36 protein-coding genes and 2 pseudogenes (1 of these 38 running past the window's edge) are annotated in these 106577 nt (G+C 71.9%); 7 read left to right on the top strand and 31 right to left on the bottom strand.

Translation table 11 applies throughout. The features are described 5' to 3' along the window. From JIG36_RS28755 to JIG36_RS28605, 19 genes and pseudogenes are all read right to left on the bottom strand, one after another. A partial coding sequence (locus JIG36_RS28755) for a type I polyketide synthase (protein ID WP_203379522.1) occupies positions 1-2051 on the bottom strand: 2051 nt, incomplete at its 3' end. A 17-nt stretch (positions 2052-2068) separates the two neighbouring features. Next, positions 2069-18088 carry a type I polyketide synthase gene (locus JIG36_RS52325; protein WP_236048373.1) on the bottom strand — a complete coding sequence of 5340 codons (16020 nt, stop codon included), beginning with the start codon at positions 18086-18088 and terminating at the stop codon, positions 2069-2071. Then, positions 18085-23265: pseudogene (locus JIG36_RS52320) on the bottom strand (SDR family NAD(P)-dependent oxidoreductase); the annotation flags it as partial. The gene JIG36_RS52325 and the pseudogene JIG36_RS52320, both read right to left, overlap by 4 nt. A 331-nt stretch (positions 23266-23596) precedes the next feature. Continuing rightward, positions 23597-38944, bottom strand: a pseudogene (locus JIG36_RS53450) (SDR family NAD(P)-dependent oxidoreductase); the annotation flags it as partial. A gap of 176 nt (positions 38945-39120) precedes the next feature. Further along, entirely contained in the window at positions 39121-40347 is a 1227-nt protein-coding gene (locus JIG36_RS28675; RefSeq protein ID WP_203379520.1) for a glycosyltransferase, read from the bottom strand. A gap of 223 nt (positions 40348-40570) precedes the next feature. Next, positions 40571-41077, bottom strand: a complete 507-nt coding sequence (locus tag JIG36_RS28670; RefSeq protein WP_203379519.1) for a YbaK/EbsC family protein — start codon at positions 41075-41077, stop codon at positions 40571-40573. A gap of 71 nt (positions 41078-41148) precedes the next feature. Continuing rightward, positions 41149-42318: an alpha-hydroxy acid oxidase gene (locus JIG36_RS28665; protein WP_438870769.1), complete on the bottom strand. Its 1170-nt coding sequence runs from the start codon at positions 42316-42318 to the stop codon at positions 41149-41151. A gap of 101 nt (positions 42319-42419) precedes the next feature. Continuing rightward, positions 42420-42725 carry a LysR family transcriptional regulator gene (locus JIG36_RS28660; protein WP_203379517.1) on the bottom strand — a complete coding sequence of 102 codons (306 nt, stop codon included), beginning with the start codon at positions 42723-42725 and terminating at the stop codon, positions 42420-42422. 140 nt (positions 42726-42865) lie between these two features. After that, positions 42866-43081: an MbtH family protein gene (locus tag JIG36_RS28655; RefSeq protein WP_203379516.1), complete on the bottom strand. Its 216-nt coding sequence runs from the start codon at positions 43079-43081 to the stop codon at positions 42866-42868. 55 nt (positions 43082-43136) lie between these two features. Next, positions 43137-43850 carry a 2-hydroxychromene-2-carboxylate isomerase gene (locus JIG36_RS28650; RefSeq protein ID WP_203379515.1) on the bottom strand — a complete coding sequence of 238 codons (714 nt, stop codon included), beginning with the start codon at positions 43848-43850 and terminating at the stop codon, positions 43137-43139. A 12-nt stretch (positions 43851-43862) separates the two neighbouring features. Continuing rightward, positions 43863-44609 carry a 3-oxoacyl-[acyl-carrier-protein] reductase gene (gene fabG / locus JIG36_RS28645; protein ID WP_203379514.1) on the bottom strand — a complete coding sequence of 249 codons (747 nt, stop codon included), beginning with the start codon at positions 44607-44609 and terminating at the stop codon, positions 43863-43865. Continuing rightward, on the bottom strand, positions 44606-45556 hold the full coding sequence (locus JIG36_RS28640; RefSeq protein ID WP_203379513.1) for a 3-hydroxyacyl-ACP dehydratase FabZ family protein: 951 nt from the start codon (positions 45554-45556) through the stop codon (positions 44606-44608). The genes fabG and JIG36_RS28640 overlap by 4 nt, the downstream gene beginning before the upstream one ends. Then, on the bottom strand, positions 45553-46614 hold the full coding sequence (locus tag JIG36_RS28635) for a beta-ketoacyl synthase N-terminal-like domain-containing protein (RefSeq protein WP_203379512.1): 1062 nt from the start codon (positions 46612-46614) through the stop codon (positions 45553-45555). Before JIG36_RS28635 ends, JIG36_RS28640 begins: the two co-directional genes overlap by 4 nt. A gap of 5 nt (positions 46615-46619) precedes the next feature. Then, on the bottom strand, positions 46620-47588 hold the full coding sequence (locus tag JIG36_RS28630) for a hotdog family protein (protein ID WP_203379511.1): 969 nt from the start codon (positions 47586-47588) through the stop codon (positions 46620-46622). After that, positions 47585-48403, bottom strand: a complete 819-nt coding sequence (locus JIG36_RS28625; protein WP_203379510.1) for an alpha/beta fold hydrolase — start codon at positions 48401-48403, stop codon at positions 47585-47587. The genes JIG36_RS28630 and JIG36_RS28625 overlap by 4 nt, the downstream gene beginning before the upstream one ends. Further along, on the bottom strand, positions 48400-49344 hold the full coding sequence (locus JIG36_RS28620; RefSeq protein WP_203379509.1) for a beta-ketoacyl synthase N-terminal-like domain-containing protein: 945 nt from the start codon (positions 49342-49344) through the stop codon (positions 48400-48402). Before JIG36_RS28620 ends, JIG36_RS28625 begins: the two co-directional genes overlap by 4 nt. Next, a complete protein-coding gene (locus JIG36_RS28615) occupies positions 49341-50477 on the bottom strand; it encodes a beta-ketoacyl synthase N-terminal-like domain-containing protein (RefSeq protein ID WP_203379508.1) in 1137 nt (378 codons plus the stop codon). The genes JIG36_RS28620 and JIG36_RS28615 overlap by 4 nt, the downstream gene beginning before the upstream one ends. Further along, positions 50474-51718, bottom strand: a complete 1245-nt coding sequence (locus JIG36_RS28610; protein ID WP_203379507.1) for a beta-ketoacyl-[acyl-carrier-protein] synthase family protein — start codon at positions 51716-51718, stop codon at positions 50474-50476. The genes JIG36_RS28615 and JIG36_RS28610 overlap by 4 nt, the downstream gene beginning before the upstream one ends. Before the next feature lie 35 nt (positions 51719-51753). Beyond that, positions 51754-52008: an acyl carrier protein gene (locus tag JIG36_RS28605; RefSeq protein ID WP_203379506.1), complete on the bottom strand. Its 255-nt coding sequence runs from the start codon at positions 52006-52008 to the stop codon at positions 51754-51756. A gap of 253 nt (positions 52009-52261) precedes the next feature. On the opposite strand from JIG36_RS28605, the gene JIG36_RS28600 reads away from it, so the two are divergent. Together JIG36_RS28600 and JIG36_RS28595 are read left to right on the top strand one after the other, a co-directional pair. Further along, positions 52262-52780: a hypothetical protein gene (locus JIG36_RS28600; RefSeq protein WP_203379505.1), complete on the top strand. Its 519-nt coding sequence runs from the start codon at positions 52262-52264 to the stop codon at positions 52778-52780. Further along, a complete protein-coding gene (locus tag JIG36_RS28595) occupies positions 52777-54039 on the top strand; it encodes a cytochrome P450 family protein (RefSeq protein WP_203379504.1) in 1263 nt (420 codons plus the stop codon). The genes JIG36_RS28600 and JIG36_RS28595 overlap by 4 nt, the downstream gene beginning before the upstream one ends. Positions 54040-54094: 55 nt before the next feature. Here the strand turns inward: JIG36_RS28595 and JIG36_RS28590 are convergent, their stop codons facing one another. The 3 genes from JIG36_RS28590 to JIG36_RS28580 form a co-directional block, all read right to left on the bottom strand. Continuing rightward, the gene (locus JIG36_RS28590; protein ID WP_203379503.1) at positions 54095-68197 is read right to left on the bottom strand and encodes a non-ribosomal peptide synthetase; all 14103 of its coding nucleotides are present in this window, start codon (positions 68195-68197) and stop codon (positions 54095-54097) included. A 71-nt stretch (positions 68198-68268) separates the two neighbouring features. Further along, entirely contained in the window at positions 68269-69522 is a 1254-nt protein-coding gene (locus JIG36_RS28585) for a cytochrome P450 (RefSeq protein ID WP_203379502.1), read from the bottom strand. A 30-nt stretch (positions 69523-69552) separates the two neighbouring features. Continuing rightward, positions 69553-81285 (bottom strand): non-ribosomal peptide synthetase, encoded by an 11733-nt coding sequence (locus tag JIG36_RS28580; protein WP_203379501.1) that lies wholly within the window; start codon positions 81283-81285, stop codon positions 69553-69555. Positions 81286-81527: 242 nt separating this feature from the next. Between JIG36_RS28580 and JIG36_RS28575 the strand changes: the two genes are divergently transcribed. Next, entirely contained in the window at positions 81528-82601 is a 1074-nt protein-coding gene (locus tag JIG36_RS28575) for a MupA/Atu3671 family FMN-dependent luciferase-like monooxygenase (RefSeq protein ID WP_203379500.1), read from the top strand. A gap of 68 nt (positions 82602-82669) precedes the next feature. Here the strand turns inward: JIG36_RS28575 and JIG36_RS28570 are convergent, their stop codons facing one another. The 3 genes from JIG36_RS28570 to JIG36_RS28560 form a co-directional block, all read right to left on the bottom strand. Then, positions 82670-83467: an ABC transporter permease gene (locus JIG36_RS28570; RefSeq protein WP_203379499.1), complete on the bottom strand. Its 798-nt coding sequence runs from the start codon at positions 83465-83467 to the stop codon at positions 82670-82672. Next, positions 83464-84441 (bottom strand): ATP-binding cassette domain-containing protein, encoded by a 978-nt coding sequence (locus JIG36_RS28565; protein ID WP_203379498.1) that lies wholly within the window; start codon positions 84439-84441, stop codon positions 83464-83466. Before JIG36_RS28565 ends, JIG36_RS28570 begins: the two co-directional genes overlap by 4 nt. Before the next feature lie 96 nt (positions 84442-84537). Further along, positions 84538-95478 carry a non-ribosomal peptide synthetase gene (locus tag JIG36_RS28560; RefSeq protein ID WP_203379497.1) on the bottom strand — a complete coding sequence of 3647 codons (10941 nt, stop codon included), beginning with the start codon at positions 95476-95478 and terminating at the stop codon, positions 84538-84540. Positions 95479-95678: 200 nt separating this feature from the next. Here JIG36_RS28560 and JIG36_RS54225 point away from each other — a divergent pair, with 200 nt between their 5' ends. Further along, a complete protein-coding gene (locus JIG36_RS54225) occupies positions 95679-96908 on the top strand; it encodes a cytochrome P450 family protein (protein WP_203379496.1) in 1230 nt (409 codons plus the stop codon). A gap of 58 nt (positions 96909-96966) precedes the next feature. Here the strand turns inward: JIG36_RS54225 and JIG36_RS28550 are convergent, their stop codons facing one another. The 5 genes from JIG36_RS28550 to JIG36_RS28530 form a co-directional block, all read right to left on the bottom strand. After that, positions 96967-97737 carry a thioesterase II family protein gene (locus tag JIG36_RS28550; protein WP_203379495.1) on the bottom strand — a complete coding sequence of 257 codons (771 nt, stop codon included), beginning with the start codon at positions 97735-97737 and terminating at the stop codon, positions 96967-96969. Beyond that, the gene (gene hppD / locus JIG36_RS28545) at positions 97734-98834 is read right to left on the bottom strand and encodes a 4-hydroxyphenylpyruvate dioxygenase (protein ID WP_203379494.1); all 1101 of its coding nucleotides are present in this window, start codon (positions 98832-98834) and stop codon (positions 97734-97736) included. Before hppD ends, JIG36_RS28550 begins: the two co-directional genes overlap by 4 nt. A gap of 136 nt (positions 98835-98970) precedes the next feature. Then, positions 98971-99513: a flavin reductase family protein gene (locus JIG36_RS28540; RefSeq protein ID WP_203379493.1), complete on the bottom strand. Its 543-nt coding sequence runs from the start codon at positions 99511-99513 to the stop codon at positions 98971-98973. 74 nt (positions 99514-99587) lie between these two features. After that, positions 99588-100169 carry a hypothetical protein gene (locus JIG36_RS28535; protein WP_307872940.1) on the bottom strand — a complete coding sequence of 194 codons (582 nt, stop codon included), beginning with the start codon at positions 100167-100169 and terminating at the stop codon, positions 99588-99590. Between the two features lie 35 nt (positions 100170-100204). Continuing rightward, positions 100205-102145: an ABC1 kinase family protein gene (locus JIG36_RS28530; RefSeq protein WP_236048371.1), complete on the bottom strand. Its 1941-nt coding sequence runs from the start codon at positions 102143-102145 to the stop codon at positions 100205-100207. 191 nt (positions 102146-102336) lie between these two features. On the opposite strand from JIG36_RS28530, the gene JIG36_RS28525 reads away from it, so the two are divergent. Further along, positions 102337-102831, top strand: coding sequence for a hypothetical protein (locus JIG36_RS28525; RefSeq protein WP_203379491.1), 495 nt, complete (start codon positions 102337-102339; stop codon positions 102829-102831). On the opposite strand, the gene JIG36_RS28520 is transcribed toward JIG36_RS28525, so the two are convergent. Further along, positions 102820-104721 (bottom strand): ArnT family glycosyltransferase, encoded by a 1902-nt coding sequence (locus JIG36_RS28520; protein ID WP_203379490.1) that lies wholly within the window; start codon positions 104719-104721, stop codon positions 102820-102822. The genes JIG36_RS28525 and JIG36_RS28520 overlap by 12 nt on opposite strands. Positions 104722-105013: 292 nt before the next feature. Here JIG36_RS28520 and JIG36_RS28515 point away from each other — a divergent pair, with 292 nt between their 5' ends. Both JIG36_RS28515 and JIG36_RS28510 read left to right on the top strand, forming a co-directional pair. Next, the gene (locus tag JIG36_RS28515) at positions 105014-105772 is read left to right on the top strand and encodes an ABC transporter ATP-binding protein (protein WP_203379489.1); all 759 of its coding nucleotides are present in this window, start codon (positions 105014-105016) and stop codon (positions 105770-105772) included. Beyond that, positions 105772-106577, top strand: partial view of an ABC transporter permease gene (locus JIG36_RS28510; RefSeq protein ID WP_203379488.1) — the 5' end (the start) only. It continues 1714 nt past the right edge of the window; 806 of the gene's 2520 nt are visible here — the first part of the coding sequence; its start codon is at positions 105772-105774; its stop codon lies beyond the right edge, outside the window. The genes JIG36_RS28515 and JIG36_RS28510 overlap by 1 nt, the downstream gene beginning before the upstream one ends.

The raw sequence follows: 106577 nt of genomic DNA, 5'->3' as shown, positions 1-106577 counted from the left end.
CGTTCCACCGCCTCCACGTCGCCGGCGAGCACCGTCGAGTCCGGGCCGTTCACGGCTGCGATCGAAAGGCCGCCCGGGTCGACGTCGGCGAACGGAACCGCCACCATCCCACCCCGGCCCGCGATCGGCCGCAAAGCCCTACTCCGCAACGCCACCACCCGCGCGGCGTCCTCCAAAGACAAGGCACCCGCCACATACGCGGCCGCGATCTCCCCCTGCGAATGACCAACCACCGCCGCAGGTTCGACACCGTACGAACGCCACAATGCGGCCAGCGAGACCATCACCGCGAACAACGCCGGCTGTACCACATCCACGTCATCGAGCGGGCCCGCCAGGATTTCGCGCAACGACCAACCCGTATACGGCCTCAACGCCTCCGCACACGCCCGCATCGACTCCGCAAACACCGGCGACGAGTCCCAGAGCTCCAGACCCATCCCGGTCCACTGCGAACCCTGACCCGGGAACACAAACACCACCCGGCCGTCACCCGCCCGGCGGATCACGTCCTGACCGACCACCGTCCGGTAGTCCAGAGCGGCCCGGCCGGTCGCCAGCGTGTAGGCCACATCCACCCGGCGTACGCGGGAAAGCTTTTGCAGCTCTTCGACCTGCTCGGCCAGAGCCTCCTCGGAGGCCGCCGACGCCACCCACGGCATCGCCGGCCCGGCATCGTCGCCGGGCTCCTCGTCGGCGACCGCCTCGAGGATCACGTGGGCGTTGGTGCCCGACATGCCGAAGGCCGACACCGCCGCCCGGCCCGGCACCCATGGCACCGGATCGGTCAGCAGCCGCACCGCACCGGCCGACCAGTCCACCCGCGTCGACGGCTCGTCCACGTGCAGGGTCCGCGGCAACAGGCCGTTCCGCATCGCCAGCACCATCTTGATCACACCGGCCACCCCGGCCGCGGCCTGCGTGTGCCCGAGGTTCGACTTCACCGAACCCAGCCACAACGGCCGGTCCCGCTGTGCACCGTAGGCGGCGAGCAACGCCTGCGCCTCGATCGGATCGCCCAGCGTCGTCCCGGTCCCGTGGGCCTCCACCGCGTCCACGTCACCCGGCAGCAGCCGCGCGTCCGCGAGGGCGCGTTCGATGACGCGCTGCTGGGCTGGGCCGGACGGCGCGGTCAGGCCACTGCTGGCGCCGTCCTGGTTCACCGCGGAGCCGCGCACGACCGCGAGCACCGGGTGACCGTTGCGGCGGGCGTCGGAGAGCCGTTCCAGCAGCAGCATGCCGGCCCCCTCGGACCAGCCGGTGCCGTCGGCCGTATCGGCGAAGGCCTTGCACCGCCCGTCCGGGGCGAGGCCGCGCTGCCGGCTGAACTCGATGAACATGCCGGGCGTGGCCATCACCGTGGCACCGCCGGCCAGGGCCAGGTCGCACTCGCCGTCGCGCAGCGCCCGCACCGCCAGATGCAGCGACACCAGCGACGACGAGCAGGCCGTGTCGACCGTGACCGCCGGACCCTCCAGACCCAGCACGTACGAGATCCGCCCGCTCGCCACACTGCCCGCGCTGCCGCTGCCCAGATAGCCCTCCAGCTCGCGGGCCGGCTCGGCGGCCGAGGTGTAGTCGCTGTAGGCCACACCGGCGTACACACCGACGGCCTGACCGCGCAGCCCCGACGGGTCGATACCGGCGCGTTCGACGGCCTCCCACGAGGTCTCCAGGAGAAGCCGCTGCTGGGGATCCATCGCCTGCGCCTCACGGGGGCTGATGCCGAAGAACCCGGCGTCGAACCGGTCGACGCCGGACAGAAAACCCCCGTTCCGGGCGTACGTGGTGCCGGCCCGCTCGGGGTCGGGGTGGTGCAGCGCCGCGAGATCCCAGCCCCGGTCGGCCGGGAAGCCGCCGATGGCGTCGCGGCCGTCGGCGAGCAGCCGCCACAGGTCCTCGGGGGTGTTGACGCCACCGGGCAGCCGGCAGCTCATCGCCACGATCGCGACCGGCTCGGGCTCGGTGAGCTCGCGGACCCGTTGCCGCGACCGGCGCAGATCGTCGGTGACCCGGCGCAGGTACTCGCGCAGTTTTTCCTCGTTGGACATCCCCGTGGCTCCCCGGTTCACGACAGACCGAGCTCGTGGTCGATGAGGGCGAACAACTCGTCGTCGTCGGCCGGTTCGGCCGGTTCGGCGTTCGGACGCCCGGGTTCCGGCCTGTCCCGCCACTTCGAGAGAAGCGTCTCCAGGCGGGCGGTGACCCGGCGGCGGGTGTCGGCGTCACCGTCGGCGGTGTCCAGCGTGACCGCGAGCCGGTCCAGCTCGGCCAGGATGCCGGAGTGGTCACCACCGTCCAGCTCAGCGAGCAGGTGCCGGGCGAGCCGACCAGGATCCGGGTGGTCGAACAGGAGGGTCGGCGGTAACCCGAGGCCGGTCTCCTGGATCAGCTGGTTGCGCAGTTCGAGGGCGGTCAGGGAGTCGAACCCGGCGTCGAGGAAACCCCGGTCGAGGTCGATGCGGGCCGGGTCGGCGTGGCCGAGGACGGCGGCGGCGCTGCCCCGGACCAGATCGAGCAGCGCGCCCAGACGGGCCGGGCCGGACAGCTCCCCCAACCGGCGGCGCAGACGGTCGCCGGGCCGGGCGCCGTCGGCGGCGGCCGGGCGGACCGGGCGGACCAGGCCGCGCAGGACGGCCGGGAGGGAGTCGCCCCGGGCCCGCCAGGCTTCCCGGTCGAGGCGGGCCGGCATGATCCAGGGCGGCGTGCCGGCGGCGGTGGCCGTGTCGAACCGGGTGAGTGCGGTGTCCGGGTCGAGGGGCCGGACACCGCTTCGGGCCAGACGCGCCCGGGCCGCGTCGTCGAGACGGCCGGCCATGCCGTCCGGGTCGTCCCAGGGTCCCCAGGCCAGGGCGTGGGCGGGAAGTCCGGCGGCGCGGCGGTGGGCCGCGAGAGCGTCGAGGTAGGCGTTGGCGGCGGCGTACGCGGCCTGGCCGGCACCGCCGAGCACCGCCGCGGCCGAGGAGAACAGCACAAACGCGGTCAGCGGCCGGTCCGCGGTCAGCTCGTGCAGGTTCCGCGCGCCGTCCACCTTCGCCCGGAGGACCCGGTCGAGGTGCTCGGGAGTGACGTTGGCCAGGACCGCGTCCTCCACCACGCCGGCCGCGTGGACGACGCCGCGCAGCGGGTGTCCCGGGGTCAGGTCGCTCAGGAGGGCGGCCAGGGCGTCCCGGTCACCGACATCGCAGGCGGCCACGGTCACCTCGGCGCCGAGCGCGCCGAGTTCGGCGGTGGTCCCGCGGTCGCGGCCGGACCGGCCGACGAGCAGCAGGTGCCGCACGCCGTGCCGGGTCGCCAGATGCCGGGCGACGCGGCGGCCCAGCGCACCGGTGCCCCCGGTGATCAGAACCGTGCCCTCGCTGTCCCACAATGCCGGGTCCGGTTCCCCGTTGATGACCGTGCCCTCGCTGTCCCGCAATGCTGGTGCTGGTTCCCCGGTGATGACCGCGCCTTCGCTGTCCCACAATGCCGGTGCTGGTTCCCCGGTGGTGTCCGGGACGAGCCGGGGCACCAGAAGGGCGCCGTCGCGGATCGCGACCTGCGGTTCGCCGGCGGCGGCGGCCGCGCCGAGCAACCGGTGCAGTGATGCGGTGTCCAGGTCACCGTCGACGTCGGCGATCAGCAGCCCACCCGGGCGTTCCGCCTGCGCGGCGCGCAGCAGGCCCCAGACCGGTGCGGCGTCGAGGCCGGTGACGCGATCACCGTCGCGGGCGGACACCGCGTCACGGGTGACGAAGGCACGCCGGCCGGCGCCTTCATCCCGGACGAGAGCCAGGGCTTCCGCGACGTCGCTGACGTGATGCACCGTCACGGGACCGGTGCCGCCGTCACCGGTCCGCAGGGGAATCCAGTCGAGCCGGTAGAGAGCTTCGGCACGCCGGGCCGGGCCGTTCGGAGGCAGTTCCCGGGTGACCAGCCGGTCGATGCCGGCGACGAGGGTGCCGGCCGGGTCGGTCATGGTGATCGCCATACCGCCGTCGACCGGGCTGAGGCACACGCGCAGGCTGGTGGCGCCGGTGGCGTGCAGGGTCACGCCGCGCCACGTGAACGGCACCCGGGCGGCGACGGCATCCGCGCTCAGCGCGCCCGCGTGCAGGGCGGCATCGAGCAGGGCCGGGTGGATGCCGAAACGGGCGGAGTCGGCGCGGTGCGGTGCCGGCAGAACGACTTCCGCGTACGTCCGGTCGCCGTCCCGCCACGCCGCGCGCACCCCGTGGAACGCCGGGCCGAGCGCGAAGCCGGCCTCGGCGAAACTCTCGTAGAGGTCGTCCACGCCGACCGGCTCGGCGCCCGCGGGAGGCCACTCCGGCGGGGGCGGCGCGGGCGTCCGCACAGTGTCGGAGAGAACGCCGGTGGCGTGCCGGGTCCAGGGCTCGCCGGCGTGGCGGGCGTGCACGGTGAACCGGCGTGCGCCGTCCGGTTCGGGGCGCCCGGCCCGGAGCTGCAGGGCGGTCCGGACGCCGTCCGGGATGACCAGCGGCGTCTCCAGAGTCAGCTCGGCGACGCCCGCGGCACCGGCCCGATCGGCCGCGTGCAGGGCCAGCTCGACGAAAGCGGTCCCGGGCAGCACGACGGTGTCGTGAATGACGTGGTCGCCCAGCCAGGGCAGTTCGTGCGCCGCGAGGTGACCGGTGAGAAGCAGGCCGCCGTCGTCGGCCAGGTCGGCGGCGTGGTCCAGCCACGGGTGCCCGGTGCGGCTCCTCGACGGGCCGGCCAGCCAGTAGCGTTCCCGCTGGAAGGGATAGGTCGGGAGGGGCACCGGCGGTCCCGGCGGCAGCACCTTCGCCCAGTCCACCCGGACGCCGGCGACGTGGGCCCGGGCGAGCGCGGTCAGCACGGTTTCGACCTCGTCGCGATCGCCACGGGAAGACACGACGAACTGCCCGTGCCGGCCCAGGGCCGACAGCGCCCCGGCCGGGCCGACCTCCACGTACGTGGACACGTCGTGGCCGGTCAGCCAGTCCAGCCCGGCCCCGAACCGGACGGTCGCGCGGACATGGTCCACCCAGTACGCGGCGTCGAACTCCCGAATCGGTGCACCGGTGACGGCAGAGATCACCGCGGTCGCCGGGCGTTCGTAGCTGATCCCGGCTGCGACCTCGCCGAACTCGGCGAGCACGGGGTCCATGAGCGGCGAGTGGAAGGCGTGCGAGACGTCCAGCCGGCGCACCCGCCGTCCCCGCTCCCGCCACTGCGCGGCCGCGTGCTCGATCAGCTCCTCCGGCCCGGAGATCACCACCGACTCCGGGCCGTTGACCGCCGCCACCGGCAGCCCGGCGACCTCGGACTCGGAGGCCTGCACGGCGAGCATCGCGCCGCCGGCCGGCAGTGCTCGCATCAACCGGCCGCGCGCCGCGACCAGCCGACCGGCATCCGCCAGGGACATGACACCCGCCACGTGCGCCGCGGCCAGCTCGCCGATCGAATGGCCGAGCAGATAGTCCGGCTGGACTCCCCACGAGGCCCAGAGCCGGCTCATCGCCACCTCGAACGCGAACAGCGCCTTCTGCGCCACATCCGTGCGGGCCAGGATCGCGTCGTCGCCGGTGCGCACCTCGGCACCGTCCATCACCGACAGCGCCTCGTCCCAGACCTCGGCGAAGACCGGGAACGCGGCCGCCAGTCCGCGGCCCATTCCGGCCCGCTGCGCGCCCTGACCGCTGAACAGGAAAGCGAGGCCACCGCCGGAACCCTCCGGCCGGATGAGGCCCGGCGCTGAATCCCCGGCCGCGAGGGCTTGGAGGCCCCGCCTCAGCACAGCCTGGTCCTGGGCGAGAACCGCGGCCCGATGCCGTAGCGGGGCGCGACCGGTGGCGAGGGTTCGGGCGACGCCCGCCGGGTCGTCCACGTGGGGAAGCAGGCGGGCCGCCTGAGCCCGCAACGCCGCCTCGGAATGCCCGGACAACAGCCAGGGCACCGGGAGGCCGCTGGACCGCGGTTCCGGTTCCGGCGTGGGTGGTTCCTCGATCACGACGTGCGCGTTGGTGCCGCTCACGCCGAACGAGGACACGCCGGCCCGCCGGGGACGGTCGCCCGGCTCCCACGGCACGGCCTCGGTCAGCAGCCGGACCGCACCGGACGACCAGTCGACGTGCGGCGACGGCTCGTCCGCGTGCAGCGTCGGCGGGAGCGTCCGGTGCCGCATGGCCAGCACCATCTTGATCACCCCGCCCACGCCGGCCGCGGCCTGGGCGTGCCCGATGTTCGACTTCAGCGAGCCCAGTCGGACCGGACCGGCCCGGCCGGCGCCGTAGGTGGCCAGGATGGCGTCGGCCTCGATCGGATCGCCCAGCGCGGTGCCGGTGCCGTGCGCCTCCACCACGTCCACGTCGCTCGTGGTCAGCCCGGCGGCGGTCAGGGCCTCGCGGATCACCCGCTGCTGGGCCGGCCCGCTCGGCGCGCTGAGCCCGTTGCTCGCGCCGTCCTGGTTGACCGCGCTGCCGCGCAGCACCGCGAGCACCGGTTGCCCGTCACGACGGGCGTCAGCGAGCCGGCGCAGCAGCAGGACACCGGCGCCCTCGGCCCAGGCCGTTCCGTCCGCACCCGCGCCGAACGCCTTGCACCGCCCGTCCGGGGCCAGCCCGCCCTGCCGGCTGAACTCGACGAACGCACCCGGGGTGGCCATCACGGTGACCCCACCGGCCAGGGCGGCGTCGCACTCTCCCTGCCGCAGTGACTGCATGGCCAGGTGGATGGCGACCAGCGACGAGGAACAGGCGGTGTCGACGGTGACCGCCGGGCCCTCCAGACCCAGGGTGTAGGCGACCCGTCCGGAGGCGACGCTGCCGGCGCTGCCCTGACCCAGGTAGCCCTCGACCTCCTCGGTGGCCGCGCCCGGCGGGGCGTATCCGCCGTGCAGAAGACCGGCGAAGACACCGGTACGACTGCCCCGCACCGAGCTGGGATCGATGCCGGCCCGTTCGAAGACCTCCCACGAGATCTCCAGCAGCAACCGCTGTTGCGGGTCCATGGCGAGCGCCTCGCGGGGGCCGATCCCGAAGAAGTCGGCGTCGAACCGGGCCGCGTCGTGCAGGAAGCCGCCGTGGCGGGTGCGGGTCGTGCCGAGACCGCCGCCTTCGTCGAACAGCGCGGCGAGATCCCACCCGCGGTCGACCGGAAATCCGGTGATCGCGTCCCGGCCCTCGGCCACCAGCCGCCAGAGCGCTTCCGGATCGTCCACGTCGCCCGGGTAACGGCAGGCCATGGCCACAATGGCGATGTCGCCGCCGGTCGCCTCGGCCGGGGCTGGAGCCGGGGCGGCCGGGGCGGTCGCGGGTTCGCCGACCAGGTCGACGAGGTGGGCGGCCAGCCGGGCCGGGCTGGGATGGTCGAAGACGACGGTGGCCGGCAGGCGCAGCCCGGTGGCCGCGCTGAGCCGGTTGCGCAGTTCCAGGGCGGTCAGGGAGTCGAAGCCGAGGTCCTTGAACGCCCGGTCACCGAGCCCGTCCGGCGTCGGATGGCCGAGGACGGCGGCCGCCTGAGCCCGCACCAGGCCGGTCAGGAACCGGTGTCGTTCGGCCGTGGTGAACGACGCGAGCCGCGTGGCGAGGTCGTCGGCGCCGGTCGGTGCCGGCGCCGCGGCCCGGGGCAGCGACCGCCGCCGGACGACCAGGCGGGCCGGCACCAGCAGCGCCTCGGCCGAGGCCACACCCGCGTCGAACAGGGCCAGCCCGTCCGGCACGCTCAGCGGGAGGACACCGGCGCGCCGCCGCTGGGCCCGGTCGAGGTGGCCGGTCATCCCGCTCGGTGGCTCCCACAGTCCCCAGGCCAGCGACACCGCCGGGCGGCCGGTGCCGCGACGGTGCTGGGCGAGGGTGTCGAGGAAGGCGTTCGCTGCCGCGTAACCGGCCTGGCCCGCTCCGCCGAGAATCCCGGCCGCCGAGGAGAACAGCACGAACGCCGACAGGTCGGCGTCGCGCGTCAGCTCGTCGAGGTGGCGGGCGGCGTCCACCTTGGGGCGCAGCACCCGGTCCAGCCGCTCGGCGGTGAGGCAGGAGACGAGCCCGTCGTCGAGAACACCGGCGGCATGGACGACGATCCGCAACGGATGCGCGGCCGGGATGCCGGCGAGCACGGCGGCGAGAGCCTCCCGGTCGGAAGCGTCGCAGGCGGCCACCGTGGCCTGCGCGCCCAGGGCAGTCAGGTCCGCGGCCAGGGCGGTGGCCGGTTCCCGGCTGAGCAGAACCACGTGCCGCACACCCCACGAGGTCACCAGGTGCCGGGCGACGATGCCGCCGAGCGTGCCGCGGGCGCCGGTGATCAGCGCGGTGCCGGTCGGGTCCACCGGCACCGGCACGGTCAGCACCAGCTTGCCGACGTTACGTCCCCGGCTCAGATGCCGGAACGCGTCCCGGGCCCGGCGCACGTCGACCGCGGTGCACGGAAGCGGCCGCAGGGGGCCGGCGATCAGGAGACCGAGCATTTCCCGCGTACGGTCGGCGCCCGCCTCGGCCAGGTCGAAGGCGCGGTAGCGGAGCCGGGGATGGTCGCCGGGATCGCGGATGTCGGTCTTACCCATCTCGATGAAACGGCCGCCGTCGCGGACCAGACCCAGCGACGCGTCGGTGAACTCGTTGGCCAGGCTGTTCAGGACGACGTCGAGGCCCTGCCCGCCGGCCCGGGCCCGGATCCGTTCGGCGAAGCCGGGATCGCGGGACGAGGCGATGTGGTCCGCGGGCACGCCGAGCGCGCGGACCGCGGCCCACTTGGCCGGGCTCGCGGTGGCGTAGACCTCGGCGCCGAGGTGCCGGGCGAGCCGGACCGCGGCCATGCCGACCCCGCCCGCGGCGGCGTGCACCAGAACTGTGTCGCCGGGCCGGATCCGGGCCAGATCGACCAGCGCGTAGTAAGCGGTGAGGTACGCGATCGGCACAGTGGCGGCCTCGGCGAACGACCAGCCCGCCGGGATACCGGCCAGCTGCCGGTGATCGGCGACCGACTCGGCGCCGAACGAGCCGGGCAGCAGGCCGAACACGCGGTCCCCGGGCCGCAGGCCGGTGACGCCCGGCCCGGTTTCGAGCACGACGCCGGCGCCCTCCCCGCCCAGCCCGGTCTCCCCCGGAACGGCGCCCAGCGCGACCATGACGTCCCGGAAGTTCAGACCGGCGGCGCGCACACCCACCCGCACCTGTCCCGGTCCCAACGGCTCCGGGGCGCCCGAATGCTCCACGAGGCGCAATTGGTCGAGCCGGCCCGCCTCGGCGAGGTCGAGCCGCCAGGAGGCGGGCAGCGGCGGTTCGGGCTCGGCCGGGACCACCACGGGGACAAGAACCTCCCCGGCCCGGACCGCGACCCGGCTGCCGTCGGAGGCCCGGAGCCGGGCGACGGCCCGGCCCAGCGCCGGATCACCCGGCTCGCCGTCCAGATCGACCAGGCCGAACCGGCCGGGATGTTCCGCGGCGGCCGAGCCGATCAGACCCCAGACCGGTGCCGCGAGGGGGTCCGGCCGCTCGCAGGGCCCGGTGGCGACGGCGCCGCGGGTCGTGAGGACCAGTCGTGACCCGGCGAAACGCTCGTCGGCCAGCCACTGATGAATCAGGCTGAGAGCAGCCGCCGTGTCACCCACGGGCGACGGCACGACCAGTGCCGGCGGCACCGGATCGGGAACCGATGCCAGATCGCCGGCTCGCACGACCTCGACCGAGTCGTCGGCTCCGACCGGTGTCCACTCCACCCGGTGCATCGCGTCGAGCCCGGGACCGACGGCGGTATACGGCCGCAGCGCGAGGGATCCGACCGTGGCGACCGGGGCGCCCGTCCGGTCGGTGACGTCGAGACTGAACCGGTCGGCACCGGCCGGGCGGAGACGGACGCGCAGGTCGGCGGCGCCGGTTGCGTGCAGCGTGACGTCGCTGAAGGCGAACGGCAGACGGTCACCGCCGCTCGCGTCGACCACCGACCCGGCCCGTACGGCCTGGGCCCCCGCGTCGAGCAGTGCGGGGTGCAACAGGTACCGCCCGGCGTCGGCGCGTTGCGGCCCGGGCAGCGACACCTCGGCGTACACCTCGTCACCGTGCCGCCAGGCGGCTCGCAGGCCCCGGAACGCGGGCCCGTACGCGAAACCGTCCGCGGCCGCGTCCGTGTAGAAGTCCCCGACCGGCACGGGCACAGCTCCGGGGGGCGGCCACGCGGTGAGTCCGGTTCCCGCCACCTCGCCGTCCGACAGCACACCGGTGGCGTGCCGCCGCCACGGGCCGTCCGGTCCGGCCGACGAGTGCACGGTGAGCGGCAGCCGCCCGTCCGCGCCGGGCTCGCCGACCCGGACCTGCACGGGAACGTGCCCGGTCGGCGGCAGGATCAGCGGCGCCTCCAGGATCAGTTCGTCGACGCGGGAGCAACCGGCCCGGCCCGCGGCGGTCAGGGCCAGTTCCAGCAGGGCGGTTCCGGGCAGCAGCACGGTGCCGCCGACGGCGTGGTCGGCCAGCCACGGATGGTCCGTCCTGGACAGACGGCCGGTGTAGAGATGCCCGGTCGCGCCGGCCAGGGGCGTGCTGGTCTCCAGCAGGGGGTGCCCGGCCTCGCCGGCGGGGGCCGAGCCGGTCAGCCAGTACCGCTCCCCCTGGAACGGGTAGGTGGGCAGGTCGGTCAGGCGGGTCTCGTGCCCGGCGTACGCGGCCCGCCAGTCGACCGGGGCGCCGTGGACGTAGGCGGCGCCCAGCGAGTCGAGCAGGCGGGCCGTGCCACCGTCGTCGCGCCGCAGGGAGCCGACTCCCACGGCGTCCAGCGGCAGTGTCTGGAGCAGCACCGGGTGGGGGCTGGCCTCGACGAAGAGATGGTCCTGGAGCCGGTCCACCGCGGGCCCGAACCGGACCGTCTCCCGCAGATTCCGGTACCAGTACGCCGCATCCAGCACCACCTCCTCCCCCGGGCTCACCGTCGAGACGAACGGCACCACCGGCGTACGAGGCTCGATCCCGTCCAACGCCGCCAGAATCTCCCCGCGGACCGCCTCCACATGCGGCGAATGCGACGCATAGTCCACCGCGATCCGCCGCGCACGTGGTTCCCGTACGAGAAAACGCTCCACCGCCTCGGCATCACCGGACAGCACCACCGACTCCGGACCGTTGACCGCCGCCATGCTCAACTCACCCGGATCCACGTCGGCGAACGGCACCGACACCATGCCCCCACGCCCCGCGATCGCCCGCAGAGCCCGGCTCCGCAACGCCACCACCCGCGCCGCGTCCTGCAACGACAACGCTCCCGCCACGTACGCGGCCGCGATCTCCCCCTGCGAATGACCGACGACGGCCGACGGCTCCACGCCGTACCAACGCCACAACGCCGCCAACGACACCATCACCGCGAACAACGCCGGCTGCACCACATCGACCTGGTCGAGTGGGCCGGCCAGGACCTCCCGCAACGACCAACCGGTGTGCGGCCGAAGGGCCTCTTCGCATGCCAGCATGGACTCGGCGAACACCGGCGACGAGTCCCACAACTCCAGGCCCATCCCGGTCCACTGCGAACCCTGACCCGGGAACACGAGGACGACGCGACGGTCGGTGGCGGGCATCACCGGAGCCGAGCTCAGTTCGCGGAGCCGGTCGACGAGGCCGGCACGGTCGGCGGCGACGGCCACCGCCCGGTACGGCAGGGTGGCCCGCCCGGTGGCCAGGGTGTGCGCCACGTCCAGCAGCCGGGCCCGGTCCTCGCCGATGACCGCCGCGAGCCGGTCCGCCTGGGCCCGCAGGGCGGCTTCGCTCCGGGCCGAGAGCACGAACGGCAGCACCGGTCCGCCGTCGTCGTCCGGTCCGGCCGCGCCCGCCGGGGCCTGCTCCAGAATCACGTGCGCGTTCGTCCCGCTGACCCCGAACGACGACACGCCGGCCCGCCGTACCGTGCCGCCGGAACGCCAGTCGACCGGTTCGGCCAGCAGCCGGACCGGCCCCTCCGACCAGTCCACGTGCGGGGACGGTTCGGCCGCGTGCAGGGTGCGCGGCAGCGCCTCGTGCCGCAGGGCCAGGGCCATCTTGATGATGCCGCCGACGCCGGCGGCGGCCTGGGTGTGCCCGACGTTCGACTTCAGCGAGCCCAGCCAGAGCGGCCGGTCCCGGCCCGGGCCGTACGTGGCCAGCAGCGCCCGCGCCTCGATCGGGTCGCCCAGGGTGGTGCCGGTGCCGTGCGCCTCGACCGCATCGACGTCGCCGGGTTCGAGCCGGGCGTTGGCCAGCGCGGCCCGGATGACCCGTTCCTGAGCCGGTCCGCTCGGTGCGCTCAGCCCGTTCGAAGCGCCGTCCTGGTTGACCGCGCTGCCCCGCAGCACGGCCACGATCGGACGGCCCAGCCGGCGGGCGTCGGAGAGCCGGGCCAGCAGCAGAAGCCCGGCCCCCTCCGCGAACCCGGCCCCGTCGGCATCAGCGGCGAACGAGCGGCAGCGGCCGTCCGCCGACAGACCACGCTGGCGGCTGAACTCGGTGAAAAGCCGCGGCGTGGCCAGCACCGTGACGCCGCCGGCCAGGGCCAGGTCGCACTCCCCCTGCCGGAGCGCCTGCATGGCCAGGTGCGTGGCGACCAGAGACGACGAGCAGGCCGTGTCGACCGTGACGGCCGGTCCCTCCAGCCCGAAGGTGTAGGCCACCCGCCCGGAGACCACGCTGCTCGAGCCGCCCGTGCCGAGAAAGCCCTCGACCTCGGCCGACACGTGCGCCAACCGGCTGGCGTAGTCGTGGTGCATCACGCCCGCGAAGACGCCGGTGCGGCTGCCCCGGACCGCCGCCGGGTCGATACCCGCCCGTTCGAAGACCTCCCAGCTCAGCTCGAGCAGGATCCGCTGCTGCGGGTCCATGGCGAGCGCCTCGCGGGGGCTGATGCCGAAGAACCCGGCGTCGAAGCGGCCCACGTCGTCGAGGAAGCCACCACGACGGGTGTACGACGTACCCGGGTGGTCCGGGTCGGGATGGTAGAGCGACGTGACGTCCCAGCCCCGGTCCCCGGGGAAGTCGCCGGTGGCGTCGATCCCGTCGGCCAGGAGCCGCCACAGCTCGTCGGGGCTGTCCGCGCCGCCAGGATAGCGGCATCCCATCGCCACGATGGCGATCGGTTCACCGGCGGCCACCACGCTCACGGGCGCGGCCGGCCCGGGTTCGGCCCGCCCGTTCATGCGGGTCGCCAGGTGGGCGGCCAGCGCGTCCGGTGTCGGGTGCTCGAAGACGAGCGTGGCCGGCAGCCGCAGACCGGTCGCGCCGGCGAGACGGTTGCGCAGCTCGACCGCCGTCAGCGAGTCGAATCCGAGATCGCGGAAGGCGGCACCGGGACCGATCGCGTCGGTTGTGGCGTGCCGCAGGACCGCCGCGGCGTGCTGCCGGACGAGTTCCAGCGGATCGGCCACGGTGCTCACGACCGGCTGGGCCCGCGCGGCCCGGGCCACAGCGGGCGGGGCGTGGTCGAGGCGCGCGGCCACCACCGCGGGCTCGTCGCCGGCCAGGGCGGCGTCGAACAGCGCCAGGCCCTCGGCGTCGTCCAGGGGCGCCACCCCGGAGTCGGTCATCCGGGCCAGGTCGGTGTCGTTCAGTCGCCGGGTCAGGCCGCTCCGGCGGGACCACATGCCCCAGGCGATCGACACGGCGGGACGGCCGAGCGCGCGGCGGCGCACGGCGAGCGCGTCGAGGGCGGCGTTGGCGGCGGCGTATCCGCCCTGGCCGGGTGATCCCCTGGTGCCGGCGAGCGACGAGAACAGCACGAACGCCGTCAGGTCGGCCCCGGCCGTGAGCTCGTCCAGGTGCCGGGCGGCGTCGATCTTGGGGCGGAGGACCGCGTCCACCCGCTCCGGGGTCAGCGCGGTGAGGACGCCGTCGTCGAGGACACCCGCCGCGTGCACCACGATCCGGACCGGCTGCCCGGCGAGCGCCACCCGCAGCGCTTCCCGGTCGGCCACGTCGATCGCGTGGACGGTGACTTCGGCGCCGCCCGCGGTCAGCTCGTCCGCGAGGGCCGTGGCCGGGGTGCGGCCGAGGAGCAGCAGCCGGCGTACGCCGTGCCGGTTCACCAGATGCCGCGCGACGAGCCCGCCCAGCGTGCCACCGGCGCCGGTGATCACGGCGACGCCGTCGCCGATGGTGGTGGTGCCGGTCGGTGCGGCCGGCACCGGAGTCAGCCGGGAGCCGTACACCCGGCCGCCGCGGACGACGACCTCGGTCGCACCGGCCGCGAGCGCCGGCAGCGCCACGGTCACGTCGCCGTCGGTGTCGGCCAGCGCGAACCGGTCCGGGTGCTCGGCCCGCGCCGACCGGACGAGACCCCAGACCGCAGCGGCCGCGACACCATCGGTTCCGGCCGCGTCGTCCGGCCCGCCCGCGACACCACCGGTTCCGCCCGCGTCGCCCGGGCCGGCCGCGACACCACCGGTTCCGCCCGCGTCGCCCGGGCCGGCCGCGACCGCACCGCGGGTGACGAAGACCAGGCGGGAGCCGGCCCGGCGCTCGTCGGCGAGCCAGGCCTGAGCGGTGGCCAGGGCCGTGTGCACGGCGGCGTGGGTCTCCTCGGCCGCGACCGGCAGCAGCACGGTCGCCGGGACCGTATCGGGCAGGCCGGCGGCCGGGTCGAGCATCGTCCACTCGCCGGGTGCGACCGGCGGGCCGTCCGGCAACGGCTCCCAGGCGAGCCGGCGCAGCGGGGTCAGGGAACCGGGCAACGGCCGGGTCGTGAACGCGTCGACGGTGATCACCGGGCGGCCGGTGTCATCGGTGACGGCCAGGGACGATCCCTCGGCGGACGGGCGGAGCCGGACCCGCAGCGCGGCGGCGCCGGTCGCGTACCGCGTGACCCCGGTGAAGGCGAACGGCAGGCGGCCCGGCTCGCCGTCGGGCCGGGCGGCCGCCGAGGCCTGCAGCGCGGCGTCGAACAAGGCCGGGTGCAGCCCGAACCGTGCGGCGTCGGCCTCCTGCCCGGCGGGGATCCGCACGTCGGCGTACACGTCGTCGCCGTGCCGCCACAGCTCGCGCAGGCCCTGGAACGCCGGCCCGTAGCGGAATCCCGCCGCGGCCAGGCGATCGCGCAACGCGTCCGCGTCGACCGGTTCGGCGCCGTCGGGCGGCCACGGGCCCGTTGACTCCTCCGGAACCGGTCCGTCCGCGGTCAGGATACCGGTGGCGTGCGTGGTCCACGGCTCGTCGTCGTCCGGACGGGCCGACACGGCAACCGCCCGGCGGCCGCTGCCGTCGTCGGCGCCGACGGTGACCTGCAATTGCACCCCGCCCCGCTTCGGCAGCACGAGGGGTACGGGCATCACCAGCTCGTCGACGCGGTGGCAGCCGGCTTGCTCACCCGCGCGCAGCACCAGTTCGAGCAGCGCCGTGGCGGGCAGCAGCACGGTGTCCCGGACACCATGATCGGCGAGCCAGGGGTGGGTGAGCCGGGCGATCCGCCCGGTCAGTAGCAGGTCGCCCGCGGTGCCGGCCAGCGTCGTGGCCGCGCCCAGCAGCGGGTGCCCGGTCGGGCCGAGCCCGAGGCCGGCGGCCGCGTCGGCAGCGGGCGGGGCGTCGAGCCAGTACCGCCGTCGCTGGAACGGATAGGTGGGCAGGACGACCGGCCGCCCGGCGGGCGCCAGGTCCCGCACGCCGGCCCCGCGGACGTACGCCTCGGCTCGGCCGCGCAGGAGGCGCCCGGCCTCGCCCTCGTCGCGGCGCAGGGTGCCGATCGCGTCCGCGGGCATCGCGGCCAGCAGCACCGGGTGGGGGCTGACCTCGACCAGAAGGTGGTCCCGCAGCCGCTCTACCGCAGCCCCGAACCGCACCGTCTCCCGCAGATTCCGATACCAGTACACCGCATCCAACGGCACACCCGGCTCCACCGTCGACAGGAACGGCACCACCGGCTCCCGCGGCTCGATCCCCGCCAACGCCACCAGGACCTCGTCGCGGACCGCCTCCACGTGCGGCGAATGCGACGCATAGTCCACCGCGATCCGGCGCGCCCGCGGCTCCGCGGCCAGGTACCGCTCCACCGCCCCCACATCACCGGCGAGCACGGTCGAGTCCGGACCGTTGAGCGCCGCCACCGAGAGCTCGCCCGGATCAACGACGGCGAACGGAACCGCCACCATCCCACCCCGGCCCGCAATCGACCGTAAAGCCCTACTGCGCAACGCCACCACCCGCGCCGCGTCCTCCAACGACAACGCCCCAGCGACGTACGCGGCCGCGATCTCTCCCTGCGAATGACCGACGACAGCCGACGGCTCCACGCCGTACGAACGCCACAACGCGGCCAACGACACCATCACCGCGAACAACGCCGGCTGTACTACGTCGACCTCATCGAGCGGGCCCGCCAGGATTTCGCGCAGTGACCAACCCGTATGCGGCCTCAACGCCTCCTCGCACGCCTGCATCGACTCCGCAAACACCGGCGAGGAATCCCACAGCTCCAGACCCATCCCGGTGCACTGCGAACCCTGACCCGGGAACACGAAGACGACGCCGCGTGTCCCCTCCGGCGCCCTCCCAAGCACGGTGTGCGGGCCGGGCGTGCCGGCGGCCAGGGCAAGCAGCTCACCGGAAAGGGTCTCCACGTCAGCCGCCAGCACGACCGCCCGTTCGGCGAAGCGTGCCCGGCCCGTGGCCAGGGTATGCGCCACGTCCACCAGCCGGGGCGCGGCGGCGACGTGCCCGGCGAGCTCGGCCGCCTGCTCGCGCAAGGCGGCCTGGTCGCGTGCGGCGAGCGGAAACGCCATCAGGCCGTCGACCGCGGCCGGCCCGGGTTCCTCCGGCGCCTCCTCGATGATCGCGTGGGCGTTCGTGCCGCTCGCCCCGAACGACGACACCCCGGCGCGGCGGGGTCGTCCGGGCTCGGCCGGCCAGGGGGCGGGCTCGGTCAGCAGGGAGACCGAGCCCGCGGTCCAGTCGACGTGGCGGGACGGTTCGGCGGAGTGCAGGGTGCGGGGCAGCACGCCCGCGCGGAGTGCCAGAACGGCCTTGATGACGCCACCGACCCCGGCCGCGGCCTGTGTGTGGCCGATGTTGGATTTCAGCGAGCCGAGCCACAGCGGCCGTTCCCGGTCCTGCCCGTACGTGGCGAGCAGTGCCTGCGCCTCGATCGGGTCACCGAGCGGGGTGCCGGTGCCGTGCGCCTCCACCGCGTCCACGTCGGCGGCGGTCAGCCCGGCGTCGGCGAGCGCGGCCCGGATCACGCGCTGCTGGGCCGGGCCGTTGGGCGCGGTCAGCCCGCTGCTGGCGCCGTCCTGATTGATGGCGGTGCCGCGGACCACGGCCAGCACCGGATGCCCGTTGCGCCGGGCGTCGGAGAGCCGTTCCAGCAGCAGGATGCCCGCGCCCTCGGCGAACCCGGCACCGTCGGCGTCGTCCGAGAACGCCTTGCACCGCCCGTCGCGGGCCAGGCCGCGCTGGCGGGCGGCCTCGATCAGCATGTTCGGGGTGGCCATCACCGTGACCCCGCCGGCCAGCGCCAGGTCGCAGTCGCCGTTGCGCAGGGCCCGGACCGCCAGGTGCAGGCAGACCAGCGAGGACGAGCAGGCGGTGTCGACGGTGACGGCCGGGCCCTCCAGCCCCAGCGTGTACGCGACCCGTCCGGAGGCGATGCTGCCGGCGCTGCCGTTGGCGAAGTAGCCCTCGCTGCCCTCCGGTGCCCGGGGCAACCGGGCCGCGTAGTCGTGCGACATGACCCCGGCGAACACGCCGGCGCGGCGGCCGCGGACCGCGTGCGGATCGATGCCCGCCCGCTCGAACGCCTCCCACGAGATCTCGAGCAACAGGCGCTGCTGGGGGTCCATGGCGACGGCCTCGCGCGGGCTGATCCGGAAGAAGGCCGGGTCGAAGTCGGCGGCGTCGTGCAGGAAACCGCCCTCGCGTGCGTAACAGGTGCCGGGCCGGTCCGGGTCGGGATCGTAGAGGGCGTCGAGGTCCCAGCCCCGGTCGTCGGGGAACCCGGAGACGGCGTCGCCGCCCGAGGCGAGCAGGGACCACAGGTCTTCGGGCGATCGCACACCACCGGGGTAACGACAGGCCAGGGCGACGACGGCGATGGGTTCGCGGTCGCGGCTCTCGAGCTCGTGGATGCGTTCCCGGGCCGCGGAGAGGTCCGAGGTGACCCACTTGAGATAGTCGAGCAGCTTGGCGTCGCTCATCGGGCATCACTCCCGTTGCCGTTCGCCCGGCCGAGATGCTGGTCGATGAAGGCGAACACCTCGTCGGCGGACGCACTCTCCAGCACGGGCCGGTTCGCGGGCTCGGTCTCCCCCGCCACAGGTCCGAGGGGCGCGGGTTCGAGGGACGTGGGTTGCAGGGCCGCCGCCAGGTGCTCAGCCAGCCGCCCGGGGGTGGGGTGGTCGAAGATCAGCGTGGCCGGCAGCCGCAGGCCGGTCACCGTGGCCAGCCGGTTGCGCAGTTCGACGGCGGTCAGCGAGTCGAAGCCGATCTCGAGGAAGCCGTGTGCCTCCGGGATCGCCGCGGCCGACCCGTGGCCCAGAACCACCGCGGCGTGGTCACGGACCAGGCCGAGCAGACCGGCCCGGGTGGCCGGAGGTGCGGAGGGACCCCGGGCCGCCGCTGCACGGGGGTACTGGGCGGCGGCCCGGGGCGCTGCGCGGCCGGCACCCGAGAGCAGGCCGCGCAACAGGGCGGGCACTGCGGTGTCCCGCAGCGCCGCCGGATCAAGGTGTGCGGCGACGACGGCCGGTTCGGCCGCCACCAGTGCCGCGTCGAGCAGTGCAAGTCCTTCGGCGGGCGTGAGCGCCACCATGCCGGACCGGCGCATCCGCGTGATGTCCCGGCCGGTGAGGTGACCGGTCATCCCGCCCCCGCCGTCCCAGAGCCCCCAGGCGACGGCGACACCGGGCTGCCCGTTCGCCCGGCGGTGCTGGGCGAGGCCGTCCAGGAAGGTGTTCGCGGCCGCGTAGTTGCCCTGTCCCTGGCGGCCGAGGACACCGGCCGCCGCGGAGAAGAGCACGAACGCGGTGAGGCCGGCCCCGCGGGTCAGTTCGTGCAGGTGCACCGCGCCGTCGATCTTGGGTCGGAGCACCCGGTCGAGCTGAGCCGGGCTCATCGCCTCGACCAGGCCGTCCTCGAGCACCCCGGCCAGGTGGACAACCGCGGTGAGCGGGTGCTCGGCGGGCACCCGGGCGAGCATCCGGGCGGTCGCGTCCCGGTCGGCGATGTCGGCCGCCTCGACGGTCACGGTTGCGCCGAGCGCGGTCAGTTCGGCGACGAGGTCCGCGCCGCCGCCCCGCCGGCTCGCCAGCAGCAGGTGCCGCACGCCGTGCGCGGTGACCAGGTGCCGGGCGACAAGCGCGCCGAGGGTGCCGGTGCCGCCGGTGAGCAGCACCGTCCCGTTGCGGTCGAGGGCGGTCCGGGGGTTGTGGCGCGCCTCGGCCCGGGTCAGGCGCGGTGTCCGTGCGGTGCCCGCGCGGACGGCCAGTTGGGGTTCCGCCGGAGAGAGCAGGAGCGGGATCGCGCCGTGGGAGGCCGGCTGATCGTCCACGTCGACCAGGTGGAAACGGTCCGGATGCTCCGACTGCGCCGAACGGACGAGGCCCCAGACGGCGGCGTGGGACAGGTCCGTGACGTCCTCGTCCGGCGTGGTCGCGACCGCGCCCCGTGTGACGATGACCAGGCGGGAGGCGGCCAGCGCGGGATCGTCGAGCCATTCCCGGATCAGGGCGAGAGCCCGATGGACGGCCGACCGCGCCGACGCGGCCAGGTCGCCGTCGCCGGGCTGAAGGGTCGTCAGCACATGGCCGGGGACGGGTGCTCCGCCCGCGATCGCGCGGCGCAGCGCCGACAGGTCGGCGTGGACCGGGGCTCCCGCGGCCAGACCGAGCGGGTCGGGGCCGGCCACCACGCGGTCACCGAGGCCCGGCGCGCCCGCGAGGGCCGGCCAGGACACCCGGAAGAGGAAGTTGCTGGGCAGCACGGTCAGGGGCCGGGTGGACAACGACTCCACGGTTGCCACGGGCGCGCCGGTGAGATCGTGCAGTTTGAGGCTCAGGCCGCCGTCAGCGGCGTCGCGCAGCCGTACCCGGACAGCCGTGGCACCGGACGCGTGCAGCCGCACACCGGCCCAGACGAACGGGACCTGGGCCCGGTCACCAGGGTCGACCCGGTTCAGGGCGGCGGCGTGGGTGGCGGCGTCGAGCAGCGCCGGGTGCAGCCCGAAGTGGTGGGCCCCGCCCGCCAGTTCCTCGGGCAGGACCACCTCCGCCAAGGTCTCGTCACCGTGCCGCCACACCGCCTGCAGGCCCTGGAAGGCCGGGCCGTAGGTGATTCCGGTCGCGGCCAGCCGGTCGAGCACGTCCCGGGGGTCCACACGTTCGGCGCCGGTGGGCGGCCACGGGCCGTTGTCGTGCTCCGGGGCGGCGCCGGCGCCGGGACGGAGAGTGCCGGTGGCGTGGGTGGTCCACTCCCCGTCGTGGCGGGAGTGGAGGGAGACCGTACGGCGGCCGGTGTCGTCGGGGCGGCCGACCACCATCTGCACTGTCGCCGGCGGGCGCAGGGGCGCCTGCAACGTCAGTTCCTCGACCGTGTCACCGGCTCGCAGGGCCAGTTCCAGCAGGCCGGCCCCCGGCACCAGCGGCTGCTGGTCAACCTGGTGATCGGCCAGCCAGGCCGCATCGATCCGGCCGTCATAGACGGTCCCGTGCGCCCAGCCGGCCGGTTCCCCCAGCCATCCGGGTGATCCGCCGTCGAGCCAGAAACGACGGCGCTGGAACCGGTACGTCGGCAGCACCACCCGCCGCACGTCACGCCCCGCGAAGACCGCCGCCCAGTCGACCTCGGCACCGCGCGCCCACACCCGCGCCACCGATTCGTAGAACCGGTCCAGGCCACCGTCGTCGCGGCGCAACGACCCCATCTCCGGCACCAGCACCGGATGCGGGCTCATCTCGACCAGCAGGCTCCGCCCGGCCACCGCGTCGGCGAAGCGGACGGTCTCCCGCAGATTGCGATACCAGTACACCGCATCCAACGGCACACCCGGCTCCACCGTCGACAGGAACGGAATCCTCGGGGTCAGCGGCTCAATGCCCGCCAACGCCGCCAGAACCTCCTCACGCACCGCCTCCACCTGCGGCGAATGCGACGCATAATCCACCGCGATCCGACGCGCCCGCGGCTCCACCGTCAGGAAACGTTCCACCGCCTCCACGTCGCCGGCGAGCACCGTCGAGTCCGGGCCGTTCACGGCTGCGATCGAAAGGCCGCCCGGGTCGACGTCGGCGAACGGAACCGCCACCATCGCACCCCGGCCCGCGATCGGCCGCAGAGCCTTACTCCGCAGCGCCACCACCTGCGCGGCGTCCTCCAAAGACAAGGCACCCGCCACGTATGCGGCCGCGATCTCCCCCTGCGAATGACCAACCACCGCCGCAGGTTCGACACCGTACGAACGCCACAATGCGGCCAGCGAGACCATCACCGCGAACAACGCCGGCTGTACCACATCCACGTCATCGAGCGGGCCCGCCAGGATTTCGCGCAACGACCAACCCGTATACGGCCTCAACGCCTCTTCGCACGCCTGCATCGACTCGGCGAACACCGGCGAGGAATCCCAGAGCTCCAGACCCATCCCGGTCCACTGCGAACCCTGACCCGGGAACACGAAGACCGGCCGCCCGCCACCGGCCTGGACCGGCAGAGCCTCGCCGGACACCCACCGCCACGGCAGAGCGGCGCGGCCGACCGCCAGCGTGTAGGCCACATCCACCCGGCGTACGCGGGAAAGCTCTTGCAGCTCTGCGACCTGCTCGGCCAGAGCCTGCTCGGACGCCGCCGACACCACCCACGGCACCGACGGGCCGTTGTCCTCGGCCGGATCCGGCTCCGCCTCGGCGGCTTCGAGGATCACGTGCGCGTTGGTGCCGGACATGCCGAACGCCGATACCCCGGCCCGGCCCGGAATCCAGGGCACCGGCTCGGTCAGCAACCGCACCGCACCGGCCGACCAGTCCACCCGCGTCGAAGGCTCGTCCACGTGCAGGGTCCGCGGCAACAGGCCGTTCCGCATCGCCTCCACCATCTTGATCACACCGGCCACCCCGGCCGCGGCCTGCGTGTGCCCGAGGTTCGACTTCACCGAACCCAGCCACAACGGCCGATCACGACCCACCCCGTACGCGGAAAGCAAGGCCCCCGCCTCGATCGGATCACCCAGCCGGGTCCCCGTCCCGTGTCCTTCGACCACGTCCACGTCACCCGCCGACAGCCGCGCATCAGCCAGTGCCTCGGCGATCACCCGTTCCTGGGCCGGCCCGTTCGGCGCCGTGAGGCCGTTCGACGCGCCGTCCTGATTCACCGCCGAACCTCGCACCACCGCCAGCACCGGGTGCCCCCGGCGGCGGGCGTCCGACAACCGCTCCACCACGAGCAGTCCCACACCCTCGGACCAGCCCGTGCCGTCCGCCGCTTCCGCGAACGGTTTGCACCGGCCGTCCGCGGCCAGCCCGCCCTGCCGGCCGAACTCGACAAAGACGTCCGGCCCGGCCATCACGGCCACCCCGCCGGTGACGGCCAGATCGCATTCGCCGCGCCGTAGCGACGCCGCCGCCAGGTGCAGCGCCACCAGCGACGAGGAGCAGGCGGTGTCGACGGTCAGCGCCGGCCCGTGCAGGCCGAGCGTGTAGGCGATCCGCCCGGAGAACACGCTTGTCGCGCTGCCGGTCAGCCGGTAGCCCTCGACCTCGGCCGGCACGACGGCCAGTCCTTCGCCGTAGCCCTGCGGGGAGGCGCCGACGAACACGCCCGTACGGCTCCCGCGCAGTGAGCGCGGATCGATGCCGGCCCGTTCGAACGCCTCCCAGGCCGTCTCCAGAAGCAACCGCTGCTGCGGGTCCATCGCCGTGGCCTCCCGCGGCGAGATTCCGAAGAAGCCCGCGTCGAACTCCCCGGCACCGTCGAGGAAACCCCCGGTCCGCACCTGGCTGCGGGCGGTCCGTTCCGGGTCCCAGCCACGGTCGTCCGGGAACGGGCCGAGCACCTCGTCACCGCCGGTCACCAGCCGCCACAGGTCTTCGGGGGAGGTGATCCCGCCCGGGTAGCGGCAGGCCATGCCGACGATGGCGATCGGTTCGCCGGGTTCCGCCGCGGCCGGCGGGTGGGCCGTGGCCGGTGTCTCGGCGCTGTCGACGAGGCGGGCGGCGAGGGCGGTGGCCAACGCGGCCGGGGTGGGGTGGTCGAAGACGACGGTGATCGGCAGCCGCAGGCCGGTTTCGTCCTGCAGCAGCCGGCGCAGTTCCACCGCGGTCAGTGAGTCGAAGCCGAGGTCGCGGAAGGCCCGGTCGGCCTCGATCTCGTCGGGGGTGTCGTGGCCGAGGACGGCGGCGGCGTGGCCGCGCACCACATCGGTCAGGTTGGCGGCGTGGTGGGTGACCGGTTCGGCCGTCAGGCCGGTCAGAAGGGGGCCGGGCCGCGGCGAAGGTGGTCGCGAACCGGTCCCAGTCCACGTCGGCCACCGCGAGGGTGGTCTCCCCGTCGGCGACGGCTTGCCGCAGAACCGCGAGCGCCCGGCCGGGCTCCATCGCGGCCAGTCCGAGGCGGCGCAGTCGCTCGGTCGCGTCTTTGCCGGCCATGCCGCCGCCCGCCCACGGCCCCCACGCGATCGAGGTGGCGGTCAGACCGCGGGCTCGGCGCCGCTCCGCGACGGCATCCAGGGCGGCGTTCGCCGCGGCGTAGGCGGCCTGCCCTCCGCCGCCCCACACACCGGAGACGGAGGAGAACAGCACAAACGCGTCGAGCGGGGTGTCGCCGAGCAGGTCGGCGAGGTGTTCGGCCCCGCCCACCTTGGCCGCGGCGACCTCGTGCAGGTCGGCGACGCCGGTCTCGGCCAGGGGCGCCTCCCGCACGATTCCGGCCGTGTGCACGACCGCGCTGAGCGGCTGGTCCGCGGGGATGCCGGCCAGCATCCGCCGGACCGCCTCCCGGTCGGCGACGTCGCAGGCCGCGACGGTGACCCGGGTTCCCAGGGCGTTCAGCTCGGCGCGCAGTTCCGCGACGCCGGGTGTCTCCTCGCCGCGCCGCCCGGCCAGCAGCAGATGCGGCGCCCCGGCTCGGGCCAGCCACCGGGCGACGTGACCGCCGAGCGCTCCGGTCCCGCCGGTGATCAGCACGGTTCCCCGCGGCTGCCAGGGGGATCCGGAGGTTCCACCGGGACCGCGGCGCCGCAGCCGGCGGGCCCGGATCCCGTCGGCGCGGATGACGATCTGATCCTCGTCGCCGGCGCCGCCACCGAGCACCGCCAGCAGTCGTCTGATGCTCGCCGGGTCCAGGTGGTCCGGAAGGTCGATGAGTCCGCCCCAGCGGCCGGGGTGTTCCAGGGCGAAGACCCGGCCCAGGCCCCAGACGGCCGCGGCCGACGGATCCGGCGCCGTTGTGCTGACCGCCCGGCGGGTCACCAGCCACAGCGGCGCCCGGACGGTGGTGGCGGCGAGGGCGTGCATCAGCGTCAGGGTCCGGTCGGGTGGCAGCAGGCTCAGGACGCCGCCGATCGGCCCGGCCGTGGCCAGGCGGGCCGGGTCCGGCAGGTCGGTGCCGGCCAGCACCCTGACTCCCGAGCCGACCAGCGCCTCGACGAGCGGATCCACACCGGAGGGCAGAAGGACCAGCCAGGTGCCGTCCGGCCGGGCCGGTACGGGTTCGGGCCGGGCCTGCCAGTCGATCCGGTAACGCCACTGCGACACGGCGTCCGTGGTCCCGCCGTCGCCGACCGGCCAGAACCGGCGGTGCTGGAAGGCGTAGGTGGGCACCGGGATCCGGCGGGCTCCGGTGCCGGCGAACACCGCCGCCCAGTCGACGGCTGTGCCGTGCGCGTGAAGGTGGCCCACGGCGGCCATCGCGGCGGCCACTTCCGGGCGCGGTCCCCGGAGCACCGGCACGGCCGGTACGCCGGCACACTGCTCGGCGAGGCCGGACAGCACTCCGTCCGGACCGATCTCCAGGTAGGTCGTGGTGCCGTCGGCGGCCAGCCGGAGCATGGCGTCGAGGAACCGCACCGGTTCGCGGACCTGCCGGGTCCAGTAGCCGGGGTCGCGGGCGTCGGCGTCGGTCAGGGGTTCGCCGGTGACCGTGGAGACAATGGGGATCCGCGGTGGCGCGAGGGTGAGGGTCTCGACCACCGTCCGGAACTCGGCCAGCATGCCGTCCAGGTGCGGAGCGTGGAACGCGTGGCCGGTCCGGAGGGTGCGGGTCCGGCGGCCCCGGTCGCGGAAGTGGGCGGCGATCCGGTCGACCTGGTCCGGGTCGCCGGAGATCACGCAGGCCCGGGGCGCGTTGACCGCGGCGAGGGCAACCGTTGTCTCATGGCCGTCGAGCATCGGCTGCAGTTCGCCGGCGGTGGCCTCGATCGCGGCCATCGTCCCGGGGCGCGGCACCGCCTGCATGAGCCTCCCCCGGGCGGTTACCAGGGTGGCCGCGTCGCCGAGGTCCAGGACGCCGGCGACGTGCGCGGCGGCGATCTCACCGATGGAGTGCCCGGCCAGCCGGACCGGCCGGATGCCCCAGCTCTCCAGCAGCCGGAACTGGGCCACCTCGACCGCGAAGAGGGCCGCCTGGGCGTAGTCGGTCCGTTCGAGCGCGGCCGGGTCGTCGAGGATGTCGCGCAGCGGCCGGTCGAGGTGCCGGTCGAGCCGGTCAGCGACCGCGTCCAACGCCCGGGCGTAGGCCGGGAACGCCGCCCGCAGGCCCGCTCCCATGCCGGCGCGCTGGCTTCCCTGGCCGGTGAACAGGTAGGCCAAGCCGTCTCCGGTGCTGCCGGGCACGCCCGTGCCGACGTGGGCGGCCGGTCGCCCCGCGGCCAGGGCGTCGAGCCCGCGCAGCAGGTCGTCGCGGCCCTCGGCGACCACAACAGCCCGATGATCAAGCGCGGCCCGGCCGGTGGCGAGCGAAAAGGCCACGTCGAGGTCGCGGGCGCCGGTGTCCTCGCGCAGGGCCACGGCCAGACGCCGGGCCTGGGCCCGCAGAGCTTCCGCGCTGTGCCCGGCCAGCAGGAACGGCAGTGCCCCGGAATCGGTCCCCGCCGGGTCCGGGGCGACGGTCGGTGGGGCTTCGAACACGGCGTGGGCGTTGGTTCCGCTGATGCCGAACGCGGAGATCCCGAATCGGCGCGGCTCCCCGTCGACCGGCTGCCACGGCACCGGCTCGGTCAGCAGCCGCACCGCCCCGGCCGACCAGTCCACCTGCGGGGTCGGCGCATCCACGTGCAGCGTGGCCGGCAGGACTCCGTGCCGCAGCGCCTCCACCATCTTGATCAGCCCGGCGGCACCGGCGGCGGCCTGGGTGTGGGCCAGGTTCGACTTCACCGAGCCGAGCCAGAGCGGCCGCTCCCGGTCCTGGCCGTACGTCGCCAGCAGTGCCTGAGCCTCGATCGGGTCGCCCAGCCGGGTGCCGGTGCCGTGTGCCTCGACCGCGTCGACCGCACCGGGGCGCCATCCCGCGTCGGCCAGCGCCAGCCGGATGACACGTTGCTGGGCCGGGCCGTTGGGGGCGGTCAGCCCGTTGCTGGCGCCGTCCTGGTTGACCGCGCTGCCGCGCAGCACGGCCAGCACCGGATGCCCGTGACGGCGCGCGTCGGAGAGCCGTTCGAGGACAACCATGCCGGCGCCCTCGCCCCAGCCGGTCCCGTCGGCGGCCGCGGCGAAGGGTTTGCACCGGCCGTCGGCGGCGAGCCCCCGTTGACGGCTGAACTCGGCGAATAGGACCGGTGTGGACATGACGGTGACCGCACCGGCCAGGGCCAGGTCACATTCGCCGCGCCGCAGCGCCTGCGCGGCCAGATGGAGGGCGACCAGCGCCGACGAGCAGGCGGTGTCGACGGTGAGGGCCGGGCCCTCCAGGCCCAGGGCGTACGCGATGCGCCCGGAGAAGACGCTCGCCGCGCTGCCGGTGACCAGATACCCCTCCCCGCTGTCGGTGGCGTCCGGTGCTCCGGCCAGCAGGGCCGGGTAGTCCTGGCCGTTGGTGCCGGCAAAGACGCCGGTGCGGCTGCCGCGCAGCGAGGACGGATCGATGCCGGCCCGTTCGACCGCCTCCCACGCGATCTCCAGGAGCAGACGCTGCTGCGGGTCCATGACGAGGGCCTCGCGCGGGCTGATCCCGAAGAACGCGGCGTCGAACCCGGCCGCGTCGTGCAGGAAGGCACCCTTGCGGGCGTACGAAGGGTTCTGGTGGTCGTCGCTCCAGCCGCGATCGGCCGGGAACGGGCCGACCGTGTCGACGCCGTCCCGGACCGTACGCCACAGGTCTTCGGGAGTGTTGATGCCGCCGGGGAAGCGGCAGCTCGTGGCGACCAGCACGATCGGGTCGCCGTCGGCGGCCGCGACGGCCGGAGCTGCGGGCGAGGCCTCACCGCCGAACAGTTCCGCGCCGAGCCGCCGGGCCAGCGCGGCCGGGGTCGGCTCGTCGAAGACCACCGTCGCGGGCAGGCGCAACCCGGTCGCGGCGGCGAGCCGGTTCCGGATCTCCACTCCGGTCAGAGAGTCGAGCCCGAGGTCCTTGAACGCACGATCCGCCCGTACGGACCCGGGGTCGGTGTGCCCGAGGGTGACCGCCACCTGCTCGCGAACCAGGGCCAGCAGCGCCCGCTGCCGCTCCGCCGGCGGCCCGGCGGACAGCTGATGCGGTTCGTGGACGGCCCGGCGGGACTCGGCGGCCCGGATGGCGCGCACCTCCGGCACGGCGTGCAGCAGCGGCCGCGCCCGAGACGCGGTGAAGGCCAGGTGGAGCCGGTCCCAGTCGACGTCCATGACGGCCAGGGTGGCGGCGCCCGAGTCGACGGCCCGGTGCATTCCGGCCAGGGCCACCTCCGGCGGCGTCGGCGGCAGGCCGTGCCGGCGTAACAGGTCTTCGACGGCGGCCGCAGCGGCCATGCCGGCGCCGGCCCAGGCGCCCCAGGCGATGGAGGTGGCAGGCCGGCCGGCGGCCCGGCGGCGCTCGGCCAGCGCGTCGAGGAAGGCGTTCGCCGGGGCGTAGCCGCCCTGGCCCGGCACCCCGAGGGTGCCGGCGATCGAGGAGAACAACACGAACGCCCGCAGATCGAGGTGCCGGGTGAGCTCGTCCAGGTTGGCGGCGGCCGTGGCCTTGGCGTGCAGCGCGGTCGCGAGTTGGTCGGGGCGCAGCCGCTGCACCACGGCGTCGTCCAGCGCCGCGGCGGTGTGCACGACGGCCGTCGGCGGGTGCTCGGTGATGACCGCTTCGAGCTGGTCACGGTCGCCGGCGTCACCGGCGGTGACGGTGACCCGGGCACCGAGCCCGGTCAGCTCCTCACGGAGCCGGTCGGCGCCGGGCGCGTCCGGTCCCCGGCGGCTGAGCAGCACCAGATGCTCGGCTCCGTTGCGGGCGGCCCACCGGGCGACGTGCGCGCCGAGCGCACCCGTACCGCCGGTGATCAGCACGGTTCCGGACGGCTGCCACGATCCGGCCGGGTGCGGATCCGCCGGTGCGGGCACGAGCCGGCGCAGAAAGACGCCGTCGGCGCGAATGGCGACCTGGTCCTCGCCGTCCGGCCCGGCCAGGACCGCGGCCAGCCGGGCGGCCGCCACGTCGTCGACGGTTTCCGGAAGGTCGACCAGGCCGCCCCAGCGGTCGCCGTGCTCGAGGCCGATGACCCGGCCCAGCCCCCAGATCAGAGCCGGCCGCGGCGCCGGGGGCGGGTCGCCGGCGCCGGCCGACACCGCGCCCCGGGTCGCCAGCCACAGCGGTGCGGTGATCCCGGCGTCTCCGAGGGCCTGGGTCAGGGCGAGGGTGGCGGTCAGGCCGGCGGGTACCTCGGGGTGGTCCGGATGCGGGGTGTCGTCGTAACCGAGCAGCGACAGGACACCGGCGACGGGGCCGACGCCGGACAGGTCGCCGGCGGAGACCTGACGCACGTCGGCGCCGTGCCGGGTCAGCGCCGCGGCGAGGTCGGGGTGGTCAGTGCCGTCCGGAGTGACCAGCAACCAGGTGCCGTGCAGGGCGCCTTCGGGCAGGGTGGCCGGGTGCCAGGCGATCCGGTAGCTCGCCGGGCCGCCGGCCGGGGGTGGCGCGGGTGCGTCCAGCCAGTAGCGGCGGCGTTGGAACGCGTAGGTGGGAAGGTCGACCGGCGCCGGTGCGTGCGGGCCGTGGACGGCTGTCCAGTCGACGGGCAGGCCGTGGGTCCAGGCCTCGGCCAGCGCCCGCGTGAGGTCACCCTGGTCCCGGCGCAACGTCCCCAAACCGAGACCCAGGACCGGATGCGGACTCACCTCGAGCAGAACACCAGGCGCATCCGCGACCGCATCAGCGAACCGGACCGTCTCCCGCAGATTCCGATACCAGTACGCCGCATCCAACGGCACACCCTTAGCTACGGTCGACAGGAACGGCACCGTCGGCTCCCGCGGCTCAACCCCGGCCAGCGCCGCCAGAACCTCCTCACGCACCGCCTCCACCTGCGGCGAATGCGACGCATAATCCACCGCGATCCGACGCGCCCTAGGCTCCGCGGCCAGGAAACGTTCCACCGCAACCGTTTCACCCGACAGGACCGTCGAGTCCGGCCCGTTCAACGCCGCGATCGACAACTCGCCCGGGTCGACATCGGCGAACGGAACCGCCACCATTCCGCCCCGGCCCGCGATCGACCGCAAAGCCTTACTCCGCAACGCCACCACCCGCGCGGCGTCCTCCAGGGTGAGAGCACCCGCCACATACGCAGCGGCGATCTCCCCCTGCGAATGACCGATGACAGCCGACGGCTCGACACCGTAGGAACGCCACAACGCCGCCAACGACACCATCACCGCGAACAACGCCGGCTGCACCACATCAACCTCGTCGAGCGGGCCCGCCAGAACCTCCCGCAACGACCAACCCGTGAACGGCCTCAACGCCTCCTCGCACGCCTGCATCGACTCCGCAAACACCGGCGAGGAATCCCACAGCTCCAGACCCATCCCGGTCCACTGCGAGCCCTGACCCGGGAACACGAACACCGGCCGGGCCGGGGTGGTGGCGGTACCGCGTACCAGGTCGGGGTGTTCACGGCCGGCCGCGAGCGCGGCCAGGGCTTCCTCGCCCCCGGCAACCGCCCGGTGGTCGAACCCGGTTCGGGCGGCCAGCGCCGCCCCGATGTCGGCCGGACGCGCGGGTGGCGCCGACGCGAGGAACGACCGCAGGCGCGCGGCCTGCCCGAGCAGCGCCTCGGGCCGGTGGCCGGAGAGTGGCCACGGGACCGGTGTGGCGGGGCGGGCCGGGGTGCCGGCCGGCCGCGGTTCGACGTCCTCGACGATGACGTGGGCGTTGGTGCCGCTGATGCCGAACGCCGACACCCCGGCCCGGCGCGGGTGTTCCCCGGATGGCCACGACGCGGCCTCGGTCAGCAGGGTCACCGCGCCGGCCGGCCAGTCGACGTGCGGGGTGGGCCGGTCGACGTGCAGGGTCGGCGGCAGCTCTTCGTGCCGCATCGCCTCGACCATCTTGATGAGGCCCGCCACCCCGGACGCGGCCTGGGTGTGCCCGATGTTCGATTTGACCGAGCCGAGCCACAACGGCCGTTCACGGTCCGCGCCGTAGGTCGCGATCAGGGCCTGGGCCTCGATCGGGTCGCCCAGCGTGGTGCCGGTGCCGTGCGCCTCGACCACGTCGACGTCGGTGGGCCGCAGCCCGGCGTCGGCCAGCGCGGCCCGGATGACTCGTTGCTGGGCCAGGCCGCTGGGCGCGCTGAGGCCGTTGGACGTGCCGTCCTGGTTGACGGCCGTACCCCGCACCACCGCGAGCACCGGGTGCCCGTGCCGCCGGGCGTCGCTCAGCCGTTCGAGCAGCAGGACCCCGGCGCCCTCGGACCATCCCGTGCCGTCGGCCGCGGCCGCGAACGGCTTGCACCGCCCGTCGGCGGCCAGACCACCCTGCCGGGCGAACTCGGCGAAGGTGGTGGGTGTGGCCATCACCGTGACGCCGCCGGCCAGGGCCATCGAGCACTCGCCGCGGCGCAGCGACTCGACCGCCAGGTGCACCGCCACCAGCGACGACGAGCAGGCCGTGTCGACCGTCAGCGCGGGCCCGTGCAGGCCGAACGTGTAGGCCACCCGTCCCGACATCACGCTTCCCGTGTTGCCGGTCAGCAGGTGCCCCTCGTAGCCCTCCGGTGCGGTGGTGAACCGGCCGGCGTAGTCGTGGTACATCGCCCCGGTGAAGACGCCGACCGGTTCGCCCCGCACCGATCGGGGGTCGAGGCCGGCCCGTTCGAAGGTCTCCCACGTCAGTTCCAGCATGAGCCGCTGCTGCGGGTCCATCGCGGTCGCTTCGCGGGGGCTGATCCCGAACAGCTCGGCGTCGAAATCGGCCACGTCGTAAAGGAAGCCACCGACGCCGTCACGGGCCCAGCCCCGGTCGGCGGGGAACGAGGAGATGGCGTCGCCGCGGGCCGAGACGAGCCGCCACAGATCCTCGGGCGACCGCACGCCGCCGGGATAGCGGCAACCCATTGCTACGACGGCGATCGGCTCGTGGCCGGCCGGGGCCGGGGCCGGAACCGCTGGGGCGGACGGCCGTTTGTCCGCGTACAGATCGTTCAGGTGGTCGGCCAGCACGGCCGTGGTGGGGTGGTCGAAGACCAGTGTGGCCGGCAGCCGGAGCCCGGTCGCGTCGGCGAGCCGGTTGCGCAGCTCCAGCACGGTCAGCGACTCGAAGCCGAGCGCCTTGAACGGCCGGTCGGCGTCGATCGGATGGTCGGCCGGGTGGCCGAGCACGGTGGCGGCCGCCCGGCGCACCAGGTCACGGAGGGCTTCACGGCGCTCGGCCGCGGGCAGCCCGGCCAGGCGTGACGGCGGCCGCCGGGCCGGCGTGGCCGGTTCGAGGCGGGCTGGTACGGCCAGCGCGGTGTCCAGCGTGCAGGCCCGGTCGAACAGGGACAGGCCCTGCTCGGTGGTGAGCGGTACCAGGCCGTTGCGGGCCAGGCGGCGCAGGTCGAGCTCGCTCAGCTGACCGGTCAGGCCGCTGCGCTCGGCCCACAGTCCCCAGGCCAGGGACAGGGCGGGGAGTCCGGCGGCGCGGCGGTGCTGGGCCAGCGCGTCGAGGAAGGTGTTGGCGGCGGCGTAGGCGGCCTGCCCCGGTCCGCCGGTGAACCCGAGCACCGAGGAGAACAGCCAGAAGGCCCGCAGGTCGGTGCCGGCGGTCAACTCGTGCAGGTGCACGGCGGCGTCGACCTTCGGCCGCAGCACCCGGTCGAGCCGTTCGCCGGTGAGGGAGCCGATCACGCCGTCGTCGAGGACACCGGCCAGGTGGGCCACGGCGGTCAGCTGGTGCCCGGCCAGCGCGGCCCGCAAAGCCTTCCGGTCGGCCACGTCCAGCGTGCGGACGGTGGCTTCCGCCCCGAGCGCGGTCAGCTCGGCGGCGAGCGTGGTGGCCGGGGTGCGGCTGAGCAGCAGGAAACGGCGGATCCCGCGGGTGGTGACCAGGTGGCGGGCCACGAGGCGGGCGAGTGTGCCGGTGGCGCCGGTGATCAGCACCGTGCCGTCCGGATCGAGGCCGACCGGTGTGGCGCCCGGCGCCGGCGTCGCCGGGACCAGCCGGGGAGCGAGCACCGCCCCGGCCCGGATCGCCAGCTGGTTGTGGCCGTCCGGGATCGCGTCCGGCACGGCGGCACCCGGTTCCAGGTCGAGGAGCACGAACCGGTCCGGGTTCTCGTTCTGTGCCGAGCGGATCAGACCCCACACCCCGGCCGCGGCCAGTCCGGGCACCTCGTCCCGGTCGGCGGCGGCAACCGCACCCCGGGTGATCACCACCAGCCGTCCGCTGTCGGTGGCCAGGTGCTCCTTCGCCACACGCAACGCTTCCCGGACGGCCGCGTGGGCCGTCGCCACCGGCCCGTCACCCGCGAGCGGATCGATCTCGGCAAAACCCTTTTCCGGTACGGTCGTCGCGCCCTCCGGCGTGTCGGTCCACCGCACCTCGAAGAGGGCACCCGGGTCGACGCCGAGCTGGGCCGCCGTGACCGGGCGGGCCCGCATCGACCCGGCGCTCAGCACCGGTGTGCCGGCGGCGTCGAAGACCGTCAGGGTCACCGTGTCCGAGCCGGCCGGGGTGATCCGCACCCGCAGCCCGGTGGCGGGGGCGTCGCTGTGCCGGGTGACATCCGACCAGGCGAACGGGAGCCAGGTGCCGCCGTCGGCCGGGAACGGGCCGAGGCCGAGAGCGTGCAGAGCGCCGTCGAGCAGGGCCGGGTGCGGGGAGTACGTCCCGGGTGGCCGGTCGGCGGCCAGTTGGACCTCGGCGTACAGGTCGTCGCCGCGCCGCCACACGGCGCGCAGCGTCCGGAAGGCCGGTCCGTAGCCGAATCCGGCGGCCGCCAGAGTCTCGTACCGGTCGTCGAGGTCGAGGGGGACGGCGCCCGGCGGCGGCCAGGTGGTGAGCGGTTCCGGTGGTGTGCGACCGGAACCGGCCGACACGGACCCCTGGGCGTTGCGGGTCCAGGGCCCGTCGCCGGACGGCCGGGAGTGGACGGTGACCGCGCGGCGGCCGTTGTCGTCGGCGGCCACGGTGATCCGCAGGTGTGCCGGTGTGCCCGGCGACAGCCGCAGGGGCGATTCGAGGGCCAGCTCGGCGATGTGGTCACCCTGGGCCGCGTGCAGCACCAGTTCGAGCAGCGCCGTACCGGGGAGCAGCACGGTGCCGAGCACGGCGTGGTCGGTGAGCCAGGGGTGGTCGTCGGTGGAGAGGCGGGCGGAGCAGACCCGGCCGCCGTCGGGAAGGTCGATCGTGGTGTCGAGCAGCGGGTGCGCCGCGCGGTCGGGGCCCTCGCCACGGCGAGGGGTCAGCCAGTATCGACTTCGTTGGAACGGGTAGGTGGGGAGATCGACCCGGCGCGCGTCACGGCCCGCGTAGACCGCGGCCCAGTCGACGGTCGCCCCGTACGTCCACGCCTCAGCCACCGCCCCGAAGATGTCACCCTGATCCCGGCGCAGCGTGCCCAACTCGAGACCCAGGACCGGATGCGGGCTCACCTCAAGCAGAACACCAGGCGCATCCGCGACCGCATCAGCGAACCGTACCGTCTCCCGCAGATTCCGATACCAGTACGCCGCATCCAACGGCACACCCTTAGCTACGGTCGACAGGAACGGCACCGTCGGCTCCCGCGGCTCAACCCCGGCCAGCGCCGCCAGAACCTCCTCACGCACCGCCTCCACCTGCGGCGAATGCGACGCATAATCCACCGCGATCCGACGCGCCCGCGGCTCCACCGTCAGGAAACGTTCCACCGCCTCCACGTCGCCGGCGAGCACCGTCGAGTCCGGGCCGTTCACGGCTGCGATCGAAAGGCCGCCCGGGTCGACGTCGGCGAACGGAACCGCCACCATCCCACCCCGGCCCGCGATCGACCGCAAAGCCCTACTCCGCAACGCCACCACCCGCGCGGCGTCCTCCAAAGACAAGGCACCCGCCACATACGCGGCCGCGATCTCCCCCTGCGAATGACCAACCACCGCCGCAGGTTCGACACCGTACGAACGCCACAACGCCGCCAACGACACCATCACCGCGAACAACGCCGGCTGCACCACATCAACCTCATCGAGCGGGCCCGCCAGGATTTCGCGCAGTGACCAACCCGTATGCGGCCTCAACGCCTCCTCGCACGCCTGCATCGACTCCGCAAACACCGGCGAGGAATCCCAGAGCTCCAGACCCATCCCGGTCCACTGCGAACCCTGACCCGGAAAAACGAACACCACCCGGCCGTCACCCGCCCGGCGGATCACGTCCTGACCGACCACCGTCCGGTAATCCAGGGCCGCCCGGCCGGTCGCCAGCGTGTAGGCCACATCCACCCGGCGGGTCCCGGACGGCAGCGCGTCGAGTTTCCCGGCCATGGCGGCGACGGCTTGCGGGCCGGCACCGGAGACGATCCACGGCACGTCCGGCGGGCCGCTCGGCTCGGCCGCGGTGACCGCCTCCTCGGTGACACCCTCGACGATCAGGTGGGCGTTGGTGCCGCTGATGCCGAACGAGGAGACGCCCGCCCGGCGCGGCCGGCCGGACTTCCACGGCACGGCGTCGGCCAGCAGCCGCACCGATCCGGCCGACCAGTCCACATGCGGCGTCGGCCGGTCGACGTGCAGGGTGCGCGGCAACAGCCCGTGCCGCATCGCCTCGACCATTTTGATCAGACCGGCGACGCCCGCCGCGGCCTGCGTGTGCCCGAGGTTCGACTTCACCGACCCGAGCCAGAGGGGGCGATCCCTTTCCCCGTACGCGGAAATAATCGCCTGGGCCTCGATCGGGTCTCCGAGCGTCGTCCCCGTCCCGTGCGCCTCCACCGCGTCCACGTCCGCCGGTGACAGCCCGGCCGCGTCGAGGGCGGCCCGGATGACCCGTTGCTGGGCCGCACCGCTCGGGGCGCTGAGACCGTTGGACGCGCCGTCCTGGTTGACCGCCGAACCGCGCACCACGGCCAGAACCGGATGCCCGAGCCGCCGCGCGTCGCTCAGCCGCTCCAGCAGCAGAACGCCCGCGCCCTCGGACCAGCTCGTCCCGTCGGCCGCCGCTGCGAACGGTTTGCACCGTCCGTCGGCGGCCAGACCACCCTGCCGGGCGAACTCGACGAACATGCCGGGTGTGGCCATCACCGCGGCGCCGCCGGCCAGCGCGGCCGAGCACTCGCCGCGGCGCAGCGACTCGACCGCGAGATGCACGGCCACCAACGACGACGAGCAGGCGGTGTCGACCGTCAGCGCCGGGCCGTGCAGTCCGAGCGCGTACGCCACCCGGCCCGACGCCACACTGGGCGTGGTGCCGGTCAGCCGGTGCCCCTCGGTGCCCTCGGCCGGCTCGTCGAGTGCCGGCCCGTACCCGAGCGGGCTCACCCCGAAGAACACGCCGGCCCCGCTCTCCGGGGGGCGACCGGCGCGCTCGAAGACCTCCCAGGACAGCTCCAGAAGCAGACGCTGCTGCGGGTCCATGGCAGCGGCCTCGCGCGGGCTGATCCCGAACAGTTCGGCGTCGAACTCGGCGGCGTCGTACAGGAATCCGCCGCGGCCGCGGCCCGCCCAGCCACGGTCGGCGGGAAAGTCGCCGATGGCATCCACCCCGTCGGCGACGAGCCGCCACAGGTCGTCGGGTGAGGCCACGCCACCCGGGTAGCGGCAGGCCATCGCGACGACGGCGATCGGTTCCCCGGCCTCCGAGGGCCGGGGTGGTTCGTCGGCGGCGGGCGGGGCAGCCGTCAGGTGGGTGATGAGACGGTGCGGCGTGGGGTGGTCGAACAGGTCGGCCGTGGTCAGGGCGAGGCCGGTCGCGGTGGAGAGGCGGCTCGCCAGCTCGACCAGCATCAGCGAGTCCAGGCCCAATCCGCGGAAGGTCCGATGCACGTCGACCGCCGCCGGGTCGGCTGAGCCCAGTGCTCCCGCCACCTCGGCCCGGACCAGACCGGCCAGATCAGCCGTGGGCGCCGGCACCGCCGCCGGTCCAGCCGCGCGAACGGCCGGTGCCGCCTCGCCCAGCCAGTACCGCTCGCGCTGGAACGCGTAGGTCGGCAGCCGCACCGGGCGCGGCCGGAACGGCGCGAAGTAGGCCGCCCAGTCCACCTCGGCCCCGGCGACGTGCAACGTGGCCAGGGCGGCGGCCACCGATTCGGCGTCCGGGCGGGCGCGCCTCAGCAACGGCACCACGGTGACCTCGCGGCCGGCCAGGCACTCCCGGGCCATCGCCGCCAGCACACCGTCCGGGCCCAGCTCCAAAAGGTGGGTGACGCCGGCGGCGTGCAGGTCCTCGACACCCGCCGCGAACCGCACCGCCTCGCGCGCCTGCCTCACCCAGTAGTCGGCGGTGAACTCGCGCACCGGCGCGCCGGTGTGCCCGCCGACAACCGGGATGCCCGGCCGCGAGTACGTCAACGATCGCGCCACCTCGGCGAAACGCTCGAGCATCGGCTCCAGCAGCGGCGAGTGGAACGCGTGGCTGACCGGGAGGTCCCGGGTCCGGTGCCCGTGCCGGCGCAGACTCTCCGCGACCCGGGCGACGGCGTCCCGGGCGCCGGAGACGACAACCGCGGAGGGCCCGTTCACGGCGGCGATCGACACCGGGCCGGCCTCGCCGTCCAGCAGCTCCGCGACCTCCTCCTCGGTGGCCTGCACCGCGGTCATCGCGCCACCCGGAGGCAACTCCCCCATCAGACGTCCGCGCGCCTCGACCAGCGTGCAGGCGTCGTCCAGGCTGAGCACCCCGGCGACGTGGGCGGCCACGATCTCGCCGATCGAGTGGCCGAGCAGGCGGGCCGGGCGCAGGCCCCACGACCGGACGAGCCGGTAGAGGGCCACCTCGACGGCGAACAGGGCGGGCTGAGTGACCTCGGTGCGGTCCAGGCCGTCCCCGGCCATGATCTCGCGGAGCAGGGTGCCGCCGGTCAGCGCGTCGAAGCGGGCGGCGATCTCGTCGAGCGCTGCGGCGTAGACGGGGAAGGTCGCGTACAGCTCGGCGGTCATGCCGGGCCGCTGGGCGCCCTGCCCGGTGAAGAGCAGGCCGAGCCCGCCCTCGGCCGGGCGGCCGCGCACCACCCCCGGCGCCGTCCGGCCCTCGGCCAGCGCCGTCAGTCCGGCGGCCATGCCCGCCCGATCCGTGCCGACCACCGCGGCCCGTTCGGCGAACGCCGTCCGGGTCGTCGCCAGCCCGTGACCGACGTCGGTGAGTGTGGCGTCCGGCATGTCCTCCAGCCCGGACAACAGGTTGCGGGCCTGGTCACGCAGGGCTTCGGGGGTTCGCGCAGAGACAATCCACGGGGCTGCGGTCATGGGCGGGGCGGGCGCGTCCGTAACGGGAGGCGGAGCCGGCGCGACCACCACGTGACAGTTGGTGCCGCCGATGCCGAAGGAGCTGACCCCCGCGAGGAACGGCCGCTCCCAGGCGGTGCGCTCGGTGAGGACACGCAGGTTCCACTCGGCCAACGGAGTGTCCGGCCGTTCGGCGGTGAAGTTCAGGCTGGGCGGAAGTTCACCGTGCCGGAGGGCGAGCGCGACCTTGATCAGGCCGGTGACACCGGCAGCGGCCTCGAGATGCCCGACGTTGGTCTTGACCGAGCCGACCAGCAGGGGCGATCCGGGTGGCCGGCCGCCCGTGACCGCGGCCAGGGCGGCCGCCTCGATCGGGTCGCCGCGCCGGGTGCCGGTGCCGTGCAACTCGACGTACCGGAGCTCGGACGGGTCGGCCCCGGCCCGTGCGCAGGCCAGCCGGATGACCTCCTCCTGGGCGCGGGCCTCGGGAACGGTCAGCCCCGCCCCGCCGCCGTCGTTGTTGACCGCGCTGCCCCGGATGACAGCGACGATGATGTCGCCGTCCGCCCGGGCCGCGCCGAGCGGTTTGAGCACCACCAGGGCACCGCCCTCGCCCCGGACAAAACCGTTGGCGGCGGCGTCGAACGCCCGCGACGCACCGTCCGGTGACAGCGCCCCGGTGTGGGCCACGGCGAGCGCGGTCTCGACGGTCAGCGTCAGGCTGACCCCACCGGCGATCGCGACCGACGACTCGCCCCGGCGCAGGCTGTCGCAGGCCAGGTGCACGGCCACCAGGGACGACGACTGTCCGGTGTCGACGGTCAGGCTCGGGCCGCGCAACCGCAACGCGTACGAGAGCCGGTTGGCGATCATCGTGCGCTGCTGGCCGAGAAAGGAGTGGGCGGTGATACCGGACCGCCCCTGTCGGTCGGCGAGCAGGGCGTAGTCGTTGCTTGCGGCGCCGAGGAAAACACCGGCGGACGTCCCGGCGAGCTGTCCCGGCGGCACGCCGGCGTCCTCCAGCGCCTCCCAGCCGAGCTCGAGAGCGAGCCGCTGCTGCGGATCCATGACCGCGGCCTCGCGCGGCGTGATCCCGAAGAACGCCGGGTCGAAGTGGCCGACGTCCTCCAGGAAGCCGCCGACGCCGACGCCTCGGTCCCGGTCCGGCCAGCGGTCGGCCGGAACGGGACCGAGCACGCTGCGGCCGTCGCGCAGCAGTCCCCACAGTGCCTCGGGATTCCGAGCCCGCGGCAACCGGCAGGAAATCCCGATCACGGCGATATCCGTCACCGGATCCATGCGTACTGCTCCCCCGTTCAATGCGAGCCGCGAGCCACTCACATGGCGAAAGGGCGGCCGCATTCCGTCCGTTTTACCGGATCAGGAAAAGTACAACGGGAAGCCGTACCTACGGCAATGTCACATCGAATTCTTCAATACGCCGTTTCTCAGGCGCGCGACAATTGGTTCAGGACCCGCAGCACACCGGCCGCGCCGTCCTCCCGGGCCAGCCGGGCGGCCACGTCGGTCGCCCGCCGCCGGTATTCCGGGTTGGTGGTGGCCTCGGTCAAGGCCGCGGCGAGCCGGTCGGCGGTCAGCCGCCGGAACGGGATCACCTCCGGGGCGACGCCCAGCCCGCGCAGGCGCTGCGCCCAGAACGGCTGATCCACCATGAACGGCACCGGCACGGCCGGCACACCGGCCCGCAGCCCGGCCGCCGCAGTGCCCGCCCCGGCGTGGTGCACCACCGCGGCGACCTGCGGGAACAGCCAGTCGTGAGGCACCTCGGCGACGGTGCAGACGTTCTCCCCGGCCGTGTTCAGCCCGGCCCAGCCGGTGTTCACCACCGCCCGCAGCTCGCTGCGACGCAACGCGCTGACGACCAGCTGTGACAACGCCTCACGGTCCTCGACCGGCATGCTGCCGAAGCCGATGTAGACCGGTGGCGGGCCGGCGGCCAGGAAGTCGACCAGTTCCGGCGCCGGCTTGAAATCGGGGTCGGGGGCGGGCCACCAGTAGCCCACGGTGTGGTTCCACTCGGGCCAGTCAGCGGGCTGCGGCACCACGATCGGGCTGTAGCCGTAACAGATCGGCCAGCGGGCCGCGTCGACCTGTGCCAGCCAGGCGCCCGGCTTCATCAGCGGCAGGCCGAGCTCGGTCCGCAACTGGTCGACGGCCTTGCTGAACGGCTTCTGGCCCAGGCTGCGCAGCGTTGTCGCCGCCTGGCGGTTGCCCCACCCGCCGAGCGAGCGGGTGGTCACCGTGCACGGCGGGAACTCCCTGGTCGGCGTCATCGGCTGCAGGTAGACGCCCATGCTGGGCAGCCCCAGCCCTTCGGCCACGTGACCGCCGATCCAGCCGGCCGGGGTCAGCATGGCCACGTCGGCCGACCGGGCCGCCGCGAGCATCGCCTGAGCCATCGGGGTGGCGTGCGCGGCCACCACCTTGTTCACCTCGAGGGTCACCTTGAGCGGGCTGCTGGTGCCGCTCGCGGCGAGCTTGGAGGTCATCTCCTCCTGGGTGTCCAGCGGGAGCGCGTGAAAGCCCAGCCCGCGGCTGCGCACCAGCTCCTCGAAAAGCCCGTGGGTGGCCAGGGTGACCTCGTGCCCCTCCTCCTGCAGCCGCGCACCGAGCCCGGTGTAGGGCGCAACGTCGCCCCGGCTCCCGACAGCCATGATTACAATTCGCATCGACGAATGCCTCCAACACTTCTCGGCGACCGGACAAAGTGGAAAGGAGCGCGCAGCGCCGACTGTACCGCGCACCCGATCCGGCACGCAAAGCTCGGTTATCCTCGCCCCGTTCACAATCCGAAATGAATTCCCGTGACGGTCGCCCAATACCGTTCGTACGATCCTCCCGGCGGATACCTGTGAACCGGCTGAGAACTCCGGGCTGTCAGTCGGCGGCGATCTCCGCGATCCGCGGCGCGCTGAGTGACAGGTAGGCCGATGCCTTCATCGAGATCGACCGGTCGGCCAGGCCGACGTTGAAGAAGATCTCGTCATGGTGCGCCAGCCCGGCGTCAACGACGATGTCGAGCTCCGGGCTGAAGACGAACGGCATGAAGGTGCCCGACGGACTGCCGGCCAGACGCTCCGCGACCGGGAGCGGTGCGAAGCTCACATCGATCGCGGAGAAGAGCGAGCGAACCCGCCGGAAGTCCACCCGCCGGTCACCGGGGACCACCGCGAGAACGTACCGGCTCTCTTTTCGGGTCTTCCGCACGCACAGGATTATGCTTTTCGCGGCGGCGGCCGGATCGTGCCCTCGGAATCGGCTCGCCTCCTCGGTGGTGGCCCCCGGGGAATGGGAGATCATGCGGTATTCTGCACGGTGCCGGTTCAGCATCTCGAACAACCGAGCGTGAACCGGAGGAACCATATCCGGCCGATCGATCGACATATGCTCAGCGAATCAGCAGCCGAGGCCGGCAACAATGTGGCATCAAGAAATCTGTTCTCCGCGGGCGCCGCTCAGGCCGGTGCCGGGTGACCAAAAGGCGCCGAGAACGGCAGACCGGGCACAACCGTGGCGTCCAGTCTCCGGGCCGCGAGCACGTTCGGGCATCCGGCCAGAGCGAGGGCGAACTCCAGCTCGACCCGGAGGATCTCGAGAGCGCGCGCGGCGCCCCGGGCCCCGTCCACGGCCAGCCCCCAGAGCATCGGCCGCCCGACCAGCACACCGGAGGCGCCCAAGGCCAGGGCCCGCAGGATGTCGGTGCCGCTCCGCACGCCGCTGTCGAAGAGGATCTCGCAGCGGTCGCTGACCGCGTCAACCACGTCGGCCAGGGCGAGGATGCTCGGAAGCGCCCCCTCCAACTGCCTTCCGCCGTGGTTCGAGACGACGATCGCGTCCGCGCCGGCGGACACCGCCCGATCGGCGTCCTCGGGGTCCATGATCCCCTTCACGATCAGCGGCAGGTCGGTGACCTCACGCAGCCAGTCGAGGTCCGACCAGCCCATCCCGGGGTCGAAGACCGCGCCGGTGTGCGCGGCCACCGCCGAGGTGCCCGGCTTCGCCGCCGTTCCGCCGCCCCGCATGACCGGCGGCAGGTTGATCGCGCTGATCTCCTCGGGCACGGCGAACCGGTTACGGATGTCGCGCAGGCGCCGCCCCATGACCGGGACATCCACCGTGACCATGACGGCCCGGCAGCCGGCCCGCTCGGCCCGGCGCACGAGGCCCAGGATGGCGTCCCGGTCACGCAGCCAGTAGAGCTGGAACCAGACCACGGCACCGGTGCCACAGACGTCCTCGATGGTGCGGCTGCTGAGGGTGCTCAGCGCGATCGGGACCCCGGCCTCGTACGCGGCCAGCGCCATGTCGACCTCACCGCGCGGATGCATCATTTTCTGGTACGCCATCGGCGCCACCGCCAGGGGAAGGGCACTCTCGGCGTTCAGCAACCGGCAGTAGCCCGTCGCCTCCGCCACCTCGGCCAGCACCCGGGGACGGAGCCGGATGCTGTCCAGAGCCGCCCGGTTGGCCAGCACGGTGCCGTCCTCACCGCTTCCACCCTGCACGAAGTCCCATACGTCGGCGGGAAGCTGCCCGGCGGCGAGGCGGGCCAGATCGTCCAGTGTGTGCGCTGTCCGGGCCAGCCCGGTGACCTCGGGCGGGAGATCGACGCAGGGTTTGGCCAGCCCCAATCGGCGATCGCCGCCCCCGCGCGCGATCGATGATCCGGCCATCACCGGCGTTCCTACCTTGCGCAATCTCGTCACTTCACCCATCCGTTGCCTCGTCAGCTTCCGGTGACCCGCCTGGAGCGCGGACGCGCCGACTCGACGGAGGCGGCCCGGACCGTCACGTCCTTGATGCCTTCGAACAGGGCGAGCACCGCCCGCGCGGCGGGGAGCACCATCGCACCGTCCTGGGTGAGCTGGACGCCGTCCGGATAGCGGGAGAAAAGCCGCGTTCCAAGCTCCTGCTCCAGACACTTGATCTGATAGCTGATGGCCGGCTGTGAATACCCGAGCGACGACGCCGCTCGGTCCATTCGCCCGGCTTCCACGACGGCCACGAAGGCCTTCAACTCTCGTTCATGCATTCCGCTGCCCCTCTTGTCGACGACAATTCTGGTGGAGTGCGGTGACGGTTCGCTATCCCATCACTATCACCGGGCGGCGGGGGGTAAAAATTGCGCGGCGGGCAGCGTCGAAAACGCCGCCCGCCGCCTCTGCTAATTGGTCAGACGCTTGCTTCCATGGCGTCGGCCAGACTTTTCGGACGCATGTCGGTCCAGTTGTTCTCGACGTATTCGAGGCAGGCCTGCCGGCTGTCCTCGCCGTGCACCGTGGTCCAGCCGGCCGGAATCTCGGCGAAGGCGGGCCAGATCGAGTGCTGGTTCTCGTCGTTGACCAGCACGAAGAAGCGGCCGTCCTCGTCCTCGAACGGGTTCGTCATGGGAATCTCCCTCTCGTTGGTACTGGATGTCGGTGGAATCGAAGGTTCCGGTAGCTCAGCCACAGCCGCCGGCGTGACCGGCGTCGGCCGTGGCCAGCACCGGGAGCTCGGCCGCGGGCAGGGTGACGACCGGCGGGATGGTCACCCGGTCCGGTTGGGACGCACGCCAGGCCTCGGCGAACAGGGGCAGGCGGTCCACGCCCCAGAACTTGTGCCGGCCGACGATGAAGAACGGGACGCCGAAGACGCCATCCTTCGCGCTGGAGACCAGGGCCCGGCCGGCCTCCTCCCGGATGGCCGGGTCGTCGAGGGCGGCTTTGACGGTGCCCAGCGGCAGGCCGGCGCGGACGCCGAGCTCCTCCACCACCGTGACGTCGCAGATGTCCGCCCCGTGCTCCCACCGCGCCTCGAACACGGCATCCGCGAACTCGCGTTCGAGGCCGTACGTCCGGGCGGCGATCCAGCCGAGATGCGCCACCTCCCAGTGCGGCTGCCGGTCGACCGGCCACACCATGGACAGCGCACGACTCTCGGCCAGGCGGCGGGTGTCCTGCAGGATGTAGAAGTGCTTGTCGCGTCCCATCGGGGTGTATGGGAACTCCACCCCGGCCTGGCTGAGGTGGCGCTCGGAGTGCTCATCGGGCTCCCAGAACGGGATCCAGGTGATCGCGTCGGCCACCTCCGGATGGGCCGTGATCAGGTCCCGGTAGGCGAACCAGGAGTACGGACTGCGGAACGAGAAATACCAACGGGCCGGTTTTCTGGCCATTCTGTCCCCCTCTCAGATGGTGATGCCGCCGTCGACTTGGAAGACCGCACCGGTGATGTAGGCGGCACCGGGTGAGGCCAGGTAGGCCACCAGGTCGGCCACCTCCTCGGGCCGGCCGAGCCGGCCGAGCGGGACAGCGGTGACGGCCTTGTTCTTGACCTTGTCGGTGAGCACCGCTGTCATCTCGGTGTCGATGAAGCCGGGGGCTACGACGTTGGCCCGCACGCCGTAGGCGCCGACCTCCTTGGCCAGGGCCCGGGTGAAGCCGATGATGCCGGCCTTGGACGCCGAGTAGTTGGTCTGCCCCGCGTTGCCGTAGACCCCGGCGACCGACGAAATGTTCACAATGGCGCCGCTGCGGCGCTTCAGCATGGCGAAGACCACCGCCCGGCACAGGTGGTGGACACCGTCGAGATTGGTCCTCACGACGTCGTTCCACTGTTCGTCCTTCATGTTGAACAGGGCACTGTCGCGGGTGATGCCGGCCGAGGTGACGGCCACGTCGACCGCGCCCAGCTCGGACTCGACGGCGGAGACGAACGCGCGGACCTCCTCCGCTTCGGCGACGTCGGCCCGCACCGCCAGGACGCGTACGCCGTGCTCCGCGGCCTCCTTCTCGAGACTCTGCGCCGCGGCGACGTCCGATCGGTAGCAGAACGCCACGTCGTAACCGTCACGGGCCAGCCGCAGGACGGTCGCCCGCCCGATGCCCCGCGACCCGCCGGTGACCAGTGCAATGCCACCCTGCTGCGTACTCAAAGCGTGCTCCCCATGGTCGGCGCGGCACGGTCGGCCGACCGTGCCGCGGTCAGCTGCGACGACGGGCGGAACGCCATCGTCATACTGCCGACACGCATCCTCACGACGCCGTCGACGAGGCTCTCGCCGGTGAAGATGACCGTGTCGGAGAACCGGCGCTCGACTCGGACGCGGTGCTCGAGAACGTCACCGGGACGGACGCGGCCGAAGAACCCGACGTCGGAGGCGCCGCCGAAGAGCATCACGTGGCCGGCTCGTAGCGCGGCGCCGGAGTTTGCCAGCACACCGGCCGACTGGGCCCAGGACTCGACCATGAGCACCTGGGGATAGGCCAGATCCGTGCTCTCCGGGGCCCGCGCGAACCACGGTTCCCCACTGCTGACCGCCTTGACGGCCACCATGCTCTCGCCCGGCACCATCGCCCGCACCCGGTCGACCAGCAGGATCGGATAGCGGTGCGGCAACACCGCCCGTGGGTCGGGCGGCACCGGGACCCCGCTGAGCACTTCCGGGACCACGCTTTCGGCGGCCGCGACGCTCTCCTCACCGAGGTGGAAGAGCAACCGGACCGAGGCGACGTCACCACGACCGGACGTGATCCGGGCGGTGAGCCGCCGGCCGATCGGCCGCTCGGCCCAGTTCAGATCCAGCACGAGCCGGTCGCCGGGGAGCGCCACGTTGCGGAATCGAGCCGACTCGACCGCTGCCAGCCGCAGCTCCCCGCCGGCACCGGGCGCGGCCGTGACGAAAGCGCTGAGCCGGGCGCACTCGATCAGGCAGACGCCGGGAAAGATCGGGAAGTCCGGGTAGTGCCCGGCCAGCACGGGCTCGTCGGCCGCGACGACCAGCTCGGTCCGGGCCGTCGGGCCCGGCGCGAGGACGGTCACCGCCCCCGCGACCGGGCTGCATCCCGCGAGGGACTGCCGGGTGGCCGTGGCCGTCGTCATCGGCCCGTCACCCGCAGCAGCGCGCATCCCACCACGCCCGTACGGTCGAGGGAGGTGACCAGGGCGACCCGCTCACCGGACGCGCCGAACAGGGCCAGAAGCTGGAACAGCGCCGACGCCGCGGCGGTGTCGCCGAGCAGCTCCGCGCCGAGCACCCGCTCGGTGGCGCCGGGCGGGAAGAGGTCGGCGAGCAGCTCCCGCTCCTGCTCGCCGGCCCGGCCGGGGGCACCACACGGAGCCACCGCGGTCACGTCGGCCGTGCTCAGCCCGGCACGACGCAGTGCCCGCCGCACACAAGATTCGAGACTTCCCCGGTAGTCGTCGCCGAGGACGACCCCGAACTCGACGGCCAGCACCTCGGCCAGGGCCTCGCCGTCGCCGCCGTCCGGCTCGACCATGAGGATGCCGCAGCCCTCGCCGAGTACGCTTTCGCGCTCGTCCTCACCGCGGCTGTGGTGCTCAAGCCAGGAACGGGCGTGCGAGTACTCCTCAACCGCACCACAGAGGACAACCTCCGCCCGCCCGGCCCCGAGCAGCCGCCGGGCGTAGTTGAGCGCGTAGAGACCCGCGGCCCGCCCACCGGCGACAGTCGCATTGGGGCCCTTGAGCTGATGCCAGATCGCGCACTGACCGCTGGCGCAGTTCATCACCGCGTTGGGAAAACGGGCAGCGTCCACGAAGTAGGGTTTGGCCTCGGTGAAGGAGTCCCGGCTGAAGTCCATGAGGCTCTGTGCGCTGCCGGTGGTCGTGCCGAGCACGAGACCCACCCCGGCCGTCGACATCTCACGCGCGGCGGTGTCGGCCAGCAGCTCACGGACGGCGGTGACGGCCAGGCCGCTGACCCGGTCCATCGACCTGGTCCCCTTCTTGCCCAGCACCTCACGGATGTCGAAGTCCGGCACCAGATGAGCCCGTTCGTCCGGCACCTGCCACTGCTCGCGGGAGAGGGTCGTGCCGGTCGGGCGGCCGGAGCGCAGGCCGTCGGCGAAAGCCTCCCGGCCGATGCCGAAGGGTGAGACCGCGGACCAAGCGGTGATGACGGGATTCGCAGTGACCATGGCGGTTACCTCTGCTCACCGCGGAAGGCGGCGTGCACCTTGGCGTCGAAGGGCACCAGGCCCCAGTTGGTCCGGTCGTCGATAGCGGCGTACCCATGGGTGACGACACCGGTCGCCGTCGGCACCAGGCGGTCCTCACGCAGCACGTAGCACTCCATCGACGAGGTATAGAGGAAATCTTTGAAGATCTCTTCGACCGTGTAGACGACGTAGAGCGTCTCCTCCATCAAGGCCTCGTCGACCATCCGGATCCGCGAGTGCGTGCACGCGGGGATCCAGTCCCGCGAGTCGAGCATGTTGCGGATCGACAGGCCCCGGTCGCCCAGGAAGAGGTCGACGACCTCCTCCATCACGCGCAGGTAGCCCGACATCTGAAGACGCTCGGTGTAGTGGCAGTAGAAGTACGGAATGCGCCACGCGTGGGCGTAGGCGTTCCGCCCGCGCGTCAACTGCGTCAGCACGTCAGCGTCGGTGCGGCCCTCGGCCACGATCGTCGCCGGGGCGGGCGACGTCGCCCCGATCCGGGACACCAGGAACGGGCGCAGTTCGGCCGGCAGTTCCGCGGTCGGCTTGGCCCGGGCGTCGTCGCGCAGCACCACCCGGACCTTCGACGTCGCGACCTTGCTGTTCTCACCGTCGCGATCGGTCGACAGCACTACCCGGACCGCGAGCTCGCCGTCGACGGGCGCGGACGGCACGACCTCGTACGTCGCCAGATCGTCGATGTGCAGGGCACTGATGATCCGGGTGTCCAGGTGCACGATCTCGAAGCCCACACCGCAGTTGCGATACAGCGCGCCGACCGGTGCTCCCGCCGACCGGAAGTGCTCGACGAGCGCCTCCTCGACCAGGTAGTTGATGTGCTTGAACCCGATCCAGGTGCCGATGTTGGTGCCCTCGAACCGCGGGCGCAGAGTGCCCCGGCTGGGCGCGAGCACCGCCTCCACCGACGTGGGCACGGTCACGACGCTCATCTGCTGTTCTCCTTCGATAGAGACGTACGGAGGTCAGCCACGAACTCACTGACCCCGGTGACGAAAGCCTCGGTGTTCTGCACCATGGCGAAATGCCCGACGCCTGGCACCAGGTGGGCGCGTGCGTCCGGAATCGCTTCGGCCAGGGCGAGACTCTCCGCCGGCGGTGGGCAGAAGTCGTCGGCGCCGGCGACCACAAGACTGGGCACCCCGAGCCGCGACAGGGCGAGCTGGGGCGTTCGCAGGTAGATCCGCAGGAAGCTGGCCCAGCCGTACGGGCCGACCAGGGCGCACACTCGTGTCACGAGGGCGTCGAGAGCAGCCGGACCGGTCCGGTGGCCGGCCTGAACCGCGATCCCGGCCTCGATGATGCGCCGGAACGTCACCGGGAAACGCTCGATGTCGCGCCAGGTGAAGTCGTCGGGTGTGGCCCGGTAGAAGGGTGAGACCAGCACGAGGGCACGCGGCCGGGCGAGCGTCGAATCCGGCGCGGCCAGCGCCTCGAGTACCAGGTTGGCGGCGAACGAGTGCGCCACGATCACGTCGACGCCGCCGGGAATCCGGGCGACCGCCTCGGCGACGTAGCGTTCCAGCCCGTCCTCGCGGCTCCAGGTCCGCGGGTGGCTGAGCCGCCACGGCAGATCGGCGGTCCACAGCTCGGCGCCCTCCGGCCATCGGGCGATCGAGGTGCGCCACACACCCGCGCTGTTGGCCAGGCCGTGCAGGAACAGGACACGTTCCCCGGCCTCGGCGGGCGCCCGGTGGCATTTCAGCACGACCGGCTCCGCCGGGCTGGTAGGCAGCGTCCCGGTCATCGAGCCGAGCTCCGGTCGAACACCATCGCGGCCGTGGCCGGGCCGTCATCGGCACCGTTGACCGCGAGAACCGGACCGGACCCGCCTCCGTCGAACCAGCCGATGGCGGCCGCGCACTGGAGAACGCCGAGGGCGCCCGATGCGGCGCCCCACACCGCGGCGAGGTCAACTCGCGGCACGGCCGGCAGCACGTCAGCGGGTGCCGCGCCCGCTGCGTCCGATGTGTACCAGCGCGCCGGCACCTCGGCCGCCCCGGCCAGGCCGGTGAGGCATCCCGACAGATCGGCGGTCCGCCGGTACGGGCCGAGGCCGAGCCGTGTCCGGACGCCTCGGCCCTCGGCCGTACCGGCCAGTTCGAGTACGACTGCGGCCGCGCCGTCGAGCACCCGGTCGCGGCCGGTGAGCCGGCGCACCACCGGGTTGTCCGGTTCGACGCCGACGGTCACGACGTACTTGCAGCGCCCGGAAACGAGCAGCGACTGCGCCCAGAACAGAGCGTCCAGACCTGAGGTCTCACCGTTGCAGAGCATGACGTTGGGTCCGGCCAGGCCGAACCGGATGGCAATGGACGATGCGATCACGTTGCTGGAGGCGTTCGGCAGGTCCATCGGGCTCGTGGCCCGCGTACCCTCGGTGGCGATCGTCTCGACCACCCGGCAGACCGTGTCGGCGTTGCCCAGGTTGGAGCTGACCACCACGCCGGCCTCACCGGGCGGGACCAGCAGCTCGTCGGCGTCACCGAGCAGGCCCGCGTCGGCCAGGGCAGCCCGGGCGGCGGCGAGCCCGAGCTGAGTGGCGCGGTCCTTGTACCGCAGACCACGCCCGGGCAGCTGCGCGGCCGGGTTCGCCGGTTCCGGCGACGGCACCGTCCCGCCGGCCAGGCCCGCCAGGCCGGCGTCCCCGGCCAGCACGGCACCGACGCCGGTAGCCACGGTGTTCACTCGTCCACCTCCACGATCGCGACGGCGTTGATGCCGCCGAACCCGAACGCGTTCACCTGGGCCCGGCGGGCCCGGTGGGTGGCCTGCTCACCGGTGACGATGCGGAACCCCTCGGCCTCGTCGACCAGATCGTCCAGGCCGATGGTCGGCGGGACCACACCGTCACGCAGCGCCCGGACCGCCGTGATCAGTCCAAGCAGGCCCGAGGCGCCCGAGGTGTGGCCGGTCATGCACTTCGTCGCCGTCATCAGCGGGTCACGCGCGGCCGGGCCGAACACGTCGGCCAGCGCGGTCGCCTCGGCCTCGTCGTTGAGCATCGTTCCGGTGCCGTGCAGCATCACCAGTCCGACATCGGCGGGTGTGACACCGGCCCGCCGGTGCGCGTCGCGCATCGCGGTCGCCATGCCCGCCGGGCTCGGGGCGGTCACGTGGTAGGCGTCGCAGTTGACGCCCACTCCCCGCAGCAGAGCGGTTGCCTCGTCGGCGGCCGGGTCAGCGCGGCGCAGGACAACCGCGGCGGCGCCCTCACCCATGACCGCGCCGAGCCGGTTCCGATCGAACGGCCGCACCACGTCCGGCGCCTTCGGATGGATGCGTTCCACCAGGCCGAACATGCTCTCCGAGATCATGTCCACGCCGGCCACCACCACGACGTCACTCGACCGCTGCTCGATCAGATCGGCACCCATCGCCAAGGCGTACAACGAGGCGGCGCAGGCGTTGGAGAACGTGTGTGTGGTGAGCGCCCCGAACTTGGCTCGCAACGCGGCACCGAAATGCAGATCGTCCGGGCCGAACGCGGCCCGGTCGCGATGCCACAGCTCCAGTGAGCGCAGCTCCCGCAGCCCCGTGCCGACCAGCACGGGTACACCACTGAGGTCGTCGCTCATCCCGGCGGCCCGCAGAGCCTGTTCGATCGCGGTGATCAGGTAGGTGGTCGTCCGCATCGCCGTGTCCGGACCGCCGGCCGGGCGGTCGTCGATCTCGTAGGCGTTGCGGGACCGGTACCGCTCGGTGTCGAACACCCGCAGCGGAGCATTGCCGGTGCGGCCCGCACAGAGCGCGGCGAAGAACTCGTCGACGTTGCCGCCGATGCTGGCCACCGCGCCCATACCGGTGATCGCGGTGGTCATCGCGCATTCCCCTCGTAACGCCCGAGGATCACAACCGCGTTGTTGCCGCCGAACGCCAGGCCGTTGTTCTGCACCACTCGCAGGTCGGCGTCGACGGCGTGGTTGGGCACGCAGTCCACATCGCACTCGGGGTCGGTCTGGACGTGGTTGATGGTCGGCGGGATGAAGCCGGTGTTGATGGCGAGGGCACACGCGATCGCGGACAGTGCGCTGGCCGCCCCCATGGAGTGGCCCAGCATCGACTTGATCGAGATGGTGCGCGGTGTCCCGTCGCCGAAAACCTGCCGGATCGCCCGGGCCTCGGTGACGTCGTTGGCCCGGGTGCCGGTGCCGTGGGCCGAGACAAGATCGACCTCGTTCGGCTTCACCGCAGCGTTCTCCAACGCCAGACGCATCGCAGCGGCGACACTGTCCTCGTTGGGTGCCACCGGGTGGTAGGCGTCGCAGTTGAGGCCGTAGCCGAGCACCTCGGCGTAGATCCGTGCACCGCGCGCGAGCGCCGTGTCGAGCCGCTCGAGCATGAGGATGCCGGCGCCCTCCCCGGTCAGGATGCCTTTGCGGTCGATGTCGAACGGCTGGCAGCGTTCCGGTGCGACGGTCCCGACGCGGTAGAAACCGGCGAAGGTCTTACGGCACATCGCGTCGGCGCCGCCGCAGAGCGCGTACTCGGCCTCGCCGGCCCGGACCGCGTCGAAGCCGTAGCCGATCGCATAGTTGCCGGCGGCACAGGCGGTCGGAATGGTGATGGCCTCGACGTCGGTCAGGCCGAACTCCTGGGCGACGCCGGCCGAGAGCCGGCTCGCCGGGATCCGGGCGACGCGAGCCCGGTCGAAATTCTCCGGCCCCGAGTTGACCTCGGCCTCGACCAGGTGGTCGAGGTCGTAGGACTCGCCGTCGGTGGTGCCGACCGAGATCACTCCCGGCCGGTCCCGTAGTTCGCTGACATCGGCGCCGGCGTCCTGGAGGGCCATCCGGGCCGCCGCGACGGAGAACTGCGCGGCCCTTCCCAGTGCGTCGACGGGAACGTTGCGTACCCACTCCCCCGGTTCGAACCCGACAACCTCACAGCCGTTGGTCCGTTCGAATCCGGCGGTGTCGAACCGCGTGATCGGGCGGGCGCCGCTGCGGCCGGCGCGCAGCGCCGTGCCGAACTCGGTCACGCCCAGCCCGACGCTGGAAACCACCCCGAGGCCGGTGAGGACCACTCGATGCCCATTGTCATTGCTGACGGTCACTGACATTCCTTCCGTCTCGGCCGGGTGTGGGAAAGGCTCGATCAGGCCTTCGCCATCGCCTCGGCGATGACGTCGTGCACTCCGCGCAGGTTCACCATGCGCGACAGCTCGGCCTGGTCGATGACCACCCCGAACTCCTTCTCCAGGGCGGCGAGAATCTCGATCGCGCGCAGCGAGTCGGCCTCGTGGTCATCGGCGAACAGGCTCGTCTCGGTCACCTCGTCCTCCTCGATCTCGAGGATGTCGCAGACGATGGACTTGATTTTCTCGGCGGTTTCCGCGGTCACCACGGGCATGGGTTGCGCTCCTTCGATCGCCACCGGCGAAGGTGGACGGACCAATTGACAGCCGGAACGGTAGCCAGACCGGAACGGGGCGAACACCAGCGATGCAGAAGTTTGAATCCTTGAAACGGTCTTGGGACGCCGGACCGCCCCTCTCGCAAGCCGGCATCAGAAAGCTCGATCCGTCAGCCGTTTTCGGTGGCCGGGCTCGTAGCTTGGGGCCGTCCGCCGGAACGGCGGCATAGTGGAAGGTGCCGTTTCTCTTATGACGACCGACGTCCACCCCCTGATCAAGGGGGCCGCTTACGCGGTTCCGTTGTGCGTTCTTCCGTCGTCGGTCTGGCGACTGGGATTTCCCAAGGATCCGAGCCGGAAATGGGAGTACGCCTACGTTCCCGGGCTTTCGGCCGTCTCCATGGGAGCCGCCGCATTGACCATCGGTCTGGTGCGCCCGTGGGGCGAGAAGGTCCCTCGCTGGGTGCCCGGTATCGGCGGCAAGAAGGTTCCGGTGGCGGCGGCCGTCGTGCCGGCTACGGCTGGTGCCGTCGCGGTGATGGGAATGATGGCGCACGCCACCCGTAATGGATTCTTCGGCGGCCGTAAACGGCAGCAGAGGCGGGAACAACTTGCGCTGCCGCCGCTGCCCACCGGCCGCAAAGGCGCCGTCATGCGGGGCGCCTACGCACCCCTGGTCGCTTGGGGGCCACTCGTGCTCGTGGTGACCGCGGACTACTACCGGCGCCGGACCCGGCGCCCGGACGCCACAAAAAGGATCAGCTCATGACCGAAGGAACAGCCGCCGAGCCGCTGACTCCGGACTTCTTCCAGAATCCGTACCCGGTCTACGAACGGCTACGGGAGCAGGCGCCCGCAGTGCGGATCGCGCTCCAAGGCATACCGATGTGGTTGGTGGTTCGCCACGCCGAGGCCCGGACCGCGCTGAGTTCGCCGGTCGTGGTCAAGGACAAGGCCCGCGCGGGTCGCGTCATCGCGGCCATCACCGGCGCGCAGCCACCGATGCCCGAACCGACCGGCGAAGCCTCCGACACGCCACCCGCCGCGCCGCCGCCCGAGCCGTCGCTCGGTCAGCGCATGCTGGTCGAGCACATGCTGACCGCGGACCCGCCGGACCACACGCGGCTGCGCAAGCTGGTGGGCAAGGCGTTCACCGTGCGCCGGATCCAGGAACTGCGGCCGCGTATCCAGCAGACCGTGGACGAGTTGCTCGGCGAGGTTGCCGGGCGCGAAGACGTGGACCTGCTCAAGGCGGCGGGTTATCCCCTTCCGGTGTCGGTCCTGTCCGACCTGATCGGTGTTCCCGCGGCCGACCAGGAGCAGTTCGGGGCCTGGTCCAGCGCTCTGACCGTGGCCGTCCAGCCGGACCGGTTGCTCGAGGTCGCCGAGTCCATGGCCGCCTACCTCACGGGCCTGATCGCCGATCGGCGGGCCGCCCCGCAGGACGACCTCCTCTCCGATCTGATCCGCGCGCGCGACGAGGAGGACCGGCTGAGCGAGGTGGAACTCGTGTCGATGGTGTTCCAACTGCTGGCCGCGGGTTACGAGACGACGACCCACCTGATCGGGAACGGCGTCCTGGCGTTGCTCCGCCACCCCGATCAGCTCGACGCCGTACGCGCGGACCCGGGTCTGCTCTCCGGCGCGGTCGACGAGTTCTGCCGGTACGACAACGCCCTGCATCTGTCCACGCTCAACGTCACCGCGGGGCCGCTCGACCTGGGCGAGGTGGTGATCCCGGAGGACGAGCTGGTGGTGGTGTCGCTCGGCGCCGCCAACCGCGATCCGCGCCGCTTCCCCCACCCGGAACGTTTCGACATCCGCCGGGACACGGCCGGCCAACTCGCCTTCGGGCACGGCATCCACCGCTGCCTTGGTGCCCCGCTCGCCCGGCTGCAGACCGAGGTTCTGGTCGGCAGCCTGCTCGAGCGCTGCCCGCGACTCGAACTCGCCGCCGACCCGGCCGATCTGCGCTACCAGATGAACCTCACCCGCGCTCTGGAAGCCCTGCCCATCCGTACCTGCTGACCCCGCCCCGCAAAGAGGCCCCGGACGTCACCGACGTCCGGGGCCTCCTCCTTGGTCAGCTGCCGATCCAGTCGTCCTCGAGGAGCTCGATCTCGTCCTGGTTGAGGGCCGCCAGTGCCACGTCCGAGGGCGTGTGCCCGCCCGCGGCCGGACGCCGCGTGTGCGCGACCAGAACGTCCAGCACCCGCCGCCAGATGTCCCCCAACGCCTCGAGTTCGGTGACCCCGAAGGCACCCGGCGCCGCGCTGAAGGTGGCCGTCAGCTCCGGCCCGGCCGGTCGGTCCAGCGTGACCGCGTTGAGTTCGAGAGCGAACGGAGTGAACGTCTCCGCCGGCTTCAACATCACGGCCTCCGGGGCGATCGACCATGGCTCGCGGCCGAAGTCGATCGACGTGCGACCGAGGTAGTTGAAGCTCAGTGCCGCTCCGGAGCCACGGGCCAGCACGGGCGCGGTGTCCTCGTTGAGATGGCGCAGCAGTCCGTAACCGAGCCCGTCGCCGGGTACCGCCCGCAGCTGCTCCTTGATCCGCTTGACGACGCGTCCCGCGGACTCCCCGCCCGCCCACAGGTCGGGCCAGTCGATCCGACCGGCATCCAGCCGGACCGGGAACATGGTGGTGAACCAGCCGACGGTGCCCGTGACGTCGACGCCCTCGAGCTCCGCGTCCCGGCCGTGGTGCTCCAAAGCCACCAGCATCGGTCCGGCCGGGCCGCCCCGGTGACGCTGCTGCTCGGCCAGGGCGGCGACAAACGCGGCGACCAGGATGTCCTCCACGCCGCAGTGGAACGTCGCCGGAACCTCGGACAGCAACGGTTCCGTCGCGCCGGCGGCCAAGGTCACCGAAGCGGAGACCGCGGGGCTCCCGGCGGCCGGAGGAACGGGCTGATCGTCGAGTGCGAGTGTGTCCACCCAGTAGGGCAGCTCGGCGAGCCGCTCCGGCCGGTGGGCCTCGGCACGAAGCTGCTCGCTCCACCGGCGGACCGACGTGCGGGCGGGTCCTCGCGCCGATTCCCAGCCCGCCGCCCAGCCCAGCTCCAAGTCGTCCCGGAGGATCCGCCACGAAACAGCATCGACGACCAGATGATGCGCCACCAGGAGAAGGCGGCCGGCCTCATCGGACCCCGCGTCGAACCACACAGCCCGCATCATCGTGCCCGCTTGCGGATTCAGACGATCGACGGCCCCGGCGAAGTGGCTGGTCAGCACCTCCTCGGGGATGACCGCCGCCACGGGGACCCGGGACAGCACGCTGTCGGCCGACACCTCGCCGACGGGTGCCACGACGAGCTGCCAATGATCGTCCAGCCGGGACCGCAGAACATCGTGTCGATCCAGCAGGCCCTGCAGCAGCTCGGTCATCCGATCGGCGGTCAGGCCCGCGGGCGTTCTCAGGAGAGTGTGCTGGCTGAGCCGGTCACGATCCGCGCGTTCACGCAGCAGGGCCATCATCGGAGTCGCCGGGACCGTGCCGGTCGGGTCGTCCTGCTCGGCGCCGGCGTCCTCGTCGAGGATGCGTGCCACCTGAGCGATTCCGGCGACGGTACGCCGCTCGAAAACGTCGTTGACCTTGAGTCCCAGCCCGGCCGCCTGTGCCCGCGTGATCAGCTGCATCGACGAGATGCTGTCACCGCCGAGCTCGAAGAAGCTGTCCTCGACCCCGGCGTCCGGCACGCGCAACAAATCGGCGACGATGCCGAGCAACACGTGCTCCACCGGTGTCCGCGGTTTCCGCGACGCCGGTCCGGCTGTGAACTGCGGTGCCGGCAACGCGCCGCGGTCCAGCTTGCCGTTGGGCGTCCGCGGCAGCCGGTCGAGCGGCAGGAACGCCGCCGGGATCATGTAGTCGGGCAGGGCGGCGCCGGTCAACCCGAGCAGTTCCTCCGGCGCGGGCACGTCCGCGCCGGGCCGCGGCACGAGGTAGGCGACAAGCCGCCGCACTCCGCGGTCGTCGGTCTGATCGACGACCGCGACCTGCTCGACCGCCGGGTGCCGTAGCAGCACGGCCTCGATCTCCCCCAGTTCGATCCGGAAACCGCGGATCTTGACCTGGTGGTCCGACCGGCCCAGATAGTCCAGGCGACCCGACCGGGTCCACCGGACGAGGTCGCCGGTGCGGTACATCCGCGATCCGGCCGGCCCGAACGGGCAGCCGACAAAGCGCTCGGAGGTCAGGCCGGACCGGTTGTGGTAACCCCGGGCCACCCCGTCACCGGCGATGTACAGGTCGCCCACCACTCCCGGTGGCACCGGCTGGAGCCGATCGTCGAGCACGTAGACCTGGGTGTTGTCGATCGGGCCGCCGATCGTGATCCGTTCCGGCTCCGTGAGGTCCTGGGCGGTGGCGCACACGGTGGTCTCGGTCGGGCCGTAGACGTTGGTCAGAGTCCGTACCCGTGCCCGCAGCAGATCGGCCAGCGCGTCGGAGAACGCCTCCCCGCCGATGAAGGCGTGCACGGAACGCAGGCCGTTCTCCGGCGCCGCGGCCGCGAGCGCCTGCCACAGCGACGGGGTCGCCTCCAGGCAGTCGATCCTCGCCGATTCGATCAGGGCGAGGAGAGCACCCGGGTCGAGGACGCTCTCCCGTCCGGCCACGACCACCGCCGCGCCGCAGCTGAGCGGGCCGAACAGATCGAGTGCGGCGACATCGAACGACACCGTCGTCACCGCGAGGAGCCGCTTGCCGGGACCGAGCCGGAACCGTCGCGCCTGATCGGTGAGGAGGTTCGTGAAACCGCGGTGTGTGACGACCACGCCCTTCGGGCGACCTGTCGAGCCCGAGGTGTAGATGACGTAGGCGGCACCCGTGTCCGGCGTCGGCGTGTAGCCCCCCGGCGCCGCGGTCGTCGCGCCGGGTGCATCGGTCACCAGCCGCGGGACACTGTCGTCGAGCACGCCGACCGTGGCCGAGTTGACCACGGCGAGTGCCGGCTTCGCGTCCTGAAGCGTGTACTGGATCCGGTCGGCCGGGTGTTCCGGGTCGAGCGGCAGGTACGCGGCCCCGGTTCGCATCACCGCCAGCAGCGTCACGACCAGCTCGGCCGAGCGCGGCAGGGCCACCGTCACCAGCCGATCCGGACCGGCGCCGTGACCGGCCAGCACCCCGGCGAGGCCGTCCGCGCGCTCGTGCAGCTCCCGGTAGGTCAGCGAAGTGTTGCCGTCGACAACCGCGACGGCGTCGGGTGTCCGCGCCGCGTGGTCGGCCACACGCTCGTCGATACGCCAGCGCGGCTGATCCCGGCGGGTGCCGTTCCACTCGTACAGCACCCTCTGCCGGTCCTCGTCGCCGAGAACGTCGACGTCGCCGACCCGGATCCCGGGCCGGGCGGAGACCACGTCGAGCACCCGGATCAGCCGCCGCAACAGCGACTCCGCGGTGGCCGCGTCGTACATGTCGGTCCGATACTCCAGCCATCCCCGCAGGACACCCGGATCGCCGGCCGGATTGCCGAATCCGAAGGCCAGGTCGAACTTCGCGATCCGCAGGTCGAGGTGCTGCTGCCGGACGGCCAGTGCGCCCAGCGGCACCTCGGCCGTCGGAGTGTTGTAGTGGGTGAGAGCGACCTGGAAGAGCGGATGACGGGCCAGCGACCGCTCCGGGTTCAACCCCTCGACCAGTTTCTCGAACGGCACGTCCTGGTGGGCGAAGGCGTCGAGTGTGGTTCGGCGGACACGCTCCAGCATCTCCGAGAACGTGGGGTTCCCGGCTGTGTCCGTCCGCAGGACCAGGGTGTTGATGAACAGGCCGACGAGATCCTCGAGGCGTTCGTCACTGCGCCCGGCCACCGTGGTGCCGATCGGCAGGTCGGTACCGGCACCCAGCCGGGTGAGCAGCACCGCCAGCGCGGCCTGCAGCACCATGAAGGTGCTGACCCCGTGGACTCGGCCGAGTTCCTCGATGCGCGTCGTCACGGCGGCATCCAGCCGCATCTCGACACTGGCGCCGACGTTGTCCCCCGCCGACGGTCGCGGCCGGTCGGAGGGCAGCGCCAGTTCCTCCGGCGCCCCGTCGAGCCGGTCCCGCCAGTAGGCGAGCTGACGGGCGTGGTTGCTCGCAGGGTCGTGCGGATCGCCGAGATGCTCGACCTGCCACAACGTGAAGTCGGCGTACTGGATCGGCAGCGGCTCCCAGCCCGGCTCGGCGTCGTCGCATCGCGCGGCGTACGCCGTCGCGAGGTCCCTCCGCAACGGGGCCAGGGACCAGCCGTCGGTGGCGATGTGGTGCATCAACAGGACAAGGACGTGCTCGGTGGCGCCGAGCCGGACCAGGGTGGCCCGCAACGGCCGGTCCACAGTGACGTCGAACTCCCCGCTCGCCAGGCCGGCGAGGAAGTCCGGCAACCGGTTCTCGTCGAGCTCCAGCACGGCCAGGGTGGTGGTGGGGTCGCTCAGTACCTCCTGGCGAGGCCGGCCGCCGGTCGACGGGAAGACGGTCCGCAGCGCCTCGTGCCGGGCGACCACGTCGGTCACCGCCGCCCGCAACGCCGCCTCGTTCAGGGGCCCGGACAGGTGCAGCACAACGGGCACGTTGTACACGCTGCGCGCGCCCTCGATCCGGTTGAGGAACCAGAGGGCGAGCTGAGCCGCGGACGGCGGCAGAGTCTCCGGTCGTTCCCTCCGGACCAGCTCGGCGCGGGCTGTCGCAGGCGCCTGGCCCAGTCGCCCGGCCAGGGCGGCGACACTCGGCGCCTCGAACAGGGCCCGGACCGAGATCTCCACGTCGAGAGCCGAGCGGATCCGGTTGACCAGGCGCGCCGCGATCAGGGAGTGCCCGCCGAGCGCGAAGAAATCGTCATCGACGCCGACCTTCGGCAACGCCAGCACCTCGGCGAACAGCTCCGCCAGGGCCGCCTCCTGCGGTGTCGCCGGCTCCCGGCCCGCGGCCGCGGCCGCGTAGTCCGGTGCCGGGAGCGCCCGCCGGTCCAGTTTTCCGTTCGGTGTGAGGGGAAGCTCGGGCAGCTCCACGATCACCGTCGGCACCATGTACTCGGGAAGCACGCGGGTCATCGCTTCGCGGAGCTCGGCGACGACCAGCGCAACGCCCGCCGATGGGACCGCGTAGCCGACAAGGCGCTCGTCGCCCGGCGTGTCCTCACGGACGATCACGGCCGCGGCGTCGACCCCGGGCAGAAGGTTGAGCACCGAGGAGATCTCGCCGAGCTCGACCCGGAAGCCACGCACCTGGACCTGGTCGTCGACCCGGCCCAGATAGGCGATCTTCCCGTCCGGAAGCCACCGGACGAGGTCACCGCTGCGGTACATCCGTTCTCCGGACGGCCCGAACGGGCAGGCGACAAAACGCGCGGACGACAAGCCCGGCCGATAGAGGTAACCGCGGGCCAGACCGGAGCCGGCGATGTAGAGCTCGCCGGGCACACCGGGCGGGACCGGCCGCAAATTGTCGTCGAGGATGTAGACACGGGTGTTGGACTGCGGCACACCGATCGGCACGACACCCGGGGTGAGGTCCTCACCCGGTTCGATCAGCCGATCGGTGACCACACACGTGGTCTCGGTCGGCCCGTAGCCGTTGCGCACCGCAGCTCCCGGGTTGGCCCGGCGCCACGCCACCAGAGCGTCGGCCCGCAGCGCCTCGCCGCCGAAGAACTGCTCCCGGGCCGGTCCGAACTCCGGCGGCAGCGCGGTGAGCATCGGCAGGTGACTCGGCACGGCATCGAGGTACGTGAGCCGGTGCTCCCGTAACAGCTCGACGGTCGCCGGGTCGGGCGAGTCCAGTCCCCCGGTCACATGCACGTGACCACCGTTGGCCGGGACCATGTGCAACGCCATCAGCGAGATGTCGAAGGACACCGGGGCATGCAGCACGGCCACTCCGTCGAGCCCCGCGTAGCGACGCGACGCGGTCGAGACGTGGTCGATGAGGGACCGGTGCTCGACCCAGACCCCCTTCGGGCGGCCGGTCGATCCGGAGGTGTAGAGAACGTACGCGGCATTGGTGTTCCGTAGCGGCGCGGTCCGTTCCGCGTCCGTAACCGGTCCGTCCGGAAGCGCCGCCAGCTCGGCCTCGAAGTCCGCCGTGTCGATCCGGTGCCGCGGCACGTCGGCGGCGGTCACCAGGTGCTCACTGCTCCCGTGCACCAGCGCCAGGACGGGCCGGCTGTCCTCGACCATGTACGCGAGCCGGTCCGCCGGGTAACGGTCCTCGATCGGCAGATAGGTTCCCCCGGCCGCGGCGACGGCGTGCGGTGTGACAAAGGTGTCCAGCGATCGGGAGACAGCCAGCGCCACCACCCGCTCCGGCCCCACACCGTGGCCGATCAGCCACCGCGCCATGCGGTTCACCCGGGACATGAACTGCGCGTACGTGAGATGCCCGGCGGCCGTGCTGACCGCGATGTTCCCGGGTATGCGGCGGGCCTGCTCCTCGATCCGCTCGACGACGGTCCGGAACTCGACCTCCTCGTCGGCGCCCTGCCACGTGTGCAGAACGAGCTCCCGCTCGGCCGGCGACAGCAGGTCCACCTGGGACACCCGCAGTGCCGGATCGGCCGCGACCGCGGTCAGGAAACGTACGAGCCGGTCCGCCAGTGCCTGTGCGGTACCGCGGTCATAGAGGTCGGTGCTGTAGGTCAGGGTGCCCCGCAGCCCCTCCGGCGCACCGTCGGCGCCGAACGACTCGCCGACCGCGAACTCGAGGTCGCACTTGGCCGCCCGGGGGTTGGCCGGGTGCAGGCGGGTGTCCAGTCCGGCGAAGCGTAGCCGCAGCTCGGGGATGTTCTCGAACGTCAGCAGCACCTGGTACAGCGGGTGCCGCGACAGGGAACGCTGCGGGCTGAGCCGCTCCACGAGAAGGTCGAACGGGACCTCCTGGTTGGCGTAGGCCGCCAGGTCGGCCGTCCGGACCCGCTCGATCAGCTGCCGGAAGGTGGGGTCGCGGGACACGTCGTTGCGCAACGGAAGGGTGTTGACGAAGTAGCCGACGCTGTCGGCGAGCGACTCGTCATTGCGGCCCGCGACCGCGGTGCCCAGGGCGATGTCGTCGCCTCCGCCGAGCCGCGACACCACTGCTGCGACGGCGGCCTGCAACACCATGAACAGGCTGGCGCCGCTACTGCGGGCGATCTGGTGCAGCGCCTGCTGCACCGGGGCGTCCAGGGTCCACGACAGGATGTCACCCTGGCTGCTCAGGACGGCCGGGCGGGGACGGTCGGTCGGCAGCTCGAGCTGGTCCGGCAGGCCGGCCAGGGCCTGCTCCCAGTGCGCCAGCTGGCGGGCGAGACGGCTCTCCGGGTCGTCGGGACGGCCCATCAGCTCGGCCTGCCACAGGGTGTAGTCCGCGTACTGGACGGGTAACGGCTCCCAGTCCGGCGCGCTACCCGCGCGCCGGGCCGTGTACGCAGCGGCCAGATCGGCGACGAGGGGGCTCAGCGACCATCCGTCCGAGACGATGTGGTGCACGACGATCAGAAAGACCTGCTCGGTCGGTCCGAGCACCAGCAGATGGGCCCGGATCGGCAGCTCACGGGCGAGGTCGAAGCCGGCCCGGGCCGCTTCACTCAGGTGCTCGTCGAGCGAGGCCTCGTCCGACTCGGCGACGGTCACCGGCACTTTCAGGTCGGTGGCCTCCACGATCCGCTGGATCGGCACGCCGTCGTGGTCCGGGAAGACCGTGCGCAGGCTCTCGTGCCGCAGCACGGTGTCGTGCAGCGCGGCCAGTAAGGCCTCCCGGTCGACCCGGCCGGTGAACCGCAGTGACACACCGAGGTTGTATGTCGGGCTGGGCCCCTCGACCTGGTTGAGGAACCAGAGTCCGCGCTGCGACGGCGAAAGCGGCATCTCGGCCGGGCGTTCCCGTGCGGCCAGCGGCAGCCGCGCGCCCTCGGCGTTGGCGACGATGGCGGCGAGCTGGGCGACGGTCGGCGCGTTGAACAGCTCGCGCACCGGGACGTCGACACCGAGAACCGCCTCGATACGCAGGACCAGCCGGGTGGCGACCAGGGAGTGACCGCCCAGTTCGAAGAAGTTGTCGTCGATACCGACCGAGGAGACCTCCAGAATCTCCGCGAAGAGCCCGCAGAGGACCTGCTCCTGGGGTGTGCGTGGGGCTCGTCCGACCCGGTCGCCCGTCTGCTCCGGCGCGGGCAGCGCGGCCCGGTCCAGTTTGGCGTTCGCGGTGAGGGGCAAGGCGTCCAGCACGACGATCGCGGACGGAACGAGATAGTCCGGCAGCACGGTGGCCAACTCGGACCGCATGGCGCCGGCGTCGATCCGCTCCCCCGGGACCGGAACGACGTAACCCACCAGACGTTTGTCGTCCGGCCTGTCCTCGCGGACCAGAGCGGTGGCCTGAGCGATGCCGGGTCGTGCGGCGAGGGCCGCCTCGAGTTCCGCGGGTTCGATCCGGAAACCGCGGATCTTCACCTGGTCGTCGGCCCGTCCGGCGAACACCAGATCACCGTCCCGGCCGAGGCGGACCAGATCACCGACGCGGTACATACGCTCGCCCGGCGCGCCGAAGGGGTCGGCCACGAACCTCTCGGCAGTGAGACCGGGCGCGGTCCAGTAGCCACGGGCGAGGCCCGCGCCCGCCAGGTAGAGCTCGCCGAGCACACCGGGTGGCACGCGGCGCAGGTTCCGGTCGAGCACATAGGCGCGCACACCGTCCATCGGCCGGCCGATCGGCACCGGATCGGCGACCACGCCGGTGGTGACGGTGTGGCAGGTGGCGAACGTGGTGGTCTCGGTCGGACCGTACGTGTCCCGGAACACCATGTCGGGGAACCGTTCGAGCACGCGGCGCACGGCCGCGGCGGGCACGACGTCGCCACCCGCGCAGAGACTGCGGACGCCCTCCAGGCAGTCCGCGTCGTTCTCGGCAACCACCCGGAACAGGCCCGCGGTCAGGTGCAGACCGGTGATGCCGTGCGCGGCGATCAATCGCCGGAGGGTGGCGACGTCCATGTCGTGAGGCGGGGCCAGGACGACGCGGCCGCCGGTCAGCAACGGCACCCACAGCTCGTAGTTCACGGCGTCGAACGCGTGCGGCGCGTGCATCAGCACCCGGCGGTGCGCCTCGTCCGCGAACCGATTGTCGAGGGCGAACGCGACCAGGTCCCGGTGGGTGATGGCCACGCCCTTGGGCACGCCGGTCGAACCCGACGTGAACATGATGTACGCCAGCTGCTCGGGACGTGTGGTCACCGCGGGCGCCGTGACCTTCCAGTCACCGGCCGGGGTGTCGCCGGCAATGACGGTCGCCGTGGTGTCGATCCCCTCGGCCGTCCCGTCCGCATCGGTCAGAAGCACGGCGGCCTCGGTGCGGCGCAGGATCGCCTCCCAGCGGGCCCGGGGCGCACGCGGGTCGAGCGGGACGTAGGTCCCGTTGGCCTTGAGCACGGCCAGCAGCCCGACGACCAGATCGACCGAGCGGCGACGCAGGACGGCGACCCTGCCCTCGGCACCGACGCCGGCCGCGAGCAGGCAGTGCGCCAGCCGGTTGGCTCGCTCGTCCAGCTCCGCGAACGTGATCTCGGTGCCGTCCGCCGCCACCAGGGCGACGGCCGTGGGCGACGCGGCGACGATCTGCGCGAAGCGGTCCGGCACTGTCACGTCCTGGACGGCCGGGACGGTGGCCGGGATGACGACGGCTTTCTCCTCGGGCAGGACAAGTTCCAGATCGGCGATGCGTGTCTCCGGCCGGGCCACGACCTCGGCCAGCATCACGGCCAGGCGGCCGAGCATGCGCTGCACGGTGACCTCGTCGAACAGGTCGGTGCTGTAGATGACCTGGGCGCCGAGCCCGGCCGGGCGGCCGTGCTCGTCGAAGCTCTCGCTGAAGTCGAACTGGAGGTCGAACTTCGCGACGACCAGGTCGCCCGGCGTGACAACGGCGTCCAGACCGGTCAGCTCGACCGTGCCGCGCGGGTGGTCCTGCAGGCTCAGCAGCACCTGGAACAGCGGGTGACGGGCCAGCGAACGGTCCGGGTTGAGCACCTCGACCAGCCGATCGAAGGGCATGTCCTGATGCGCGTACGCGGAAAGGTCCGTCTGCCGTACGCGTTCGACCAGCTCGGTGAAGGTCGGCCGGCCCGAGGTGTCGGTGCGGAGCACCAGGGTGTTGACGAACAGACCGACCAGGTGCTCGACGGCCTCGTCGGTGCGGCCCGCGACGGGGCTGCCCAGCGGGATGTCGTCGCCCCCGCCGAGCCGCGACAGCAGGGTGGCCAGCGCGGCCTGCAGGAGCATGAACAGGCTGGCTCCGCACTGACGAGCCAGTTCGGTCAGGCCGGCGTGGGTCCGCGTGTCGAGATCGAGCGTCACCGCCGCGCCGCGGTGACTGCTCGCCGCCGGACGGGGGCGATCGGCCGGAAGGTGCAACTCCTCCGGAAGGGCCGCGAGAGTCTGCTTCCAGTACGCGAGCTGGCGCGCGAGCGGGCTGCCCGCGTCCGTCTCGTCACCCAGCAGTTCCCGCTGCCAGAGTGCGTAATCGGCGTACTGGACGGGAAGCGGGGCCCACTCGGGCGCCTGACCATCGATCCGGGCGTTGTAGGCCGCGGTGAGGTCGTGCACGAGTGGGGCAAGTGACCAGCCGTCGGCCCCGATGTGGTGCACGACGACGGAGAGCACGTGCTCGTCGGCCGAGAGCCGGAAGAGCTCGGCCCGCAGCGGGGATTCCGCGTCCAGGCGGAAACCGTGCTCCGCGGCCCCCCTCAGCCGCGCCGGGAGCAACTCGGCCGGAACGTCGACCGGGTCGAGGGAACCGGCTACGGTCGCGACATCGAGGATCTCCTGCCGCGGCAGACCCGCCCGCTGCGGGAAGACCGTCCGCAGACTCTCGTGGCGGTCCAGCACGTCGGTCAGGGCCGCGCGCAGGGCCCCGACGTCCAGGGCACCACGAAGGCGCATGGTGAACGGGATGTTGTAGGTCGAGCTCGGGCCCTCGAGCCGGTCGAGGAACCAGAGCCGTTGCTGCGCATAGGAAAGCGGGATGTCCGCCGGGCGGGCACTCGGCCGCAGCGCCGGCCGGGCCGTTCCCGTGCTGTCCAGAAGCGGGGCCAGGGCGGCCACCGTGGGTTGTTCGAAAATGTCGCGGACGGAGAGCTCGGCCCCGAGCACCGAGCGCACCCGGCCGATCAGGCGGGTGGCCGACAGCGAATGCCCGCCCAGGACGAAGAAGTTGTCCTCGGCCCCGACCATGTCCACGCCGAGCGTCTCGGCGAACAGGGCGGCGAGCACCTGCTCGCCGGGTGTGCGGGCGGCGCGGGACGTCCCGCTGCCGGTGAGCTCCGGCGCAGGGAGGGCCCGTACGTCGAGCTTGCCGTTCGAGGTCAGTGGCAGCTCGGTCACCGGAACGAACGCAGCCGGCAACATGTGGTCGGGCAGCGACTCACCAAGCTTCTTACGCAGCTCACCGGCGTCCGGCACGTGTGCCGGGTCCTCCGCGACCAGATAGGCGACGAGCTGACGCTCGCCCCGGCCGTCGTCCCGGGCCACCACCGCGCAGTGGGTCACCCCGGCACAGGCGGACAGCGCGGCGGCGATCTCGCCGGTCTCGATCCGGAATCCACGGATCTTGATCTGATCGTCGGCGCGGCCCAGATACTCCAGCGCGCCGGCCTGCAGGCGGGCCAGGTCGCCGCTGCGGTACATGCGGCTCCCGTCGGCCGCGAACGGGTCGGCGACGAACCGTTCCGCGGTCAGACCGCTCCGGCCCAGGTAGCCCTGAGCGACGCCGCCTCCACCGATGTAGAGCTCACCGGTGGCACCGGGAACGGCCGGACGGAGAGCGCTGTCCAGCAGATACACCCGCAGGTCGGGGATACCGACCCCGATGAGGCTGCCGGCGCCGGAGGCAACGGTCCCGGCGTCGAGCGCCCGGTAGGTGACATGGACCGTGGTCTCCGTGATGCCGTACATGTTGACCAGGACCGGTGCGTTCTCGCCGGAGTGCCGCTGATACCAGTCGCGCAGCCGCCACAGATCGAGCGCCTCACCACCGAAGATCACATAGCGCAGGGCCAGCCGGTCACCGTCGGCCGGGTTGTCCCGATCCGCCTGCATCAGCTGGAAGAAGGCGGACGGGGTCTGGTTGAGCACCGTCACCCCTTCGTCGCCGAGAAGCCGCAGGAAGCCCTCGGGCGACCGCGAGACCTCGTAGGGCACCACCACGAGCCGGCCGCCGTGCAGCAGCGGTCCCCACAGTTCCCAGACGGAGAAGTCGAAGGCGTACGAGTGGAACAGCGTCCAGACGTCGTTCTGGTCGAAGTGGAACCAGTGCTCGGTCCGGCTGAACAGCCGGACGACGTTGCGGTGGCTCACCTGAACGCCTTTGGGACGTCCGGTGGACCCGGACGTGTAGATCACGTACGCCGGCGAGCCGTCGGTCAGCGGTCCCGCCCGATCGGCGTCCTCGACCGGGGTCCCGGGCAGGACGGCCAGCTGGCCGGCAGTCTCATCGCCGTCGAGGGCGATCGCGGGCACGTCGTCGGGCAGCGCCGCGGAGGCCGACGCGTGCGTGACGACCACGGCCGGGTGGGCGTCGCCGAGCGTGTACGCGATGCGGTCGGCCGGATAGGCCGGGTCGATCGGCACATAGGCCGCACCGGATTTCATCACGGCGACCTGGGCCACGACCATGTCGAGGGAGCGCTCCAGCAGCAGACCGACGAGCGTGCCGGGCCGGGCCCCGTGGGCGATCAGCAGACGAGCCAAGCGGTTGGCCCGCTCGTCCAGTTCGGCGTAGCTGAGCGAGACCGGGCCCAGCGTGACGGCGGTCGCCCGAGGTGTCCGCGCCACCTGGCCGCGGAACAGATCGTCGAGAGTCTCCGCGGACGATTCGAGGACGGCGGGCACGTCAGCGGGGGCGGTCCGCTCGTCCCGGCTCGCCACGTCCAGCCGGCCGGTGGGCTGATCGGCCGCACCGGCCATCGTGACCAGCAGCTCGGTCAGCCGGGCGCAGTGGCCCTTCAGCTCCCGCTCGTCGTACAGGTCGGGGTTGGCGTTCAGCTCGATGCGCAGTCCGCCGGCCGGGTCGCGGCTGTCCACCACCACGGTCAGGTCGTCGTCGTGACCGATGGCCAGAGTCTCAACCGTGACCGGGGCACCGCCGAAGTCGAAGTCGTAATTGAAGGTGACGATGTTGATGCGGGGACCGAGCAGACGACGACCGTCGGCCAGAGCCCCCTGGTCACGTCGCAGGTCCTCGTAGCGGTACCGCTGGTGCCGCAGCGCGGCGCGCAGTTGTCCGGACGCCTGTCGGACGATGTCGGTGACGGTCGCGCCCGCTTCGACCCGCACCCGGACGGGTACGACGTTCGACGTCATGCCGGGCACCCGGGCGACGGCACCGCGGGGCCGAGCCCCGACCGGCAACGCCAGGACAACGTCCGGACGGCCGGTGATCCGGTGCACGTACAGGGCCTGCGCGGCCACGACGACCGCGGGCCAGCCGACGCCGGACTCCCGAGCCAGCGACCGGACGGCCTCCGCGCCCGCCGGGTCGACGTGTCCCTCGGCGCGCAGCAGCGGCCGGCGTGGATACCGGCGCGGTTGCCCGGCCAGACCGGCCACCTCAGGCGAATCCGCGTACTGCTCAGCCCAGGCGGCACGGTCGGCGGTGAACTGGTCCGATGCCCGGTACTCGGCATCGGCGGCGGCCAGCTCGGCCAGGCCGGCCCCGGCCCCGGCCCCGGCCTCCGGCGGAACACCGCCGGCCAACGCGTTGTAGACCGTCGCGATCCGTCGCGCGACCAGGGCACAGCTGATCCCGTCGAGGACCAGGTGATGGTGACGCTGGAACCAGACGAAGCGATCCTCCGCGCAGCGCAGCAGCGCGAAGGCCGACAGCGAGGCACCGGTCAGTTCGACCGGCTCGACCAGCCGGGCGGCGAGCCAGTCCCGGGCCGCGGCCTCGGGATCCGCAGCGGAAGAGAGGTCCACGAACTCGAGCGGCACCTCGCCGTCGATCAGCACCATCTGGACGGGCCCGTCGTCCTCCTCGGCGAAACGCGTCCGTAGCGCCTCGGTCTCGGCGACCACCTGCCGCACGGCCGCCGCGAACCGCTCGGGGTCCACCGGCCCCGCGATGGTGATTCGCTCGGCCAGACAGAACAGCGGGTTGGCCGGGTCCTCCTGCGCCGCGTACCAGATTCCCAGCTGTCCCGAGGTCAGCGGAACACGGACACCCTGAGGGTGAGACATACCAGCTCCACGTATCTACAAGGCGTCCGTGCCGGACGCGCGTCACAAAGGATTGAGAGAGGTGGCGTGCCTCAGCGGCCTTCGCCGGCCAGGCCCGCCTCGTCCGGGGTGAAGCGAACCGGCAGGTACGACATACCCTGCATCAGGTTCGAGTGAATGCGGCGGGGCTCCCCGGTGAGCTCGAAGCCCGTGGTGAAGCTGCGCAGGGCGTCGAGCATCTCCCGCAGCTCCACCCGGGCCAGGAAGGCGCCAAGGCAGAAGTGCGGGCCGTAGCCGAAGGTCACGTGCTTGTTCGGCGACCGACTGAGGTCGAGCACGTCGGGGCGCTCGAAGACCCGCTCGTCCCGGTTGGCCGACACGTTCCAGAGCGTCACGATGTCGTCGGCCTTCACCTGACCGCCGGCCACCTCGAAGTCGACCAGCGCGCGGCGTCCGAAGTTCATCGCCGGGCTGGCCCAGCGCAGGAACTCCTCGGTGGCCGTTTCCAGGTCGACCTCGCCGGCCCTGAGCCGGCGCCACTGCTCCAGTTCCCGGGTCAGCGTGTAGATCGTCTCGACCATCGTGAGCCGGCTCGTCTCGTCACCGCCGAGGATCAGGCTGTAGCAGTTGAAGACGATGTCCTGGTCGGACAGGGGCTCGCCGTCGACCTCACTCTGAGTCAGCGTCGTGAGGACGTCGTCCTGCGGGTTGGCACGGCGCTCGGCGACCAGGTCGCTGAAGTAGAGCAGGATCTCGTTGCGGGCGACCCAGGCCTCCTCGGGCGCCTGGTCAGGCTCGTCCGAGCTGAGCGACGCCTTGGTGAGCTCGAGCAGTTCGGCATTGTCGGCCGGTGGCACACCGAGCAGGTTCCCGATCGTGGTCAGCGGGATGACCGAGGCGACGTCCTTGACGAAGTCTCCGGTCCCCTTGCGGATCGTCCGGGCCAGCAGGTCGCGGGTGTTGGCCCGCACCAGCTCGTTCACCTTGGCCAGGGCCCGCGGGGAGAACGCGCGGAGCATCACGTTCCGCAGGTCCTTGTGCCGCTTGCCGTCGGTCACCGCCATCATCTGACCGGCCGCCGAGTCGCCACCGGCCAGCAGCGTGACCAGAACGTTGCCCTTCTCCGACGTGAGGCGCTTGTCGTCCCGGTAGAGCTTCATCACCTCGGCGTAACGGCTCACCACCCAGAATCCCGGTGTTTCGCCTACCGGCTCGTGCCAGTAGAGCGGGTGTTCGTCCCGCAGGCGCCGCCAATAGGCGCCCATGTCGTTCTCGAGGTACGCCTTGGTGTCGACGAGATTGACGGCCAAGATCTCTTCCGGCACTTCGGCGAGCCGTGTGCTCAATTGCTTCACCTCTCTGCGCAGGTACGTGGCTTACTTGAGATCGCTGAGCTTCTCGTTGAGCACGCGGCCGATGTCTTCGACCGGACCCGGTTGCATCATGTGCGGGTGCTCGCACCGGACGACCCGGTGGCTGATGGTCCCGGTGACGTAGGGCCGCCAGCGTTCGGCCCGCTCGGCCAGTTCCGCGGCCGGCACCGCGGGATCGGGCTCCGCGACGAGCACGAGCATGTCGCCGGCGTACCGCTCGGGCCGATACTCGGCGAAGAGCTTGCGGTTGTTGGCGAAGACCCCGGCCAGTGCGGCGATGTTGGCTTCGGTCAGGCTGGCGAGCACACTCTGACGCTCCCGCAGGATCGCCGCCGCCTCCTGATGTGTGACGGCCCGCTCGCCGATGTCGACGCCCTCGTGCAGCAGCATCACCCGGTACGCGTCCTGCGGGGTCACGGTGTGCTCGGGCACCGGCTCCGAGCGATCCAGCGGGTACTCGTCGAGAACGACCAGCAGCGGCGGCTGCTCTCCCTCGGTGCGCAGCTGACGGGCCATCTCGTGCACCAGCGTGCCGCCGAGGGACCAGCCGACGAGCACGTAAGGCCCGGCCGGCTGCACCGCGTGGATCTGCGCGACGTAGTCGGCGGCCATCGCCTCGATGGTTTCCGGCAGAGCCACCGCGGGGTCGGCGAGCCCGCGGGCCTGCAGGCCGTACACCGGATGCTCGGCGTCCACGTGCCGCAGCAGCGACGCGTACACCCAACTCAGTCCGCCCGCGGGGTGCACACAGAAGACCGGCGTACGGCTCCCGCCCCGGCGCAACGGCAGCAGCACGTCGAGGGAGTCCGCTTCCGTGTCGGCGTCCAGTTCCCGTGCCAGCGCCGAGACGGTCGGAGACGCGAGCACGGTACGGATGCTCAGCCGCACACCGAACACACCACGGATCCGATTGACCAGGGACATCGACATGATGCTGTCGCCGCCGAGGTCGAAGAAGCTGTCGTGGACACCGACGACGTCGAGACCGAGCGTCTCCCGGAAGAGTCCACAAAGGATCTCCTCCTGCGGCGTCTGCGGCCCGGCCCAGTCGGACGCGTCGCGGTCCGGAACCGGCAACGCCTTGCGATCCACCTTGCCGTTGGCGTTCAACGGCAGCCGGGACAGCGTGACGAAGACGGCCGGCATCATGTAGTCGGGCAGCGTCCGGGCGAGGCGCGCCCGGAGGTCGCTCACGAGGACCACGTCACCGGCCGGCACGACATAGGCCACCAGGCGCCGGGCCGTGCCCGGCTCGGACCGCAGCAGCACAACCGCCTGGGCCACCGCCGGGTCGGCGGCCAGGGCGCTCTCGACCTCACCGATCTCGACCCGGTAGCCGCGGACCTTCACCTGGCCGTCGGCGCGACCCAGATATTCCAGCTGCGGCCCCGCCGGATGCCCGTCGTCCCATCGCACCAGATCGCCGGTGCGGTAGAGCCGGGACCCGGGCCGGCCGTAGGGGTCGGCGACAAAACGCTCCGCGGTCAGCCCGGGACGTGCGTGGTAGCCCCGGGCGAGCTGCGCACCGCCGATGTAGAGCTCTCCGGTCGCGCCCGCCGGCACCGGGCGGAGCGCGTTGTCCAGCACGAAGAGGCGTGTGTTGGGCGTCGGCCGCCCGATCGGCACTGCCCCCTCGGCAACAGCGTCGCCCGGTTCGATGCGGAAGACGGCACACCCGACTGTGGCCTCGGTCGGTCCGTACTCGTTCACGACCGCCACCTGCGGGTGCCGGGCACGCCACCGTTCCAAAGCCGTACCCAGGAGTTGCTCGCCTCCGACGACCAGCTCGCGACTCGGCGAGAGCTCTGGCTCCGCCCCTTCCAGCAGTGTCAGGTGCGACGGCGTGACCTTGGCGAACACTGGCTGAAGGCGCTCTCCGCCGATCTGCTCCAGTTCGGCGATGTGCACACAACCGCCGGTCACGAGGGGCACGATCATCGCGGTCACGGCCATGTCGAACGAGGCCGGGGAATGCATGATCGCGCGCTCGGCGGCCGAGGGGTACGCCTCGGCGGCGTAGGCGATGTATTGGGCGAACGCCCGGTGCTCGACGACCACGCCCTTGGGTGTGCCGGTGGAGCCGGACGTGTAGATCACATAGGCCGGGCTCTGCGCGTCGGGCCGCGAAACCGGTTGCTGCGATGTGGCGGACCCGGCGTACAGGTCCGCCCGCGTGACCGCCCACACCGGGCGCCGCAGCTCCGGCAGCTCGCCGATCGTCTCCGGAACAGTCAGCGTGAGGACGGGGTCCGCGTCAGCCAGCACGTGGCGTAGCCGCTCGGCCGGGTCGCCCGGGTCGACCGGCAGATAGCCGGCGCCCGCTTTGAGGACCGCCAGCGCCGCCGTGATGAGTTCGGCCGATCGGGGTAGCGCGAGCGCTACCAGCTTCTCCGGGCCGGCGCCGGCGGCCACCAGCCGTGCGGCCAGCCGGTCGGCCGCCGCGTCGAGTTCCGCGTAGCTGATCCGGGTGCCGTCGGCCAGGAGCAGCGCGGTCGCCTCCGGACCGGCCGACGCCCGAGCCTCGAACTGCTCGTGCACCAGCCGGTCCGGGACCGGCCGGTCGGTGGCATTGCGGGTGACGAGCAGTTCCCGCCGCTCGTCGGAGGAGAGCAGCTCGACACCGCGGGCACGGGCGCCCGGATCGGTGACCATCGCGTTCAGGACCCGGACGATCCGCTCACCGATCAGCCGGGCCGCCGCCTCGTCGAACAGCGTGCCCTGGTAGCTCAGACGCAGTCGCAGCGTACGGCCGGGCATGGCCACGACACTGATCGGATAGTGGTTGGCGTCGTTGCCGTAACCGCCCACGATCCGCAGGCCCGGCTCGACCTCGGCCAGTCCGCCCGCGTCGAGCGGATAGTTCTCGACAACCACGATCGTGTCGAACAGCCGGTCCGCGTCGACCAGCTGGAACAGATCACGCAGTCCGAGATGGTGGTGGTCCAGCACCGAGGTCTGCTGCCGCTGCAGCTCGCCCAGAAGCGTCTCCCAGGTGTCGGCGACGCCGATCCGGGCCCGCACCGGCACGGTGTTGATGAACAGGCCGACCATGGTCTCGATGCCCGCGATGTCGGCCGGGCGGCCGGAGACGGTGCTGCCGAAGACGACGTCGTCCCGCCCGGTCAGGCCGCTCAGCACCACGCTCCAGGCGGCCTGCACCGCCGTGTTGAGGGTGACGCCGAGGCGACGGGTCAACCCGGTCAGTGCCGTCATCCGGTCCTCGTCCAGCTCGACGAGGACCGAGGCGGGAAGGGTGGCGGTCGCATCGTCGGTGGCCGGTGCGACAAGGGTCGCCGAATCCACGCCGTCCAGCACCGAACGCCACGCGTCAAGAGCCTCGGCCCGATCCGCCTGGCCGAGCCAGGCCAGGTAGTCCCGGTACGGCGTCACTGGCGGCAGCGCGGAGGGGTCCCCGTCGGTGCGGTAGAGCGCGAACAGTTCCTGCAGGACGAGCGGGCCCGACCAACCGTCGAGCAGCAGGTGGTGATTGGTCATGAGCAGACGCGCCAGGTTCGGCTCCACGCGGAGGACCGCGAACCGCAGGAGGGGCGCCTCGTCCGGGTCGAAGCGCTGCTCCCGGTCGGCGTCCATGAGCGCATCGAGGCGTGCGGGTCGCTCGGCGGCCGGCAGCGTGGTCAGGTCGACCTCCACCAGCGGGGGCTCGAACTCGGCCGCCACCACCTGCACCGGCCGGCGCAGCCCGCGCTGACGGAAGCAGGAGCGCAGGTTGGGATGGCGGTGCAGCAACGCGCCGATCGCCCGCCGCAGCCGATCCATGTCGAGTGGACCGGCCAGGTCGATGCCCACCTGCACGGTGTAGGCGTCCGGGCCGTCGTCGTCGAGTTGTGTGTGGAAGAGAAGTCCCTCCTGCATGGGGGTCAGCGGCAGGATGTCGGCCGGCTGCTCGGTGAACCCGGCGGTCACCGCGTCGATCTCGGCCTGCGACAGAGGGACGAGCGTCAGGTCGGACGGTGTGTAGCCGCCCGTCGTCGGCTGCGCGACATGCGCGACGATCGCCTCCAGCGCCGCGAACCACAACTCGCCCAGCTCGCGGATCTCCTCCTCGCTGAACAGTTCGCTGCCCCACGACCAGGCGGCAACCAGGCGTGGCCCGTCCGGGCCGTCCTGCGTCGTGGCGTTGAGGTCGATGGCGTGCGCCAGCGGCCGGTCCGGGTCGCTGCCACCGTCGAGGTCGAATCCCTCCGGAGCGGGCGACCAGTCGGTCGGCGTGGTCGTCCGGTCGTCGGCCGACGCGAACCGGCCCAGGTAGTTGAAGCTGATCTGCGGCTCCGGCCGCCGCGCCAGCAACGGACCGGTCTGCGGGTTGAGGTAGCGCAACAGGCCGTAGCCGAGGCCGTTGTCCGGTACCGCCCGCAGTTGTTCCTTGACCTGCTTCAGGGTGCTGCCGACGACCCGGCCGCCCGCCTGGAAGTCCCGCCAGTCGAGCGCGCCCGGGTCCAGCCGGACCGGGAAGAGGCTGGTGAACCAGCCGACGGTGCGGGCCAGGTCGACGGTGTCGTCCAGCTCCTCCCGGCCGTGCCCCTCGAGGTTCACCAGCACCGGGCCGGTGGCCCGCCCACGGCGCTGACGCCACTGGTCGACCGCCACCGCGAAACCGGTCAGCAGCACGTCGTTGACCCGGGCGTGGAAAGCCGCGGGGACCTTGGTCAGCAGGGTCTCGGTCGACTCGATCGGCAGTGCCAGGACCAGGCCCCGCGTGGTGCCGGTGACGTCGCGCGCGGGATCGAGCGGACGGTCGGTCACGGGCGGTTCCGTGGCGTTCTGCGTGTCGAGCCAGAACGGGAGTTCGCTGACACGTTCCGGTGTCTGCGCCGAGGCGGTGAGCAATTGCGCCCACTCGCGGACGGACGTGCCGACCGGTTCGAGCCGCGGCACCTGACCGGCGTCGGCGGCGTCCCAGGCCTGCTTCAGATCCGGCAGCAGGATGCGCCACGAGACGCCGTCGACGGCCAGGTGATGCAGAGTGAGCAGAAGCCGGCCGGAACGATGCGGCCCGTGGTCGAACCAGACCGCCTGCAGCATCACCCCGTTCTCCGGGTCGAGCCGGTCCCAGGCGGCCCGGACCTCCCGGGCCATCAGTTCCGCGCCGGAGCCGGCGGTGTCATCGGCGGCGACCCGGCGGACAACAGACGCGGCCGGAACCGTGCCCCGTTCCCGCACGCGCAGGTTCCAGACGACCCCACCGGTGCGGCTGAGCGTCATTCGCAGCACGTCGTGGTGGTCGATCAGCGCCTGCACTGTGGACAGCAGGCGGGCCTCGCCGAGATCAGCCGGAACGACGATCATCGTGGTCTGACTGAACCGGTCCGGCCGTCCGCCCCGCTCCCGCATCCAGTGCACGATCGGAGTAAGCGGCACGTCGCCGGTACCCCGATCGTCCGCGGGCGCCACGACCGCCGGCTCGGGCGCTGTGGCCTCGGCCGCGGCCAGGAAGGCGGCCAGGGCAGCGACGGTCTTGTGCTCGAAGATGTCGCGCGGGCTCAGCTTCAGTCCCGCGTCGCGCATCCGCCGAACCAGCTGGATCGAGAGGATGCTGTCGCCACCGACGTCGAAGAAGCTGTCGTGGATGCCGATTCCGGGCTTGCGGAGCTGCTCCGCGAAGAGCGAGCGGATCAGTTCCTCCCGCTCGTTGCGCGGCTGGTCCGTGGCCCGGCCGCCACCGGCGAACTCGGGCGCCGGAAGCGCCGACCGGTCGATCTTCCCGTTCGGCGTCACCGGCATGGCGTCGAGCACCACGACGGCCGCCGGAACAAGATGGTCGGGCAGCACGGCGGCCAGGTCCGTACGCAGAGCCCGGCCATCGGCCCCGGGTGCCACGACGTACGCGACCAGGCGCTCGGCCTCCCCCTCGTCGGCTCGCACCAGCACCTCGGCCTGGCGCACGGCCGCGTCGCGCAGCAGCGCCGCCCGCACCTCGCCCGGCTCGATCCGGTAACCGTGCAACTTGACCTGTTCATCGGCCCGGCCGGCGAACATCAGCGCACCGTCGGAGCGCCATCGGGCCAGGTCACCGGTGCGATACATGCGCGCACCAGGCGGCCCCCACGGGTCGGCGACGAAGCGCTCGGCGGTCAGGCCGGGCCGCCGCAGATAGCCGCGCGCCACGCCGGAACCGGCGATGTAGATCTCTCCGAGCACCCCGGTCGCCACCGGGCGGAGCGCGTCGTTGAGCACATAGACGCGAGAGCCAGGGATCGGCCGGCCGAGCGGCGGTTCGACACTGCCGCTCAGCGGCGCGCTGATCGTCGCGCAGACAGTCGTCTCGGTCGGGCCGTAGGCGTTGACCATCCGCCGGCCCGCGGACCAGCGCCCCACCACTTCCGGCGGTGTCGCCTCGCCCGCGACCAGAAGACCGACGTTCGCCGGCACCTCGTCGTCGGCCATCACCGCGAGCGCGGCGGGCGGGATCGTCGCCTGCGTCACCCGCTGCTCAGCCAGCAGGGACGCCAGCGGCGGGCCCGGGTCGAGGCGGGCGGCCGGTGCGAGCACCAGAGCGGCGCCGGTCAGCAGCGCCTTGCAGATCTCGGCGAACGCGGCGTCGAAGCTGGGCGATGCGAACTGGACGACCCGGTCGCCCGCGCCGAGGTCGAAGGCCTCCAGGTAGCCCGCGCGCAGAGCGGCCACACCACGGTGGGACACCACCACGCCCTTGGGAAGACCGGTGGATCCCGAGGTGTAGATGACATAGGCCGGGCTGTCCGGCCGGAATACCTGCCCGGGGGCAGTCGCAGGCGCGGCCCCGACCCGATCCCTGGTTTCCGGGTCGTCGAGTACCACGTGCGTCGTACCGGGCGTGGCCTCGGGGAGATCCCCGGCGATGTCGGCACTGGTGATCACCACGTCCGGCTGCGCGTCCTGAAGGATGTAGCGGATCCGGTCGGCCGGATAGCGGGGATCGATCGGCACATAGGCGGCCCCCGCCTTCAGGGACGCCAGCATGGCGACCGGCCAGTCGACGGAACGCCGTAGGGCGAGCGCGACGAACCTCTCCGGGCCGGCACCCGCCGCGGTCAGCACGTGAGCGAGCTGGTTGGCCCGGCGATCCAGCTCCGCATAGGACAACGTCTGATCCTCGAAGATCACCGCGGGGTCGCCCGGTGCCTCCGCGACCCGCTCGCCGAACAGCTCGACGAACCCGCGCGGCGGCGGCGCCTGGACCGAGCGGTCGAAGCCGGCACCCCGCTCCCGCTCCGCCCCGCTCAGCACATCTATCTCGCGCACCTTGACGTCGAGGTCCGCGACCACCTGCTCGAGAAGCCGCACCAACCGGGCGCACAGCTCGGCGACGGTGGACCGGTCGAAGATGTCCAGGCGGAAGTCCACCAGCAACTGCATGCCGTCGGCACTGCCGTCCCGCGCGGTGTGCTCGTTGAAAGTGAACGCCAGATCGAACTGCGTGGCATTCACCGGAACCGGGTGGGCGGTCGCTTCCAGGCCGGGCACCTCGACCGCCGACGGGTCGGCCGACTGGATGTTCTGGACGTTGAGCCACACCTGGAACAGCGGGTGCCATGCCATCGAGCGCACCGGGTTCAGGGTGTCGACCACGCGCTCGAACGGCACGTCCTGGTTGCTGTACGCGGCCAGGTCGAACTCGCGGACGCGGGTCAGCAGCTCACGGAACGTCGGATCGCCCGAGAGGTCGGTCCGCATGACCAGCGTGTTGACGAAGAAGCCGACCATGTGTTCGAGCGCCCGGTCGTTGCGCCCGGCGATCGGCGATCCCATGGTGATGTCGGTTCCGCCGCCCAATGCCGACAGCAGGTTGGCCAGACCGGCCTGCAGAACCATGTAGAGGCTGGTCTGCGACTGCCGCGCGACGGACACCAACGCGCGGTGCAGCTCCGCCGGGAGGTGGGTCTCGACCGTCTCGGCGGTGTAGTCGGCCTCCGCCGGCCTCGGCCGGTCGGTCGGCAGCGTGATCTGCTCCGGGACACCGTCCAGCCGGTCCCGCCAGAACGCCAGCTGCCGGCTGATCGGGCTCTCCGGGTCGTCCTCCGCGCCCAGGACCTCCGCGTTCCAGACGGCGAAGTCCGCGTACTGAACCGGCAGCGGGGGCAGGTCCGGCTCCAACCGGTCGACCCGGGCACGGTAGGCCGTGGTCAGGTCGGTGGCGAACGGCGTGACGGACCAGCCGTCGCCGGCGATGTGGTGCAGCATGATGAGCAGGACGTGATCGCGCCGGCCGAGACGGAACAGCGTGACCCGCAGCGGGGTCTCGGTAGCCAGGTCGAAGTCGCGGGCCGCCTCGGTGGCGATGGCGTCCTCGAGGGCCTGTTCGTCTCCGTCGGCCAGTTCCGTCAGGACCACCTCCGGCGCTCCCTGCTCGGCGTCCAGCACCAGCTGGTAAGCCGTGCCGCCGTCCTCCGGAAACCGGGTCCGCAGCGTCTCGTGCCGAGCCGTCACGTCCCGGACAGCGGCTCGCATCGCCTCGACGTCGAGGTCGCCGCGCAACCGCAGAGCAAGACTGATGTTGTGCGCGGCCGCCCCCGACTCGAAGCGGTTGAGGAACCACAGGCGGCGCTGGGCGTACGACAACGGCACCCGCTCCGGGCGGGTGACCGGCCGGACCGGCGGGCGGGCCTCCCCGGCCCGCTCGATGCGCTCGGCCAGCTGGGCGACCGAGGGCGACTCCCAGAACTCACCCAGTTGCAGCTCCACTCCGAACGCCGAGCGGATGCGGCTGACCACCCGGGTCACGTGCAGCGAGTGGCCACCCAGGTCGAAGAAGCTGTCGTGGACACCGACCGCGGGCAGTCCCAGGGCCTCGGCGAAGAGACCGGCCAGGATCTCCTCCTGCGGGGTCCGCGGCGCCGCGGCCGGCGAGACGACCGTGCCGAAGTCGGCCTCGGGCAGGGCCTTCCGGTCGATCTTGCCGTTCGGGGTGAGCGGCAATTCGTCGAGCACGACGAAGACGGCCGGCATCATGTAGTCGGGCAGCCGGGCAGCGATCGCCTCGCGGAGCCGGTGCACCTGGATCTCGCCGCCGGTAACCGGCACGGCGTAGGCGACCAGGCGCTTGTCACCCGAGTCGTCGTCGCGCGCCACCACGGCGGCCTGGACCACCTCGGGCTGCGCGGTAAGCACCGTCTCGATCTCGCCGAGCTCGATCCGGAATCCGCGGATCTTCACCTGATCGTCGATCCGCCCGACGTACTCCAGCTCCCCCTCGGCGTTCCAGCGGGCCACGTCGCCGGTGCGGTACATCCGAGCACCGTCCGGCCCGCCGGACGCCGGGAAGGGGCAGGCGACGAAGCGCTCGGCGGTCAGCCCGGCGCGCCCGAAGTAGCCGCGGACCACGCCCTCACCGCCGAGGTAGAGGTCGCCGGCGACGCCGGGCGGAACGGGCATGAGCGCGGCGTCGAGCACGTATGCCTGGGTGTTGAGGATGGGCAGCCCGATCGGCGGTGCCCCGTCGACCGTGGTCAGCGTCGCCGCCGTGGACCACACGGTGGTCTCGGTCGGTCCGTACAGGTTCGTCACCTCCGCGGACGTCTCGACCAGGCGAGCCGCCAGACCCGCGGGAAGAGCTTCGCCGCCGACCAGCACGCGCATGCCGTCGAGCGCCTCCGGATGTTCGGACACCAGGGCCTGCCACAGCGTGGGGGTCGCCTGCATGATCGACGAACCGGTGGCGGCGAGCAGGTCGTTCAGGCGGGCCATGTCACGCACCTCGTCGTACTCGGCGAGGACCACCCCGGCGCCGCTGACCAGGGGCATGTAGAGCTCCAGCGCGGCGATGTCGAAGGACACCGTGGTCACCGCGGTGAGCAGGTCGCCCTCTCCGAGCCGGAAGCGGTCACCCATCGAGCGGATGAAGTTGGCCAGGTTGGCCCGCGTGACCACGACCCCCTTGGGACGTCCGGTGGACCCGGAGGTGTAGATGACGTACGCGGGATTCGCACCCGTCGTGCGCACGGGCAGGGGTCCGATGGCCTGCCCGGCGAGAAGGTGACCGGTCTCCGGGTCGTCGAGCGAGACACGGACCGCCGTCCCGGCCTCCGGCAGCGACGTCACCGTCGAGTCGGTCACCACGACGGCCGGGCGCGCGTCATCGACGATGTAGGCGACCCGGTCGGCCGGATACTCCGGGTCGAGCGGTACGTAGGCGGCGCCGGTCTTCTGCACGGCCAGCAGGGTCGTCACCAGGTCGGCGCGCCGGGGCAGCGCGACCGCGACCCGGGTCTCCGGTCCGGCGCCGTGGGCGGCGAGCAACTGGGCCAGCCGGTCGGAGCTCTCGTCCAGTTCCCGGTAGGTCAGCGTCACCGCGCCGGCCCGGACCGCAACCGCCTCCGGGATCTCGGCCGCGCGTTGGCGGAACTGCTCGTCGATCGAGAGCGCGGGCACCGGGCCGGCCGTGTCGTTCCACTCCCGCAACACCCGCTCACGCAGTACGGGTGTCAGGACGTCGACGCCGGCAACCGGAGCGGAGGTGTCGGCCGCGAACTGCTCCAGGACCCGTACGAGCATGTCGAGGACCTGCTGCGCATGGTTGCCGGAGTAGATGTCGGCCCGGTAGTTCAGCCGCAGCCGCAGCCGCGGTCCCGGCGTCGGGAACAGCGACAGCGCGTAGTGCGTGGCGTCCTGGCCGGTCATCTCGGCGATCCGTGGTCCCTCGACCGGCGCGGCCAGCGCCTCGGCGTCGACCGGGTAGTTCTCGTAGACGATGAGCGTGTCGAACAGCTCACCGGTGACCGGGACCGGCTCGGTGATCGAGGACAGCGGCAGGTGGTGGTGGTCGGTCAGTTCGGCCTGCTCCTGCTGCACGCCGGCCAGCAGGTCACGCAGGGTCGCGGCCGAGCCGAGCCGGGCCCGCACCGGAATCGTGTTGATGAAGAGGCCGATCATCGATTCGACCCCGGCCACCTCGGCCGGCCGGCCGGAGACCGTCGCTCCGAACACGACGTCGGTGCGGCCGGTGAGCCGGCCGACGAGTACCGCCCAGGCGCACTGCACGACGGTGTTGAGTGTCACTCCGGTCGCCCGGGCCACGTCACGCAGGCGTCCGGTGAGTTCCTCGGTGACCTCCGCGACCAGGTCGCCCGGCGGTTGTGTCGTGTTGCGCCCGATCCCCGGCGCGACGTGGGTCGCGGTGTCGACACCGGCCAGCGCGTTGTTCCACGCGACCCGGGCCGCGTCGGAGTCCTGGCGGGCGAGCCAGGCGAAGTAGTCCCGGTAGGGCGTGGGGGCAGGCAGCGTGGTGTCCTCGCCGCCGGCGCGATAGTGCTGGAAGAGCTCCTGCAGGATCAACGGCGACGACCATCCGTCGGCGATGATGTGGTGCACCGTCAGGACGATCCAGAAGCTGTCCGGCCCGGTCCGTACGGTCGTGACCCGCAGCAGCGGCGGTCGGCTCAGGTCGAACGACCGGGCCCGGTCCTCGACGGCGAACTCGCGGATCCGATCGCGCTGCTGCGCGTCGTCGGGGATGTCCCGCAGGTCCAGGTCACCGACCGGGATCGGCACCTCGCGCAGGACCAGCTGCATCGGCTCGCCGTTCTTGCGGCTGCGGAAGGTCGCCCGCAAGCTCGCGTGGCGTCGCACGAGAGCAGTGGCCGCAGCCTGCATGGCCGCCGGGTCCAGCGTGCCGTCGACTCGCGCGACCAATTGCGCGGTGTAGACGTCCAAGCCGTCCCCGGCAAGCTGGGCGTGGAAGAACAAGCCCTCTTGCAGCGGCGAAAGAGGAAGAAGGTCCTCGATGCGTGGCTGTTTCACGGATGGCTCCCCGGCGTCGTTCGGCACAGTCAGGAAGGGGCCTGACCGTGGCGACCGTACTCGGGCGAATACCGGTGCCCAGACATGCATAAATAACTTGGATAGGCGGGCTCCACAGTGGTCCGGAACCGATGTCAGAAAATCGATACGGGTACGACTTTCCGGGGCGCACAGACGTATAGATGATTTCTGCCTTCGACCCCTCGGCCGGGTCCCGGCCGCCTGTGGATTGGACCGCTGTCTTGGATTTCAGTCTGTTTTACTTCGCCAACAACGACGAGGCCGAGGATCGCTACAAGCTATTGCTGGAGGGCGCGAAGTTCGCCGACCAGCGAGGATTCACAGCGGTCTGGACCCCGGAACGGCATTTCCACGCCTTCGGCGGTCTCTACCCGAACCCGTCGGTCACGAGCGCGGCCGTCGCGGCCGTCACGGAGCGGGTCCAGGTGCGGGCCGGGAGTGTGGTGGCCCCCCTGCACCCACCGCTGCGGATCGCCGAGGAGTGGTCCGTGGTGGACAACATCTCCCGGGGTCGGGCCGGGATCGCCTTCGCCTCCGGATGGCACGCCTCCGACTTCGTCCTGCGTCCCCAGGCCTACGAGACGCGCAAGACCGCGCTGGTGGACATGATCGAGCAGGTCCGCAGTCTCTGGCGGTTGGATCCGGTCACCCTGCCCAACGGTGTCGGCGAGCCTTCCGAGGTACGTATCCACCCCGCCCCGGTGCGCCCGGAACTGCCGGTGTGGCTGACCAGCGCGGGCAGCCCAGCCACCTTCCAGCTCGCCGGCGAGCGCGGTTACGGGGTGCTGACCCACCTGCTCGGCCAGGAGATCGACGTGCTCACCAAGCGGATCGAGGAGTATCGCACCACCTTCCGGGCCCACAACGGACCCGATGCCGGCGACGGCCACGTCGCGCTGATGGTGCACACCTTTGTCGGCGACGACCGCGACGAGGTTCGTGAGATCGTGCGTGAGCCCTTCTCGCGCTACCTCGCCAGCTCGTTCGATCTGCTCATCCGCGCGGCCGAGGCCGCTGGAACGGCCGGGGCCATCACGACCCGCGAGCTGCGTGACATGGCGCCGACGGACATCGACTTCCTGGTGAAGCAGGCCTTTGACCGGTACTTCGACCTCAGCGGCATGTTCGGGACCGTCGAGGACTGCCTCGACACGGCTCGCGACCTGGCCGATGCCGGCGTGGACGAGGTCGCGTGTCTCATCGACTTCGGCGTACCGCACGACACCGTGCTCGACAGCCTCGACCTGCTGGGCGAGCTGCACGACAGCTGGCGTTCGTTCGACGCGCTGCGCTGAGCACCGGAACGGGAAATCGGGGCCCTCGCCATGGCGAGGGCCCCGATTCGTGCGGCGGTACCGGCGGTCTACGTCGTCTTCGCCGCGGCGCTGCGGTAGGCGCGCGTTGCCAGCGGCACGATGATCAGCAGCAGCACGATCAGCGTGATCAGCGACACCGGCACCGGATGACGCAACGGCCAGGACGGGTCGTCGCCATACCCGACCGGGTTTCCCCACAGTTCACGGACGCCGGTGACGATCGCGCTCACCGGGTTCCAGCTGGCGATCGCGCTCACCCAGCCGGGCAGGTTGTTGATCGGGAAGAACCCGGCCGAGAGGAAGGCGAGCGGCATCGTGACGGCCATCGCCACCGAGTTGATCACCTGCGGGTGACGCAGGGTCAGTCCGATGAGGCAGCCCAGCCAGGTCATCGTGTAGCCCAGCAGCAGGAGCAGTGCGACACCCCCGATGGTGGACAGCGCCGAGCCGTGCGGGCGCCATCCCATCAGCAGACCGACCAGCACCATGAAGAGCAACGCGATGATGTTGAGGACGAGGTCGGCGGCCGTCCGGCCGAGGAGGACCGAGAACTGGGTCATCGGCAGCGATCGGAACCGGTCGACCAGTCCGTTGTTGAGGTCGTCGGCCACACCGACGCCCGTGTTGATCGCGTTGGCCAGCATCATCTGGGCCAGGATGCCGGCCATGATGTAGTCCAGATACTTGCCGTCCGGGACGACCATCGAGCTGCCGAACAGATATCCGAACAGGAAGACGAACATGATCGGCATGAGGGTCACGCTGATCAGTTGCTGCGGCAGGCGTTTGAAGTGCGTGAGATGGCGCCCGAACAGCGCGGCGGAATCGGTGAGGACGTAGCTCATCGTTCGGTCCTCCCCGCCGCCGCAACGGTCGTGTCCTCGGTCCGGTGCCCGGTCAGCTGGAGGAAGACGTCATCCAGGGACGGCCGGCGCACGCTGAAGTCGGCCACCGCGATGCCGGCCCGTTGAAGGCCGGTGGCGGCGTCCGCGATGCCCCCGGTCCCGGCGTCGAGTGCCACCGAGATCCGCAGGCCGGTGCTGTCCACGATCGGCGCCGCCACACCGACCGCGGCCAGCGGCACCAGCGCCCGCTGGGCCAGTTCGGCCGTCTCGACGGTGATCTCCAGCCGCTCACCGCCCACCTTGTTCTTCAACTCGGTCGGCGTGCCCTCGGCCATGACCTGACCCTGGTCGATGACCGCGACCCGATCGGCGAGCTGGTCCGCCTCCTCCAGGTACTGCGTGGTCAGGAGGACCGTGACACCGGCCTCGGCCTGCGTCCGCACCATGTTCCACAGGGCCGTCCGGCTGATCAGGTCAAGACCGGTCGTCGGTTCGTCGAGGAAGATCACCTCGGGCTCGGCGATCAGGCTCGCGCCGAGGTCGAGGCGGCGGCGCATGCCACCGGAGTACGTGCCGACCAACCGGTTCGCCGCCTCCTGCAGATCGAAGACCTCGAGCAGTTCCTCGGCGCGCTGCCGGGCCCGTTGCCGGCCCAGGTGAGCCAACGTGCCGAGCAGCACAAGGTTCTCGCGGCCGGTGAGCCTCGCATCGACCGCTGCGTACTGGCCGGTCAGTCCGATTCGTTTGCGAACCTCGGCCCCCTGCCGCGCGACATCGAATCCGGCCACCGTGGCCTTTCCTTCTTCGATGTCCAGCAAAGTGGCGAGGGTACGAACAATTGTCGTCTTGCCGGCACCGTTGGGGCCGAGCAACCCGAAGACCGAACCGGCCGCGACCGAGAGGCTGACCCCGCTCAGCACTTCCCTTTCGCCGTAGCGTTTCCGAAGGCCCTCGACGGAAATCGCGTATTCCATGGTATCCCTCCAGGGACCTGTCGATGCGAGACGATGCGCCGAGCGTAGGAGTGCGGGCGGACGCCCGTACCCTGCAAATCGACTTCTCTTAACCGATTACTCCCAGCCACCGAATTCGTCCGCCAGCTCATCCAGCTCGTCCTGGCCGACGTCGGTCAGGGTGACGTCGGACGGCGTCATCCGGACATCGCCCTCGTGGGTCACGTGGATCGCGACCGACTCCAGGGCTCGCAGCCACGTCTCGGCGAGGTCGTCGATCACGTCGGGCGCGAGCAGAGCCGCCGGGCATTGCCAGCCGAGCACCAGCGTTGGCCCCTCGGCGGTGTCCTGAACGGACGCGGTCACTTCCAGGGCGTGCGGCACCGGCATCCGCGGATCCTCACCGCCGACGGCGCCGACCTCCGGAGCCAGCTCCCAGTCCGCCTGCACCGTGCTGCCACCGGTGTCGAAGTGTCCCAGGTAGTTGAAGCCCACCGGCGGCACCGCCGAGTCCCGCAACGACGGCGCGGTGCCCGGGTTCAGGTAGCGCAGCATGCCGTAGCCGATTCCCTGGTCCGAGATGGCGCGCAGTTGCTCCTTGACCTGGGTGACCACGTGACCCACGGCCGGACCACCGTTCCAGGCCTCGGACCAGCGGATGCGTCCGGGACGGAGGGCCACCGGGTAGAGGCTGGTGAACCAGCCCACCGTCCGGGTCAGCTCCGCACCCTCGATGATCTCCTCCCGGCCGTGGCCCTCCAGATCGACCAGCAGGGTGGTGTCGTCGCCGCCGAATCGCCGGCGCCGCCAGTCCGCGAAGGCGATCACCAGCGCGGCCAGCAGGCCTTCACGGGTCTCGGCCTTGTACCGCTCCGGTAGCGCGGTGAGCAGACCAGCGGTCAGCGACGCCGGCAGGCTGCGCGTGACGGCGTGCACCGTCGCCGCGGTGTCCCGGGCCGGGTCGGTCGCCAGTTCCGGGATCGGTGGCGGTGCGGCGGCGAGCCGCTGCTGCCAGCTCGGCAGTTCGGCGATGCGGTCCGGTTGCCGGGCCGCTTCCGTGAGCGCCAGCGACCAGCGTCGCAGAGACGTTCCGACCGGTTCCAGGCGCGGTTCCTTCCCGTCGGCGACCGCCGTCCAGGCCGCCCGTACGTCCGGCAGCAGGATCCGCCACGACACGGCGTCGATGACGAGGTGGTTCACGACCAGCAGGAGCCGTCCGCGTTCGGTTGCTCCCCCGTCGAACCAGACGGCCTGAACCATCACTCCGTCGTCCGGCGCCAGCCTTCCGGCTGCTTCCCCGGCGTGCCCCGCCATCACCGACCGGCGCTGTTCGTCGTCCAGGTCCGACACGTCGACGCGGGTGATGAGATCACCAGCGGTCACCGAGCCGGGTTCGGATGTGCGGAGAGACCACTCGTCACCCGACCGGTTCAGCCGCGCGCGGAGGGCGTCATGACCGTCGAGCAGCGCCTGCAGCACCGCGCTGAGTCCCGCCGGGGTCAGACCGGCCGGGGTCTGCAGCAGGACCGCCTGGTGGAAGGTGTCGATCGGACCACCGCGTTCCCGCAGCCAATGCTGAATCGGCAGCAGCGGCACGTCACCCACACCGTCACCGGTACGCGACTGCTCCGTCCGCACCAGCTGTGCCACCTTGGCCAGCGCGGCCGGCGTCCGGTGCCGGAACAGGTCGCGCGACCGGAAGCTCAGGCCCGCGGCCCGGGCCCGCGCCACCAGCTGGATCGAGACGATGCTGTCGCCGCCCAGGTTGAAGAAGTTGTCATCGGCGCCCACCTCGGCCAAGCCGAGGACCTCGGCGAACAGGGAGCGGAGCCGTTCCTCGGTGGCGTCGGCGGCCGCCCGTCCGCCACCGGTGGTGAAGCTGGGTGCCGGCAGGGCCCGCTCGTCCAGCTTCCCGTTGACCGTGACGGGCAGCTCGTCGAGCAGCACAAAGGCGGCCGGGATCATGTATTCGGGAAGTGCCCGCTGCACCCGTTCGCGGACAGCGTCCACATCGATGCCGGCACCCGTGGCCGGCACCAGATAGCCGACGAGCTGCCGGCGGCCTGGCACGTCCTCGCGGACGCGGACCACGGCCTGGGCCACCTCATCGCCCACCGTCAGGGCCGACTCGATCTCCCCGAGCTCAACCCGGAAACCACGGATCTTGACCTGCGCGTCAGCCCGGCCGATGTAGCTGAGCTGCCCATCGGGGTTCCAGCGCACCAGATCACCGGTGCGGTAGAGCCGGCTGCCGGCCGGGCCGAACGGGTCGGCGACGAATCGCGCCGCGGTCAGCCCGCTACGGCCCAGGTAGCCCCGGGCCAGGCCGGCGCCACCCACGTACAGCTCACCGGCCACTCCCGTCGGGACCGGGCGCAGTGCCTGGTCGAGGACGTAGACCCGGCTGCCGATCACCGCCCGGCCGATCGGCGGTGTCCCCGCCGCGGGGTCGAGGGGGTCACTCATGCTGGCGCAGACGGTGGTCTCGGTCGGCCCGTAGGCGTTGAACATCCTCCGGCCCGGCGCAAACTGGGCCACCAGTTCCGGCGAGCACGCCTCACCGGCGACCACCAGCGTCATTCCGGCCGGGAGAGCGTCGGCCGGAGTGACCGCGAGTGCGACCGGCGGCAGGGTGGCATGGGTCACCGCGTGCTGATGCAGCAACGCGGCCAGCGGCCGGCCCGGCGCGACCTCGTCGGCGGAGGCCATCACCAGCGCGCCGCCGGTCAGCAGGGCCATGCACATCTCCCAGAACGCTGCGTCGAAGCTGGCCGACGCGAACTGGAGCACCCGGCTTCCCGGGCCGGCGCCGAGCCGCTCAGCCTGAGTCGTGGCCAGACTGGCGGCACCACCGTGCGAGACCACCACGCCCTTCGGCCGGCCGGTCGAGCCCGAGGTGTAGATGACATATGCAGGGTGGTCGGGCCGCGGGGCGGTCAGTGCCGCGGACGGACCGGCGGCCGCACCGTCCGGGCCGACGACCAGGGCCGGGACGGTCGCTGACACCGGTGTGGCCCCCTCGGCGGTCAGCAGCAGCGCGGGCCGGCTGTCGTCCAGCATGTAGCTGATCCGGTCGGCCGGATAGGCCAGGTCGACCGGCAGGTAGGCCGCACCGGCCCGGAGCACGGCCAGCAGCGCGACCACCAGCTCGGACGATCGCGGCAATGCCACCGCCACGATCGACTCCGGACCGGCGCCCGATCCGGCCAGCACACCGGCCAGCCGTTCCACCCGCGCGTCGAGCTCGGCGTAGGTCAGGGTCCCGTCCGAGGACACCACGGCCGGGGCTTCCGGGGTACGCGAGGCCCAGGCCGAGAACAGCTCGGGGACGGTGGACGCCGGCACCGCATCGGCCGTACGGGCCCAACCGGCCAGCTGTTCCCTCTCCCGCATCGGCACGACGTCGAAGCGGTCCACCGGAGTGCCCGGGTCGGCCACCGCGGCCCGGAGGAACACGGCCAGCCGCTCCATCAGCACTTCGACGGTCTGGTGGTCGAACAGGTCGGTACGGTACGAGACCCCGCCCTCGAGCCCGGCCGGTGCCCCTTCGGCGTCGTGCCGCTCGGTGAAGCTGAAGGTCATGTCGAACCGCGCGACGGTCAGGCCGACCGGTTGCGGCGACACCCGGACATCACCCAGCTCCAGCGCGGCCTCGCCGGTGTTGTCGGACGCGAGCATGACCTGGAACAACGGGTTCCGGGACAGCGACCGCTCCGGATTGGTCAGTTCGACCAGCCGCTCGAACGGAACGTCCTGGTTCGCGTAGGCGGCCAGGTCGGTCTCCCGGACCCGTTCGATCAGCTCTCCGAACGTCGGGGCCCCGGACAGGTCGGTACGCAGGACGAGCGTGTTGACGAAGAATCCGACCAGGTCGTCGAGCGCGTCGTCGGTGCGGCCGGCGATCGACGTCCCGATCGGAATGTCGGTGCCACAGCCCAATCGTCCCAGCAGCGCCGCCAGCGCCGCCTGCATGACCATGAAGAAGGTGGCACGGTGCTCGGCGGCGAGCTCCACGAGCCCACGGTGCAGGTCCGCGTCACAGCTGAACGGAACGCTCGCCGCGGCGTGCGTCGGCGCGGACGGCCGGGGTTTGATACCGGGGAGGGGAAGCTCCGGGGGCAGTCCGTCAAGCGTCTCGCGCCAGAACGACACCTGCTGCGCGACCATGCTCTCCGGGTCGTTCTCATCACCGAGCAACTCGTGCTGCCAGAGCGTGAAATCGGCGTACTGCACCGGAAGCGGCTCCAGCGCCGGCTCCTTCGCGGCGCAGCGGGCCACGTACGCGGCGGAGAGGTCCCGGCCCAGCGGCACCGTCGACCACCCGTCGGCGGCGATGTGGTGCATCGCCAGCATCAGCACATGCTCGGTCGGTGACAGGGCGAACAGGTGCGCCCGCACCGGGATCTCACGACCGAGGTCGAAGGGCGCCGCGGCGGCGGCCAGCAGCGCGGCGTCCAGATCCTCGGCCGCGACCTCCTCGATGTCGAGTGCCGGCACGATGTCCAGCACCACCTGCTGCGGGACGCCGTCCACATCGGCACAGACCGTACGCAGGCTCTCGTGCCGCGACACGACGTCCGACACGGCGGCGGCGAGGGCCGCACGATCGAGCCGGCCGGTGAGCCGGACGGTCAGCGGCATGTTGTAAGTGGCGTTGGGCTCCTCGAACCGGTTCAGGAACCACAGCCGCCGCTGCGCGAACGACAACGGCACCGTGTCGGGCCGCTCTCGACGAGTCACGACCCGTCGAGCGCCCAGCGCCTGCCCCACCACCTCGGTGATCCCCGCGACCGTGGGCCGTTCGAACAGGTCCCGGACCGCTACCTCGACGCCGACGACGGACCGGATCCGGCTGGTGAGGCGGGTGGCCAGCAGCGAATGACCCCCCAGCGCGAAGAAGCTGTCGTCCAGTCCCACCTCGGGCAGCCCGAGAACCTCGGCGAACAGGCCGCACAGGGTCGCCTCCTGGGCCGTACGCGGGAGACGCCGTTGATCATCCGCAGCCACCGGCTCGGGGAGGGCCCGGCGGTCCAACTTCCCGTTGGGGGTCAGCGGCAGCCGGTCCAGCATCACGAAGGCGCTGGGCACCATGTATTCCGGCAGGATGGCGCCGACGTGCTTACGCAGTTCCTCGGCCTCGGGGGCGGTGTTCCCGACCGGCACGACATACGCGACCAGTTGCTGCAGTCCCGGCCGGTCGTTGCGAGCGAGCACGGCCACCGAGCCGACCCCGGCGTGACGCGTCAGGACCGACTCGATCTCACCCAGTTCGATGCGGAACCCACGGATCTTGACCTGCTGGTCACGGCGACCGAGGAACTCCAGCTCGCCGTCCCGGTTCCACCGTACGAGGTCGCCGGTGCGGTAAAGGCGGGATCCGGCCGGTCCGAACGGGTCGGCGACAAAACGTTCGGCGGTCAGGCCGGGGCGTTTCCAGTAGCCCCGCGCGATGCCCTCACCGGCCAGGTAGAGCTCGCCCGCGACACCAGAGGGAACCAGGGCGAGCGTGTCGTCGAGGACGTAGGCGCGGTCGTTCCAGATCGGCCGGCCGATCGGGGCGGTGGACGGCCAGTCCGCGGTGCCGGCCGGCAGTGTCGCGGCCGTGACCACGTGGGACTCGGTCGGACCGTAGTGGTTGTGCAACCGCAGACCCGGATGCGCGACGCACAGGTCCCGGAGGCGAGGCGTCAGCAGCAGGGCCTCGCCCGCCTGCGCGATCACCCGCAGGTCGGGAAGGGTGATGCCGGCCTCCGCCGCCGCCTCGGCCACGGCGTCGACCACCAGGTTCGGCGCGTACAGCTCACCGATCCGCTCGTCGGCCATCCAGCGTGCGAAGGCGGCGGCGTCACGGCGGACCGCGTCCTCCGGCACCACCAGCGTCTTCCCGGTCAGCAGGGTGGACAGGATCTCCTGCACCGACACGTCGAAGCTGGTGGCGGTGAACTGCGCGACGCGGGTGCCGGCGGCTCCCCCGATCGCGGCGTGGTGCCACGCGATCAGGTTGGTCATGGCGCGGGCCGGCATGACCACGCCCTTGGGGCGGCCGGTGGATCCCGAGGTGTAGATGACGTAGGCCGGCGACTCCGGCCGCAACGGCGCGCTCCGATCGGCGTCGGTCGGATCGGTGTCGGACTGCCGCGCGAGACGGGCGATCACGTTGGGATCGTCGAGCACCAGCGTCGGCGCATCGTGCTCGACCGTCGGCCGGTCCGCCTCCGTCGTGAGGACGGCGGCCGGGCCGGCGTCGGCGATCATGGTGGTCAGGCGCTCGGCCGGATAGCTCGGGTCCAGCGGGAGGTAGGCGGCGCCGGCCTTGACCACCGCGCAGACGGCGATCAGGAGCTCAACCGATCGCGGCAGCGCGACGCCCACCGTGTCCTCCGGGCCGACGCCCTGCCCGATGAGCAGCCGGGCCAGCCGGTTCGCTCGGGCGTTGAGCTCGCTGTAGGTGAGAATCCGGTCGCCCTGGACGACAGCCGCGACGTCCGGCACCGCGCGCACCGACCGTTCCAGCAGCACCGGGATGCTGGCGTTGTCGACGTCGTGCGCGGTTTCGGCCGACTGCACCAGGAGCCGGTGCCGTTCGACCGGGTCGAGCAGGTCGAGCCGGCCGACCGCGAGTTTCGAGTCAGCGGTGACCTCGGCCAGGATGCGGACCATGCGGTCGACCATTTCCTGGACGGTACGGCGGTCGAACAGGTCGCTGCTGTACTGCATCCAGCCGTGCAGGCCGTCCGGTTCGCCCTCTGCGTCGTAGCGCTCGGCGAACCCCACGAAGAGGTCGAACTTCGACGAGTCCCCGAAATGGTCGTACGCGTCCACCCGCAGTCCGGGCAGGGCGAGCTGGGCCGGCCGGTTGTTCTGCACCGTGAACATCACCTGGAACAGCGGATTCCGGCCGGTCGACCGGTCCGGGTTGAGGACCTCCACCAGCCGCTCGAACGGCAGGTCCTGACGGGCGAAGGCGGCCAGATCCGTCTCACGCACCCGCTGGAGAAGTTCACGGAACGAGGGATCACCCGACACATCGGTCCGCAGCACCAGGGTGTTGAGGAAAAAGCCGATCAGCTCATCGACGGCGTCGTCCGTGCGTCCGGCGATCGGGGTGCCGATCGGAAGGTCAGCGCCGGCCCCGGACCTCGACAACAGAACGGCCAGTCCGGCTTGCAACACCATGAACAGACTGGCCTGGTTGGTGCGAGCCAGGGCCAGCAACCCACGGTGCAGCGCCGGCTCGACGTCGAAGGTGACCACGCCGCCGCCGTAGCTCGGCACGGCCGGACGGGCGCGGTCCACCGGGAGGTTCAGCTCCTCCGGGGCACCGGCGAGGGCCGTCGACCAGTAGGCGAGCTGCGCGGCGGCCACGCTGCTCCCGTCCGACTCGTCGCCGAGCATCTCGTGCTGCCAGATCGCGTAGTCCGCGTACTGGACGGGCAGAGGGGTCAGCTGCGGCTCGTCTCCGGCCAGCCGCGCCTCGTACGCCATCGACAGGTCACGCCCCAGAATGCCCATCGACCAGGCATCACCGACGATGTGGTGCATGACGACGAGCAGCACGTGCTCGCGCGGCTCGACCCGGAACACCCGCACCCGCAGAGGCAGATCCGTGGCGAGGCGGAAGGGCACCGAGGTCTGCGCCAGAATCGCCTCGTCGAGGGTGTCACGCGCCTCGGTCAGGTCGACCACGGCGAAGTCGAGCCCCGCGCTGCCCGCATCGAGGACACGCTGATAGGGGACGCCGTCAGCCTCCGGGAAGGTCGTGCGCAGGCTCTCGTGCCGGACCAGCACGTCACCGAGCGCCGCCCGCAGCGCCTCGATGTTCAGGTCACCGGTAAGACGGACCGTGAGCGGCACGTTGTAGAGCGCCTTGGTGTCCTCGAACCGCTCGAGGAACCAGAGCCGCCGCTGAGCGAAGGAGAGTGGGACCTGGTCGGGTCGCTCCCGGGGCACGAGGTCGGTGCTCTGCTCGGCCGGGCGCAGCTGCCGGGCGATCTCCGCGACGGTGGGCGAAGTGAAGACGGCCCGCAACGAAAGCTCAGCGCCGAAGACGGCCCGAGCGCGGGTGATCAAGCGGGTGGCGAGCAGAGAGTGCCCACCGAGCTCGAAGAAGTCGTCGTCGATGCCGACCGTGGGCCGGCCCAGCAACTCGCAGAACAGGCCGCAGAGGATCTCCTCCTCCGGCGTACGGGGCGCCCGGCCGGACAACTCCGCCGCGGCGTCCGGCTCGGGGAGAGCCCGGCGGTCCAGCTTGCCGTTCGCCGTGACCGGCAACTCGTCGAGGACGACGAAGTTCCCGGGCACCATGTAGTCCGGCAGCTCGGCCGCGACGTGCCGGCGCAGGGCGACCGGATCGAGCGCGGCGGCGCCCGGCTCGGCGACCACGTACGAGCAGAGCCGCTTGTCGCCCGGCTCCGGCTCGCGGACCACCACCACCGCCTGGGCCACCCCGGCCGCGCGACTCAGTACCGCTTCGATCTCACCGAGCTCGACCCGGAAGCCACGGATCTTGAGCTGGTCGTCGGCGCGGCCGACGAACTCCAGGACCGCCCGCTCCTCGGCGTCGCGCCAGCGAACCAGGTCGCCGGTGCGGTACATGCGCTCCCCGTCAGCGAACGGATCCGCGACGAACCGCTCGCTGCTCAGCGCGGGCCGGCCCAGGTATCCCCGGGCCAGGCAAGGACCCGAGACGTAGAGCTCGCCCGTCACGCCCGGCAACACCGGGCGCAGTGCGCCGTCCAGCACACGCAGCTGTGCGGTGCCGATCGCGGTGCCGATCGGCGGTGTCCCGTCGCCGCTCAAGGGCTCGCTCATCGACGAGCACACCGTGGTCTCGGTCGGTCCGTACGCGTTGACCATGGTGCGACCGGGCGACCACGCCGCCACCAGCTCGGCCGCGGTCGCTTCGCCGGCCACGACCAGCAGCCGTACCGAGGGGAACTGGTCCGGTGACAGAACGGCCAGGGCCGCGGGCGGGATCGTGGCGTGGGTGACGCCCTGCTCGGCGACCAGGCGGACCAGGTCCGGCCCGGGACGCAACCGCTCGGCCGGTGCCGTCACCAGCGTCGCGCCGGTCAGCAGGCCCATCACCGTCTCCCAGACCGCGGCGTCGAAACCGGGCGAGGCGAACTGCAGGACCCGGCAGCCGGGGCCGGCGCCGAACGCCCGGACGTGACTGCGGGCCATTCCGGCCAGTCCGGCATGGGTCACCACGACACCCTTGGGCCGGCCGGTGGAGCCTGAGGTGTAGATGACGTACGCGGGATTGCCGGCCACGGCGGGCTCGATCGGCGCCGGCGACGACTCGTCCGGGACGATGTCGTCGAGCGACAGCCGCGGCGCCGCGCATGCCGCGGGGACCGTGCCGGCGGTGGCCGACGTGGTGAGCACCAGCACCGGGTCGGCGTCGCCGAGAATGTAGGCGATGCGCTCGGCCGGATATCCGGTGTCGACCGGCAGGTAGGCGGCGCCGCTCTTGAGCACCGCGAGCACGGCCACGACGGCTTCGGCGGAGCGCGGCAGGAGCAGCGCCACGACCCGTTCCGGCCCCGCGCCGAGCCCGCGCAACGTGCCGGCCAGGGCGTCGGATCGCCGGTCGAGTTCCGCGTAGGTGAGGCTGGTGTCCTCGTACACCACCGCGACGGCGGCCGGATCGCGCTCGACCTGCGCGGCGAAGAGTGCGGGGAACGTGGCGCCGGCCGCCAGCACCTCGTTCGGCCTACCTAGGTCCAGCAGGGCGGCCTGTTCGGTGCTGGAGAGTGCCGAAAGCCGTCCGAGCAACTGCTCCGGGTCATCGACGAACGCCTGGAACAGGGCCTCCAGCCGCGCTCCGACCGCCTGTACGGCTTCGGTGCTGAAGATCTCCGGCCGATATCCGACCCGCAGCCGCAGGACGTCTCCCGGGAGAGCGGCGAGGCTGAGCGGGTAGTGGTTGGCGTCCGTCCCCTTGGCTCCGGCCAGGCGCAGGCCCCCGGGGAGCTCGTCGAAGTCCTCTCCGCCCAGCGGATAGTTCTCGGTCACCGTGAGGGTGTCGAACAAGGTGTTCCGGCCGGCCAGCCGCTGGATGTCCGGAAGACTCAGATGCTGGTGCGGCATCATTCCGGTGATCTGACGCTGCACGGACGACAACGCGTCCAGCAACCGGTCACCCGGACGGACCCGAAGCCGCAGCGGAACCGTGTTGATGAAGAGGCCGACCATCTCCTCCATACCGGACAGGTCGGTGGGTCGACCCGAGACGGTCGTGCCGAAAACGACGTCGTCGCGGCCCGTCAGCTGTGCCAGCACCAACCCCCAGCATGTCTGGAAGACGGTGTTCAGGGTCAGATCATGCCGGCGTGCGGTCTCTCGGACGCGGTCGGTCAGATCGGCCGGGACGGTCAGGATCAACTCGCCGGGAGGTCCCTGCGGTCCCGGGTCGCCGGGCACCAGCAGTGTCGGTTCGCCGACGTCGGCGAGGAGCTCGCGCCAGGCGCTCTCGGCCGCGGGCCGGTCCCGTTCCGCCAGCCATCCCAGGTAGGTCCGGTAGGGCGTCACCGGAGCGAGCCTGCTCGCGTCTCCACCCCGCCCGTACGTCTCGAACAGCTCTTGCAGCAGCCGAGCGGTCGACCAGCCGTCCAGCAGGATGTGGTGGGCGCTGAACATGAGGCGATGGCGGTTGTCGCTCAGGCGCACCAGGGTGAAGCGCAGCACCGGCCCGGCGACGAGGTCGAAGGGCCGGCCGGCGTCCTCGGCGGTGAGCCGGTCCAGCTCCCGCTCCTGGTCCGTCCCGGACAGCTCACGCAGGTCGAGCTCCTGCCACGGCGCGGCCACCTTCCGCGGGATCACCTGCACCGGCCGGTTGAGCCGTTCGTGGCGGAATCCGGCGCGCAGATTGGCGTGGCGGTTCATCATCGCGTCGACCGACGAACGCATCGCGCCGACGTCGAGGGAACCCTCGAGGTCGATCACCAGCTGCGCCGCGTACACGTCCCGATCCGGACCGGCCTGCAACGCGTGGAAGAGCATGCCTTCCTGGAGCGGGGACAGCGGAAGAACGTCTTCGATTGCGGTACGCGTCATGGAAAGACCTCATTCGGCATCATCGGAACCCCGCGCGGCGGTCAGCGGCCAGTTTCGACAACCGGCGGGCCGCTCAACAATGTCGTTGCAAAAACTTCGACGTGCCCTGGGTGATTCGAAGATGTCTTATCGCCGGGCTTCCTCCGGAGGCCTTCGTGGCAGCATTCCGACCGGATCGCACCAGACGTCGAGGAGGCGCCGTGACGGGCGGCACACTGACCAAATACTGGATGTTCAGCGACGAATACGTGCAGGACCCGTATCCATTCCTGGAACGGCTCCGCGCGGAACAACCGGTCTGCAAGGTGGAAACGCCCGACGGTGTTCGCGCGTGGATGATCACGCGGCACGACGACGTCAAGGCCGCGCTTTCCGACCCGCGCATGAGCCGGGACATCAAGAAGCTCTACGCGGCTCTGGGACGGCAGGTCGGTCAGACGATCACGCCGGCGGACGAGATCAGCAACCATCTGGCCAACTCGGACCCTCCGCGGCACACCCCGCTGCGTAAGGCCTTGACCTTCGCCTTCACCCCGAAACGGGTGCGCGGGCTGCAGGACGGGTTCGAGCAGATCGTCGACGATCTGCTCGACAACATGGTCCGCCAGGACGAGCGGGATCTCGTGGCCGGGTTGAACGAGCCTCTGCCGATCATTGCGATCGCGCAGTTGATGGGTGTGCCGGAGACCGACTGGTCGCAGTTCCTGGTCTGGACCGACACGCTGCGGCGGGTCGACGCGAGCGACCCCACAGGGATCATCGCCCGCCACACCCGCGAGCTCTCGGACTACCTCAAGACCCTGATCGCGGCCAAACAACGAGACCCCTCCGACGACCTGATCTCGGCCCTGGTGCACGCCGAGGGCGACAAGCGCCTGAGCCCCGCGGAGACGCTGTCGACCGCGTTCGCGCTGATGACCGGTGGCAACGACACGACTACGAGCCTGCTCAACGGATCGTTCGCCGCGCTGCTGACCCATCCCGGCGAGGCCCGCAAGCTCACCGCCGATTTCTCACTGCTGCCCAACGCGGTCGAGGAGCTCCTGCGCTTCACCAGCCCGCTGATCAACTCCCTCCAGCGGGTCACGACCGAACCGGTGGAGATGCACGGCGTGACCGTCCCGGCCGATGAGATCGTGATCATCTCGCTGGCGTCGGCCAATCACGACCCGTCCGCCTTCCCGGACCGGCCGGACCAGCTGGACGTCACCCGCGCCCGGCCGGCTCACCTGAGCTTCGGGCACGGTATCCACTACTGTCTCGGCAGCCACATGTCCAAGTCGCTCACCGAGATCGCGATCCGGCGCGTCTACGAACGCTTCCCTGGCGTACGCCTCGCGGTACACCCCTCGGAGCTGCGTTACCGCCCGGGCCTGATGGTGCGTCCGCTGGCCGCGCTACCCGTGGTGCTCGGCAGCCAAGCCTCCTGAGAAACACCGGACGGCCGCCGGCCCGATGTGTCATCGGGCCGGCGGCCGTCCGGTGGTCTCACGGGCATTCGGCCGGCGCGAGGCCGAGGTGCTGCGGAAGCCTCGCCCACAGCGGCGGCGTGTAGAAATGGCCGCCCGGCAGCTCCTCGATGTGGGTGTCGCCGGTGGTGAGCTTGCTCCAGCCGCGCACACCCACCTCGTCGATCTCGTCGTCCTCGACGCCGTAGAGCACCCGTATCGGTGCGTCGACGACCTCGCCGCGGTAGCGGTAGGACTTGAGTACCCGCAGGTCGGCCCGGAGCACCTCGAGCGCGATGGCTTGCAGGTCCGGGTCAGCCAGCGCCTCCTCGGAAACCTGACCGACGGCCCGCATCCAGTCGAGCAGGACCGGGGCGGGTGATCCCGGATCGGGCTGGCGGCTCCGTTCCTCGACCCAGAGTTGTGGCGTCGGCGCACCGGACACGACCAGCGAACGCGGGCCGGCGCCGTCGCGTTCCATCCGGCTCGCCACGTCGAACGCCATCCAGCCGCCCATGCTGTGTCCGCAGAGGATGTACGGCCGCAAACCGGCCACCGATGTCACCGCCTCCGCGACGTCGACGGCGAGTTCCTCCCAGTCGCGGGCGAAGGGCGAGGAGAACCGGCTCTCCCGTCCCGGGTAGCCGATCAGGACAAGTTCCACATCGTCCGGCAGCGCCGGCTGCCAGGCCCGGAACGAGGCCGTCCCGCCGCCGCAGAAGCTCAGACATACCAGGGACCGGGTCGCCGCCGGACGCGGGAACGGAACGGTGACAGCTCCCGCCTCAGGCTGCCGGTACTTCACCGTCACCGCGCCTCTCCGGAGCCGTTCTCGGCCTCGAACGCGGCATTGCGCTGCTGCTCGACCGCCTCGTACAGGGCCTTGATGTTGCCGCTGCCGAAGGTGCGGGCCCCGGCGCGCTCGATGACCTCCCAGAAGTAGGTGTTCCGGGGATGCGCCGACCGCGTGAAGATCTGATAGAGCTGCCCGTCGTGATCCTCGTCGACGAGCAGGCTGAGACGCCGCAGGTCCTCCACCTCGTGGCGATCCGGCCGCATACGTTCGACCAGCAGGTCGTAGTACGCCCCGGGGGTCGACAGGAACGGGATTCCGCGTTCGCCGAGCGTGCCGACCGTCCGGACGATGTCTCCGGTCGTGAGCGCGATGTGCTGTACGCCCGCGCCGCCGTGGTTCTTCAGGAAGTCGTCGATCTGGCCGGAGTCACGGGTGACATCCGGCTCGATCAGCGTGAGCGTGACGTGTCCCGAGGCGCTCTGCACCACCTTGGAGAGCATCGCCTGGGCGCCCACCACGATGCGCTCCTCGAAGATGGTGCGGAAGTCCAGCACCTGTTCGTAGAACTCGACAGTGGGTTCGAGCTGCCCGGCCTCGAGACAGACCGCGAAGTGGTCGATCTTCCCGAGGTCCACCTCGCCCGCGGCCCGCGGCGCGCCGGAGCTGTCGAACGCGGGCAGGTCACCGCGACGGCCGCCGTCCGGCCGCTGCACGAACGTGTGCACCACGTCCCCGAACCCCATGATCGAGGCGGTGACGAAGCCGTCCTGCTCGACCGGCTCGGACACCGGGCGGGCGCCTCGGCGGACCGCCTCGGCGAACGCCGCCGCGGCGTCCGGGGCACCCAGGGCGATGTCGGCCACGCCGTCGCCGTGCTGGTCGAGATAGGCTGTGCCCGGGTGGTTCTCGCCTCGCGGCTCGCTCAGCACGACGAGAATGTCGGAGCTGGCCAGCGCCCGGGAATCGGAGGAGTCGGAGGCGGTCGACACGCCCACGACACCCAGGCCGAAGCCTTCGGTCAGAACGCGCGCTTTGCTCTCCAGATCACTGACGTAGAAGACGACGTGGTCGACGGTGAGATCGCTGAAGACATCGGCGTGAAATGAGCTCACAGCATTTCTTCCATTCTCTCTAGGTCACTCGCCGGGAACATGCGGCGGGTACGAGCGGATAAGGTCCGGATCGATCCTCACCAGCCCGGAAGAAATCACCCAGGGAGCTTTCAAAATTCGAAGGTGCATTCCCGATTCAGTGCGGCCCCGGGCCAACCGTCCCGCGGTGACTCAGCAACGGCGCACCCGCCGGTCCGGGCACGATGGTCGTGACCAGACCGATGTGCAGGACGTGGTCGCCGGCGGGGTGCTCGGCGTACGTCCGGCAGCGCAGGGCCGTCAGGGCGCCGCGAGCCACCGGGTCGGCACCGGGCCGTTCGCAGCCGAGCAACACGGCCGCATCGTGGCCGCGGGGCCGATCCCGCCGGGCGAACAACCGGCACAGTTGCTCCTGTTCGGCGCTGAGCACGCTCACCGCGAACGTGCCGCGCTCGGCCAGGAGAGGCTGCATCCGGGCGCCGGTCCGCACGCTGACCATAACCAGCAGCGGATCCAGCGAGATCGAGGTCAATGAGTTGATCGTCATGACCTCGAGATCGTCGCCGGTCCCGGTGGACAGCAGAGCCACGCCGGTCGGGAAAAGTCCCATGGCGGCGCGGAAGCTGTCCGGGTCGGGCTCGGCGCCGGCGCGTTGGGCCAATGTCGCGGCGGTTCCCGAAATGGCATGTGGTAACTGCACCTGCGTAGTCAACCGGTGCATGGCGTCGGCGGCGCCGATGAATAGCAGATTCGAATGGCGAGAGCTTCGCCGGGTCAGCCCGCGACGGAGGTCGGCTCGGCCGGTGATGTGACCCTCGTGCGACGCCGCCAATAGTGCACGGTCGCGATCCACACCAGTGGTCCCCACAGGACGAGCGGAGTGTAGGTGCCCCAGAAGGCCAGCGCCTGCCAGTCGTTGAACTGCATGATGCCGACGTCGCCGTTCATCTTGCGTCCCAGGGCCAGCATGGTCATCGCGTACGGCCAGAGCACCGTGCAGATGGTGGCGCCGATCGCGGCGGGTACGACCGCGGCCAGCACCGGGATACGCCGGCCGCCCAGGCCCGGAACCCAGCGTGGGACGACCTCACCCCAGGTCGCCACCAGGCCGACCGTCAGGAACGCGAGCAGTTCGCTGACGAGACTCAGCATGATCACATAGACCGGGCCGTCCCAGAGCGTCGGAACCGGGGCGGGCTTGTTGAGCAGCGGCTCCTGCTCCATCAGGTGGGCGTCGGCGACCACAAGAAGGATGCGCCAGATTCCGGAGGGCAGAACCACGAGCGGCGCCGCGTACGCGCACCAGACGACCCAACGGGGAACCCCGTCGGCGATCCGGCCGTGCAACTTGATCACTCAGACTCCTCGTCGCTCGAGCCCTTCGCGGCCGGTCAGGGATCACGGCGCAGGCTTTCCGCAATGCCTCGGAGGATCAACGCAGCACTGACCACGAGCAGGTTGTAGCCGATGATTTCGTAGAGTGTCACATTGCCGGCGACACGCGGGCTGCCGTCCGCGGAGAGAAACAACACAGCCATCAGACCAGTTGTCGCGGCCAGAAACGCGAGCACCAGTTTGCGGAACAGTTCATTGAGGAACGTACGCTCGCGCTCGTCCGCGAACAGGCGTACCTGCACGGTGAAACGGCCCTGTTCGAGTGATTGGGCGATCCGGTCCAGCCGTCGGGGAAGGCGACGCAGCATCGGGAAGGTCCGGATCACGTCGTCGAACATCGTTCCGACGAACTCGGTCGGTCGCAGCTGCTCCGCCACCCGCTTGGACCCGAACGAACGGGCCTCGGCAATGACGTCGTAGCCCGGCGAGATCAACCAGAGGGTGCTCTGAAGCGTCGACAGCGCACGGAAGACGGCGGCCACCTCCGGAGGCACGCGCAGACCGTGGACGGAGAGCATGCGGAACAGCTGCAGGAACATCTCCGCCGTCGGCGGCGAGCCCGGCCCCAGATAGCTGGCCATGAACTGCCCCAGCGCCCGCTCGAGGCGGTCCAGTTCGAGGTCGGCCGGGCGGCCGATGACCTCCAGCAGCGCGTCGCACAGGGCGGCCCGGTCGCGGATCTCGATCGCCAGCAACAGCTCCTCCAGCGCCTGCTGAGTGAGCCGGTCGAGCCGGCCGACGACACCGAAATCCAGCATGGCCGCCCCGCCGTCACGCAGGATCAGAATGTTGCCGGGATGCGGGTCACAGTGGAAGACGCCGTCGACGATGATCTGCTCGAGCATGAAGACGAGCAGTTTGGTGGCGAGGGCGCTGCGGTCCTCCTCCGAGCGCACGAACTGTTCGGTCGACGACGGAGAGATGCCGTCGACCCGCTCGATGACCAGCACACGGGCCGAGGTCAGCTCGTCGCAGATCGGCGGGATGACGATCGGCAGCTCCGGTCCGAGCCGTGCGATCGCGGCATCACGGACGGCGGCGACGTTAGCGGCCTCGACCCGGAAGTCCAGCTCCTCGGTGAGGGCCGCCGCGAACCCGTGCGCCAGGTCGAGAATGCCCAGGCTGCGACCCCACCCGGTACGCCGTTCCAATGTCCGGGCCAAGCGGATCACGATGTCGAGGTCGCGACCGACCAGCGAACGGATGTTGGGGCGCTGAACCTTGACGACGACCTGCCGGCCGGAGCGCAACTGTGCCGTGTGGACCTGCGACACCGAGGCGGCCGCGACGGGTTCCGGGTCGAACTCGGCGAAGAACAACTCGGGCGAGGTACCGAGCTCCTCCTCCAGGACGACCCGGATCTCGTCCCATTTGGCCGGTGCGACGTTCTGTTGCAGGCGGCTGAGTTCCGTGATGAATTCGGGCGGGAGCAGGTCGCGGCGGGCCGACAGTGCCTGTCCCACCTTGATGAACGTGACACCTGCCTCCTCCAGGGCGGAACGCAACTGCCGGGCCAGCCGGGCCCGTCCGGCCGAGGCCGCTTCCAGCGGCCGACGGCGAAGGTAGGGGGCAAGGCCGTGCCGCACCAGAATGACCAGGATCTGCAGGTAACGACGGGTCCGGCTGATCGATCCCCGCACCGCCCGCAGCACACTGACCGGATTGCGGCTGGGCGGGACCAGCGCGTTGGCCACGAGCAGGAACAGCATGCTGACCAGCAGAGTGATGCCCGCTGCGACCGGCATCAGGGCTACCGTGCCCGAGGCCGGCTCCATCGCCCGGCTCACCAGGGTGGTCGTCAGGACGGCGACTCCGCCGGCCAGAAGTGTTCTGATGACACCTATCCGCAGGCCGAGCAGACGGCTTGCCGCGATCACAATCGCCATGACGAGCACGGCGAAGGCCAGTGCTCCGGCAACGACCAAGGAATCCCTCAAGATCATTCCTAGATTCGTGACGGACAATGGCTGCCAGGATGGCACGATCGGACAAACGGTGCGGGTCCATATAGGACTTCATAGAGCCGGGAGCATGCTGAGAAACTGCTGAGCGTCGCTCAGACCGGTCACAGGTGACCCGGCGGATAATTCGGGCGTATCGGTAGGCACCGAGGGAGATGCGAGTACTCATGAACCCCACTGCCCCGTCCAGGTGGGCCTATTACGCCGCCTACGCCGTCCCGCTCTGCGTTCTGCCGTCGGCGATCTGGCGACTGACCGTCCCCGGCTGGTACCCGGCTTTCCTGTCCGGCCTGTCGATGGCGTTGGCGCTGCTGACACTCGGCCTGGTGCATCAATGGGGTCATCAGGTCCCGCACTGGGTGCCCGGGCTGCGTGACCGCCCGATCCCCGCCCGTCCGGTCGTGCGGATCGCCCTGATCGGCGGGTGGCTGCTTGTCGCCCTCTGCGTCTACCTTCTCGTGAACCGCATGTTCCACCTGCTGGAGGACGTCTGGATCGGCATCGGCCGCGACGAGCCACGGCATGAACCCCCGGGATGGGACGTGTTCCGGTGGTACGTCCCGCTCGTCGCCTGGGGGCCGCTCGTCATCGCCGTGGCCACCGACTACCGCCGGCGCGCCGGCCTGACCCGCAAAGCCGAACCGGCGAGCTCACGGAGCTGACCGGCGGACCGCACAGTCGTACAGCGACTCACGGGCCGGGGCATTCGGCGGCGGTACGCCCACGCCGTACGCCTCGGGCGGGACAACCACGCAGGTTGCCGCTACCCAGGCGAGTCCGGCGTCCACCTCCGCCGACCCGCTGGGCACGGCCGGGACCAGGACAAAGCGCACCGCACCGTCCACGACGAGCTGCTGGAGCTGCCGCTGGGTCGGGAAGGGGGTCCGGCCGGTGAACCCGCCCAGAGGCAGGACGGGCAGACCGGTGGCCGCGATGAAAGTGCCGGCCCGGGCCGAGGTCAGGGCGGCGAGCACGTAACGGCTCGACCCTCGCCGCGCGCCGGCATAGTGCAGAAGACGACGGTCCGGTTCGGTCAGCTCGGTCCGGGGTTCGGCGAAGGTCCGTGCGAGGTTCTCGGGCCGGCTGTACTCCCGGGCCATCACGAGCAGTTGGTCACGCTCCCGCGCTGGGACGTCGAGGTAACGCCACTCGGCGAACGGTGGCCCGGCGGCCGGGTTCTCCGGAAGACCCGAGTTGACCGGAACGGCCGCGGCGACGGTCCAGGCGACCGGGACCAGAAAGACGGCCGGGACCGCTGGCAGCGGGCCGAACCGGCGCAGGGCGTCGGGTATGCGGGTGGCCGTGAGCCCGGCAACCAGGGCCACCAGGGCGACCGCCCCGGCGGCGACCGTCACCGGGACCACCCAGGGCAGGAAGGAGGGCGAGCGCCGGGCCAGCAGCACCGCCCAGGCGGTGGTCACCGCGACCGCAACGGGAAGCAGCCAGGCCTGGCCGGAGCCGGCGCGGTACTTCCGGATGAGGGCTGCGAGTCCGATTCCGGCGAGTGCGGCGGTCGGTGGCGCCAGGATGATCGCGTAGCACACGTGGTTGATCTGACCGACGCCGAAGACGCCGGCCACGACGACGAACCAGAGGCTCCACAGCACAACACCGGCGCGGCCGGCGTCGGTGCGCGGTGCCCGCCGGCGGTTGACGAACCCGATGACCGCGCCCGCCAGGGCCAGCGGGAACAACCACATGACCTGGGTCGCGAGCGACCCGAAGACCGTAGCGAAAAGGCCGGTCCGGAAGGGATGGGTGCCGGCCGAGCGGCTCTCACCGCCCGAGAAGCGGTCGATGCCGTTGTAGCCGAGCACCATGTCGAGCGCGTTGTTGGTGTCCGTGGCGTCGATGTAGGGGCGGTCTCCGGCCGGGGTCAGCCGGACGAGCACGATCCAGGCCGCGGACACCAGGATCGTCACCACACCGGCCACACCGACGTGGGTCACCCGGCGGCGCAGCGGCCCCGGAGCGGCCAGCAGGTAGGCCGCGCCCAAGGCGGGCAGCACCACCAGGGCGGCCAGCATCTTGGCGTGGACGCCCAGCCCGACCCACACGCCGGCGAGCAACAGGGTGCGCAGCCGCCCGGTGCCGACCGCACGCAGGGTGGCGTCAGCGGCGAGAACGAGAAGCAGCGTGAGCAAGGTATCCGGCCACTGTGTGCGGGCGAGTGCCGCCGCCACCGGCATCGACGCCATGGCGATCGCGGCGAGCATCGCCGCGGCCGGTCCGGCGTGCCGCCGGACCGCTCGATGCAGCACCAGGACGGTAACGGTCGCGAACAGCACCTGGGGCAGAACGACCGCCCACGGCTCGAACCCGAAGATCCGCGCCGAGAGGGCCTGCGGCCAGAACGCACCGGGAATCTTGTCCACCGTGACCGTCGAGAGCGGGTCGACCGCGCCGAACAGGAAGGCGTTCCAGGACTCGCTCATGCTGCGTACGACGCTCGAGTAGTAACGGGCCATCGTGCGCTCGTCGATATTCCACACGTAGGTCAGGCCGGCCGCGATCGTCACGACGACGAGCGCAGCGGCCTCGGTCCGCGACATCCTGACGCTGGTTGCTCCATCCATGCCAAGACCATCGACATGCAGCAATATCAACACAACGGTGATGCGAATTCCTGAGGGCGGTACGGGCGGATTCGTACCCCACCCGCATCACATCGGCGGGCGCTCTCGACCGGCGATTCAAAGAATTCGATGACGGATCCTCTTCGGCGAACCGGACCCGCAGAATGACCGCTGTGTCCACAACCCGCCCGGCATCGATCGATTCGACCGCAGGCGTGGACCATCTGCCGGCTCGCCTGCGTTGCCGATCGAATGAGGAAGGATCGTCATGAGTTCTCCGGAGGCGGCCGCGCGAGCGGTCGACGTTTGGAAAGTCTACGGAAGTGGCGAGACCGAAGTAGCGGCGCTGCGCGGCGTCACGTTGACCATCGAGCGCGGACGGTTCACCGCGATCATGGGACCGTCCGGCTCCGGCAAGAGCACCCTCATGCATTGCCTGGCCGGGCTGGACGCCATCGACAAGGGTGAGGTCCACGTCGGTGACGCGGCACTGGCCGGCATGTCGGACAAACAGCTGACCGCGCTGCGACGCGATCGGGTGGGCTTCATCTTCCAGCAGTTCAACTTGCTGCCCACGCTGACCGCGGAGGAGAACATCCTGCTGCCGCTGAACATCGCCGGCCGCTCCCCCGACCGGGATTGGCTGGACCGGATCATCGACACAGTGGGGCTGCGGCCCCGGCTCGGCCACCGGCCGACCGAGCTGTCCGGTGGCCAGCAGCAGCGCGTCGCCTGCGCCCGGGCCCTGGTTCCCCGTCCTCAGGTGATCTTTGCGGACGAGCCGACGGGCAACCTCGACTCCCAGTCGGGCGCCGGCGTACTCGCCCTGTTGCAGCAGTCGGTCCGTGAGTTCGGTCAGACCATCGTCATGGTCACCCATGACGCCCGGGCCGCGTCCTACGCCGACCGCGTGGTCTTCCTGGCCGACGGACGGATCGTCGGCGACCTGACCGATCCCGACGAGGGTGTCGTTCTCGACACCATCCGGAAGCTCGACGCCGACAGCGCAGCCGTGGAGGCGGCCTGATGTTGCGCGCCACTCTGAAGAGCTTGCTGAGCCGCAAGCTGCGCCTGGTGCTGTCGGCGCTGTCGATCGTCCTGGCGGTCATGTTCGTGGCCGCCGCGCTGGTGCTGCAGGACACCCTCAACCGCTCGTTCGACGCCGCCTACCGGTCCGCCTTCGACGGGGTGCAGTTGCAAGTCATCGGCTCCTCGCCGCTCGGTGGTGACGCGTCCGCGACACCACCGGTGCCGCTCGACGAGACGGTCGTCACCGCTGTCTCGAAGGTTCCCGGTGTCGCTGCGGCCCGTGGCGAGGTTCGCGCCGACGGCGCCCGGATCATCGGACGCGACGGCAAGGTGCCCGACGCCGATGGCCAGCGGGTGGGCGTGTCCTGGTCGGACGCGAGCGGCGCCACCCTCAAGGAGGGGCGGGCACCCGCCGCGGCCGACGAGATCGTGATCAACGCCGGATTGGCCGAGAAGACCGGCTACCGGGTCGGCGACACCGCCGGTGTGCTCACCACACGGCCGAACCAGACCTTCACCATTGTCGGGATCGCCACCTACGCCGGCCGCGACGACCTGGTCAACGGGGAGCAGACGATCAGTTTCGCCCCGCGGACCGCCGGCGAGCTGATGCTGGGCAAGGCCGGCTCGTACAGCTCCGTCGACATCAGTGTCGCGGCCGGAACCGACACGGGCACGCTGAAGGCCGACGTGCAGGGGGTGCTCGGCCGCGAACTGGTCGTGCGGACCGGTGACGAGGCTGCCGACGACGCCGCCGGGCCGGCTCGGAGCACGTCCAGCAGCATCACCCGCATTCTGCTGGG

It is taken from the genome of Paractinoplanes ovalisporus (assembly GCF_016834655.1).
Classification (GTDB): domain Bacteria; phylum Actinomycetota; class Actinomycetes; order Mycobacteriales; family Micromonosporaceae; genus Actinoplanes; species Actinoplanes ovalisporus.
Note: the sequence above shows the minus strand (reverse complement) of the source record. Positions and strands in the feature narration are given on the sequence as shown.

Coding starts and splice junctions, on each gene's coding strand:
- JIG36_RS28515 (WP_203379489.1), top strand. CDS start 105,014: ATGAGTTCTCCGGAGGCGGCCGCGCGAGCGGTCGACGTTTGGAAAGTC.
- JIG36_RS28605 (WP_203379506.1), bottom strand. CDS start 52,008: ATGCCCGTGGTGACCGCGGAAACCGCCGAGAAAATCAAGTCCATCGTC.
- JIG36_RS28660 (WP_203379517.1), bottom strand. CDS start 42,725: ATGCATGAACGAGAGTTGAAGGCCTTCGTGGCCGTCGTGGAAGCCGGG.
- JIG36_RS28630 (WP_203379511.1), bottom strand. CDS start 47,588: ATGAGCGTCGTGACCGTGCCCACGTCGGTGGAGGCGGTGCTCGCGCCC.
- JIG36_RS28640 (WP_203379513.1), bottom strand. CDS start 45,556: ATGACGACGGCCACGGCCACCCGGCAGTCCCTCGCGGGATGCAGCCCG.
- JIG36_RS52325 (WP_236048373.1), bottom strand. CDS start 18,088: ATGAGCGACGCCAAGCTGCTCGACTATCTCAAGTGGGTCACCTCGGAC.
- JIG36_RS28675 (WP_203379520.1), bottom strand. CDS start 40,347: ATGGCTGTCGGGAGCCGGGGCGACGTTGCGCCCTACACCGGGCTCGGT.
- JIG36_RS28610 (WP_203379507.1), bottom strand. CDS start 51,718: ATGTCAGTGACCGTCAGCAATGACAATGGGCATCGAGTGGTCCTCACC.
- JIG36_RS28525 (WP_203379491.1), top strand. CDS start 102,337: ATGAACCCCACTGCCCCGTCCAGGTGGGCCTATTACGCCGCCTACGCC.
- JIG36_RS28570 (WP_203379499.1), bottom strand. CDS start 83,467: ATGAGCTACGTCCTCACCGATTCCGCCGCGCTGTTCGGGCGCCATCTC.
- JIG36_RS28595 (WP_203379504.1), top strand. CDS start 52,777: ATGACCGAAGGAACAGCCGCCGAGCCGCTGACTCCGGACTTCTTCCAG.
- JIG36_RS28560 (WP_203379497.1), bottom strand. CDS start 95,478: ATGACGCGTACCGCAATCGAAGACGTTCTTCCGCTGTCCCCGCTCCAG.
- JIG36_RS28590 (WP_203379503.1), bottom strand. CDS start 68,197: ATGTCTCACCCTCAGGGTGTCCGTGTTCCGCTGACCTCGGGACAGCTG.
- JIG36_RS28625 (WP_203379510.1), bottom strand. CDS start 48,403: ATGACCGGGACGCTGCCTACCAGCCCGGCGGAGCCGGTCGTGCTGAAA.
- JIG36_RS28655 (WP_203379516.1), bottom strand. CDS start 43,081: ATGACGAACCCGTTCGAGGACGAGGACGGCCGCTTCTTCGTGCTGGTC.
- JIG36_RS28565 (WP_203379498.1), bottom strand. CDS start 84,441: ATGGAATACGCGATTTCCGTCGAGGGCCTTCGGAAACGCTACGGCGAA.
- JIG36_RS28670 (WP_203379519.1), bottom strand. CDS start 41,077: ATGTCGATCGATCGGCCGGATATGGTTCCTCCGGTTCACGCTCGGTTG.
- JIG36_RS28600 (WP_203379505.1), top strand. CDS start 52,262: ATGACGACCGACGTCCACCCCCTGATCAAGGGGGCCGCTTACGCGGTT.
- JIG36_RS28520 (WP_203379490.1), bottom strand. CDS start 104,721: ATGTCGCGGACCGAGGCCGCTGCGCTCGTCGTCGTGACGATCGCGGCC.
- JIG36_RS28615 (WP_203379508.1), bottom strand. CDS start 50,477: ATGACCACCGCGATCACCGGTATGGGCGCGGTGGCCAGCATCGGCGGC.
- JIG36_RS28650 (WP_203379515.1), bottom strand. CDS start 43,850: ATGGCCAGAAAACCGGCCCGTTGGTATTTCTCGTTCCGCAGTCCGTAC.
- JIG36_RS28635 (WP_203379512.1), bottom strand. CDS start 46,614: ATGGTCACTGCGAATCCCGTCATCACCGCTTGGTCCGCGGTCTCACCC.